At 63.4% G+C, this 115343-nt stretch carries 104 protein-coding genes (2 of these 104 only partly in view); 53 read left to right on the top strand and 51 right to left on the bottom strand.

Translation table 11 applies throughout. The annotated features are described in order from the left end of the window. From NBH21_RS18425 to NBH21_RS18415, 3 genes are all read right to left on the bottom strand, one after another. Positions 1–411: the 5' portion of a shikimate dehydrogenase family protein gene (locus tag NBH21_RS18425; protein ID WP_250911746.1), read on the bottom strand. It extends 402 nt beyond the left edge of the window; the window shows 411 of its 813 coding nt (coding positions 1–411); the start codon lies at positions 409–411; the stop codon falls past the left edge of the window. Positions 412–520: 109 nt separating this feature from the next. Then, positions 521–1405 (bottom strand): NAD-dependent epimerase/dehydratase family protein, encoded by an 885-nt coding sequence (locus NBH21_RS18420; protein ID WP_250911747.1) that lies wholly within the window; start codon positions 1403–1405, stop codon positions 521–523. Next, positions 1402–3147: an FAD-dependent oxidoreductase gene (locus tag NBH21_RS18415; protein WP_250911748.1), complete on the bottom strand. Its 1746-nt coding sequence runs from the start codon at positions 3145–3147 to the stop codon at positions 1402–1404. Before NBH21_RS18415 ends, NBH21_RS18420 begins: the two co-directional genes overlap by 4 nt. A 142-nt stretch (positions 3148–3289) precedes the next feature. Here NBH21_RS18415 and NBH21_RS18410 point away from each other — a divergent pair, with 142 nt between their 5' ends. The 5 genes from NBH21_RS18410 to NBH21_RS18390 are packed head-to-tail and all read left to right on the top strand — an operon-like array spanning position 3290 to position 8451. Then, a complete protein-coding gene (locus NBH21_RS18410) occupies positions 3290–4387 on the top strand; it encodes a Gfo/Idh/MocA family protein (RefSeq protein ID WP_250911749.1) in 1098 nt (365 codons plus the stop codon). Further along, positions 4384–5220: an IclR family transcriptional regulator gene (locus NBH21_RS18405; protein WP_250911750.1), complete on the top strand. Its 837-nt coding sequence runs from the start codon at positions 4384–4386 to the stop codon at positions 5218–5220. The genes NBH21_RS18410 and NBH21_RS18405 overlap by 4 nt, the downstream gene beginning before the upstream one ends. A 59-nt stretch (positions 5221–5279) precedes the next feature. Beyond that, positions 5280–7022 carry an FAD-dependent oxidoreductase gene (locus NBH21_RS18400; protein WP_250911751.1) on the top strand — a complete coding sequence of 581 codons (1743 nt, stop codon included), beginning with the start codon at positions 5280–5282 and terminating at the stop codon, positions 7020–7022. Further along, entirely contained in the window at positions 7019–7630 is a 612-nt protein-coding gene (locus NBH21_RS18395; RefSeq protein WP_250911752.1) for an NIPSNAP family protein, read from the top strand. Before NBH21_RS18400 ends, NBH21_RS18395 begins: the two co-directional genes overlap by 4 nt. Before the next feature lie 2 nt (positions 7631–7632). After that, positions 7633–8451, top strand: coding sequence for a sugar phosphate isomerase/epimerase family protein (locus tag NBH21_RS18390; RefSeq protein ID WP_250911753.1), 819 nt, complete (start codon positions 7633–7635; stop codon positions 8449–8451). Between the two features lie 56 nt (positions 8452–8507). Here NBH21_RS18390 and NBH21_RS18385 read toward each other — a convergent pair whose 3' ends face one another. The 4 genes from NBH21_RS18385 to NBH21_RS18370 all read right to left on the bottom strand — a co-directional run bounded on the left by NBH21_RS18385 (position 8508) and on the right by NBH21_RS18370 (position 13881). Beyond that, positions 8508–10223: a dipeptide ABC transporter ATP-binding protein gene (locus tag NBH21_RS18385; protein WP_250911754.1), complete on the bottom strand. Its 1716-nt coding sequence runs from the start codon at positions 10221–10223 to the stop codon at positions 8508–8510. 20 nt (positions 10224–10243) lie between these two features. Then, entirely contained in the window at positions 10244–11161 is a 918-nt protein-coding gene (locus NBH21_RS18380; RefSeq protein WP_250911755.1) for an ABC transporter permease, read from the bottom strand. Between the two features lie 2 nt (positions 11162–11163). Beyond that, positions 11164–12147 carry an ABC transporter permease gene (locus NBH21_RS18375; protein ID WP_250911756.1) on the bottom strand — a complete coding sequence of 328 codons (984 nt, stop codon included), beginning with the start codon at positions 12145–12147 and terminating at the stop codon, positions 11164–11166. A gap of 102 nt (positions 12148–12249) precedes the next feature. Next, a complete protein-coding gene (locus tag NBH21_RS18370) occupies positions 12250–13881 on the bottom strand; it encodes an ABC transporter substrate-binding protein (RefSeq protein ID WP_250911757.1) in 1632 nt (543 codons plus the stop codon). Between the two features lie 190 nt (positions 13882–14071). On the opposite strand from NBH21_RS18370, the gene NBH21_RS18365 reads away from it, so the two are divergent. From NBH21_RS18365 to NBH21_RS18325, 9 genes are all read left to right on the top strand, one after another. After that, a complete protein-coding gene (locus NBH21_RS18365; protein WP_250911758.1) occupies positions 14072–14950 on the top strand; it encodes a MurR/RpiR family transcriptional regulator in 879 nt (292 codons plus the stop codon). Then, the gene (locus NBH21_RS18360) at positions 14937–15755 is read left to right on the top strand and encodes an N-formylglutamate amidohydrolase (protein ID WP_250911759.1); all 819 of its coding nucleotides are present in this window, start codon (positions 14937–14939) and stop codon (positions 15753–15755) included. The genes NBH21_RS18365 and NBH21_RS18360 overlap by 14 nt, the downstream gene beginning before the upstream one ends. Positions 15756–15769: 14 nt before the next feature. Further along, positions 15770–17050, top strand: coding sequence for an NAD(P)/FAD-dependent oxidoreductase (locus NBH21_RS18355; RefSeq protein ID WP_250911760.1), 1281 nt, complete (start codon positions 15770–15772; stop codon positions 17048–17050). A 388-nt stretch (positions 17051–17438) separates the two neighbouring features. After that, on the top strand, positions 17439–18329 hold the full coding sequence (locus tag NBH21_RS18350; RefSeq protein ID WP_250911761.1) for a substrate-binding domain-containing protein: 891 nt from the start codon (positions 17439–17441) through the stop codon (positions 18327–18329). A 117-nt stretch (positions 18330–18446) separates the two neighbouring features. Next, positions 18447–19964 (top strand): sugar ABC transporter ATP-binding protein, encoded by a 1518-nt coding sequence (locus NBH21_RS18345; protein ID WP_250911762.1) that lies wholly within the window; start codon positions 18447–18449, stop codon positions 19962–19964. Further along, positions 19961–20923: an ABC transporter permease gene (locus NBH21_RS18340; RefSeq protein WP_250911763.1), complete on the top strand. Its 963-nt coding sequence runs from the start codon at positions 19961–19963 to the stop codon at positions 20921–20923. Before NBH21_RS18345 ends, NBH21_RS18340 begins: the two co-directional genes overlap by 4 nt. A 38-nt stretch (positions 20924–20961) precedes the next feature. Next, positions 20962–21906 carry a tagatose kinase gene (locus NBH21_RS18335; RefSeq protein ID WP_250911764.1) on the top strand — a complete coding sequence of 315 codons (945 nt, stop codon included), beginning with the start codon at positions 20962–20964 and terminating at the stop codon, positions 21904–21906. Position 21907: 1 nt separating this feature from the next. Then, the gene (locus tag NBH21_RS18330) at positions 21908–23188 is read left to right on the top strand and encodes a D-tagatose-bisphosphate aldolase, class II, non-catalytic subunit (protein ID WP_250911765.1); all 1281 of its coding nucleotides are present in this window, start codon (positions 21908–21910) and stop codon (positions 23186–23188) included. A gap of 214 nt (positions 23189–23402) precedes the next feature. Continuing rightward, complete coding sequence (locus NBH21_RS18325; RefSeq protein ID WP_250911918.1) at positions 23403–24416, top strand: LacI family DNA-binding transcriptional regulator; 1014 nt, start codon at positions 23403–23405, stop codon at positions 24414–24416. A gap of 104 nt (positions 24417–24520) precedes the next feature. On the opposite strand, the gene NBH21_RS18320 is transcribed toward NBH21_RS18325, so the two are convergent. The 8 genes from NBH21_RS18320 to lysA form a co-directional block, all read right to left on the bottom strand. Then, positions 24521–26086, bottom strand: a complete 1566-nt coding sequence (locus tag NBH21_RS18320) for a D-aminopeptidase (RefSeq protein WP_250911766.1) — start codon at positions 26084–26086, stop codon at positions 24521–24523. 56 nt (positions 26087–26142) lie between these two features. Further along, a complete protein-coding gene (locus tag NBH21_RS18315) occupies positions 26143–26658 on the bottom strand; it encodes a L,D-transpeptidase family protein (RefSeq protein ID WP_250911767.1) in 516 nt (171 codons plus the stop codon). A gap of 36 nt (positions 26659–26694) precedes the next feature. Next, positions 26695–27669: an ABC transporter ATP-binding protein gene (locus tag NBH21_RS18310; protein ID WP_250911768.1), complete on the bottom strand. Its 975-nt coding sequence runs from the start codon at positions 27667–27669 to the stop codon at positions 26695–26697. Continuing rightward, positions 27666–28664, bottom strand: coding sequence for an ABC transporter ATP-binding protein (locus tag NBH21_RS18305; RefSeq protein ID WP_250911769.1), 999 nt, complete (start codon positions 28662–28664; stop codon positions 27666–27668). The genes NBH21_RS18310 and NBH21_RS18305 overlap by 4 nt, the downstream gene beginning before the upstream one ends. Positions 28665–28674: 10 nt before the next feature. Next, positions 28675–29565, bottom strand: coding sequence for an ABC transporter permease (locus NBH21_RS18300; RefSeq protein ID WP_250911770.1), 891 nt, complete (start codon positions 29563–29565; stop codon positions 28675–28677). Then, positions 29562–30500: an ABC transporter permease gene (locus NBH21_RS18295; RefSeq protein ID WP_163897973.1), complete on the bottom strand. Its 939-nt coding sequence runs from the start codon at positions 30498–30500 to the stop codon at positions 29562–29564. The genes NBH21_RS18300 and NBH21_RS18295 overlap by 4 nt, the downstream gene beginning before the upstream one ends. Positions 30501–30630: 130 nt before the next feature. Continuing rightward, a complete protein-coding gene (locus NBH21_RS18290) occupies positions 30631–32217 on the bottom strand; it encodes an ABC transporter substrate-binding protein (protein WP_250911771.1) in 1587 nt (528 codons plus the stop codon). 130 nt (positions 32218–32347) lie between these two features. Next, positions 32348–33679, bottom strand: coding sequence for a diaminopimelate decarboxylase (gene lysA / locus NBH21_RS18285; protein WP_250911772.1), 1332 nt, complete (start codon positions 33677–33679; stop codon positions 32348–32350). Between the two features lie 216 nt (positions 33680–33895). On the opposite strand from lysA, the gene NBH21_RS18280 reads away from it, so the two are divergent. The 4 genes from NBH21_RS18280 to NBH21_RS18265 all read left to right on the top strand — a co-directional run bounded on the left by NBH21_RS18280 (position 33896) and on the right by NBH21_RS18265 (position 38295). Continuing rightward, positions 33896–34819 (top strand): LysR family transcriptional regulator, encoded by a 924-nt coding sequence (locus NBH21_RS18280; protein WP_250911773.1) that lies wholly within the window; start codon positions 33896–33898, stop codon positions 34817–34819. A 121-nt stretch (positions 34820–34940) separates the two neighbouring features. Continuing rightward, positions 34941–35966, top strand: a complete 1026-nt coding sequence (locus tag NBH21_RS18275) for an AraC family transcriptional regulator (protein WP_250911774.1) — start codon at positions 34941–34943, stop codon at positions 35964–35966. 294 nt (positions 35967–36260) lie between these two features. Continuing rightward, a complete protein-coding gene (locus NBH21_RS18270; RefSeq protein WP_250911775.1) occupies positions 36261–37298 on the top strand; it encodes a zinc-dependent alcohol dehydrogenase family protein in 1038 nt (345 codons plus the stop codon). A gap of 175 nt (positions 37299–37473) precedes the next feature. Next, positions 37474–38295, top strand: coding sequence for a bifunctional allantoicase/(S)-ureidoglycine aminohydrolase (locus NBH21_RS18265; RefSeq protein ID WP_250911776.1), 822 nt, complete (start codon positions 37474–37476; stop codon positions 38293–38295). A gap of 77 nt (positions 38296–38372) precedes the next feature. On the opposite strand, the gene NBH21_RS18260 is transcribed toward NBH21_RS18265, so the two are convergent. From NBH21_RS18260 to NBH21_RS18220, 9 genes are all read right to left on the bottom strand, one after another. Beyond that, entirely contained in the window at positions 38373–39485 is a 1113-nt protein-coding gene (locus tag NBH21_RS18260; RefSeq protein ID WP_250911777.1) for an FAD binding domain-containing protein, read from the bottom strand. A 9-nt stretch (positions 39486–39494) separates the two neighbouring features. Continuing rightward, positions 39495–40637 (bottom strand): MFS transporter, encoded by a 1143-nt coding sequence (locus tag NBH21_RS18255; protein ID WP_250911919.1) that lies wholly within the window; start codon positions 40635–40637, stop codon positions 39495–39497. Between the two features lie 205 nt (positions 40638–40842). After that, on the bottom strand, positions 40843–41079 hold the full coding sequence (locus NBH21_RS18250) for a hypothetical protein (RefSeq protein WP_250911778.1): 237 nt from the start codon (positions 41077–41079) through the stop codon (positions 40843–40845). A 33-nt stretch (positions 41080–41112) separates the two neighbouring features. Next, positions 41113–41580 carry a hypothetical protein gene (locus NBH21_RS18245; RefSeq protein ID WP_250911779.1) on the bottom strand — a complete coding sequence of 156 codons (468 nt, stop codon included), beginning with the start codon at positions 41578–41580 and terminating at the stop codon, positions 41113–41115. A gap of 473 nt (positions 41581–42053) precedes the next feature. After that, entirely contained in the window at positions 42054–42263 is a 210-nt protein-coding gene (locus NBH21_RS18240; RefSeq protein WP_250911780.1) for a hypothetical protein, read from the bottom strand. A gap of 119 nt (positions 42264–42382) precedes the next feature. Continuing rightward, positions 42383–42757: a response regulator transcription factor gene (locus tag NBH21_RS18235; protein WP_250911781.1), complete on the bottom strand. Its 375-nt coding sequence runs from the start codon at positions 42755–42757 to the stop codon at positions 42383–42385. 84 nt (positions 42758–42841) lie between these two features. Further along, positions 42842–43477: a response regulator transcription factor gene (locus NBH21_RS18230; protein ID WP_250911782.1), complete on the bottom strand. Its 636-nt coding sequence runs from the start codon at positions 43475–43477 to the stop codon at positions 42842–42844. Then, complete coding sequence (locus NBH21_RS18225) at positions 43470–45050, bottom strand: sensor histidine kinase (RefSeq protein WP_250911783.1); 1581 nt, start codon at positions 45048–45050, stop codon at positions 43470–43472. The genes NBH21_RS18230 and NBH21_RS18225 overlap by 8 nt, the downstream gene beginning before the upstream one ends. A gap of 253 nt (positions 45051–45303) precedes the next feature. Continuing rightward, the gene (locus NBH21_RS18220; protein WP_250911784.1) at positions 45304–47598 is read right to left on the bottom strand and encodes an FdhF/YdeP family oxidoreductase; all 2295 of its coding nucleotides are present in this window, start codon (positions 47596–47598) and stop codon (positions 45304–45306) included. 436 nt (positions 47599–48034) lie between these two features. Between NBH21_RS18220 and NBH21_RS18215 the strand changes: the two genes are divergently transcribed. The 5 genes from NBH21_RS18215 to NBH21_RS18195 all read left to right on the top strand — a co-directional run bounded on the left by NBH21_RS18215 (position 48035) and on the right by NBH21_RS18195 (position 51409). Then, on the top strand, positions 48035–48553 hold the full coding sequence (locus tag NBH21_RS18215; RefSeq protein ID WP_250911785.1) for a Dps family protein: 519 nt from the start codon (positions 48035–48037) through the stop codon (positions 48551–48553). Positions 48554–48579: 26 nt separating this feature from the next. After that, a complete protein-coding gene (locus NBH21_RS18210; RefSeq protein ID WP_250911786.1) occupies positions 48580–49047 on the top strand; it encodes a DUF992 domain-containing protein in 468 nt (155 codons plus the stop codon). 23 nt (positions 49048–49070) lie between these two features. Next, positions 49071–50051, top strand: coding sequence for an alpha/beta fold hydrolase (locus NBH21_RS18205; RefSeq protein ID WP_250911787.1), 981 nt, complete (start codon positions 49071–49073; stop codon positions 50049–50051). A gap of 75 nt (positions 50052–50126) precedes the next feature. Continuing rightward, positions 50127–50858, top strand: coding sequence for a redoxin domain-containing protein (locus NBH21_RS18200; RefSeq protein WP_250911788.1), 732 nt, complete (start codon positions 50127–50129; stop codon positions 50856–50858). After that, positions 50855–51409, top strand: a complete 555-nt coding sequence (locus NBH21_RS18195) for a DsbA family protein (RefSeq protein WP_250911789.1) — start codon at positions 50855–50857, stop codon at positions 51407–51409. The genes NBH21_RS18200 and NBH21_RS18195 overlap by 4 nt, the downstream gene beginning before the upstream one ends. A 26-nt stretch (positions 51410–51435) precedes the next feature. Here the strand turns inward: NBH21_RS18195 and NBH21_RS18190 are convergent, their stop codons facing one another. The 3 genes from NBH21_RS18190 to NBH21_RS18180 form a co-directional block, all read right to left on the bottom strand. Further along, complete coding sequence (locus NBH21_RS18190; protein ID WP_250911790.1) at positions 51436–53427, bottom strand: FUSC family protein; 1992 nt, start codon at positions 53425–53427, stop codon at positions 51436–51438. Between the two features lie 352 nt (positions 53428–53779). Next, positions 53780–54763, bottom strand: coding sequence for an adenosine deaminase (gene add / locus NBH21_RS18185; protein WP_250911791.1), 984 nt, complete (start codon positions 54761–54763; stop codon positions 53780–53782). Between the two features lie 100 nt (positions 54764–54863). Further along, positions 54864–55787, bottom strand: coding sequence for a LysR family transcriptional regulator (locus tag NBH21_RS18180; protein ID WP_250911792.1), 924 nt, complete (start codon positions 55785–55787; stop codon positions 54864–54866). Positions 55788–55891: 104 nt separating this feature from the next. Between NBH21_RS18180 and NBH21_RS18175 the strand changes: the two genes are divergently transcribed. Together NBH21_RS18175 and NBH21_RS26090 are read left to right on the top strand one after the other, a co-directional pair. Continuing rightward, a complete protein-coding gene (locus NBH21_RS18175; protein ID WP_250911793.1) occupies positions 55892–56383 on the top strand; it encodes a nucleoside deaminase in 492 nt (163 codons plus the stop codon). Positions 56384–56388: 5 nt separating this feature from the next. Continuing rightward, positions 56389–56517, top strand: a complete 129-nt coding sequence (locus NBH21_RS26090; RefSeq protein WP_280924816.1) for a hypothetical protein — start codon at positions 56389–56391, stop codon at positions 56515–56517. Between the two features lie 116 nt (positions 56518–56633). Here NBH21_RS26090 and NBH21_RS18170 read toward each other — a convergent pair whose 3' ends face one another. Both NBH21_RS18170 and NBH21_RS18165 read right to left on the bottom strand, forming a co-directional pair. Then, a complete protein-coding gene (locus NBH21_RS18170; protein WP_250911794.1) occupies positions 56634–57056 on the bottom strand; it encodes a DUF983 domain-containing protein in 423 nt (140 codons plus the stop codon). A 152-nt stretch (positions 57057–57208) separates the two neighbouring features. Next, positions 57209–58612 (bottom strand): aminotransferase-like domain-containing protein, encoded by a 1404-nt coding sequence (locus NBH21_RS18165; RefSeq protein ID WP_250911795.1) that lies wholly within the window; start codon positions 58610–58612, stop codon positions 57209–57211. Between the two features lie 373 nt (positions 58613–58985). Here NBH21_RS18165 and NBH21_RS18160 point away from each other — a divergent pair, with 373 nt between their 5' ends. The 9 genes from NBH21_RS18160 (at position 58986) to NBH21_RS18120 (ending at position 66725) form a co-directional block, all read left to right on the top strand. Further along, positions 58986–59468: an MSMEG_0572/Sll0783 family nitrogen starvation response protein gene (locus NBH21_RS18160; protein ID WP_163897995.1), complete on the top strand. Its 483-nt coding sequence runs from the start codon at positions 58986–58988 to the stop codon at positions 59466–59468. Positions 59469–59539: 71 nt separating this feature from the next. Next, positions 59540–60598 (top strand): Nit6803 family nitrilase, encoded by a 1059-nt coding sequence (locus tag NBH21_RS18155; RefSeq protein WP_250911920.1) that lies wholly within the window; start codon positions 59540–59542, stop codon positions 60596–60598. Further along, a complete protein-coding gene (locus tag NBH21_RS18150; RefSeq protein ID WP_250911796.1) occupies positions 60525–61643 on the top strand; it encodes an MSMEG_0568 family radical SAM protein in 1119 nt (372 codons plus the stop codon). Before NBH21_RS18155 ends, NBH21_RS18150 begins: the two co-directional genes overlap by 74 nt. Beyond that, positions 61640–62182 carry an MSMEG_0567/Sll0786 family nitrogen starvation N-acetyltransferase gene (locus tag NBH21_RS18145; protein ID WP_250911797.1) on the top strand — a complete coding sequence of 181 codons (543 nt, stop codon included), beginning with the start codon at positions 61640–61642 and terminating at the stop codon, positions 62180–62182. The genes NBH21_RS18150 and NBH21_RS18145 overlap by 4 nt, the downstream gene beginning before the upstream one ends. A gap of 2 nt (positions 62183–62184) precedes the next feature. Continuing rightward, a complete protein-coding gene (locus NBH21_RS18140; RefSeq protein WP_250911798.1) occupies positions 62185–63159 on the top strand; it encodes a sll0787 family AIR synthase-like protein in 975 nt (324 codons plus the stop codon). Then, on the top strand, positions 63156–64310 hold the full coding sequence (locus NBH21_RS18135) for an MSMEG_0565 family glycosyltransferase (protein WP_250911799.1): 1155 nt from the start codon (positions 63156–63158) through the stop codon (positions 64308–64310). Before NBH21_RS18140 ends, NBH21_RS18135 begins: the two co-directional genes overlap by 4 nt. Then, positions 64303–64590 (top strand): MSMEG_0570 family nitrogen starvation response protein, encoded by a 288-nt coding sequence (locus tag NBH21_RS18130; RefSeq protein WP_250911800.1) that lies wholly within the window; start codon positions 64303–64305, stop codon positions 64588–64590. The genes NBH21_RS18135 and NBH21_RS18130 overlap by 8 nt, the downstream gene beginning before the upstream one ends. A 14-nt stretch (positions 64591–64604) precedes the next feature. Beyond that, a complete protein-coding gene (locus tag NBH21_RS18125; RefSeq protein ID WP_250911801.1) occupies positions 64605–65876 on the top strand; it encodes an MSMEG_0569 family flavin-dependent oxidoreductase in 1272 nt (423 codons plus the stop codon). A 57-nt stretch (positions 65877–65933) separates the two neighbouring features. Next, entirely contained in the window at positions 65934–66725 is a 792-nt protein-coding gene (locus NBH21_RS18120; RefSeq protein WP_250911802.1) for a Pnap_2097 family protein, read from the top strand. A 214-nt stretch (positions 66726–66939) separates the two neighbouring features. Here NBH21_RS18120 and NBH21_RS18115 read toward each other — a convergent pair whose 3' ends face one another. Next, complete coding sequence (locus NBH21_RS18115; protein WP_342452017.1) at positions 66940–67773, bottom strand: DUF1194 domain-containing protein; 834 nt, start codon at positions 67771–67773, stop codon at positions 66940–66942. A gap of 423 nt (positions 67774–68196) precedes the next feature. Here NBH21_RS18115 and NBH21_RS18110 point away from each other — a divergent pair, with 423 nt between their 5' ends. After that, the gene (locus NBH21_RS18110) at positions 68197–69294 is read left to right on the top strand and encodes a helix-turn-helix transcriptional regulator (RefSeq protein ID WP_250911804.1); all 1098 of its coding nucleotides are present in this window, start codon (positions 68197–68199) and stop codon (positions 69292–69294) included. 127 nt (positions 69295–69421) lie between these two features. Here NBH21_RS18110 and NBH21_RS18105 read toward each other — a convergent pair whose 3' ends face one another. The 3 genes from NBH21_RS18105 to NBH21_RS18095 form a co-directional block, all read right to left on the bottom strand. Next, a complete protein-coding gene (locus NBH21_RS18105; RefSeq protein WP_250911805.1) occupies positions 69422–72211 on the bottom strand; it encodes a bifunctional aconitate hydratase 2/2-methylisocitrate dehydratase in 2790 nt (929 codons plus the stop codon). Between the two features lie 457 nt (positions 72212–72668). Next, positions 72669–73772: an NADH:flavin oxidoreductase/NADH oxidase gene (locus tag NBH21_RS18100; RefSeq protein ID WP_250911806.1), complete on the bottom strand. Its 1104-nt coding sequence runs from the start codon at positions 73770–73772 to the stop codon at positions 72669–72671. Between the two features lie 32 nt (positions 73773–73804). Further along, the gene (locus NBH21_RS18095) at positions 73805–74794 is read right to left on the bottom strand and encodes an ABC transporter substrate-binding protein (protein ID WP_250911807.1); all 990 of its coding nucleotides are present in this window, start codon (positions 74792–74794) and stop codon (positions 73805–73807) included. A gap of 695 nt (positions 74795–75489) precedes the next feature. Between NBH21_RS18095 and NBH21_RS18090 the strand changes: the two genes are divergently transcribed. Beyond that, on the top strand, positions 75490–77031 hold the full coding sequence (locus tag NBH21_RS18090) for an ABC transporter permease (protein WP_250911808.1): 1542 nt from the start codon (positions 75490–75492) through the stop codon (positions 77029–77031). Next, positions 77028–77483, top strand: coding sequence for a VOC family protein (locus tag NBH21_RS18085; RefSeq protein ID WP_250911809.1), 456 nt, complete (start codon positions 77028–77030; stop codon positions 77481–77483). The genes NBH21_RS18090 and NBH21_RS18085 overlap by 4 nt, the downstream gene beginning before the upstream one ends. A 22-nt stretch (positions 77484–77505) precedes the next feature. Here NBH21_RS18085 and NBH21_RS18080 read toward each other — a convergent pair whose 3' ends face one another. The 15 genes from NBH21_RS18080 to NBH21_RS18010 form a co-directional block, all read right to left on the bottom strand. Then, positions 77506–78354: an ABC transporter ATP-binding protein gene (locus NBH21_RS18080; RefSeq protein WP_250911810.1), complete on the bottom strand. Its 849-nt coding sequence runs from the start codon at positions 78352–78354 to the stop codon at positions 77506–77508. A gap of 39 nt (positions 78355–78393) precedes the next feature. Continuing rightward, a complete protein-coding gene (locus NBH21_RS18075; protein WP_250911811.1) occupies positions 78394–79845 on the bottom strand; it encodes an aldehyde dehydrogenase family protein in 1452 nt (483 codons plus the stop codon). Positions 79846–79852: 7 nt separating this feature from the next. Next, positions 79853–80974: a class II histone deacetylase gene (locus NBH21_RS18070; RefSeq protein WP_250911812.1), complete on the bottom strand. Its 1122-nt coding sequence runs from the start codon at positions 80972–80974 to the stop codon at positions 79853–79855. Beyond that, complete coding sequence (locus tag NBH21_RS18065; protein WP_250911813.1) at positions 80974–82350, bottom strand: aminotransferase; 1377 nt, start codon at positions 82348–82350, stop codon at positions 80974–80976. Before NBH21_RS18065 ends, NBH21_RS18070 begins: the two co-directional genes overlap by 1 nt. A gap of 281 nt (positions 82351–82631) precedes the next feature. Next, a complete protein-coding gene (locus NBH21_RS18060; RefSeq protein ID WP_250911814.1) occupies positions 82632–83981 on the bottom strand; it encodes an 8-oxoguanine deaminase in 1350 nt (449 codons plus the stop codon). Between the two features lies 1 nt (position 83982). Then, entirely contained in the window at positions 83983–84957 is a 975-nt protein-coding gene (locus tag NBH21_RS18055) for a substrate-binding domain-containing protein (protein ID WP_250911815.1), read from the bottom strand. A 45-nt stretch (positions 84958–85002) separates the two neighbouring features. Then, on the bottom strand, positions 85003–86019 hold the full coding sequence (locus tag NBH21_RS18050) for a hypothetical protein (protein ID WP_250911816.1): 1017 nt from the start codon (positions 86017–86019) through the stop codon (positions 85003–85005). A 2-nt stretch (positions 86020–86021) separates the two neighbouring features. Continuing rightward, the gene (locus NBH21_RS18045; protein ID WP_250911817.1) at positions 86022–87461 is read right to left on the bottom strand and encodes an NAD(P)-binding domain-containing protein; all 1440 of its coding nucleotides are present in this window, start codon (positions 87459–87461) and stop codon (positions 86022–86024) included. A gap of 63 nt (positions 87462–87524) precedes the next feature. Then, a complete protein-coding gene (locus NBH21_RS18040) occupies positions 87525–88493 on the bottom strand; it encodes an AraC-like ligand-binding domain-containing protein (protein WP_250911818.1) in 969 nt (322 codons plus the stop codon). 58 nt (positions 88494–88551) lie between these two features. Continuing rightward, positions 88552–89280 carry a maleate cis-trans isomerase family protein gene (locus tag NBH21_RS18035; RefSeq protein ID WP_250911819.1) on the bottom strand — a complete coding sequence of 243 codons (729 nt, stop codon included), beginning with the start codon at positions 89278–89280 and terminating at the stop codon, positions 88552–88554. Next, positions 89277–89816 carry a flavin reductase family protein gene (locus NBH21_RS18030; protein ID WP_250911820.1) on the bottom strand — a complete coding sequence of 180 codons (540 nt, stop codon included), beginning with the start codon at positions 89814–89816 and terminating at the stop codon, positions 89277–89279. The genes NBH21_RS18035 and NBH21_RS18030 overlap by 4 nt, the downstream gene beginning before the upstream one ends. After that, the gene (locus tag NBH21_RS18025) at positions 89809–91317 is read right to left on the bottom strand and encodes an amidohydrolase family protein (protein ID WP_250911821.1); all 1509 of its coding nucleotides are present in this window, start codon (positions 91315–91317) and stop codon (positions 89809–89811) included. Before NBH21_RS18025 ends, NBH21_RS18030 begins: the two co-directional genes overlap by 8 nt. Beyond that, on the bottom strand, positions 91314–92237 hold the full coding sequence (locus NBH21_RS18020) for a polysaccharide deacetylase family protein (protein WP_250911822.1): 924 nt from the start codon (positions 92235–92237) through the stop codon (positions 91314–91316). The genes NBH21_RS18025 and NBH21_RS18020 overlap by 4 nt, the downstream gene beginning before the upstream one ends. After that, positions 92234–93415, bottom strand: coding sequence for an amidase (locus tag NBH21_RS18015; protein ID WP_250911823.1), 1182 nt, complete (start codon positions 93413–93415; stop codon positions 92234–92236). The genes NBH21_RS18020 and NBH21_RS18015 overlap by 4 nt, the downstream gene beginning before the upstream one ends. An 8-nt stretch (positions 93416–93423) precedes the next feature. Beyond that, positions 93424–94905, bottom strand: coding sequence for a 4-hydroxyphenylacetate 3-hydroxylase family protein (locus tag NBH21_RS18010; protein WP_250911824.1), 1482 nt, complete (start codon positions 94903–94905; stop codon positions 93424–93426). Between the two features lie 334 nt (positions 94906–95239). Between NBH21_RS18010 and NBH21_RS18005 the strand changes: the two genes are divergently transcribed. After that, a complete protein-coding gene (locus NBH21_RS18005) occupies positions 95240–96220 on the top strand; it encodes an asparaginase (protein WP_250911825.1) in 981 nt (326 codons plus the stop codon). Positions 96221–96280: 60 nt separating this feature from the next. Then, complete coding sequence (locus tag NBH21_RS18000) at positions 96281–97159, top strand: polysaccharide deacetylase family protein (protein ID WP_250911826.1); 879 nt, start codon at positions 96281–96283, stop codon at positions 97157–97159. 73 nt (positions 97160–97232) lie between these two features. Here NBH21_RS18000 and NBH21_RS17995 read toward each other — a convergent pair whose 3' ends face one another. Together NBH21_RS17995 and NBH21_RS17990 are read right to left on the bottom strand one after the other, a co-directional pair. Next, positions 97233–98309, bottom strand: coding sequence for an aldo/keto reductase (locus tag NBH21_RS17995; RefSeq protein WP_250911827.1), 1077 nt, complete (start codon positions 98307–98309; stop codon positions 97233–97235). A gap of 184 nt (positions 98310–98493) precedes the next feature. After that, positions 98494–99279 carry an SDR family NAD(P)-dependent oxidoreductase gene (locus tag NBH21_RS17990; RefSeq protein ID WP_250911828.1) on the bottom strand — a complete coding sequence of 262 codons (786 nt, stop codon included), beginning with the start codon at positions 99277–99279 and terminating at the stop codon, positions 98494–98496. Between the two features lie 241 nt (positions 99280–99520). Between NBH21_RS17990 and NBH21_RS17985 the strand changes: the two genes are divergently transcribed. The 6 genes from NBH21_RS17985 to NBH21_RS17960 all read left to right on the top strand — a co-directional run bounded on the left by NBH21_RS17985 (position 99521) and on the right by NBH21_RS17960 (position 105444). Next, on the top strand, positions 99521–100321 hold the full coding sequence (locus NBH21_RS17985; protein WP_250911829.1) for a BtpA/SgcQ family protein: 801 nt from the start codon (positions 99521–99523) through the stop codon (positions 100319–100321). A 14-nt stretch (positions 100322–100335) separates the two neighbouring features. Continuing rightward, complete coding sequence (locus tag NBH21_RS17980; protein WP_250911830.1) at positions 100336–101844, top strand: FGGY-family carbohydrate kinase; 1509 nt, start codon at positions 100336–100338, stop codon at positions 101842–101844. Continuing rightward, positions 101841–102530 carry an HAD family hydrolase gene (locus tag NBH21_RS17975; RefSeq protein WP_250911831.1) on the top strand — a complete coding sequence of 230 codons (690 nt, stop codon included), beginning with the start codon at positions 101841–101843 and terminating at the stop codon, positions 102528–102530. The genes NBH21_RS17980 and NBH21_RS17975 overlap by 4 nt, the downstream gene beginning before the upstream one ends. Positions 102531–102984: 454 nt before the next feature. Then, positions 102985–103818, top strand: coding sequence for a DeoR/GlpR family DNA-binding transcription regulator (locus NBH21_RS17970; protein ID WP_280924817.1), 834 nt, complete (start codon positions 102985–102987; stop codon positions 103816–103818). Between the two features lie 83 nt (positions 103819–103901). Next, positions 103902–104201, top strand: a complete 300-nt coding sequence (locus tag NBH21_RS17965; protein WP_250911833.1) for a hypothetical protein — start codon at positions 103902–103904, stop codon at positions 104199–104201. 175 nt (positions 104202–104376) lie between these two features. Beyond that, entirely contained in the window at positions 104377–105444 is a 1068-nt protein-coding gene (locus NBH21_RS17960; RefSeq protein ID WP_250911834.1) for a questin oxidase family protein, read from the top strand. A 415-nt stretch (positions 105445–105859) separates the two neighbouring features. Here the strand turns inward: NBH21_RS17960 and NBH21_RS17955 are convergent, their stop codons facing one another. Next, positions 105860–107335: an FAD-dependent oxidoreductase gene (locus tag NBH21_RS17955; RefSeq protein ID WP_250911835.1), complete on the bottom strand. Its 1476-nt coding sequence runs from the start codon at positions 107333–107335 to the stop codon at positions 105860–105862. Between the two features lie 376 nt (positions 107336–107711). Here NBH21_RS17955 and NBH21_RS17950 point away from each other — a divergent pair, with 376 nt between their 5' ends. The 8 genes from NBH21_RS17950 to NBH21_RS17915 all read left to right on the top strand — a co-directional run. Beyond that, positions 107712–109007 carry an ABC transporter substrate-binding protein gene (locus NBH21_RS17950; RefSeq protein ID WP_250911836.1) on the top strand — a complete coding sequence of 432 codons (1296 nt, stop codon included), beginning with the start codon at positions 107712–107714 and terminating at the stop codon, positions 109005–109007. A 141-nt stretch (positions 109008–109148) separates the two neighbouring features. Next, positions 109149–110048: a carbohydrate ABC transporter permease gene (locus NBH21_RS17945; RefSeq protein ID WP_250911921.1), complete on the top strand. Its 900-nt coding sequence runs from the start codon at positions 109149–109151 to the stop codon at positions 110046–110048. A 4-nt stretch (positions 110049–110052) separates the two neighbouring features. After that, complete coding sequence (locus tag NBH21_RS17940) at positions 110053–110874, top strand: carbohydrate ABC transporter permease (RefSeq protein ID WP_250911837.1); 822 nt, start codon at positions 110053–110055, stop codon at positions 110872–110874. 10 nt (positions 110875–110884) lie between these two features. Then, on the top strand, positions 110885–112033 hold the full coding sequence (locus NBH21_RS17935) for an ABC transporter ATP-binding protein (protein WP_250911838.1): 1149 nt from the start codon (positions 110885–110887) through the stop codon (positions 112031–112033). Positions 112034–112044: 11 nt separating this feature from the next. Then, positions 112045–112743, top strand: coding sequence for a cysteine hydrolase family protein (locus tag NBH21_RS17930; RefSeq protein ID WP_280924827.1), 699 nt, complete (start codon positions 112045–112047; stop codon positions 112741–112743). After that, positions 112736–113389 (top strand): cysteine hydrolase family protein, encoded by a 654-nt coding sequence (locus tag NBH21_RS17925; RefSeq protein WP_250911840.1) that lies wholly within the window; start codon positions 112736–112738, stop codon positions 113387–113389. The genes NBH21_RS17930 and NBH21_RS17925 overlap by 8 nt, the downstream gene beginning before the upstream one ends. Positions 113390–113393: 4 nt before the next feature. After that, entirely contained in the window at positions 113394–115220 is a 1827-nt protein-coding gene (gene atzF / locus NBH21_RS17920; protein ID WP_250911841.1) for an allophanate hydrolase, read from the top strand. Between the two features lie 122 nt (positions 115221–115342). Further along, position 115343: a 1-nt sliver of an amidohydrolase family protein gene (locus NBH21_RS17915; RefSeq protein ID WP_250911842.1), read on the top strand. It continues 1193 nt past the right edge of the window; just 1 of its 1194 coding nucleotides falls inside the window; the start codon is cut by the window's right edge — 1 of its three bases falls inside, at position 115343; its stop codon lies beyond the right edge, outside the window.

Below are 115343 nucleotides of genomic sequence, written 5' to 3'. Positions count from 1 at the left end.
TGCGCCGACCAGCAGCGCCGGCTTGCCGGAAACATCGAAGCCTTCCGCCGCGATGCCATCGAGATAGCCATGGCCATCGGTCGCGTCGCCGATCCACTCATTGCCGTCGCGGATCATGATGTTGACCGCGCCGGATGCCTTGGCGCGGGCCGAAACGCGGGCGCAGAAGGCAAGGCAGGAAACCTTGTGGGGAACGGTGACGATGATGCCGTCGACATTGCGCATGGCGCCAGCCTGCGCCAGCCAGCCCGGCAGATCCTCCGGCAGGATGTCGATCGGCACGACCATGCCGTTGAACCCCCTGTCCGCCATGATGCCGCTCAGGGATGCCGGCGATTTCACCTGCCCGATGGGATGGCCGACGATCGGAAAGATCCGGGTCTCTCCATCGACCTTCAACTGCTGCGTCATGCTTTCCTCCCAAGGCGCGGGCCAACGCTCGCCCGGCCGCTTCGATTGTAGACAGAACCACGGTCCATACGACCGGGAAATGGATGATGGGGCCGAAACATTGGACGATTCATTGAACGGCCCTCGCCGAAAGTTCGGCCAGCGTCTGCGCAATGCCTGCGGCAATTCCCGTCGAAGGCTGCGCGCCGAGAAAAGCCGGCACCGGATCGGAAGCCAGATCGGCGGGAATGCGCAGCGGCTTGCCGCTGACGGTGATGCCGTTCCAGCCGGACTGGCGGGCAAGCTCGCTGACGAAATCGCCCATCTCGGCGGTATCGCCCGCCATGGTCAGAACGGTCGCGCCCTCCAGCGGCCGGGTCATGGCCGCCGTCAGCATGCGCGCCACGTCATCCACATGAACGAAGCCGACGCGGCCGGAAAAGCGGATTTCCGCCGGTTTTCCCGCGACTGAGGCGGCAATCGCAATCGATGGTCCCGCGGCAATGCCGGCGCTGATGCCGGGGCCGTAGACGATATAGGGGCGAAGTCCGAGGCTCGGCACGCCGTAATCCAGATGCCATGCCCGCGCCACGCCCTCGATGGCGAGCTTGGTTGCGCCATAGACCGTCATCGGCCGTGGATGCACGGCGTCCTGTGGGCCGAAGACACCCGCCGTGCTGAGATAGGCGACCGGCAGCCGGGCCGCTTTCGCCGCCTCGAAGACATTGATGCTGCCGATCAGATTGACCCGCGTGGCGAGCGCCGGATCGCGGGCGCAATCGACCGTCATCAGGCCGACGAGATGGACGATACCGCTGCATTGCTTCGCCGCGGAGCAGACAGCGGCCGCATCGGTGATATCGCCGAAGACGATCTCGACATTGGCCGCGAGCGGCAGAAGCTCGGGGCGCGGCGCAAGGTCGAAGATCCGCACCTGATGGCCGGCCTTCAGCAGCGCCGCGACCGTGCGAAGGCCGACGAACCCCGCGCCGCCGGTAACGAGGATCCGGCTCATGCCGCTTCTCCCCGGCCAGCTTCTCCCCGACGGGCCGCCGCCGCGCGCTGCGCCGCATGACGGGCCGCGATGGCGCCGAAAACGATGGCCGGGCCGACGGTGATGCCGGGACCGGGATAGACGCCCCCCATGATCGACTGCAGATCGTTGCCGCAGGCATAGAGCCCTTCGATGATGGAACCGTCGTCCCGAAGAAGCCGGGCGTTCTCGTCGCCCACCAGCCCCGTCGCCGAGCCGATATCGCCCGGCCAGAGCTTCACGGCATAATAGGGTGCGGTCTCAAGCGCGCCGAGCGTCTGGTTCGGCCCATGGGTCGGGTCGCCGTTCGCCTTTTCATAGACGGTCGTGCCGCGGGCGAAATCGGCGTCGACGCCGGTCTTCGCATAGGCGTTCATGCGGGAAACGCTGTCCTTCAGGCCGTTGGCATCGATGCCGAGCTTGCGGGCGAGTTCATCGAGCGTTGCGCCCTCTGTCAGGTAGCCATCGGCAAGGTATGGCTTGATGTTGGCACCGCCGGGCCGGATCATGCCCATGCCATAGGTCTTCAGCGCCTTTGCATCGGCGATCAGATAGGTCGGCACGTGGCTGCCATCCTTGTTGGTCGCATACATGGCCGAGACGAACTGGTGGTAGCTGGTGCTTTCGTTGACGAAGCGCCGGCCGTCGCGTCCGACCGAAATGATGCCCGGCTTCGACCGGTCGAAGACGAAGTGCGGGAAGACTGCCATCGAACCATCCGGCCGACGACGATGCGACACCGGCGCCCAGAAGCAGGGCTGCGCCGAGGTGGTTCCGTGGTGAGCACCGGCGGCAAAGGCGAGATCGTGCAGCGCGCCGGTATGGCCGGGAGCGGACGGACTGAATTCGGGTGCCGGATGCGGCAGCTTTTCCGTGCGCATCTTCGGATGGCGCGAAAAGCCGCCAGAGGCGAGCACGACACCGCCCGTCACCGTGATCCGCTTGTCGATGCCCTTCTGGCGCAGGGTCACGCCCGTCACGCCGTTCTTGTCCGTGACGAAGGCGGTCGTTTCGGTCTCGGTCAGGATGTCGACGCCGAGCTTTTTGGCGGTCAGCAGCATCCGGCCGATCAGGGCGTTGCCCATCAGAAGGCGAGGATCGCGGCCATGGCGCATCTTGCCGAGATAGTAGCGACCGATCAGTCGCGCCGAGTAGACGGCGGATTTCAGCGACTTGCCCATCTTCATCAGGTGGCCGATATCGTCGCGGTCGATCATCATGCCGCCGAGAATGGTGAATTCCGGGATCGGCGGGCGGATGAGGGCAAGATCGGCCCCGAGCTCGCCGGCTTCGAAGGGTGTGGGTTCCAGCGCCCGGCCGAAAGACGTAGCACCCTCCAGTTCATAGAGATAGTCCGGGTGGAAGGGGCGGGGGCGGAAGTGGACGTCCGTTTTGTTTTCCAGCGTCTCCACGACCTCGGGTCCCGCCGCAAGAAATGCTTCCCTGAGCACCTTCGGGCTGCGGTTTCCGACCGCGCGATCGAGGAAGCCCGAAACCTTCTCGCGGCTGTCATCGGCGCCGATGGCGCGGGAATGGCGGGTGAGCGGTATCCATGTGGTCGCGGCGGAAAAGGCAGTCGTGCCGCCGAGATATTCCGTCCGCTCGACCAGCAGGACGCGCATGCCCTCGAGCGCAGCAAAGACGGCGGCGGACATGCCGCCTGCTCCTGCGCCGAGCACGACAACATCATAGGTCTGCCCGACCTCAGCCAACGCTTTTCGCATGCGGTTCTCCTCCCCGAGATCCCAAACAACTGCTGTTCTGGAGCTGACAATTGCAAAAAGTGGAAAATGATTCAAGAATAAAAATTAGTTCCATTTTCTTTTTTCGTCTGCTATCCGTCGAAACAGGATCGGGGAGGATCACATGCCGCAGACAATCGACATTGCCGTCATCGGTGCAGGCGCTATCGGCCGTACACACATCGATACGCTGGCGCGTATGCCGGGATTTCGCCTGTCCGCGATCGTCGATCCGATGCCCTCGGGCGCAAGCCTTGCGACCTCGCTCGGCCTGCCGGTTTTCCCGAACGCTGCCACCCTGATCGATTCGGGCGTGGCCAGGGCCGCCATCGTCGCAACGCCCAACGAGACGCATCTTCCGGTCTCCGAAGCGCTGCTGCGGGCCGGAATGCCCGTGCTTCTGGAAAAGCCCGTTGCGGAAAGCCTGACCTCCGCACTTCGCCTGATCGCGGTTGCAGAGGAGACCGGCGTTCCGCTGCTCGTCGGCCATCACCGGCGGCACAATCCGATCATCCGCAAGGCGCATGAAGCGATCCGGGCGGGCAGGATCGGCGATCTCGTGATGGCCACGGTGACCTGCTCCCTTGCAAAACCCGCCACCTATTTCGAGGCGGCGTGGCGCCGCATGCCGGGCGCTGGTGGCCCGCTTCTCATCAATCTCGTGCACGAGATCGACCTTTTACGTCACTTTTTCGGCGAGATATCCACGGTTCAGGCAATCGCCAGCAATGGATGCCGGGGCTTCGCCGTGGAGGATACGGCAGCCGTCTGCCTGAGCTTTGCCGGCGGCGGGCTTGCGACGCTGTGCATCTCGGATGCGGCGACCGGCCCCTGGGCCTGGGACCTGTCGGCCGGTGAAAACATGGTGCGTTTTCCCGCCCATCCCGTGACCGCGCATCATTATACCGGCAGCTGCGCCGGCCTTTCCCTGCCGGACCTGACGCTGTGGGAACCGGAGGGAGAACCGGACTGGACGCGCAAGCTGCATCCGACGAAGCTCGCCATCGAAGCTGCCGATCCCTACGAGGCCCAGCTTGCCCATTTCGCAGCCCTGATCCGCGAAGGCGGAGCACCGCTCGTCTCGGCGCGGGATGCGACGGCAAACCTCATCGTACTCGATGCAATCGGCAAGGCGGCCGCAACCGGACGCGCGGTTTCGGTTGACCTTTCGCCTCTGGATGGCATTAGTGGAACCGTATTCAACAACGGAATCGGTCCATGAGCAGCGTCCTCGAAAAATCCCTCGCCATCATCGAACTCCTTGTCGATCACCCGACCGGGCTGCCTGTCTCGGCCATCGCATCGGCGACCGACCAGCCCGTCAGCGGCGTGCATCGCACGCTGCAGGAACTGGGGCGGCTCGGTTATGTGCGGCAGGTGCAGGCGCAGGGCGACTATGCCCTGACCATCAAGCTGCCGGCCATGGGGCTCGGCTTCCTTGGCCGCGCCGGCATCACCGATGTCGCGCAGCCGGTGCTCGATGCGCTGGCGACCCGCTCGGGCGAGCTGATCCGCCTTTCGGTGATCGATGGCGATCGGCTGATCTGGGTGGCGGTGGCGCAGGGTGCGACCCGCGGCCTTCGCTACGATCCGGGACAGGAGCAGGGCGTGGTGGTACACCTCGCCAGCTCTTCGGGCGGCAAGGCATGGCTTTCGACGATGAGCGACGACGAAGCGCTTTCCCGGGTGGCCGCGCAGGGCCTGCTGCGGCAGGCGGAAGGCACGGGGCCGAATGCGCCGCGCAGTCTGACGCTGCTTCTCGAACAACTGGCGGAAGCCCGCGCACGCGGCTACGCCACGGCGGTCGACAGCTACATCGCGGGCATGGCCGCGATGGCGGTGCCTGTCCGCTATCACGCGAATGGCCCTGTTCTCGGATGTCTTTCCATCGCCGGTCCGGCGGTGCGCATGACGGCCGAGCGCATGGCGGAACTGGCTCCGGCGCTTCAGGCGGCGGCGGCAGAACTGGGAGAGGCGGCCGCCGGGTCGCAATATTTTCAAGCAATCGTGAAGGCCGTGGAACCGGCTCCCGCGACGGATCGCAAGACCGCGTAAGCGGCCTGCCGTTCCATCGCAGGGATGTCCCTACGTCACGTGCCCTCGAGTGGGGATGAATGGAACGGCAATCGATACGCACCCTCGGGTGCGATGTACTGGTCATCGGTTCGGGCGCGGCGGGATTGGCCGCCGCAGTGACCGCCGCGCATTTCGGCCTGAAAGTCGTCGTGGCGGAAAAGGAGGCTCAGTTCGGCGGCACGTCTGCCTGGTCGGGCGGCTGGCTTTGGATCCCGCGCAATCCGCTGGCGCGGGCGGCCGGCATCGAAGAGGCCCCCGAAGGGCCGATGGAATATCTGCGCAGCGAGCTTGGAAACCGCGCTTCGGACCCCCGGCTCTCCGCCTTTCTCCGCAACGGGCCGGAGATGGTCTCCTTCTTCGCCGCAAACACCGCCGTCCGCTGGATCGACGGCAATCGCGTCCCGGATTTCCACGAGACGCCCGGTTCGGTGAAAGGCGGCCGTTCCGTCTCCGCCCTGCCTTACGACGGGCGCGAACTCGGCGAGTGGGTGAAGAAACTGCGGCCGCCGCTCGATGTCGCAAGCCCCTTCGGCATGGGGATCGCAAGCGGCGCGGACATGACGCATTTTTTCAATGCGTCGCGCAAGCCGGGTTCGGCCTTGCATGCGATGAAGCGTCTTGCCCGGCATTTTCGCGACCTCGCCGTCCATCGCCGCGGCATGCATCTGGTCAACGGCAACGCGCTCGTCGCCCGGCTGATGCGCTCCGCGCTCGATCTCTCCGTCACCCTGATCGACAGCGCCCCTGCGATCGAACTTCTCCGCGACGGCGACCGCATCACCGGCGCGCGGCTTGCCACATCCGGCGGCGATACCGTGGTGCAGGCGGCGCGCGGCGTGGTGCTGGCAACCGGCGGCTTTCCGCACGATCCCGCCCGGCTCGATGCGCTGGCCACCCAGGCAGGCGGCGGTGAGGGGCATTTTTCCGCCGCTCCCCGCAGCAATACCGGCGACGGCCTGCGGCTCGGGGAAAAGGCGGGCGGCGCGGTGGCGGACGATCTTGCCTCGTCAGTGGCGCTCGCCCCGGTATCTGTGGTGCCGCGCCCGGATGGAACAACGGCGCATTTCCCCCATCTCGTGGAGCGCGCCAAGCCCGGCATCATCGCGGTCACGCCGGAAGGCAGGCGCTTCGTCAGCGAGGCGGATAGCTATCACGACTTCATGAAGGCACTGATCCTGGCAACGCCTGCGGGTCGTCCGCCCATCGCATGGCTGATAGCCGACCACACAGCGCAGCGCCGCTGGGGGCTCGGCTGGTCGAAACCCTTTCCCTTTCCCGTCGGTCCGGCGATCCGCTCCGGCTATCTCAGGACCGGACGAACGCTTGGCGAACTCGCCCGCGCCTGCGGCATCGACGCACAGGCTCTCGAAGAGACCGTCCACGCCTTCAACGGCTATGCCGCGCGCGGCGAGGACCCGGATTTCCATCGCGGCCGCTCGGTCTACAACCGGGTGCAGGGCGATGCTGCGCACGGCCCCAATCCGTCGCTCGCCCCGCTCGACCATGGACCGTTCTACGCCGTGAAGATCGTGCCCGGTTCGCTCGGCACCTTCGCCGGTCTCGTGACCGATCCGGCCGCGCGGGTGCTGGATGGCGCGGGCCAGCCCGTGCCCGGCCTGTTTGCCGTCGGCAACGACATGTCTTCGGTCATGGGCGGAAACTATCCATCCGGCGGCATCACGCTCGGTCCGGGCATGACCTTCGGATACATCGCCGGCCGCATTCTGGCCGGCCAGCCCGTCGAGGGCATCGAAATCGCTTCAAAGGAGGAAACGGCATGAACCTTTATGAACTTGCAACGCTCGACACGGTGATCTTCGGCGCCGGCAAGGCAGCGCCCGCCATCGAGGCCTGGGTGAAGGAAGGCAAGGGGCGGCTCTGCGGCGCCTGGGGCACGGATATCGGCACGCTGAACCGCGTGTTCGTGCTGCGCGCCTTCGACAGCCTCGAAGATCTCTATGCCGAACGCGAGCGTGCACTCCGCAGCGACAATCCGTTCGGCTGCGTCGAGCATCTGGTTTCGCTCGACATGCAGAGCTACCGCGCGCTGGACTTCTTGGCCCCGGTGGAGCCTGCCGCCCACGGCCCGATCTACGAATTCCGCACCTACCGGACGAAGATCAACGGCATCGTGCCAACCATGGGCAAGTGGGCCGACGCCGTGCCGGAGCGCGAGGCCTATTCCAAATTGACGGTCGCCATGTACGGTCTCGACGGAGAGCCGCGCCTGACGCAGATCTGGCCCTATGAAAGCCTCGCCGCCCGCTCGGAGGCACGGGCGAAATCCGTCGCCGACGGCAAGTGGCCGCCGAAGGGCGGACCGGACTGGCTGACGCCCGACATGACCAGCCAGATCGCCCTACCGCTGTCCTTCTCGCCGCTGAAATGACCATGCACGCGCTGTCTCTCGCGTTCCTGACGACCTTCGAGGTCGGTCCCGTCGAAGCCGTGCGCATCGCGGCCAAAGCCGGCTACCAGATGGTCGGCCTGCGCATCCTGCCCGCCGCAGCCAGCGGCGAGCCGGCCTATCCTCTGCTGACGGATGAAAACGTGCTGAAGGAGGTGCGTTCGGCACTTGCCGATACCGGTGTTTCCGTCGGCGATGTCGAAATCATCCGCCTCAAGGCCGAAAACGACTGGGATCTCTTCGCCCGCTTCTGCGAACGTTGCGAGGCGCTCGACGCCCGGCATGTGCTGGTCGCCGGCGACGATACCGACCGGGCGCGGCTCACCGAGAGCTTCGTCCGCTTCTGCGAACTTGCCGGCCGTCATCGTCTGACCGCCGATCTGGAGTTCATGCCCTGGACCGCCGTTCCGGACCTGAAGGCTGCCCTCTCCATCGTCGAGGCGGCGGGCCATGAAAATGGCGGCGTGCTGGTCGATGCGCTGCATTACGACCGGTCCGCCACGACGCTGGAGGAAATCGCAGCACTGCCGCGGGGCAGGGTCAACTATGTCCAGTTCTGCGACGGAGCCGTGCCCTACGATCCGAGCGACGAGGGGCTGATCCGCATCGCCCGGGGCGAGCGTCTCTTTCCCGGAGAGGGCGGCATTGATCTTCTCGGCCTCGCCCGCGCCATCCCGAAGGACGTGACCGTCAGCGTCGAGATCCCGCACCGGGCGCTTGCCGAAAAGGTCGATGCACTCGGCCGGGCGGAAATGGCCATCGCCGCGACGCGGGCAATCCTGAGAGCCGCGGGGCATCTGTAAGGCCACGCTTATCATCGAAGGGGCGGCATCTCGCGTGCCGCCCCTTCTGTCGATTTTCAAAGACGCGGCATCAGCCGGAGAAGCTCTTTCGTGTAGCTGTGCTGCGGGTTCGAGAAGAGCGCTTCGGTTTCGGCAACCTCGCAGAGCTTGCCATGGCGCATGACGGCGATGCGGTCGCACATCTGGCGCACCACCGGCAGGTCGTGGCTGATGAAGAGCATGGTCAACCCCAGCCATTCCTGCAGGTCCTTCAACAGGTTCAGGATCTGCGCCTGGATGGAGACATCCAGCGCCGAGGTCGGCTCGTCGCAAATCAGGAAGCGCGGGCGCGTTGCAAGCGCGCGGGCAATCGAGATGCGCTGGCGCTGGCCGCCGGAGAATTCATGGGGGAATTTGCGGCCGGCATCCTGCCCCAGACCAACGAGGTCGAGGAGATTGGCGACGATGATGTCGCGCTCGCGCCTGTCCGGCGCCAGTCGGTAATGCTCGATAGGCTCGGCGATGATGGCATCGACGCGCATACGCGGATTGAGCGACGAATAGGGATCCTGAAAGATCATCTGGATCTGCCGGCCGAATTCGCGGCGGCCGTCCTGACCGCCCAACGCCTTGCCGTCGAAATTGATCGAGCCTGCGGATTCCCGGTAGAGCCCGGCCAGAACGCGCGCGACCGTGGATTTGCCGCTGCCGGATTCGCCGACGAGACCGAGCACTTCTCCATTCTTCACGTCGAGGGTGAAATCCTTGACGGCATCGAAATAGCGCCGCCGGCGGGGAAAGACCGAACGGTGGGTGATAAAGCGCATGCCGAGATCGTTCATTTCGACGAGGGGTGTCGAACGGACGGTCCGCTCCGGAGAGGTCGCGCTGCCGCCCTGTCCGAGCCAGTGGCTACGCACATCGAACTGCGGCGCGGGCTGGCCCGAACCTTCGATGAAATCGACGCGCGGGAAGCGCTCGAGCTTGATATCGGCCCGTGGCACCGCGCCGATCAGGCTTTTGGTGTAGGCATGGGTGGGCGCGTGGATGATTTGCTGCGTCTCGCCGGTTTCCACCACGCGACCGCGATACATGACGGCGACGCGGGTCGCGGTCTCGGCGATAACGCCCATATCGTGTGTGACGAGCAGCACGCCGGCATTGCGCTCGGCGGCCAGCCGCTTGATGAGATCGAGGATCTGCGCCTGCACTGAAACGTCGAGCGCCGTCGTCGGTTCGTCGGCGATGATGAGGTCGGGATCGGTGCAGAGCACCAGCGCGATGACCACACGCTGCCGCATGCCGCCCGAGAACTGGTGCGGATACTGATCCATGCGGTGTTCGGCATCGCTGATGCCGACCTTTTCCAGCAATGCGATCGCATCGCGCCGCGCCTGATCGGCGCTGACGGAACGATGGGTGCGGATGGTCTCGGTCAGCTGCCGGCCGATGGTGTAGAGCGGATTGAGGCTGGTCAGCGGATCCTGAAAGATCATCGAGATGCGCTTGCCGCGAAGGCGGCGCATCGCTTCCGAACCGAGATTGTCGATCCGCTCGCCGTCGAGTTCGATCACACCTTCGGCAATCCGGCCCGGCGCGTCGAGCAGGCCCATGATGGCGCTGCCGATGGTCGACTTGCCGGCGCCGGATTCGCCCACCAGACCGAGGATTTCGCCGTGACGGATCTGTAGCGCCACGTCCTCGACGGCGACAAAGGTCTTCAGGCGTCCGGGATATTCGACCTTCAGGCCCTTGATGGCGAGAAGAGGGGGCTTTGCGTCCGTTTCCTGCATGGATGAGGTCCCTTCCGCAGTCATCGCAATTTCGGGTCGAGCGCGTCGCGCAGCCAGTCCCCGAGAAGGTTAACGGACATGACGAGCAGGGCGAGCGTCAGGCCGGGGAAGATCACGATCCAGCGCTCCCCGGAGAAGAGGAAGTTGTTGCCGATCCGGATCAGCGTGCCGAGAGACGGCTCGGTCGCCGGCATGCCGACGCCAAGGAAGCTCAGCGTCGCCTCGCCGAGGATCGCCACGCCGAGATTGATCGTTGCAATGACCAGAACCGGGCCGAGCACGTTGGGCATGACATGCTTCAGCATGATGACGATGGCCGGCCGCCCGATGATGCGCACCGCCTGCACGTATTCGCGGTTCTTCTCCACCATGGTGGAGGCCCGCACGGTGCGCGCCACCTGCGGCCAGATCGACAGCGCCAGCGACAGGATGATGACGAAAAGCGCCAGCTGGTCGTGCTGTTCGCGTGGGAGGATAACGCGGCTGATGCCGTCGATCAGAAGCGCCACCATGATCGCCGGGAAGGTCATCTGGATATCGACCACCCGCATGATGAAGCCATCGACAAAGCCGCCGAGATAACCGGCGAGAAGGCCGAGGATCAGGCCGATGGCGACCGCCAGCCCGACGGCGATGAAGCCGACGGCGATCGAGGTGCGGGTGCCGTAGAGAATGGCCGACAGCAAGTCGCGGCCTTGGTCGTCGGTCCCGAGCAGGAAGGTCCAGTCGCCGTCTTCCTGCCAGACCGGCGGGATCAGCGAGTTCATCAGGTCGACGGTTGCCGTATCGAAGGGATCGTGCGGCGCGATCCATGGCGAAAGCAGCGCACAGAGGATCAGGATGGCCGCAACAATGGCGGCGCAGACCGTTAGCGGCGAGGTGAGGAACTTGTAGAGCATGTCGCTCTTGATGGAGCTGGCCAGTCGTCCGGCTGCCATGGTCAGTGCCCTCCCGAAGCGTTATCGGCGCGAAGGCGCGGATCGACGGCGTAATAGAGAAGGTCCACGATCAGGTTGATGATGACGAAGATCGCCGCCACCAGCAGCAGGTAGGTGGACATGATCGGAATGTCGGCCGTGGAGATCGCCTGCAGGAAGAGGAGGCCGATGCCCGGCCACTGAAACACGCTCTCGGTGATGATGCCGAAGGCGATGATAGAGCCGAGCTGAAGGCCGGCGATGGTCATGACCGGAACCAGCGTGTTCTTCAGCGCATGGCCGAAATGGATGGAGCTGTTGCGCAGCCCTCTGGCTCTGGCGAACCTGATGTAGTCGGCGCGCAGCACCTCCAGCATTTCCGAGCGGATGAGGCGCATGATGAAGGTGAGCTGGAACAGGCCGAGCGTAAAGGCCGGCATCAGGATCGACTTCCATCCCGAGACGCTGAGCAGGCCGGTGGACCACCAGCCGAGCTCTACGACATCGCCGCGGCCGAAGGTGGGAAGCCAGCCGAGTTCGACGCCGAAGACGAGGATCAGCATGATGCCGATGAAGAAGGTGGGCAACGAAACACCGGCGAGCGAGACGATCATGAGGGTGCGGCTCAGCCAGCTTTTCGGATGAAGGCCGGTATAGACACCCATCGGCACGCCGAGCACGGAAGCCATGATGAGGGCCATGAAGCTGAGTTCCAGCGTCGCCGGCAGCCGCGTGGCGAGCAGGGTGTCGACCGGCTGCCCCATCTGGTAGGAAAGACCGAAATCGCCCTGCAGGATGCGGCCGACGAAGGTGACGAACTGCACCGGCACCGGATCGTTCAGCCCGAGCTGCTGGCGAAGTTCGGCGCGCTCGGTAAGCGACGTCTCCTGTCCCACCATCTGGGCCACGGGGTCGCCGATATAGCGGAACATCAGAAAGGCGATCAGCGCCACGGCCAGCATCACGATGGCCGACTGCAAAAGCCGTCGAAGCAGGAAAGAAAACATCGGGCACCAGAATGTCCGTAGGGAGAAGGCGGATCGGCGTCTCCTCCGGCGGAAAACACGGACAGGACACGGGCTTCCCGCGTCCTGTCCGGATGACAGAAGTTACTTCTTTATCTCAACGTAGCGCCAGTCGAAAACATCGTCCGGACGCTGCTTCAGCTCGACACCGTCGCGCACGCCCCATGCGATCCACTGCTGGTGCAGCGGCAGATAGGCGATGTCGTCGGTGGTGATCTTCCAGGTTTGCTTGATCAGCGCGTTACGCTTGTCCTGATCCGTTTCCAGGAGGATCTGGCCGGCGAGCTTGTCGACTTCCGGGTTGCAATAGCCGCCGTAGTTGGACTTGCCGTTCGACACCTTCTCGCGTTCGCCTTCCTGCCATGCGGCGGCTTCCGGCGAAACGCGAGGGCACACATGCAGCGAGTTGATCGGAGCAAGGCTGTCGAAGCTCGGCGGCGTGGAACCGATCAGGCCGACGCTGAAGTCGAGCTTCGGCGCGAAGACCTTTTCGAAGAACTTCGACTTGGTCTGGGCGTTGAGCTTAACCTTGACGCCGATCTTGGCCCACATGTTGGTGACCGCGACGCAGATCGCCTCGTCATTGACGTAGCGGTCGTTCGGGCAATCGAGGCCGAGTTCGAAGCCATCGGGATAGCCGGCTTCGGCCAGCAGGGCCTTGGCCTTTGCCGGATCGTATTCGAGACGCTTGAAGTCCTCGCTGAAGCCGTTGATGCCCGGCGCCACCATCAGGGCCGAAGGCGTGGACATGCCGCGCATGACCTTCTTCTTGATGGTCTCGATGTCGATGCCGCGATAAAGCGCCTCGCGGACGCGATGGTCCTTGAGCGGGTTCTTGCCCTTGATGTTCGAATAGAGCAGTTCGTCGCGGAACTGGTCGAGGAACAGATAGACGGTGCGCAGTTCCGGCCCGACGATCATGTGGGTGCCTTCGGACTGCTCGACGCGGTCGATATCCTGAACCGGAACCGGGAAGATCACGTCCATCTGGCCGGAAAGAAGGGCTGCGACGCGGGTCGCGGCATTCGGGATGGGCGTGAACACCACATCGGTCACATTGTCCGTGCGGCCGGCATTGCCCCACCAGTCTGCATTGGCGGAAAGCGTCGTCTTGATGCCGGGTTCGCGGGCGTCGAGCTTGAATGGGCCGGTGCCGTTCTCGTGCAACGTGGTGTAGGCTTCCTCGCCGGTGCCGGCCTTCTGCGGCCCGCCGACCTTGTTCTTTTCGGCCCAGCTCTTCGACATCATGTACCAGTTGCCCCACTGGTAGTGAATGATCGGGTTCGGCGTGGTGGTGATGAAGTCGACCGTGTAGTCGTCGACCTTCACGACCTTGGTGTCGGGCGCAAGGCGGTTCTTGAAGTCGGAGGCGCCGGCGCGGACGCGATCGGCGGAATAGAGGACGTCGTCGGCCGTAAAGGCGCTGCCGTCGTGGAACTTCACGTCCTTGCGCAGATGGAAGCGCCAGCGGGTCGGCTCGACCATTTCCCAGCTTTCGGCAAGCGCCGGCTGGATCGAAAGGTCGGGAGCGCGGCGAACGAGACCTTCATAGATGTTGCCGAGGAAGCCGGAGGTGAAGGTTTCGTCAATCGTATAGGGATCGAGCGAGGTTATATCGCCCTGGGAAGAGAACCGCAGGGTTTCCGCGCCGGCATGAAGTGCGGTGGCGCAAAGCAGAGATGCCGTCACAAGGCTGAAGCGAAGTTTCTTTCCCACGTTTTCGTGTCCCCTGATTGTCGTTTGCCAGCTCCAGGGCCTGCATCTCAGATCGTGCAAGCTTTCTGGAAAGTCGGATTTCATAGTATGACAACTTGAACAAGCGTCAACGGATTTCTGTAGCAAATTATATCAAATGACGTTGTGAACTTAGAAAATCTATCATATTGTACAGAAACAGAGGTGAGGCATGACGATCAAGGACAGGTTGACGGGCGGTGAGCTGAAGCTGACTGGCGCCGAGACCAGGGTAGTGCGTACATTGCTGGCGAATTACCCATCCGCGGGCCTCACGACCGTTGCCGGTTTTGCGCAACGCGCCGGCGTCAGCGTTCCGACCGTCCTCAGGCTCGTCACCAAGCTGGGTTTCAGCGGTTACGCCGCCTTTCAGGACGTGCTGATCGACGAGGTCAGCGAAAAGCTCAATTCGCCGCTTTCCATGTTCGACGACCGGAGCGCCGGCGAGCCCGGGGCCGGCGTCTATGCGGACTTCATGCGCAATCTCGCAGGCGCCCTGCATCAGGCCGCCGACGATTTTCGCGAGGCCGAATTCGAGGCCATGCTGGACCTGCTCGGCGACGAGCGTTCGACGATCTATTGCGTCGGCGGACGGTCGAGTTCGACGCTGGCGTTGCGGCTGTCGCTGCTTCTGGCTCAGGTCAGGCCGAATGTCTTCCATATCGGCAATGAATCCGTCCGGCTCTTCGACCGGCTGGCCGACTTCAACAGCCAGGTGACGCTCGTCGTCTTCGATTATCGCCGCTATCAGGCCGATGTCGTGGAATTCGCCAAGCTCGCCCGGGAAACGCGCGCCCGCATCGTGCTGTTCACCGATCGCTGGCTTTCCCCGATCAGCAATTTTGCCGATCGGGTTCTCGTTTCGCCGGTCGAAAGCCTTTCGGCCTTCGATACCCGCGTCGTCGCCTTCGCCCAGTGCGAGGCGATCATCGCCGCCCTTTCCAAACGCAACCCTGACCGCGTGCGCGAACGTCTTTCGGTGATCGAGGACCTGCGCAAGAAGGGCAATGCGCATCTCCATCGGATCGAACACAAGAATGACGACGAATGACAGGATGAAAACTCCGGTTGCCGACGCAAGCTGGCTGCCGGAAATCATCAATCCGGAGGGGCGCTTTCCCTGCATGATCGTGTGCGATCATGCGAGCAGCCGCGTTCCCGCCGCCTATGACAATCTCGGGCTCGACCCCGCCGATCTCGAAAAGCATGTCGGCGTGGATATCGGTATCGCCGAAGTGGTGCGCGAACTCGCCCGCCTTCTGGATGCGCCGGCGGTGCTGTCTCCCACCTCGCGCCTGCTGGTGGATTGCAACCGCTGGATCGAGGACAGCCGCTGTTTCCTGACGGAAAGCGACGGCATCGTAATTCCGGGCAACCAGAATCTCAGCGCCGCCGACCGGGAGGAGCGGCTGGAAGCCTATTTCTGGCCCTATCACGGCGAGGTTCACCGGGTTCTCACCGGTCTCGTCGAGCGCGTCCGGCACCCGCTGTTCCTTTCTCTCCACAGCTGCACGCGCCAGCTTGGCGGCGGATCGCTGCGCGACATGGATGGCGGCACGATCTGGCATGAGAACAGGGTGTTTTCCGATGCGCTGATTGCGCAACTGAGCGAAGAGACCGGGCTGGTGATCGGTGACAACGCACCCTATTCCGGCATCGGCGGCACCTTCTCCATCGATTATCACACATGGGGAAGCGGTCTTCCCGCCTGCGGACTGGAAATCGTCAACGACCTTCTCCTGACGCAGCAGGGGCGCTCGCTCTGGGCCGAGCGCCTTGCCCGCGCTGTCAAAGCCATAGTCCACCAGTCCATGACGCCGGCGAAGCTGCCGGCTCGTGAAAGCGTTTCTCTCTGAGAAAGGTCAAAACCATGCCGATCCGGGGTATCCTCTACGAAGCGACGGCGGCTCCGGCTCCGGCCACCACGTCGCTCGCCGGCAATCACGATGCCGACTTCGTAGTGATCGGCGCGGGGTATACCGGCCTGACGGCCGCCATTCACGCGGCATCCAGGGGCGTGAAGACCATCGTTCTCGAGGCGCAAGGTCCGGGCTTCGGCGGCTCGGGCCGCAATCATGGCCACTGTGTGCCCATTCTCGGCTTCATCAATGCGAAATCGGCCGTGGAGCGGCTGGGGCAGGAGCGCGGCCAGCGCTTCACCGGCATGCTGGTCAATTCCGGCAAGACGGTCTTCTCGCTGATCGAGAAATACGGGATCGACTGCGAGGCTGCGCCGACAGGCGCGCTGCAGCTTGCCCACAGCCCGGCGACCGTCGACCAGCAGAAACGCCAGTATGAGGCCTATGCAAAACTGGGTATCGAAGGCGTCTGGCTCGACCGGGACAAGGCCGTCGCCATGACCGGCTCCGAAGCCTTCCACGGTGGCTGGGTGCACCCCGACGGCGGTCACCTCAACCCGCTCGCCTATGCGCGCGGGCTGGCGCGCGCCGCAATCGGCGAAGGTGCCGAGATCTACACGAGTTCCCCGGCCATCTCGCTTGCGCGGGAAGGCGATGCCTGGCGCGTGACCTGCCCATCGGGCACCGTGCGCGCCCGCCGTGTCGGCATCGCCACCAATGCCTATACCGACCGGCTCCTGCCGCCGCTCGGGCAATCCTATTTCATCATGACGTCCTATGCGCTGGCGAGCGAGCCGCTCGATCCGGCCATTCGCCGCAAGATCCTGCCGGGCAACCAGAGCCTCGGCGACACCCGGCCCGATGTGCGCTACCTGCGCTTCGACAAAGACAACCGGATGATCGTCGGCGGTCTGGTCGAGACGATCCGCGGCCGCAATGTCGGCTGGACGGAGGGCCATATGCGCAAGCGCTTTGCCGCCGCCTTCCCGGAACTTGCCGGTGTGAAATGGGGGTGGTACTGGTCCGGCAAGCTCGCGATCAACATGGACCGGCAGCCGCATCTCTACAATCCGGCGGAGGGCCTCTACGCGCTGGTCGGCTATTCCGGTCGCGGCGTGCCGACGGCAACCGCTCTCGGCGAGGTTCTGGGCGAAGCCGGAACCGGCGTTCCGGCCGCCGACCTGCCGATGGAGATCGCAGAGGTCAGGCGTCTCCTGCCGGCCCCGCTTCTCTCGGCCGTGGTGCCGCGCTTCCGCGGGCCCATCAACCGCATCCGCTCCATCCGGGGCTGAGGCGACAATCTCTCCGGGAAGCAGGCGGGCGACGACCGAAGGTTATCCACCGCTCTGCCGATGCCACCTTTTGCCGCAGCGGAGCGTCACACCTGCCGGGCAGGGCTCTCGCGTGGATATCCATGCGTTGTCGCAAGACGTCATAATCCCGATCAAGGCACTGATAAGACGTGATTTTAGAGATTGATTGCGCGACCGCCATCGCCAAGGCGGCGGCTGGATCAGCGTCACAAAACTTTCCATATTGCAACGCATGAATTTACGCGCAAGGATTTTAAAGTTGACGCACGGAAAGTTTAATGGTTGATAAGGCGCATCAGCTGGTAAGGGAGGCCGCCAGTCTTGATGACCACGCCAACTGGTCTCTTGCATCAACAGGGAGGAAATCATGTCCATTTCTCGCATCGCCAAGTCGCTCCTCGTCTCTGCCGCTTTCACCATGGCCGCAGTCGCAGCGCAGGCGGAAGGCATCGGCGCTTCGCTGCTGACGCAGCAGCATCCGTTCTATAACGAGCTGGCCAAGGCCATCACCGAAGAGGCGAAAGCCAAGAACGTCAAGCTCGAGATCTCGATCGCCAATCAGGACCTGAACAAGCAGCTGGCCGATATCGAAGACTTCATCGTCAAGGGCGTCGACGTCATCATCATGTCGCCGGTCGACAGCAAGGGCGCTCTCGCCGCCGTCAAGCGCGCTGAAGCAGCCGGCATCAAGGTCATCACCGTCGACGTTCCGGTCGAAGGCACCCAGGTTGCCTCCTACATCGGCACCGACAACTATGCCGGCGGCGTCAAGGCCGGCGAACTGATGGCCGAACAGCTCGGCGGCAAGGGCAATGTCGCCATCATCGACTACCCGCTGGTGCAGTCGGTGGTGAACCGCGTCAACGGCTTCAAGGAAGCCATTGCCAAGTTCCCGGATATCAAGATCGTTTCGATCCAGACCGGCATCACCCGCGCCGAAGCCCTGGCAGTTGCCCAGAACATGCTGCAGGCCAACCCGGATATCGCCGGCATCTTCGGCTTCGGCGACGACGCAGCGCTTGCTGCAGCCGTTGCAGTCAAGTCCGCGGGCCTGACCGGCAAGGTCAAGGTCATCGGCTTCGACGGCATGCCGGAAGCAATCGCCGCCGTCGATAACGATCCGGATATGGTCGGCGTCATCCAGCAGTTCCCGGACCAGATGGGCAAGCTCGCCGTCGATAGCGCCGTGAAGCTCGTTGCCGGCGAAACGGTACCGGCCGACCAGCCGATCGTTCCGGGCGTCTACGTCAAGAAGTAACCTTTACCGAAACGCCTCCCAAGGCACCTTGTCCCCTCGGGGGCAAGGACCGCTCGGTTGCCGGCGGCTCGAACTCCTTTTCGAGCCGCCGGGCACGACGATGCGAAGGGTGATGCCATGCCTGCCACCGGCAATGATGCCATCCTTGAAATCAAGGATGTGACCAAGGTTTTCGGCGCTGTAACCGCGCTCAAGAACATGCAGTTGAAAGTCCGGCCCGGACGGGTTCACACCATCCTGGGCGAAAACGGCGCGGGAAAATCGACGCTGATGAAGATCCTCGCGGGGGTCTATCAGGTCACCTCCGGCGAGATCACGCTCGGCGGCCAGCCCTATGCGCCGGCCAATCCGCAGGAAGCGGCAAAGGCGGGGCTGACGATCGTTTTCCAGGAACTCAGCCTCTGCAACAATCTCTCCGTTGCGGAAAACATTCTCGCGACCCGCGAGCCGTCGAGAGCCGGCTTCATCAGCGACAGCGCGCTCACCCGCAAGGCCGAGGCCATCATCGCGGACCTGAAGCTGCCGGTGTCGGTGAGCGACAAGGTCGGCGACCTGTCGATTGCGCAGCGCCAGCTTGTCGAGATCGCCAAGGGGCTCAGCGTCGATGCGAAGGTGGTTATCCTCGATGAACCCACGTCCTCGCTCAGCGACAGCGAAGCCGAGATCCTGTTCGACATCATCGCGCGGCTGAAGGCGCGCGGCGTGGCCATCATCTACATCTCGCACCGGATGGAAGAGATCATGCGGCTGAGCGACGACATCACCGTCGTGCGCGACGGCGCCTATATCACCACCCGCGAGAAGAACGACACCACCATCGACGAACTGATCGCGATGATGGTTGGCCGCGACATGCACGCGATCTATCCGCCCCGCGATGTGCCGGCTCCGGCGCTCACTGAAAAGCCTGTCCTGACCGTCAGCGGACTGTCGCGAACCGGCGAATTCGAGGACGTCTCCTTTGACGTGCGTTCCGGCGAAATCCTCGGCTTCTTCGGGCTGGTCGGTTCGGGCCGCTCGGAGGTGATGAACACCCTGTTCGGCATGGGCCATATCGCCGCCGGCACGATTTCGATCGACGGTTCGGCGGTCTCCATTTCCTCGCCGATCGATGCCATCAACCGCGGCATCGGCTTCGTCACGGAAAACCGCAAGGAAGAGGGTCTCGTCCTCAGCCACAGCGTCGAGGCCAATATCTCGGTGGTGGCGCTCGATAAATTCTCGGGCCTTCTCGGCTTCCTCAAGCGTCGCAGCGAACGCGATGCAGCGGATCGGGAGGTGAAGCGCCTCGCCATCAAGACGGCCTCGCTTGACACAATCGCCGGCACGCTTTCGGGCGGCAACCAGCAGAAGATCGTGCTGGCCAAATGGCTGCTGACCAGGCCGAAGATCCTGATCCTTGATGAACCGACACGCGGCGTCGATGTCGGGGCCAAGTATGAAATCTACAAGATCATCCGCCAGCTGGCGGCGGAGGGCACGGCGATCCTGCTCATTTCCTCCGAACTCCCCGAGATCATCGGTATGAGCGATCGCGTTGCAGTCATGAGCGAAGGCCGCATGACCGCGACCGTATCCGGCGACCGGATTTCTCCCGAAAAAATCATGAGCTTTGCGACGGGAACAGTATCATGACCGACAAGACTGCAGCCAATGCTGCCCTTATGCGACTGATGAAACAGTATGGCGGCATCTTTCTGTCGCTCATCGTGCTGTGCGTCATCTTCTCCGTCATGAACCCGCGTTTCATGTCGCTCGCCAACTTCCTCAACGTGCTGCAGCAGGTGGCCGTCATCGCAATCGCCGCCTTCGGCATGACCTGGGTCATCCTGCTCGGCGAGATCGACCTATCCATCGGCTCGATCATCGCGCTTGCCGGCATGGTCGCCGCCCAGTGTTTCGCCTTCGGCCTCGGCTTCCTGCCGACGTTTGCGCTGACGCTTCTCGCCGGCGCCCTGCTCGGCTCGGTGAACGGAGTGCTGACGGCGAAATTCCTGCTGCCATCCTTCATCGTCACGGTGGCGACGATGGGCATCTATCGCGGCCTCGTCAGCCTGCCGACCAATGGCGCGCCGGCCATGATCACCGAGCCGACATGGACGGCCATCGGCACCCAGAGCTTCATCGGCATCCCGATCGTCATCTGGTTCGTCGCCGTGCTCTTCCTGTTCAACCACATCCTGCTCAGCAAGACCAAGTTCGGCCGCCGCGCCTATCTGACCGGCGGCAACCGCGAGGCAGCACTTTACTCCGGCATCAATGTCGACCGCCTGAAGATCGTCATCTTCATGATCTCCGGCGTGATGGCGGCGATCTCCGGCGTGCTGCTCTCGTCGCGCCTGTTCTCGGCCCAGACCAATGCCGGCATGAGCTACGAACTGGATGCGATCGCCGCAGCCGTTCTCGGCGGCACCAGCCTTGCCGGCGGCGTCGGCACCATGGTCGGCACGCTGATCGGCGCGCTCATCATCGGCGTGCTGAACAACGGCATGAACATGATGTCCGTCCCCTATTTCTACCAGCTCATCGTCAAGGGCCTGGTGATCCTCATCGCCGTCGGTCTCGACGTCCGCTCGAAGCGGGCCAGACAGTGAACCGACGCCAGTAAAACTCGAAAGCGAGCAGTCGTCCCATGTCAAAAATCCTGACCATCGGCGAAATCCTCGTCGAGATCGTCGCCACCAACCGCGGTAACGGCTTTCGCGAAGCGGTTCCCCTGATCGGCCCGTTCCCCTCCGGCGCGCCGGCGATCTTCATCGATCAGGTCGGCAAGCTCGGCCAGGAATGCGCCATCGTCTCACGCGTCGGCGATGACGATTTCGGCTGGGTCAACATCAACCGGCTGACGGAAGACGGCGTCGACGTCTCCGGCATCGAGGTCGTTCCGCAGGGCACCACCGGCAGCGCCTTCGTGCGCTACCGCGAGGACGGCAGCCGCGCCTTCGTCTTCAACATCCGCCACAGCGCCTGCGGCACTATCGATCTCTCCGAAAAGACGCTCGCCATGATCGACGGCTGCACGCACATGCATGTCATGGGCACGGCCCTTTATGCGCCGAGCGTGGTGAAGAGCATCCTGACGGCGGTCGAGCGCATCAAGGCGGCCGGCGGCACGGTCTCCTTCGATCCGAACCTCAGGCCGGAAACTCTCGACAGCCCCGGCATGCGCGAGGCGCTGCAGACGGTGCTCGCAAAAACCGACCTGTTCATGCCGAGCGGCGAGGAACTCTTCCTGTTTGCCGAGGCAAAGACGGAAGACGCCGCCGTCGCCGAACTGCTCGCCAGGGGCATCAAGGCAATCGTCGTCAAGCGCGGCAACAAGGGCGCCAGCTATTTCGACAGGGACACGCGGCTCGATCTCGAAGGCTTCAACGTCGTGGAAGTCGACCCGACCGGGGCGGGGGACTGCTTCGGCGCGACCTTCGTGACCTTCTGGCTGCAGGGCGCAAGCCCGGCCGAAGCGCTGCTCTACGCCAATGCTTCCGGCGCACGCGCCGTCACCAGGGCCGGCCCGATGGAAGGCGCTTCCACCAGGGCTGAACTCGAAACCCTCATCAAGACGCAAGGCAGGGCCTGACATGCGGCAGAACTATCTTTCGGACATCGCAACCTGGCGTCAGCGCGCCGGCTCCAAGGGCATCCCCTCGATCTGCTCGGCGCATCCGATGGTGATCGAGGCCTCCATGCTGCATGCGCTCGCCAGGGGTGAGCACCTGCTGGTCGAGGCCACCTGCAACCAGGTGAACCAGGACGGCGGCTATACCGGCATGACGCCCGCCGACTTCCGGGTCTTCGTCGAGAAGATCGCCGAAAAGACCGGCTTCCCGCTCGACAGGCTAATCCTCGGCGGCGACCATCTCGGCCCCAATCCGTGGAAGAACCTTCCCGCCGATGAGGCCATGGCCAAGGCCTGCACGATGATCGACGCATTCGCCCGCGCCGGCTTCACCAAGCTCCACCTCGATACCAGCATGGGCTGCGCCGGCGAGCCGGTCGCGCTTCCCGATGCCGTCACCGCCGAGCGCGCAGCGCGTCTTGCAAGCGTCGCCGAGGCCGCACTTGTCGGCTCGCACGGCGTCCAGCCGGTCTATATCGTCGGCACCGAGGTTCCGATCCCCGGCGGCGCGATGGAAGAACTCGACGTATTGGAAGTCACAAAGCCCGAGGCAGCGTTGAAGACGGTCGAAGTCCATCGCGAGGCCTTCGAAGCCGCCGGCGTCGAATCCGCCTTTTCCCGCGCCGTCGGAGCCGTCGTCCAGCCGGGCGTAGAATTCGGCAACCACAATGTCATCGCCTACGAGCCGGAAAAGGCCGCGGCACTCAGCGCCACGCTCGCCGGCATGCCGGGCATGGTGTTCGAGGCCCATTCCACCGACTACCAGACCCGCGACGCGCTGCGCCGGCTGGTGCTGGACGGCTTCTCCATCCTGAAGGTCGGTCCGGGCCTGACCTTTGCGCTTCGTGAGGCCTTCTACGGTCTCGACCGGGCCGCCGATTTCCTCTTCCCCGGCAAGCGCCGCGAAACCCTGCTCGATACCGTCGAGAGCGTTCTGACCGCGGAGCCGAAGAACTGGGAAAAATACTATCACGGCACGGCGGACGAACAGCGCCTGCAGCGGCATTTCAGCTATAGCGACCGCATCCGCTACTACTGGCCGCATCCCGAGATCAACGCTGCCGTCAGCGAGCTTTTCGCCATCCTCGACGGCGTCGAGATCCCCGAAACGCTGATCAGCCAGTACCTTCAGGCAAGCTATACGGCGGTCCGCGAGGGACGTGTGAAGCCTCAGGCCGAGGCGCTGGCGCTTGCAGCCGTCGACCACGTTCTGGAAGACTATTTCGAAGCCTGCCGCGCCTGATAGAGCAATATCCGACCGGAGTGAAACGAGGATCGACAAGACTATGCTTCAAAAAGGAAGTCCTGGAGCGCCGATCTGATTTAAACAGATCGAAATGCGCTCTAAGCTGCGGCTTGCAGCGGCGTGGAAGTTCTGGTTGAAACCATGAAGCTATAATTTAAATCGATTGAGAAACGGGGTGAAAGCGAATTTGGAAGACAGGCTCATCAGGACCATGGAGGACTTTGCCGAGTTTGTCGGATTGTCACGACCGACCGTCTCGAAGTATTTCAACGATCCGGGTTCGGTCCGCCGCAAGACGCGCGACCTGATCGAGGCGGCGCTGAAGCAGAGCGGCTTCCGCCCCAATATGTTCGCTGTCAATCTCAACCGGCGGCGGAGCAATATCCTCGGCATCATCATCCCGAACTCGACCGACCCGTTCTACATGGCGCTGACGCGGCGGGTGGAACTCATCGCCAATGCCTCCGGCTTCCTTGCCTTCGTCCTGTCTTCCGACGGCAATGCCGAGATGGAGGCCCGCGCCATCGAGACGTTCAAGTCGATGAACGTCGCCGGCGCGATCATTGCGCCTCTCGGCGTGCAGTCGCATCACGAGACGCTGCGGTCGCTGGCCGAATCCATTCCGCTGATCTTCGTCGACTCGCCGCTGGACGACACTTCGCCCTTCGTCGGCACCAACAACCGGCAGAGCTTCCAGTTGATAGTCGACTATCTATGTCGCTCGGGCGAGCCGCCCTGCTATCTCGGGATGCCGCCGGTCAACACCAATGCCAGCACCCGCGAGATGGCCTATATCGAGGCCATGTCGCAGCTGCGCATGGAGCCGATCGTGCTGCCGATTGCAAAGACCGCGGGCTGGGATTTCGAAAAATTCGGCTATGAGGAAACGCTGCGTATTCTGGAAAACGGCGGCTTCCCCACAGGCACGGTTCTCTGCGCCAACGACCGCGTGGCCTTCGGCGCGATTTCAGCCGCCTATCATGCCGGCATCAAGGTCGGGCGCGGCCCGGACCGCGAACTTCGCATCGCCGGCCACGACGACCATCCGCTGTCACGCTACGCCTGTCCGCCCATCACCACGGTCGCCCAGAGCTACAACGACATCGGCCGCATCGCCATGGAGCTTCTGCTGCGCAAACTCGGCGAGGAAGACGCCGGCTCGACCCCGGAACACGACGAACAGGTTCTCCTCAACGCGGAAATCATCCTGCGCGAATCCGCCTGACCGGCAGGGAGCGGGAAGCCCTGAAGATGGAGCGGACGTTTCGACGCCCGGCTCGCAACCGTCCCAAAAACCCGAGAGGCTCGATAGCGTCAATAGCACGCTATTTATCCCACACGGACATAATCGATGTTACGGGCCAGCCAGCAGCCGATAGCGAGGCCGGCGACAGAGCCATCGGCGTTGCGGCGAACCCTGACCGTCCAGTCACCAGGTGGCGATGCGTCGATGGAGCGGCGGGAGGTGACGATCCAGATGTCTTCGGCGAGCGGATACATCCGCTCCATCGGTCCCGTCCCCAGCATGCCCTTGAAGAGGGCATGCACCGCGCCGTCGCGTGCCTCGATCTCGAGGTCGGCATCCAGCTCGTCGGAATGGTAGAGGCCAGCGATTTCGCTGCCGTCGGCATAATCGATGCGGGCAAGCGGTCGCGCCCTGACATGCAGGTTTTCCTGGCTGCGATGCATGACCAGCGCCTCGCCGTCCTTTTCCAGGCGCAATCCCTGTCCACGGGCGATGCCATCGGTGCCGACCGTCAGGCGCGACGGCGACGGGCTGTAATAGAGCTTGACGCCGGTGGCGTCCTGAACGGTGCGCAGGATCAGCCCACGCTCCTCATCCAGCCACAACCCGTCCCATCCTTCCGGTCTGACCGAGGCATTCTGCCGGGGCGGCATGCCGAGGGCCGCCTCCATCAGCGCGATCGCGGAGGTAGAGGTGCCGGTGTCGTGATTGAACATCACCACCACCGAAAGCCGTTCTTCTGCGGCATGCAGGCGATAGGAGCTGAAACCGCGAAGGCCGCCGCCATGGCCGGTGAACCTCACGCCCGCCCAGCTGTCGCGACGCAGGCCATAGCCATAATCCGCAGGCGAACCGTCGGCATAGGTTACGGGCGCCGTCAGGCGGTTATAGAGGCTTTCCGGGTCGTCCCGCGTCGCGTCGATGTGGACTTCCCAGGCCAGCATATCGTCCAGCGCGGCCGAAATGCCGGCATCGCCAAACCAGTAGACGCCATTATCGGCGGGTAGGAAGCCGACCTCGTCATTGCCCTCGTAGCCGATGACGCCATCGAGCGGATGGCGCGCATCCGGCGAGAGAACCGCCGTCTTCATGCCAGCCGGCGCAAACAGGCGCTCCGACAGAAGCTCGCCGAAATCGCGTCCGGTTCCGCGCTCGATCAGCTCGGCCAGAATGCGGAAATTGGCGTTGTTGTAGGAATAGAGCGTGCCCGCCCGGAAATGATCGGTCTTCGAGCGGGCGATCAGCGGCAGCGCATCTTCGCGGCGGAAACTCATCTCCGGCAGCGCGCCTTGCAGGACCGTCAGCGCCCAGTAATCGCGCAGGCCCGACTGGTTGTGGCAAAGCTCCGCCACCGTCGGCAGCGGGTCGCGATAATTGGGCAGGAAATCGGCGACCTGCGCGTCGAGCGAGGCGGGGTCGTCGAACAGGTCGAGCAGCAGCGCGCAGGTGAAATGCTTGGAAATCGAGCAGATCGGCAGGCGTGTCGCCGCCGTCATTGGAAGCCGGCGATAGGTGTCTGCAAAACCCCATGCGCGCCGTGCGACGATCCTGCCGTCCTTTACCACCCCTGCCACGCCTCCGGGACCCTTGCAGCGGGAGGGAAGGAGGTTCAGCGCCCGTTCGAGCGCGGCAGTGTCGATCGTCGACATGACGAGGTATCCGGATTTCTATCAATGAAGGGTAGCGAGTTGAATGCGACGCGGGATCAGGCCGCGTCGCTGAAGCAGAGGCTGACGGACGGTCCGGCCCGAGCCAGAAATTCCAGAAGGTCCTCGCGGGAAAGTGCTGCGCAGCCGGCCGTCGGCGAATAGTTCTCGCGTGCGAGATGCAGGAAGATCGCGCTGCCGGCGCCCGGCACCACCGGATCGTCGTTCTGGCCGAGCACCACGACGATGTCGTAGACTTCGTCTTCCCGCCACAGCTCCTCATGGCTTGCCGCGTAGGGAAGCCGAATCTTGCGGTTGTACTGCGGATCGGAAGGCTCGTCGCACCAGCCGTCGAGGCGGTCGATGGGCGTGCAGGGCAGGGCGGTCGCGGGTTTTTCCATGCGGTCGGCGCGGTAATAGACATGCCGGATCGGCCAGCAGCCGACCGGGCTCACGCCGTCGCCTTCGGTCTTTTCGAGATGAATGCCGCCGCGGCCAACGGCGCAACGCCAGCTCCGGTCGCCATGACGGGCTTCCCACAGCTCGTCGCCGATCTTCTTCACGATCAGGTCCACGTTCTTTCCTTCCCTAACCTTACAGAGCCGCCGGGCTTATTCGCCCAGCGGAAAATGACAGGCGACGCCCCGGCCGTCATTGGTCACCAGCGCCGGATCTTCCGTGCGGCAGATATCCTTGGCATAGGGGCAGCGCGTGTGGAAGCGACAGCCGCTCGGCAGGTTCACCGGGCTCGGAATGTCGCCCACCAGCACCGGACGCTCGCGGTTACGCTGATGCGGATCGGCGCGCGGCACGGCCGAAATCAGGAACATGGTATAAGGATGGCGCGGATTGGAGAAGATCTCTTCCGTGGTCCCCACTTCCACCAGCCGCCCGAGGAACATCACCCCGATGCGATCGGCAAACTGCCTGACCACGCTGAGATCGTGGGTGATGAACAGGTAGGTCAGCTTCAGCTGTTCCTGCAGGTCGCGCAGGAGGTTCAGCACCTGCGCCTGGATCGATACGTCAAGCGCCGACACGGCCTCGTCACAGACGACGAATTCCGGGTTGTTGGCGAGCGCTCGCGCAATGCCGATGCGCTGCCGCTGGCCGCCGCTGAACTGGTGCGGATAGTGCCGCATCAGGTGCGGTCGCAGGCCCACCACTTCGAGCAGTTCCTGGCAGCGTTCCTCGATCTGGGCTTCTGTCCCGTAGGAATGCGCCCTCAACGGTTCGGCGAGAATGTCCTTCACCCGCATGCGCGGATTGAGCGAGGCGAACGGATCCTGGAACACGATCTGCAGCTTCTTGCGCAGCGCCCGCATCGAGCCTTCGTCGAGCGAATGAAGGTCCTGTCCGCGATAGTTGACGCTGCCGGCGGTGCGCTCCACCAGCCGCAGCATGGCACGCCCGAGCGTGGTCTTGCCGCAGCCGGATTCGCCCACCAGCGCGAAGGTTTCCCGCTCGTAGATTTCGAGGCTGACGCCGTCGACTGCCCGGATCACCTTGTCGCGCGAGCCGAGGAAGCCGGCGCTCATGCGGTAATACTTGGTCAGCTGGTCGGTGGAAATGAGGACTTCGCTCATGCCGCGGCTCCCTGCTTGTCGTGGAGCCAGCAGCGGGCCTTGTGGCCTTTTCCGAGATCGACGAGTTCCGGCGACTTGACGCTGCAGATCGGCATGGCGTCGCCGCAGCGGGGGTGGAACCGACAGCCCTGCGGCAGCTTGGCCAGATTGGGCACGACGCCCTTGATGCTGCTCATGCGCTCGCCGGTGCGCTTTTCCGTGGCCTTCGGGATAGAGGCGAGCAGGCCGCGGGTATAGGGATGCGACGGCCGATCGAAGAGGTCGAAGACATCGGCCTGCTCGACGATCTGGCCTGCATACATCACGTTCACCTCGTCGCACATCTCGGCGATGATGCCGAGATCGTGGGTGATCATGATGATCGCCGTGCCGATCCGGTCGCGCAGCGCCACCATCAGCCGCAGGATCTGGGCCTGCGTGGTCACGTCGAGCGCCGTCGTCGGCTCGTCGGCGATCAGCAGCTTAGGCTCACAGATGAGGCCCATCGCAATCATCGCACGCTGGCGGAGGCCGCCCGAGAGCTCGTGCGGATAGGCGTCGAGACGCGCGGCGGGCTCGGGGATGCCCACCGTCTCAAACATGTGCAGCACCTTGTCGCGAATGGCGCGCCGGCCGAGATCCGTATGGATGGACAGGGGTTCGCCGACCTGCTGCACCATGGTGCGCACAGGGTTGAGCGAGGTCATCGGCTCCTGGAAGACCATGGACATGTCGCGGCCGCGCTTGTGGCGCAGCTGGTCGGGGGTGAGCTTGGTCAGATCGCTCCCGTCGAACATGATGCTGTCGGCGGTAACAAGGCCGGAGGGCGACGCCACGAGGCCCATCAGCGAGAGCGAGGTGACGCTCTTGCCGGAGCCGGATTCCCCGACGAGGCCGACGATCCGGCCGCGGCCAACGTCGAAGGACACATTGTCCACCACCCGCACGGCACCGCGATGGCCGCGGAAATCGGTGCGCAGGTTGCGCACGCTCAGCAACTGGTTTTGATCCGTCATCGTCACGGCTTCAGTCCTTCATGTAGGGGTCGAGCGCGTCGCGCAGACCGTCGCCGATGAAATTGAATGCAAGCACCGTGATCAAGATCGCGACGCCGGGCATGATGGCGACGAGCGGCGAGGCGAACAGGTATTCCTTGCCCTTTGCGACCAAGAGGCCCCAGCTCGCTTCCGGCGGCTGAACCCCGACGCCGAGGAAGGAGAGGCTCGATTCCCACATGATCGCCTCGGGAATGCTGAGCGAGAAGAGAACGATCAGCGTCGGCACGATGTTCGGGAAGATGTGGCGGACCATGATCTTCGCCCTCGTCGTTCCGACGGCGCGGGCGGCCTCGATGAACTCCTTCTCCTTCAGCGCCAGCGTCTGCGAGCGGACGACGCGCGCAACGCCTGCCCAGCCGACGAGGCTGAGCGCGATGAAGATGTTGAAGAGGTTGGCGCCGAGCGTATACATCACCACCATCGCCAGCAGCAGCGAGGGAAAGGCGATCATCGTGTCGGCCAGCCGCATGATGATGAAATCGATCTTGCCGCCGTAATAGCCGCTGACGATGCCCATGACAGCGCCGATCATCAGCGAGATGAAGCTCGGCACGATACCCACCAGCAGCGAGATGCGCGCGCCATAGAGAATGCGGGTCAGCAGGTCACGGCCGAAATTGTCGGTGCCGAGCCAGTAGCTGGAAGACGGCGGTAGGAACTGTTCGTCCAGCGCCACCCGGTAAGGATCGTGCGGGCTGATGATCGGGATGAAGAAGGCGACGAGGAAGAGCAGGCTGACGAGGATCAGGCCCACCATCGCCATCTTGTTCTTGCGGAAGACCCGAATGGTGTCGCGCAGGAAGCTGTCGCTTTCCACGCTTTCGATGATGTCTTCCGGAGCTGCGGTCACTTCGGTCATTTCGCGCCTCCCTTCATCTGGTGGCGGATGCGGGGATCGAGAACGGAATAGAGAATGTCGGCCACCAGATTGCCGAAAATGACCAGCGCCGTGGCAAAGAGAACCGATCCCTGAAGCAGCGGCATGTCGCGGGCCTGGATGGCGTTGACGGAGATACGGCCGACGCCGGGAATGCCGAAGATCGCCTCGGTGATGACCGCGCCGGACAGCAGGCTCGCCACCTGGATCGCCATGATCGTCACCACCGGAATGAGCGAATTCTTCAGCGCATGGCGCATGATGACCTTGATCTCGCGCAGGCCCTTGGCGCGGGCGGTGCGGATATAGTCGTGCCGCATGACTTCCAGAAGGCTCGAGCGGGTGAGGCGCGCAATGACGCCCGCCGAACTCCAGCCCAGCACGATGGCCGGCATGATCACGTATTCGAAGCCGTAGAAGCCGGAAACGGGCAGCCACTTCAGCTTGAGCGCGAAGATGTACTGCATCAAAAGCGCCGACCAGAAGATCGGCATGGAAACGCCGAGCAGCGAAAAGCCCATGAAGAAATGGTCGAGCGCGGAATCGCGCCGCACGGCCGAGAGAACCCCCACCGGAATGCCGATCACCCATGAGACGATTGCCGCACAGACCGCCAGATAGAGCGTGTTCGGGAAGGCGTTGAGGATCAGCGTCGTCACGCTGCGGTTCAGCTTGATCGACATGCCGAGATCGCCCTGCACCGCGCCCGCGAGGAAGCGGAAGTAGCGGGTGATGAGCGGATCGTCGAGATGCATCTGGGCGCGCACGCGCTCGATAACCTCGGGGCTCGCATGCTCCTTCATCAGGAGCGCGATCGGATCGCCCGGAATGACGTTCAGCATGACGAAGAGCAGCGCAGTGATGCCGATCAGAACAGGGATCGAAGCCGCGATGCGCTTTATAGCAAACATCAGCATCGGTGGGTTTCTTTCATGGTCGGTCGCCGGATCGAAGGCCGCACCGGTGCGGGCTTCAAGGAACCGGGAAGGATGGACGAGAGCAGGCGGAGGCGGCGGATCTCCAACGAGACCCGCCGCGCAATAGGTCTTACTCGACTTCCATCTGGTAGTAGCTCATGTCGCTCCAGCCGTTCCACGGAACGGTGAAGTTCTTCACGCGCGGCTGTACGACATAGGTGTGATCGAGGCTGAACAGCGGTACCCAGGCCGCATCTTCCTGCACGATCCGCTCGTTCATCTTCTGGTAGAGGGCGCAACGCTCGTCGGCATTGGTCATCGTGCGCGCCTTGTCGAGTGCTGCGAAGACTTCCGGATCGTTGTTGTTGTAGCCGCGCACGGCCGTGCCGCTCTTGCTGAAGAAGGTGTAGAAGAAGTTGTCCGGGTCGTTGAAGTCGGCCGACCAGGTCTGCGTGTAGTTATCGACGGTGCCGGCCTTGCGGGCGTCGAGGTAGGCAGACTCGTCCATCATCTTGATCTGGGCGTTGAAACCGGACGCCTTGATCTGGGACTGGATGATCTGGTTCATGTCAGACCACTTCGACGACCAGCTGCTGACCTGCGTTAGGTTGATGTCGACGCCGTTCGGATAGCCGGCTTCGGCCAGAAGCTGCTTGGCCTTTTCCGGATTGTACTCGATCGGGGTCGCCGGAGCATAGCAGGTCACACCGCGCGGCATGACGCCGTTTTCGATCATGCCCTTGCCGTAGAAGTTCTTCTCGAGGATTTCCTGGCGGTTGATCGCCATCTGGAAGGCCTTGCGGACGCGCACGTCGTCGAAGGGCTTCACCGCCTGGTTGATGTTGTAATAGTAGATGCCGACGCGCGGGCCGGAGCGGATCTGGTCCTTCCACTTGTCGCTGGAGAGGAAGTAGGGCAGCTGCGTCGTGGCGTAGTCGACGTCGAACACGTCGAGTTCGTCGGATTCGAACAGCATGCGCAGGGTTTCGGCATCGGCCACGACGCGCACCACGATCCGGTCCAGCTTCGGCCGGCCCTTGTAGTAGTTCTCGTTGGCTTCCATGACCTGGCTGTCGTTCAGGTTATATTCCTTGAGAACGAACGGGCCGGTACCGTTGGTAGTCTCCGGCGAAAGGCCGAACTGGTCGCCGAGCGGCTCGGTGAACTTGCGATTGAAGATCGAGGCCTGCGGACTCGCCATCAGCGCGATGAACGCGGCATAGGGCTCCTTCAGGACGATCTTGACCGTGTAATCGTCGACGGCCTGCAGGCCGCGAACGGAGGTGGCGGTTCCGTCCAGACGCTCGCTGGCGCCATCGACGAAATCGAGAATATCGGTGCCGAGCGCCTTGGTCTTCGGGTCCAGCATGCGGTCGAAGGTGAAGACGACGTCATCGGCCTTCAGTTCTTCGCCATTGTGGAACAGAACGCCCTTGCGCAGGTGGAAGGTGTAGGTCTTGCCGTCTTCCGAAACGTCCCAGCTCTCGGCGAGGCCGGCGGTGAGCTTCGACTGGCCGGGGCCGCTGGTCTCGGCTTCGACGAGACGGTCGAAGAGGTTGAGCGGCAGCGTGTAGGCATCCGAGGTCTTCTGGACGTCGGCCGTCTTCGGATCTTCGGTATAGGCGATCCGCAGCGTGTGGTCGGCGGCAAGAGCCGGCGACATCAACGTCAGGCCGAGAAGGCCGGTCGTCACCAGGAGTTTCAGTTTATCAAGCATTCAGTTCTCCTTCTTCTTTGTTAGTTCCCCAATCCGCGGATGCGGGGCATCGGCCCCGCATCCGCGGTTCGTTCCGGACCGGAACGGTTCACGGCCCGTCCCTCCCAGGGGATCGGGCCGTGCAAGATGTTCAGCCGGCAGCCTTCTTCGCCGGGGCAGGGCCGTTCTGCCAATTGCCGGTATCTTCGAGCTCCAGCACTTCGCGAATGTTCTGCCGGCGGCGGATGGTGCGGAAGTGATCGCCATCCACCAGCACCTCGGCCACGAGATCGCGCGAATTGTAGGTCGATGCCATCGAGGCGCCGTAAGCGCCGGCGCAGTCGAACGTCAGGAGATCGCCGGCATTCAGCTCGCCGAGCCCTTCATAGGCGCCGAAATCATCAGAGCTTTCGCAGATCGGCCCGACGATCCGGTAGCGGGGCGATACGGCCGCGCCCTTCGCCTGATGAAACGGCAGAACGGGGTGTTTGGCATCATAAAGCGCGGGGCGCATGAGATCGTTCATGCCCGCATCGACGATGGCGACGTAACCGTCCTGACCGTCCTTGAGATAAAGCAGTTCGGTGACCAGAAGCCCGGCGCGGCCAACCAGCCAGCGACCCGGCTCCACGGTCAGCTGACAGCCGAGATCGCCGACGGTTTCAGCGACGATCGAGGCATATTCGGCGATATCCGGACCCGGATTGTCGCCGAAGGCGATGCCGATGCCGCCGCCGAGATCGAGCCGCGGAACCTCGAGCCCCTTGGCACGCAGCGCCGTCACCATCCCTGCCATCGAGGCGAAGGCGCGGCGGAACGGAGAAAGATCCTGAACCTGCGATCCGATATGAACGGCCAGCCCCTGTACATCGAGCTCCGGCCGTGCGGCAGCCTTTGCGTAGAGTTCGGGAATATCGTCGATGGCGATGCCGAACTTGCTGTCCTTCGTCGCCGTGGTGATCTTGGCATGGGTCTTGGCGTCGACATCCGGGTTGACCCGCAGCGCAATGGTGGCGCGGCGTCCGAGAGAGCGGGCGACCTCGGCGATCACTTCGATTTCGGCAGCGGATTCGACGTTGATCTGGTGAATGCCGGTTTCGAGAGCATGGGCGATTTCGGCCCGCGTCTTGCCGACACCGGAAAAGATGATCCGCGAGGATGGCGCGCCGGCGGCCAGCGCCCGCTCCAGTTCACCGCCGGAGACGATGTCCATGCCGCAACCGAGTTCGGACAGGAGCCGCAGAACGGCGATGTTGCTGTTCGCCTTCACCGCGAAACAGATCGATACGCCGATGGGGCTCAGCGCATCGGAAAGAACGGAATAAGCCCAGCGCATCGCCTCTGCCGAATAGCAGTAGAACGGGGTCGGAACCTCCCTCGCGATGTCGGTAAGACAGAGGCCTTCCACATGCAGTTCGCCGGCGCGATAGTGAAACCACGCCTGCTGGTCTGGCTGAATTTTCCGGGGGGTCGTCATTGCCATGTATCGTGTCATCCCATCACGAATGTCGGCCTGTCCGGCCGTCGAATGCGTGAGTGATTTCAGATATTGTCATGCTTGGGAAATAATTGCTAAAGCCGTCTTATTCATTTTTGATATATGCAAAATGGCTGACATTGATGTTCGTCATTTCCGGGAGGGGTGGAAAACCGCCAGAACAAAAGCCCTTTTCCCGGCTTCAGGGAGAAGGAACCGGCGATGCGTCTCAACCAGCGCCAGATCGAGGTTTTCAACGCGGTGATGGTCAACAAGAGCGTGACGGCAGCCGCCGCCGCACTCGGGACTTCCCAGCCGACGATCAGCCGCGAATTGCGCGAAATGGAACAGCGGATCGGCTTCGATCTGTTCCTGCGTTTCGGCAAGCGTCTCACCCCCACCAACCAGGCATTGCTGCTGCATGAGGTGGTGCGCCGGTCCTTTGTCGGCATGGACGAGATCAGCCGCGCGGCATCTGCGATCCGCACCTACAATGCTGCGAACTTCCGCATCGCCACCATTCCGGCCTTCGCCGAATCCGTCATGCCCCGCGTCGCCCAGAGGCTTCAGAAACAGCGCCCGGCCGTGCATCTCTCCCTCCATTCGCTGGAAGAACTTTCGCTGCAGCACGAGGTGTCGACCACCGTCTTCGATCTCGGCGTCACCGAGGGACGGTTCGAACAGCAGGGCGTCATCAGCCAGAATATCGAGGTCGGCGAACTGGTCTGCGTGCTGCCGATCGGCCACCCTCTCGCGGGAAAAAAGGTCCTGCTGCCGGAGGATTTCAACAACGAACCCTTCGTCTATTTCTCCCAGGACGACCCCTACAGGCGAAAGCTGGACGACATCTTCTTCGAGGCCGGCATTACCCGCAGCTACGCCGTCGAAACCACGACGGCGGCCAGCGTCTGCTCCATGGTTTCGGCAGGGCTCGGCGTCTCGATCATCAATCCGCTGACGGCGGAAAACCACATCGGCAAGGGCGTCGTGCTGCGCCGCCTCGGCGTCAGCGTTCCCTATGCGCTCGTGGTCTGGCGCCCGGCCAAGAGCAGCCGTTCGCGACTGGCGGAGCGGGTTATCGCCACGCTTTCCGACGTCGCCGCCGAAATGCGCCAGACCCTGCAGGCGGCGTTGAACAGGGAATAGACAGAAAACCTCGCCGATCCCGCCCGAGGATCGGAAGCGGGCGTCGCATGCTTCAATCTGCCAATTGCAATCTCCACACTTCCGGGCACAATGCCGGCGGTATCTGGAGGAGGATGCTCGAATGCTGGAAAATGCGCTGGTCTACGATGCGCAGGGCCAGCCGCTCCTGAACGGAAAACTGAATGCTTCCCGGGAGTGGGCTGAGGTCAACGCGTTCTGCAACAGGGTCTACATGCCGCTGGCGGCGAGGCCACTCGTCAAGGGAGCGGACCCGAACGCAACCTTGCGCACGCTTTCGATCGGCCGGATCGTCCTCAGCCGCTTCTGCTTCGGCGTGCCGACGAAGGCCGATGAATTCGATCCGTCCTCGGGCAATATCATCGTCGTCAATACCATGCGGGGCAGCGTGCGCCATCCGCTCGCCGACGGCGCCAGCATCGATACGCAGCCCGGTGACAGCTATGTGGTCGATTGCAGCCGCACGGACTACTGGAATGTCGCCAATGGCGACGACCTGCAGTTCAACCTGACCATTCCCCACAGCCTGATGGAGGAAACGGCGCAGCGTTGGTATGGCTTCGTGCCCGAAGACGACCTCTGGAAGAAACGCCTTCTCTTCGGCCGGGGGCAATCCGCCTGGCTGTCTCTGGTGGAATATGCGACGCGTTCCGTCGATGCCCGCAACGACCGCATCGCCAGCCCGCTGATCGAAAAACGCATCGAGGAAACGCTGTGCCTCGAACTGCTGCGCGGCTGGGCCGAATGCTCCGGCCTCAACCTCGATACCGGTGCGCGCGGCGCAGCACCCAGATATGTGCGCGAGGCCGAACGGCTGATGGAGGAACGGGCGCATGAGGGCCTCTCGGTGATCGAAATCGCCGCAGAGGTCGGCATTTCCGCCCGCAGCCTTTCCGATGGCTTTAGGCGGTTTCGCGGTATCACGCCGCACGATTACCTGACGGCACGCCGTCTCGACGGCCTGCGCAAGGCTCTGGAGGAAGCGCCCCCCGGCGAAACCGTCTCCTCGATCGGGCTTGCGCGGGGCTATGTGAACCTCAACGCCATGGCCACGAGCTACCGCCAGCGCTTCGGTGAAAGCCCTTACCAGACGCTGCGCAACCGCCCGGCCAAGCTCCCGGCAAGCTGACCGACAGGGGGCCGAACGGGGCCTGACGCCCCGCATTTCCTGACCTCCCGAAATCGCCGTTTCTGTGAACGGCGAGCATCGCTCCGTTGCGGCGGTGGATTTGCCTCGTCAGCCAATTGCTTCCGTTTTCGATCATCCGCTTCCGTAATGGAGCAAAGCCCAGCCAGCGGCGATCCTCCCCGTTGGCTATGGTGGCTGCGGGTGTCGTTTCGCACTCCACCATCCGGACAGGAGACCGGTTTGTGCAATCTTTGCAATATCATGCTGAGGGGCATGCCCCCTAGGGAGGATCTGATGAAAGCGCTTGTCTATAACGGACCGGGCAAGAAAGACTGGGTCGAGAAGCCCAAGCCGATCGTGCAGGAACCGACCGATGTCATCGTGAAGATCACGAAGACGACCATCTGCGGCAGCGACCTGCATATCCTGAAGGGTGACGTACCGACCGTTACCGAGGGACGCACGCTCGGCCATGAAGGCGTCGGCATCGTCGATGAGGTCGGCAGCGCAGTCCGCAACTTCAAGAAGGGCGATCCCGTCCTGATTTCCTGTATCACCTCCTGCGGTTCCTGCCCGAACTGCAAGCGGCAGCTTTATTCCCATTGCGACGACGGCGGCTGGCAGCTCGGCCATACGGTCGATGGCACGCAGGCCGAATATGTCCGCATCCGCCATGGCGACAACTCGCTTTATCCGATCCCGGCCGGGGCGGACGAGGAAGCACTCGTCATGCTCTCCGACATCCTGCCGACGGGTCTGGAAATCGGCGTTCAGGCGGGCGGCGTGAAGCCGGGTGATACGGTCGCCATCGTCGGCGCCGGTCCGGTCGGCATGTCGGCGCTGCTCACCGCGCAGTTCTATTCGCCGGGCAAGATCGTGATGATCGACATGGACCCGGCGCGTCTGGCGCTCGCCCGCCAGTTCGGCGCCACCGATACGGTGCAGGTCGGCGCGGAAGACGCTGCCGCGCAGGTTCTGGCAATGACGGACGGACGCGGCGTCGATGTGGCGATCGAGGCCGTGGGCGTGCCCGCCACCTTCGATATCTGCCAGAAGATCGTCTCGGCCGGCGGCAAGATCGCCAATGTCGGTGTCCACGGCAAGCCGGTGGAGCTTCACATCGAGGATCTGTGGATCAAGAACATCAACATCTCGATGGGCCTAGTGAACACCAACACCACACCGATGCTGTTGAAGACGGTGGAGGCCGGCAAGTTCGACCCGAGCAAGCTGATCACCCATCGCTTCGCGCTCGACGAGATCCTCGACGCCTACGAAGTCTTCGGCAATGCCGCCCGCGAAAAGGCGATGAAGGTCATTCTCGCGGCCTGAGATCTGCCGGATACCTGAAGCATACCGAAACAGCCACCGGCGTCCGACACGACGCCGGTGGTTCCGTTTTGACCGGTCCTTGCGTTGTCACCCATCGAAATCGCAAAACATTGGCATGGACATCGCCGCCGAATTGGCGAATTAAACAGCGAGACAAATGCTATCGGACGACATGATGACCAACAGCCCCTATTTCTCTGATGTCGGCGGCCTGCCGCCGCAGACCCAGACGCTTTCCAGCAAGGCCGTGTTCACCACGGCTTACGCGGTGATCCCGAAGACCGTGATGAGCGACATCGTCACCAGCGTCCTTCCCCATTGGGAGGGCACCCGCGCCTGGATCATCTCGCGCCCCTTGAGCGGCTTTGCCGAGACCTTCGCGCAGTACATCATGGAAGTGACGCCGGGCGGCGGCAGCGTGAAGCCCGAACCGGATATCCGCGCCGAAGCCGGCATCTTCGTCGTCGACGGCAATGGCACGATCAGCTATGACGGCAAGGACCATGCGCTGCGCACCGGCTCCTTCGCCTATCTGCCCGCCGGTGCTGCGTGGACATTCCGCAATGACAGCGATGCGCCGATCCGCTTCCACTGGATCCGCAAGGCCTTCAAGGTGGTCGAAGGCCTCGAGCCGCCGCCGGCCATCTTCACCCATGAAGACGAGTGCGTCATGCATGCGATGCCCGATACCGACGGCAAGTGGGCGACGACCCGCTTCATCGATCCGGCCGACGTGCGCTACGACATGCATCTCAACATCGTCACCTTCGAGCCGGGCGCAATCATCCCGTTCATGGAAACCCACATCATGGAGCACGGACTCTATGTGCTCGAAGGCAAGGCCGTCTACCGGCTGAACCAGGACTGGGTCGAGGTGGAAGCCGGCGACTACATGTGGCTGCGCGCCTTCTGCCCGCAGGCCTGCTATGCCGGCGGCCCCGGCCGCTTCCGCTACCTGCTCTACAAGGATGTCAACCGCCACCCGGATCTCCTCTGATCGCAAGAGATCTCTGCCGATCCGGCAGGGTACGACACCATTTTCCCGGCAATGGAAATGCCGGGAGCACGAGCCGGCTACAAGGCAGAAGCCGCCAGCCTGCGGCCATAGGCGGCGATTTCCTTGCCGACCGCCCAGCGATCGCGCTGGTATCGCGACAGGGCGGCCGAAAGGTCGTCCGTTCCCTTAAGCGCGGCGCGCAGCGCAATGGCATCGCCGGCGGCCTTGGAAACACCCATGGCCGTATGCGGCCGCACGACAAAGGCGGCGTCGCCCACGAGAGCCAGGCGTCCCGATGCCATCCACTCCGCCTCATAGTCGAAAATGCCCTGTATCGAGGGATTGTCCTCGGTTTCGATGGCAAGGGCAAAGGGCGGCGGCAGCCGGTCGAAGGCATCGTGGCGCAGCAAGGCGCGGCGTTCGTCGGAAAGCTCGCCGCGCGGCAGCGAATGCTCGAAGCGCCTTCCGTCCTTGCCGGTGAAGGCGGCGGCAAGCTTTTCCGCAGGCGTCGGGCGATACCAGACCCAGTTGTAGCGGCGCTGCCCTACCTGCATTTCGCCATGCGGGCCGGGAACGAGATAGCCAAGCGCGTGGATGCCCGGCGCGACATAGAAGGCGAAGCGATCAAGCAGAACGGATGCCTCTTCCGGCAGGGCGGTCTCGGGCACCAGCCCGCGCCACGCCACATAGCCGGCAAAGGAATTGGCGGCGTCTCGATTGAGGCTACCACGGACCGCCGAACCTATGCCATCGGCACCGATCACGAGGTCGGCCCGTTCCCGCGTTCCATCGGGGAAGGAAAGCGTCACCCCGTCCTCGTCCTCATGGACCGCCTCGACATGCCGGCCGAGGATGTAGCTGTCCGCAGAGAGCCGGGAATGGACGCTCTCGAACAGATAGTCCCAGGAAACCTGCATCTGCGGCATGGCGACGACCTGGGCGATGCCGCCTGCCGCGTCGAAATAGATGCGTTCCTTTGCCACCACGCCGATGCGGGCGACATGTTCGCAGCCGATCTCGCGCAGGACATGGAACAGTTCGGCCTGGGGCACGAGACCCGCCCCCCTTCCGGCCAGTCCGGAAGACGAGCGTTCATAGATCTTCACATCGTGGCCGTCCTTCTGCAGGAGGATGGCGGTGAAGAGGCCGGCAAGCGAGCCGCCGGCAATGCGGATGGTCAGCGGTTTCATCGCATCCTCCTACTTGCCGGCAGCTACGGCAACGGCGACACGACGGTCGAGGAGCCGGATCACCAGCGCGAGAAGGGCAAGCAGCGCGCCCAGCAGGCTGACGCCCGCCCAGCCGGCATGCCCCCAGGCGAAGGTGGCGAGGGCAGCACCGGCCGCACCGCCGAGGAACATCGCCGTCATGAAGATCGTGTTCAGCCGGCTGCGGGCCTCCGGATCGAGCGCATAGACGATGTGCTGGTTGGAAACGAGCGTGCTCTGGACGCCGAAATCGAGGACGATGACGCCGATGACCAGCGCCGCAAGCGAACCCCAGACGCCGAAGATCACCCAGGAGAGGAGCGTGAGCACCACGCCGGCCGAGACCACGAAATGCGGACCGCGACGATCCGCCATCCGGCCGGCGAGTGGTGCCGCGAACACGCCGACGGCTCCGACGATACCGAAGAGACCGGCGACATCAGCCCCGAGGTTGAAGCGCGGCGTCTGCAGGTAGAAGGCGAGGATTGTCCAGAAGGCGGTAAACGAGCCGAACAGCGCGGCCTGCATCAGCGAAGCCGAGCGCAGTTGCCTCTGGCCGCGCCAGAGATGGGCGAGCGAGATGAGGGCGTTGCGATAGTACATCCTCGATGTCGGCCGGTGGTCGGGCAGCGAAAAGAACATCAGAACGGCCGCCATGAGCGCCAGCGGAACGCTGATCCAGAACATTTCCCGCCAGCCCGCATGCTCGCCGACGAAGCCTGATAATGTCCGACTGAAGAGAATGCCGGAGAGAACGCCGGCCATCACCGTGCCGATGGTGGAGCCGCGTCTTTCAGGCGTTGCAAGCGTTGCCGCGAAGGGCACAATCTGCTGCGCAACCGTCGCGCTCGCGCCGACCAGCAGGGAAGCCCCGACCAGGAACCATGCGGACGGCGCAATCGCGGCGATTGCAAGGGCGGCCGCGAGGATAACGAACTGGCCGATGATGAGCTTGCGTCGGTGAACGATATCGCCGAGCGGCAGCAGGAAGAAGAGACCGAGCGCATAGCCGAGCTGCGTTGCGGTCGGGATCAGGCCGGTCACCGAGGTCTGGCCGAGATCCTTCTCGATGATGCCGAGCATCGGCTGGTTGTAGTAGATATTGGCGACCGCGATGCCGCTGGCGACCGCCATGGCGTAGAGCGTCGCCGTACCGAGACCGGCCGGGGCGTGGTGGCCCTGTTCGTGCTGGCCCTGCGCGGGCTGGTGGTGTGTTGTGTTGATATCCATGATCTTTCTGCCCGGCTTCGTCCGAAGCCTTTTTGAGGGGAACTTGTCTTAAGGGAAAAGGCCGGCGTCCGATCCTGTCGCAACGCCGGTGATGAAGGCATGTGAAGGTTCAACCCGGCGTGATGGCGGGCCGGTCCGCCGGAAACCGCGCGAGATCCTCGAGGCTGATGTTGAGGCGCTGCGCCACAAGTGCCGGCGGCGTGTGGGTCGGCCATGAGGAAAGGCTGACCTCCTGATATTCCGCAGCCTTGAACACCGCGACGAATTGCAGTTCGGTCGTCCCGGTATCCGCTGTGCGTCCAATGGCTCCGTTTGCAGGGACCGGGCCTTGCGAGATGGTTTCCATCGTCAAACTCCTTTGCTTTGCAGAGACCGGAGATCAGGGCTGTGTGAATGCGGCCTTCGACAACGAAGCCGCAGCAAAGCGCGGGGAGGAGGCCCGCTCCAGCAGGACGACGCGGCCGATCGGTTGTTCATCGAACAGCCGGCGCTTGAGGCGGCAGAAGGTGCGGGCATCGAAATCCTCGTGCCGGCCGGTCTTCCTGTCGGCGCGCTCGGTGATGCACGAGTTGTTTTCCAGATCAGCAATGGATGCGGTATCGCTCGCGGGGAATTCGCCCTCGTCAGCGGTTTCGGAAAGCCCGGTCAGGCGCTGCATCGCCTGCGGCTGCAGAATGCGGAAGGGGATGACCGATGCGGCCGGCCCGGAAGACGCAAGCGCCGGCTCCGTCGCCTTGAAGAGAAAGACGCCGCCGCCGATCAGCAACACGGCGTAAAGCGTGCAGGCGGCTGCGATCCTGATGCCGGATGGAACCCGGTCGTCTGCCAGTTTGCGGATGGAAGTCATGCCCGTGCTCCATGTGAAGGGTGGTCTTTCACGGACGCATGCCCGGCGGGGCAAGGCTGCGTCGATCTGGAGAAAAGGCTACGTCCGGGCAGGCATTCCGGCATCTATACAGAGGTCTAGTTTCGATGCGCGAAAGGTTTAAGCGGGATGGAGAAGGGATTGGTATCTCCGCTGGCTGGGTCCCTTTTGCACCTGGATCCTGCGACGGGGAAGTGCATGGGCTGTCGTCATCCCGGCCCTGAGCCGGGATCCAGCGCGATCAGGTCTCCGATCGCAAGAGATCCGCGCGATGGACATCGCGCCGCTGGATGCCGGAAAAAGTCCGGCATGAGAGAAGAGGACACTTTGGCTCGCAGCGGAAAACTTGGCGACGTTCCGACGGAACTTGTCTCACCCGCAAACGGCTTCGCCCCGGACATCCGGCGTCCGGTCACCCGGTATATCGCAGGAATTTCGTGAGAAGCGGGACGGCCTCAGCGCTCGGAAACGGCTGCTATCGCGGCTCGGGATGGCTGTTCCAGCGGCCGTTCGAATGGCTGGCCTCCGACCGTCTTCATCGGCTCGTTGCATTCCAGCTGGCAGCGGAAGGTATAGGATCTGTTCGACAGCCGGTTGAAAAGGCTGACGCTCAGGGAAAGCACCCCGTTGTCTTCCGAGAGTTTTGCGCGCGTGAATGACAGCATGTCTTCTCTCCTTGGAGGATTTTCAGCAAAAGGGTGTCGCGGCTTTGCGTCCGGAAATACGGAAAAACGAAGGACGGAAAACCGGTTGATGGGTATTGTTCAGGCGTATTTCGAGACGCTCAGCCCCTCGGGCCGAGTGCCGTTTCCAGGCACCCGATCAACGCGCCGATATCGACGGGCTTGCGCAGAACCGCCAGCGCACCGCCGTTCAGCGCGGTGTTCCTCGTCCTTTCATCCTCGTAGGAGGTGACGAAGATCATCGGCGGGCGGCTCTGGCGACGGTTGAGTTCGGCCTGCAGCTCGATGCCGGTCAGGCCCGGCATCTTCACATCCACGACCATGCAGTCGATCGCGGATCGCGGATCGAAATCCAGAAATTCCTCCGCGGAGGAAAACACGCGGCATTCGTAACCGAAGGACCTGATCAGATCATCCATGGCTTCACGGATGGCCAGATCGTCGTCAACGACGGCAATGATGGGGACGGGGGGCACTGAAGCGACCTTTTCTACTGTTCTGTGCCTCTTCTATGCGCCCGCACACCTTCGAAAGATACCATACTAAGATACAGGTGGCCCTCAGCCTTCGAGCATCTCCGCCTTGCGCACGAGGTCGGCGACGGACCGCGCCTCCATCTTGCGCATGACATTGCCGCGATGCAGCTTCACCGTCACCTCGCTGATGCCGAGGTCGAAGGCGATCTGCTTGTTCATCAGTCCCTTGACGACGGCATTCATCACCTCGCGCTCGCGCGGCGTCAGGTTCTGCGCAAGGGCCGCCACCGCCGCGCTATGGGCATTTTCCTGGCGGCTCCGAGCATCCCGTTCCATCGCGGTCGCCACCGCGTCCAGAATGTCCTGCTCCTTGAACGGCTTGGTGAGAAAATCGACAGCACCCGCCTTCATCGCCCTGACGCTCATCGGAATGTCGCCAAAGCCGGTCATGAAGATGATCGGCATCCTGTTGCCAATCCGCTCGAGCTGGACCTGGAAATCGAGGCCGCTGACGCCGGGCAGCCGCACGTCGAGCAGCAGGCAACCCGGACGGTTCACATCGGCCCTTTCCAGAAAGGTCGCAGCACTCTCGAAAGCCTCGGTATCGAATTTCATCGAACGGAAGAGGTCGGTCAGCGCTTCGCGCATCGACACGTCGTCATCGACGATGAAGACGACGGGAGCCGGCGGCTCCTTCGATGCTTTTTTCGGGTCAGGCATGGTCGGTCTCCGGTCTGATCGGCATGGACATGGCAAAGACCGCGCCACCTTCCGGGTGGTTGCCGCCATCGAGCCTGCCGCCGCGCGCCTCAAGTGTCGAGCGGCAGATGGAGAGCCCCATGCCCATGCCCGAGGCCTTGGTGGTGAAGAAGGGCGAAAACAGCTTTTCCTTTGCCTCCGCCGAAATTCCCGGCCCGCTGTCGCGAATGGTCACGCGGATGGCATCGTCATCCTGCTTTTCCTTGCGCACGGTGATGACGCGCTCGCCGCTGCCGGCTTCGTCCATCGCCTGAATGGCGTTGGTGATGAGATTGATGAGCACCTGCTGCAGTTCGATCCTGACAGCTTTCAAAAGCGGCGTCTCTTCCTTTTCGACAACAACGGTGGTGCCGCTGCGCTGAAGCTCGTGTTCCAGCAGGGTCAGCGTCTCGTCGATGAGGTCGTCCAGGCGGAAGCTTTCGAGCTTGCCGTCGGCATGGGCAAGCAGGCTCCGGGTGTTGCGGATGATTTCGCTGGCGCGCTCGCTGTCGCGGATCATCCGCTCGGCCGAACGGCGCGCGGCGGCCAGATCCGGCGGGTCGCGGTCCAGCCAGCGCAGAAGCGTCTGCGCATTGACGATGATCGCGCCGAGCGGCTGGTTCAGTTCATGGGCAAGGGATGCCGACATGGCGCCGACGGTCGCGGCCTTCGAAGCGTTGGTCAGCTCGGCCTGCGCCTCGGCGAGCGCCTTCAGCGCCATTTCGCGCTGGGTCACGTCGACCATGCTCACCACGACACGGTTGAACGAGGCCGGGTCGGCCGGAAAACTGATGCTGAGAAGCACCAGCTTGTCCTCGCCGCTATCCGTGCGCACCACCGCCTTGTCCTCGAAGACGCGCCGGTTGTCGGCAATCGCCTGCAACACGTCGATGAACTTGTCCTGTGTCGGGAGAATGGTCCGTTTCAGCGCGCCCATGGCCGATCCGTTCGGCCCGAGCATTTCCCTTGCCGCCTCGTTCGAGGCAACGACATCGATCAGGTCGATGCAGCGGTCGACAAAGCCGGGATTGGCGCGGCTGTATTCCCTGATATCCGAGATGCCCTGCCGCTTGAGGTTCATCAGCAGGGCGTGCAGTTTCGAATAATCCCGTTCCCAGAGCGCGACGCGGGTGCGGTCGAAGATCGAGCGATAGCGCTCCTCGCTCTCCTTGAGAGCGGAATTGATGGAAAGCAGCGTCAGCCGCGCGCTCTCCGTTTTCATCAGCAGCATGGTGGTGACGGCCAGCGCGGCAAGCGCCACGATGAGGCGCACGGTCGATTGCAGATCGCCATCGTCACCATGGGTCATGGCATAGGAAAGAAGCGCCAGCACGGCGCAGCATCCGGAGATCGCCAAAAGGCCGACCCGGGTTGTCGCCTGCGCGGCCAGCAGCATGGTGATGACGTAGAGAACCGCGATCGCGCCTTCTATGTCGGTATAGGTATCGACATAGAACACGCCCGCCGCCAGCACGACGGCCACGAGGCAGAAGACCAGATGCTGCGCTCCGCCTTCCAGATCGCGAGCGCGAAATATCGTTGACGCAATCGCCATTGTTCCCCCGATGCGATTTTCACGACAATAGCGTTTTTCGTGCACAACCTGACCTATACGTAGGTGTTGGTTGCGCCTTCCTTGGCGCTCCTGCCGATGGCCGGTTTTGGTAGCCGGTATCCGTGCCCGTTTCCGGGGTGGGAGCGTATCGGCTTTCAGCTGCGCCGCCTTGTACAAAAAGCTCCAGTTTTTCCTATTCCCGGCGTGCAATGCAGAAACGGTGTTTCACGCAGAGCAACCTTCTTCCACCTTGTCAGGCACTCGCGGCCGATATCATGATCGGCACGCCCTTGAAGGACGGCGTTCCCGAAAGACGGTCGTAATGGTCGAGCGCCACCACCGCGTTCATTTCCGGATAATAGCCGGCGGCCGAACCACGCGGGATATCGTAGGCGACCGCGGTAAAGCCCTTGACGAAGCGTTGCGCGCCGTCTTCGCCCGCCAGTCCGAGAATGTCGATGCGGTCGCCATCCTTCAGGCCGCGACCGGCGAGATCGTCGCGGTTCATGAAGATCACGTCGCGGCGGCCAAACACCCCGCGATAGCGGTCGTCCATGCCATAGACCGTCGTATTGTACTGGTCGTGGGCGCGGATGGTGGTGAGCACCAGCGCATCGGGATTGCCGACCAACGGATCCTCGTCGAGGCCGGGGGAGAGAAGGAAGTTCGCCTTGCCGCTTTCCGTATTCCAACGGCGGAAGGAGGCCGCGACGTCGAGCCGGAAGCCGCCCGGTTTCCTGACACGCCGGTTGAAATCATGGAAATCGGGAAAGACCTCCTCGATCTTGTCGCGAATGCGGTCGTAATCGGCGATCAGTCCCTCCCAGTCGATGCCGTAGCGGTCGCCGAGCGTTGCCCGGGCCATGCCGGCAATGATGGCGGGTTCGGATTTCAGCATCTCCCCCGGCGGGTTGAGGAAGCCGCGCGAGGCGTGAACCATCGACATGGAGTCCTCCACCGTCACCGCCTGCGGGCCGGACGCCTGGGTGTCGAGGTCGGTGCGGCCGAGGCACGGCAGGATGATCGAGGTGCGGGCGGTCAAGAGATGCGAACGGTTGAGCTTGGTTGCGATGTGAACGGCAAGGTCCAGCCGGCGCATGCCCTCGAAAGTCGCGTCCGGGTCGGGCATGGCCACTGCGAGATTGCCGCCGAGACAGACGAGCGCCTTCGATTTGCCTGCAATGATCGCCTCCACGGCCTCGATGGCATTGTGACCCTTCTCGCCGGAGGGTCGAAAACCGAAGGCCCGTTCCATGCCGTCGAGCAACGCCTTGTTGGGGATTTCGGTAATTCCCACCGTGCGGTCGCCCTGCACGTTGGAATGCCCGCGGATCGGGGCGATACCCGCCCCCGGCCGTCCCATATTGCCGCGAAGCATCAGGAGATTGGCGATCTGCTGCACATTGCCTGTTCCCTTCGCATGCTGGGTGATGCCCATGCCGTAGCAGACGATGACGTTCTTCGCGTTGACGTAAATGCGGGCGACACTCTCCAGCGCATCCCTCGACAGGCCGCTGAGCGCAACGATGCTCTCCCACGACGTCCTGCCGATATCCTCGAAGAGGGCCTCGAAACCGGTCGTATGTTCCGCGATGAAGGCGCGGTCGAGCAGACCGGCTCCGCCCGCCTGCAGGTCGATGGCGTCCAGTTCGAGGACGGCCTTCATGATGCCCTTCAGCGCGGCGAGATCGCCGCCGGTGCGGACCTGATGATAGGCGGAGGCAATCCGGGTGGAGGAAAGCGTTGCCATCTCCACCGGGTCCTGCGGGGCGGCGAAGCGTTCCAGCGCCCGTTCCTTCAGCGGGTTGAACACCACGATCGGCACGCCGCGGCGGGCGGCGGTGTGCAGCGTCGTCATCATGCGCGGATGGTTGGTGCCGGGATTGTGGCCGAAGGAGAAGATCGCATCGGCATGATCGAAATCCTCCAGCGTCACCGTGCCCTTGCCCACCCCGATCGATTTCGGAAGCCCGACACTCGTCGCCTCGTGGCACATGTTGGAGCAATCCGGAAAATTGTTGGTGCCATAGGCGCGCACGAAAAGCTGGTAGAGAAAGGCGGCCTCGTTGGAGGCGCGGCCGGAGGTGTAGAACTCGGCCTCGTCGGGATTGCCGAGCCTGTTCAGTTCCCGCGCAATCAGGCGGAAGGCGTCGTCCCATTCGATCGGTTCATAGCGGTCGCGTTCGGCGTTGTAATGCAGGGGAACGGTGAGCCGGCCGGCATCTTCCAGATCGTGATCCCTCCAGCCCCACAGCTCTGATAGGGTGTGGCTTTCGAAGAACTCCGGACCGGAGCGCCTTGCGGTCGATTCCCAGGTGATGGCCTTGGCGCCGTTTTCGCAGAATTCGAACGAGGAGGTGTGCTTGGGATCGGGCCAGGCGCAGCCGGGGCAATCGAAACCTTCCGGCTGGTTCGCCTTCAGGAGCGTCATGGTTCCCTGCGCCACCACCTGCTGATGCGCGAGTGTTTTTGCAACGGCTTTCAGCGCATCCCAGCCGCCGGCGGGATGGCTGTATCGTTCGATACCTTCCGGGCGTTGATCTTTCATCTCGGCAACTCCTTGAGAACTCGGGGTTTCTGAACGCGGTGGCATCCGACAAACGCGAAAGGGGAACGCTGGTTTAAGGTTCCCGGCCGGTGCTTTCAAAAAAAGGCCGTCTCCGGGCGGCGGAGACGGCCTTGGCGGATCTCGGGGGCGGATCCGCGGCTTCGGCGGAGGGGAGGACACCGAAGCCAGTGTGCTTTTGCAAGCAAATCGTCTCGAGGCGGTTGAGGCGATGACCAGAAGCTAGCCCGCTCCCGCTTCCGGCATAACTACACTTAGGTATGGGGCCGCCTGTACCAGCTGGCGATTTCGCCGACGCGGTTCTCCTCGCATCCTCAAGGCCGATCAGACGCCGCAGCCGGACACCACGCTGTCAGGCAATCGAGCGGCGGATCGAGACCCATTCGAACAAGCCCTTTCAGACCCAAGGAGAACCATCATGGACATGACCTCAGCCACCAGAACCCGCAAGCTTCCGCTTGCCACGCCGACCGATCTCGGCGCCGACGCCACCCGCGAAATCTCCGCCGCGCTGACTGCGCTGCTCGCCGATGTCTTCGCCCTCTACATCAAGACGAAGAACTTCCACTGGCATGTCTCTGGCCCGCACTTCCGCGATTATCATCTGATGCTCGACGAGCAGGGCGAGCAGATCTTCGCCATGACCGACGACATCGCCGAGCGCGCCCGCAAGATCGGCGGAACCACGCTGCGCTCCATCGGCCATATCGCCCGGGTACAGCGTCTCCTGGATAATGATGCGGATTTCGTCACTCCCGACGACATGCTCGCCGAGCTTCGCGAAGACAACCTGCAGCTCGTGGAAATCATGCGCCAGCTGCACACGCTGACCTCCTCCTACAACGATCACGCCACCACCAGCATCCTTGAAAACTGGATCGACGAGACGGAACGCCGTGCGTGGTTCCTGTTCGAAACGACCCGCCGCGGCCGCTGAACCCGGCTTTCGAAGAGGATCGCCCGATGAAAACCACCGTCTTCACCCTGCTCGCAGCCGGCATGCTGCTGGCTCCCGGCGTGTCTCATGCGGAACGCGCCGAGGTCGGCCAGCTCGACTGCGACGTCTCCGCCGGGATCGGCGCCATCGTCGGTACCCGCCAGGACATGGCCTGCACCTTCACCCCGAGCGGCAACGAGCCTGCCCGGCATTACACCGGCAACATCACGGAATTCGGCCTCGATGTCGGAACCATCGAAAAGGGCCGCATGGTCTGGCTGGTCTATAACGCCACCCGCGAACCGGTGGGCGGCCTGCAGGGCACCTATGAAGGCGTCACCGCCGGCGCGAGCCTCGGGGTGGGGGCAGATGCCAACATCCTGGTCGGCGGAAGTTCGAAGAACCTGTCGCTGCAGCCGCTCTCCGTCGAAGGCGATACCGGCTTCAACATCGCCGTCGGCGTCACCTCGCTCAAGCTGCGCCTCGCCCCATAAATCCTCAACCCGGAGCAGACGCGATGACCGACAATCCGATCGAACTGGCTCTGACCCGCAGACATGCTCTGCTGACCGGAGCCGTCCTTACCGCTGCGATGGCGATGCCGTCACTCGCTTTTTCGAAAACAACCAAACCATTGAAAGAAGGAGAATTTCCAATGACCGGCAATTTCGTTGAAACCAAGGATGGCGTCCAGATCTTCTACAAGGACTGGGGCCCGAAGGATGCCCAGCCGATCGTCTTCCACCATGGCTGGCCGCTTTCCTCCGACGACTGGGACGCCCAGATGCTGTTCTTCGTCCAGAACGGCTACCGCGTCGTGGCGCATGACCGCCGCGGTCACGGCCGCTCCTCGCAGGTCAGCGACGGGCATGACATGGATCACTACGCCGCCGATGCCTTTGCCGTGATGGAACATCTCGACCTGAAGAATGCCGTTCACATCGGCCACTCCACCGGCGGCGGCGAAGTTGCCCGCTATGTCGCGAAATTCGGTCAGCCGGCCGGTCGCGTCGCCAAGGCTGTGCTCGTCAGCGCCGTTCCGCCGCTGATGCTGAAGACCGCTTCCAATCCGGGCGGCCTGCCGATGGAAGTGTTCGACGGCTTCCGCTCGGCGCTTGCGGCAAACCGCGCGCAGTTCTTCCTCGATGTGCCGACAGGCCCGTTCTACGGCTTCAACCGGCCGAACGCCACGGTCTATCAGGGCACCATCGAAAACTGGTGGCGCCAGGGCATGATGGGCAGCACCAAGGCCCATTACGACGGCATCAAGGCCTTTTCCGAAACCGACCAGACGGAAGACCTGAAGGCCATCACCGTCCCGACGCTCGTCATGCATGGCGACGACGACCAGATCGTGCCGATCGCCGATGCCGCGCTGCTGTCGGTCAAGCTTCTGAAGAACGGCACCCTGAAGGTCTATGAAGGTTATCCCCACGGCATGCTGACGACCCACGCGGACGTCATCAACCCGGATCTTCTCGCCTTCGTGAAGGCCTGATCGGCTGAAGCGATCCGCCGCCCGGAACGAGGCCGGGCGGCGGACAGATGCCATTCCCGTCAGGAGGTCACGCCGATGAGACTGCAAGCGTTTCAGGACGATCCCGTCATCCGCGACAGCATCGCAAGCCTTCCCGAGATGGAAGACCTGCAGCTGGAGCTTCCGCTGCCGCCGCACCCTTGCGACGACGCGGGCTTCCGCATTCAGGACGAACCCTTTTCCCCCGTCATCGCAAGCACGGTCCGGGTCTTCACGGACCGGATGCCGCCCGACACAAGCCCGAAGGAGCTTGAAATCATGTCCGATACCGAAACCCGAAAGGCGCTGGAAGCCGGCACGCTGGCCCCGGCCTTCAGCCTGCACTCGACCCCTGACCAGATCGTGGCACTGGAAGACCTTCGCGGCGCTCCCGTCATTCTGGCCTTCTACCCAGCCGACTGGAGCCCCGTCTGCGGCGACCAGATGGCCCTCTACAACGCCGCGCACGCCGAATTCCACGCCCATGGCGCACAGCTGATCGGCATATCGGTGGATGGCGTTTGGTGTCATGCGGCCTTTGCCTCGGCCCGCAACCTGCATTTCCCGCTGCTGGCCGATTTCGAACCCAAGGGCGAAGTCGCCCGCCGCTATGGCGTCTACCGGGATACCGACGGCATCACGGAACGCGCGCTCTTCGTGATCGACAGGGACGGCGTCATCCGCTGGAGCTATGTCTCGCCGCTCGGCATCAATCCCGGCGTCGACGGCATTCTGGAAGCGTTGGACGGCCTTGCCGCGGCTTCCTCAATCAAGGAGGCACGGGCATGAACCGGCTCGCCATCCCCGTCACAGAACAGGATCACGCTCAGGGTCCGGCCACCGCCGCCATCACCATGGTCGAATATGGCGATTACGAATGCCCCTATTGCGGCGAGGCCTATCCCGTCCTGAAAGCAGTGCAGAAGGCCATGGGCGACGATCTCCGCTTCGTGTTCCGCAACTTTCCCCTCGCCGAGATCCATCCGCATGCCATGCGCGCCGCCGAATTTGCCGAGACGGCCGGAAGCAAGGGGCTTTTCTGGCAGGCGCACGACCTGCTCTATGAAAACCAGACAGCGCTGACCGAGGATGACCTCAACCGTTACGCCAAGCTTCTCGACATTCCACCGCTCACTGTTGCCCGCGGTCTCGCCGGCCGCTTCGACGGGAAGATCGAGGACGATTTCCGCGGGGGCCTCAGAAGCGGCGTCAACGGCACGCCGACCCTGTTCATTAACGGCCTGCGCTATGACGGTCCGCGCGAAGCGGAAACGCTGGTCGAAGTGCTGCGGGAAATCCTGCAGGAGGTCCGGCATGCGGCCATGCGGGGACAGGCCTGAACCTGCCCCGGATGCCGGCAGCCAGATCAGGCCTTGCCCATTTCGGAAATCACCGGCTCCTGCGGATGGGAAGCGCCGAGCGGCGCGCCGCGCAGATGCTGGAGATCGTCGAGCTGGGCAAGCACGTCTTCGGTGAAATCCTTGAGACGCTCGATATCGGGGGCATCCTTCGAATGCCGGTCCAAACGCTGGTTGAGAAGCTTCAGGGAGCTGATGAGCCTGTGGTTCTCCCGCTTGCTGCGCCCGATGCGCTGTAGCACCGCCTCGATCGCCCGGCGCAGGTCGGGCGGCACGGAGGTCTGGCGCAGCGCCGCGCGACAGCCGAAGACGACATCGCCGAGCGAAAGGGTCAGCAGCCCCTTGCGCATGGTGATCTCGGGGCGCTCGCCGCTCTGCAACTCGTGGAAGGTCCAGTTGGTGATCTTGAGGAACCGCGCCACGAAGCGCAGCCGCCACGCGCTGGCGGAGCCGCGTCCGGCCTGCGCCATGGCGATGGCCTGAAGCTCGCTCTTGATCATCTCCCACAGCATCTTGCGCCGGCGTGTCGCGTTGATCGGGAACAGGAAACGGAAGGCGATATAGCCGATCAGGCCGCCGCTTGCGGCGAGGATCGCCTTGGCGAGCGCCGGGAAGGTTTCGACATAGACGGCATGGGTCGGGGTCAGCAGCAGAAGCAGCGTCAGCGCATAGTCGGTGGCGGAAAGCGAGATGCGGCGATGCGAACGGATGAAGGCGAACAGCAGGAAACACGGCGTCATCGCCGCCACCTGCTGCCAGCCGTTTGCCCCTTGCGCCCACAGGAAAGTCTCGCAGGACCATGCGGTGACGGCCGCGATCAGCTGACCGATGGCCACGTCGCGCATGGCGCGGGACGGCGACACGCCGCTCGACGCCAGAGAAATGACGATAGCGGAGGAAATCAGCGCAACCTGCACGATCGCCTGTCCGGTCAGCGCCCAGACGAGACCGATCGAGCCGGTGACGAAGAAGATCCGCGCTGCCGCCTGGGTCGCGCCGCGCCAGTCGGATTGCCATGCAACACCTTCCGGCGGTGCAAGCGCCATGCCCCGGTCGCTGCCGTCCTCATCCGGGATCGATGAAGCGAGCGCGATGATCGCCTCTTCCAGCCGCGGGTCGTCGGTCTTCGACAGAAGCCGTGTCAGGCGTCCGTGAACGCCGGAAAAGTCGGTCTGCCCATGGAGTCTGGAGGCGATTTCGCCGAAGGCTTCCGCCAGCTCGGGATTGCTCTTCGCCCGCGCGCTGGTCAAAAGCAGATTGGTCGCACAGACCAGAACGTCGGTCAGCGGATCGGTGAGATGATGGGCACCCGAACGGCCGCTCGACATCGTGGAAAGCTCCGCCGAAAGCTCGGCGGCGGCGGCCGTCACCTTGTAGAGCTGGCCGACCCTCGCCAGCCCGTCGCGCCCGAGATTGGCGGCGGCCATGCCGAAGATGTCGGCGAGGATGCGCCGGGTCTTCTGTTCCATCTCCGTGCGGCTCGATGCCGGTGCCAGCAGGTAGCCGAGCGCGATGCCCGCGACGATGCCGACCATGATGGCCGCCACCCGGTCCATCGCCACCCATTTGACCATGTCGGGCGGGCCGACATTGTTCATGGCGACGATGATGGCGGAATAGCCGGCAAGCACCGTGCCATAGGAACGATAGGAACGCTGCAGCGTGCCGACAAAAAGACAGGCGGCACTCCAGATCGCCAGACCGGCTGAAATGATGGCGCTGTTGCCGTTGGCGATGGTCAGCAGCAGAAGGCCGACCACCGAACCGGAAAGCGTACCGACAAAGCGGTAGACGTTCTTTTCGATGATCTGGCCGCGGCTTGGCTGGATGGTGACGAAAACGGTGATCGCCGCCCACTGCGGATGGTTGAGGCCCAGGCTCCACGCGACGACCATCGCGAGGAAAGCAGTTAGCGCCACCCAGGCGCTATAGGTCAGTTTCGGAAGGTCGAAACCGCATTTCGTCATCAGATCGCGCAGCGTGGCGACAGGCTTGGTCATCGGGGTGCAATCGTCAGGAAGACAACCACGGGGAGGCCGCGGTTCGCGTGGATTCACAGGAGGTTGAGGGGGCAGTCTTGATTCTCGGCAATTTCTTTTGCCATCGCTATTGCGGCAGGAAAAAGATCATTTTGGAATCTTTTGTGCGATGCAGCATCATTCTTTGGTCGCACCGCGCAGACGCGCGAAAAATGTGCTGAGGTGGGAATTTCGAGCACCTTCTGACACCCCGCCAGCACCCTGCGGACGAGCACCAACGGGCCGGCGACCGGTTCTCTTGTCACAATGCGGCAGGCCGGCGCGACGGATCGTCGGCGCCGGTCTGAAGGCGAAAATCGCGAGAAGGAAGGTCTTACCAGTCCGCGAGGTCGCGTAGCATGGAGGCCTTGAGTTCGGGTTCGGCAAAGGATGCGGTGATCGAGGTGCGGGCAACAGCGCGAACCGTTTCCTTGTCCCAGCCGTTGGCGTTCGCCATGTTGGCATATTCCTGCGGCAGGCTGATGGACAGGGGCGAGGGGTCGTCGGTATTCACGGAAACCGGCACGCCCGCCTTGCGCAGCGCCTCGAAGGGATGGCTGTCATAGCCGCCATAGAGGCCGAGAGTGATGTTCGAGGTCGGCGTGATGCCGAGCGCGATCTGTTCGTCGACCAGCCGCTTGACCAGTTCCGCATCCTCGATGACCCGGACGCCATGGTCGATGCGTTCGACACGCAGGAAATCGAGTGCGTCGCGGACACCTTCCGGTCCGCTGGATTCTCCGGCATGGGCAGTGCGCCGCAGGCCGGCTTGGGCCGCCCGCCGATAGGCTTCGGCAAAGCGCGGACCGGTACGCCCGGCGGCAGCCTCGTTGCCATCCACGGAAAGTGCGACGACGCGCGGATGCTTCAGCGCCGTCAGCAGCTCGACCAGCTCGATCGCCTGTTCCGAAGTCTGCTTGCGCAACAGGCTGATGCAGAGTTTGGCAGGCACAAAACCGTCCTCTTCGGCCGCGGCAAAGCCGCCGTCGAGCGCATCGATCATATCCGGGATCCTGTGGTGCCAATGGGTCCAGTGGGTCGGATTGACGATGACGTCGGCATAGCGAACGCCCGACAGATGCATGCGGCGGGAAAAGGCATAGGCCGCGCCGGCAAGCTGCTCGCGAAAACGCACCAGACCGCAGGTCCAGTCGAGAAAGGCGAGGAAATTGGAAAGGCCGGAGGTATCGTAGAGGTTTTCCCGGCTGCGCGGCAGCGGCACGCCCGCATCCTTCGCCAGCGCCTCGATATCCTCGGGATCGAAACAGCCTTCGAGATGAATGTGAATTTCGGCCTTCGGCAGGCTCAGGAAGTCCATGGCGTTTCTCCCCTCCGGTCTTTCGTTGCCTGACGATGAAGAGATTGACCTGTGCGCACAAGATCAGAGTTTCGCTCGTAGCGTGCGAAAAATCACAACGCTATTCCGCTTCGACAGAGGGCAACGGCAGCGCCAGAAGCTGGCTGCGCAGGAGATTTTGCAGCGCCGCCACGGCAGGTGTCGTCGGCTGGGAGTTGCGGATGACCAGTGCCAGCGCCTCTTGCGGCAGTCGCCCGTCCGACAGGGGCACGAAAGTGAGGCTGCCCTCGTTGATCTCGTCCAGAAGATCGACGACGCCGAGAAAGGCAATGTGACGGCCGTCCCGCACAAGCTGTTTCATCAGCCGGGTGGAATTGGTGACAGCGCTCGGCACCGGGCTTGCCGAAACCGAGGCCATGGCCCGGTCGATCAGGCTGCGGGTCGCCAGCGAGAAATCCGGCAGGATGAGGGGATATTCCAGGCATTCGCTGAGCCGCACCGCGCTTTTGCCCGCCAGCGGATGGCCGGGTGCGATCACGATGCCCGCCGGCACGTCGAAGGAGAGGAGCTTGGTCAGATCGGGCTGCGGCGGGGCATTGAAGCAGACGACCATGTTCAATTCGCCGGCCATCAGCCGCTGCAGCAGTTGCCGCGTGCCGCCGACGAACAGTTCCAGCGTCAGCCCGCGAAACCGGTTCTGCACCTCGTCGAAAAGCGTCTGCGCGAAGGAGCCGGCCAGGCATTCCATGATGCCGATCGTGACATGGCCGCGCCGCAGGCCCTGCATTTCCTGCAACTGCACCTGCAGGCGCTCGTGATCTGCCCGCCAGCGGCGGATGTCGTTGATCAGCAGTTCGCCCGCCGCCGTCAGCCGCACGCCGCGGGGCAGGCGCTCGAAGAGCTTCACGCCATAGTCGGCCTCGAGGTTGAGAACGCGCCGGTTAAGGGCCGAGGGCGAGATGTTCAGACGCTCGGCCGCCTTGCGGATCGATCCGGTGCGGGCAACCTCGTCGAGCAGCAATGCGGAGGTGGAAATGAGCGTCATGGCGAAACCGTACGAATTTTCAGCACACTATGTGCAAATTGCGATGCTTGTAAACAACGCTCGATGTGGGGAAACTAGCGGTATGACCGATATGGAGTCCCTCGATGACCGACAGCGCCCACGCCCCGCTCGACCATGAAAAGCTGCTTCGCCGCGCCATTGAAGAGGCGGCAAAAGCGAAGGAGAGCGGCAACCACCCCTTCGCCGCCATCCTCGTCGGACCGGATGGCGAAGTGCTGATGACGCAGCACAACGCCTATCAGCCCAATCACGATATGACCGGCCATGCCGAGCGGGTGCTGATGACGCGCGCCTCCACCGGCTACGAGCCGAAGTTCCTGGCGGAATGCTCGATGTATACTTCCGCCGAACCCTGCGCCATGTGTGCCGGCGCGGTCTACTGGACCGGCCTGAAGCGGGTGGTCTACGGCCTTTCGGAAGCGCAGTTGAAAACCATCACCGGCAACCACCCGGAAAACCCGACGCTCGACCTGCCCTGCCGCACGGTCTTCGCCGCCGGCCAGCGGGAGATCGAGGTCATCGGCCCCATGCTGGTGGAGGAAGCCGCCGCCGTGCACGAAGGCGTGTGGGACTGATCCCGGTGCAATTGCCGACAAAGCCCTATCCGTTTCCGGCCCGCAACGATTTCGCGATCGCCAATACGGCGCTGATCGTCGGCAACCGGGGGCCGCGCGGGCGCTATCTCATACGCGGCGAACCGAGCTCGTAAATCGTGCTGGAAGTGGCGCCCATTGCGGGCGAGGCCATCTTCGACAAGCCATCCTACGGCTCCTTCGGCACCACGACGCTCGACAGTCATCTCAGCGAAGGGGGCACCCGCAGCTCTCAGGGGGAACGGACTGTCTCCGCGTTCGCAGGACCTGCGGCCGGCGCGGCGGCTCTTACGAGTTTCCCCTCCTCCGCCTTATAGAAATACTGGCTCGCCACCAGCCAACCTTTCAGCGGGCGCAGCGGGGGGATGCAGGTTAGGAACATGAAGGGAATGGTGACGAGGAGATGGACCCACCAGGCCGGCTGGAACTGCACTTCCAGCCAGACACCGAGGGCCACGCTCGGCACGCAGGCAAAGCAGATGACGAAGAATGCGGGACCGTCAGCGGGATCGGCAAAGGAATAGTCCAGCCCGCACGCCTCGCATCTCTGGTTGAGCGTCAGAAATCCCTTGAAGAGATGCCCCTGGCCGCACCGGGGGCAACGACCGCGAATGCCTGTCTGCATCGGGGGGAGGGAGGGCCATTCGGTTCGCATGACATCGTTCCTTGTCAGAGCGCGCAATCAGGAGCAATCAATGTCGATATTGAATGCATTCATTTCAAGCTACATGAATGCATTCAATGAGTCGACCTGCCAGAACGCCGCAGGCATTCCGGCAGGTCGACGCGACAGCGAAACAAAACGTCTCAGAAGAAGGAGCCGGCCATCTCTGGCGAATTGGCCAGCGCATGGCCCATGAACTCAAGGGCTGCCTTGAGTTGCGGGCGCTGGATCGGGCCTCCGAGGCACACCCGGACCGCTTCCGGGGCGGGGCCGTCCACGGCGAAGGCATCGCTTGCCACCACGCCGATCCCGGAGGAGCGCATGTGACTGCCGAAGGTGGAGCGCGTCCACCCCCCGGTCAATGGCAGCCATATGTTGAAGCTGATGGGATCGCCGCGATAGCTGCCCTTCGGCAGAATATCGGCCACGAGTTTCTGCCGCGCCGCCGTCTCGCTGCGGATGAAACGCAGGATACTGTCCGCCGTACCGTCTTCGATCCAGCGTGTGGCAAGCGCCACCGAGAGCGGCGAGGCCATGACGTTGTTGGCCCGCATGGCGCTGACGAACGGCCATGCCGCCTTGGTGTCAGGGGCCACCACATAGGCCAGCCGCAAGCCGGCCCCGATGCATTTGGCAAGGCCGCCGATATGCCAGGTCAGGTCCGGGGCCATGGCCGCGAGCGGCGGCGGACTATGGAGCGGAATGAAGCCATAGGCGTCGTCCTCGACGATCGGCACGTGATACTTGCGCGCGACCGCGCAGATCTCCTCCCGGCGCTTTTCCGGAATTGTGAACGTCATCGGGTTCTGCAGCGTCGGATTGAGATAAAGCGCCTTCGGCTTCTTCATCTCGCAGGCCTCGGCAAAGGCAACCGGGATGATGCCTTCGTCGTCCATCGGCAGACCGGCAAGGTTCAGCCGCAGCAGGGCGGCGATCGAGCGCATGCCGGGATAGGTTATGTTTTCCGAAAGCACCGTCTCGCCGGGCTTCGCCAGCATTCCGAAGAGGGCGAGCAGCGTCGGATGGGCGCCGGGCGTCACGAAGATACGCTCCTGGGAGGGCACGAGGCCGCGGCGGCTCAGCCATGCGGCGGCTGCCTCCTTGTCCATGCCCGCACCCCCGAAACCCTGGTAACGCAGGAGCGGCACAAGGTTCGTGGCCACGGATGAGAACCCCTCGCGCATGCGCGCGATCAGGTCCGGATCATCCGGCTCCGGCGGCATGTTCATGGAGAAGTCTACGACAGACGCCCGGCGCGGATCCGGCATGGCATCCGAGATGAAGCCGCGACGCTCCCTGTCGGCGCCGCCGGTGACAAAGGTTCCGCGACCGACATGGGTGCTGACGAGGCCCCGCTTCTGGGCCTCCAGATAGCCCCGCGCCACGGTTGTGAAATCGATTTCGAGCCTTCTGGCGAGTTCCCGCTGCGGCGGCAACCGGTCGCCGACAACCAGATGGCCGCTCCTCAGGTCCATTTCGATGACATCGGCTATCGCCATGTAGCGAGGGCCGTTGCTGCGGCTGAGGTCGGGGGTCCAGGTCTTCATCTCGTGCGGCATCCATTGGTCAAGGCGATGATTGACTGTATATTGTTGCCCGACATCCATGTCACCTGCGAAAGCATGGACAATGCGACGCATGTTCCCTTGCCCCGGCGCGCCGGCCGGCTCGGACGACGCCGGGAAATCGCAATGAATGCATATTGATTGCATTCATTTTTGATATTGATGATTTCGTTTTCAGCAGAGCTTTGCCGCTATTTTTGACTCTTCTCAAGTCTATGTCGATTATTGACTGTATTTTTGAATGCAAAAAATCACGATTTGATTGCAAATTAGGCAAATACAATACTGGCACAATGCTTGCAATTGAATGGCTGTACCCCACTCCGGGGCCTGACTTCAAACACAGGAGCCATTCATGCCCGCAGTTACCGCACCGGCCCACGCCGATGGAGATTTCTTCGTCGACTACGAGGAAAAGGTCTTCGAGGACGTCCAGGCCAAGGAAGGCGAAAAAGCCCTCATCACCTTTCACACCGTCGCCTTCGAGGGATCGATCGGCCTCGTCAACCTGTTGCAGGCGAAGCGCCTGAAGCGAAAGGGCTTCGAAACCTCCATTCTCCTTTACGGCCCCGGCGTCACGCTCGGCGTGCAGCGCGGCTTTCCCAAGCTCGGAGCCGAAGCCTTTCCCGGACATCTGAACTTCAACAACCAGCTCAAGGGTTTCATGGAAGAAGGCGGCAAGGTCTATGCCTGCCGGTTCGCGCTTCAGGCGCTTTACGGGCATGGCGAACCCTCGCTCATTCCCGGCATCCGGCCGATCAATCCGCTCGACGTGCTGGACCTGATCCTGATCCACCGCCGCGACGGCGCCTTCATCCTCGACACCTGGACGCTCTGACGAGCACTCGCGCAGCCGGAAGGCGGAGTTCATCGGCTCCGCCTCCGCAATTCCAACCGGAGGATCTGATGATGGAGAAGAACACGACCATGCGGAAATCGACGGTCAGGGCGGCCGCCGCCCAGATCGCGCCGGACCTGGTTTCCCGCGAGAAAACACTGGAGCGCGTACTGGAAACCATCAGGGAAGCGGCATCCAAGGGGTCCGAGCTCATCGTCTTTCCGGAGACTTTCGTTCCCTGGTATCCCTATTTCTCCTTCGTTCTGCCACCGGTGCTTTCCGGCCGCGAACATGTTCGCCTCTATGAAGAGGCCGTGACGGTGCCGAGTGCCGCGACCGATGCGGTGGCAAGCGCCGCCCGCGAACACGGCATCGTGGTGGCGCTTGGCGTCAACGAGCGCGATCACGGCTCCCTCTACAACACCCAGCTTCTCTTCGATGCCGACGGCAAGCTCATCCTGAAGCGGCGCAAGATCACGCCGACCTTCCATGAGCGGATGATCTGGGGGCAGGGCGACGGCTCGGGATTGACCGTCGTCGAAAGCGGCGTCGGCCGCATCGGCGCTCTCGCCTGCTGGGAACATTACAATCCTCTCGCCCGCTACGCGCTGATGGCGCAGCACGAGGAAATCCATGTCGCCCAGTTTCCCGGTTCGATGGTCGGGCCGATCTTCGCCGAGCAGATGGAGGTGACCATCCGCCATCACGCGCTGGAGAGCGGCTGCTTCGTCGTCAATGCCACCGGCTGGCTCACCGATGAGCAGATTGTCTCGATCACCCCCGACCAGAGCCTGCAGAAGGCGCTGCGCGGCGGGTGCATGACGGCCATCGTCTCCCCCGAGGGCAAGCATCTCGCTCCCCCGATTACCGAGGGCGAGGGCATCCTGATTGCCGATCTCGACATGAGCCTCATCGTCAAGCGCAAGCGGATGATGGACTCGGTCGGCCACTATGCCCGCCCCGAACTGCTGCATCTGGTCATCGACGGCCGCGCCACGGCGCCGATGGTCGCTTCCCAGAACTCTTTCGAAACCCCGACTGCAAGGAGCAGCAACGATGGAAACCGCGACACGTCTTTCGACCGAGATCCTGATCAACGAGTTGCAGTCCTTCGGAGCCAGGCTGGTTGATCCGAAAGCGGGTCAGGAAAGCCGCCGCGGCGGTGCAGGCCCGTCCGACCACAAGCCCATGACCATCGACGGTATGACCGTCATGGTGCCGGTTCATACCGCACCGGCATTCGAAAGCCCCTATCTGGTGGAAAAACCCGACGAGACCGGGAAAAGCCGGATCAGTCGCGACGGTCAGGTGCTGGGCGAGGTTTCCTTTCCGTTGCGGCCGCGCTTTTACGAACGCTCGACGGCGGACGGCATCCCCTATTCGCAGATCGCGGTGCTGCATGGCCGCGACGTGCTGGCGACAACCGTGCTGCAAACCTGCATCCGCTATCAGAGCCGGACAAAGACCTGTCAGTTCTGTGCCATCGGCCAGTCGCTGGCGGCTGGACGCACGATCGCCCACAAGACGCCTGAGCAGCTTGCGGAGGTGGCGAAGGCCGCAGTCGAACTCGATGGCGTCAGGCATATGGTCATGACCACCGGCACGCCGAAGGGATCGGACCGGGGTGCCGCGATCCTCGCCGACAGCGCGCGGGCCATCAAGGCGGCCGTCGACCTGCCGATCCAGGCGCAATGCGAACCGCCCGAAGACGACGGTTGGTTTCAGGTGATGAAGGATGCGGGCGTGGACGCGCTCGGCATGCATCTCGAAGTCGTCACGCCCGAAGTCCGCGACCGCATCATGCCCGGCAAGGCGCAGGTCTCCATCGAGAAATACATGTCCTCGTTCAAGGCGGCCGTCGAAGTCTTCGGCCGCGGGCAGGTCTCCACCTACATTCTCGCCGGCCTTGGCGATACGCGTGAGGCGATCCTCGACATCTGCGAAAGACTGGTGGCGATCGGCGTCTATCCCTTCGTCGTGCCCTTCGTGCCGATTTCCGGAACGCCGCTTGAAAGCCATGCCGGTCCGAAGCCCGACTTCATGCATTCGATCCTCGGACCGCTGTCGAGAATGCTGGTCGACAGCGGTCTCAAGGCGGTCGACATCAAGGCCGGCTGCGGCAAATGCGGCGCCTGCTCGGCCCTTTCCACCTATGAAAGGATGCTGACGAAATGATCTTCGAGCCCTTCGCGCCATATCAGGCCGGTGAATTCCAGGTGAAGTTCGCGACATCCGCATGGGAGCGGCAGGAAGCGCATGCGCTTCGCCGCGCCGTCTTCTGCGAGGAACAGAAGATCTTCCAGGGCGATGACCGCGATGCCATCGACGATCATGCGATCCCCATCGTCGCGCTGTCGATGATGGGGGTGACCGCCGACCGGCTGGTCGGCACCGTCCGCATCCATCAGGAAACCCCGGGCCTGTGGTGGGGCTCCAGGCTCGCGGTGCATGAGGATTTCCGCAAGATCGGTGCGCTCGGCGCAACGCTGATCAGGCTTGCCGTCTCCTCCGCCAATGCGATGGGCTGCCATACCTTTCTCGCCAATGTGCAACCGCAGAACGGACTGCTCTTTCGCCGGCTGCACTGGGATGTGGTCGAGGAATTCGAGATCTACGGCAAGCCGCATCTGCGCATGAAGGCGGACCTCGCCTGGTATCCGCCCTGCGCGACCCCCGAAGCGGGCTTCGTCGCCCTCCCGAAAAAGGCGGCGTGACCATGACCGCCATCGACATCCCGGCTCTTGCCACCAATCTCTCGGCGTCCGGCGGCATCGCCGCCAAGGCGGATATCGGCACGGTCGCGGAAAGCCTCGGCCTTGCCGGCCAGCCTGTCGCCGTCGGCGACGATTGCGCCGCACTTCCCGATGGCGACGGTTATCTTCTGTTCGCCATCGAGGGCTTCATCAACGAATTCGTCGCCGCCGATCCGTGGTTTGCCGGCTGGTGCGGCGTGATGGTCAACATCTCCGACGTCGCCGCCATGGGCGGGCGGGCGATTGCCGTGGTCGATGCCGTCTGGGCGAATGGCGAAGCGGGTGCTGCCCCGGTTCTGGAAGGCATGCGCGCTGCCGCGAGGACCTTCGGCATACCGATTGTCGGCGGTCATACCAATATCCGCACCGATCGCAGCCAGTTGTCCGTCGCCATCCTCGGACGAGCGTCAAGCCTGCTGACAAGCTTCGACGCGAAACCGGGCGACGTGCTGATCGCGGCGATAGACCACCGCGGACGCTACCGGGAACCCTTCAACAACTGGGAAGCGGCGACCGACGCGCCGCCCGCCCGCCTGCGCGGCGACCTCGAAATCCTGCCTGAAATCGCAGAGGCCGGACTGGCATTCGCCGCCAAGGACATCAGCCAGGGCGGCATTCCCGGCACGGCCATCATGCTGGCGGAATGTTCCGGGGTCGGCATCGAGATCGACGTCTCCGCCATTCCCCTGCCGGCGGGCGTCGCCCTCGACCGCTGGCTCGCCACCTTTCCGAGCTTCGGCTACCTCGTGTCCGTTCCGCCGGACAATGTCGCAGCTGTCCTTCATAAGTTTTCCGCGCGCGGCATCGTGGCCGCCGCTATCGGCGCCGTCACCGCCGGCAGCGAGGTCGCCATCAACGCCGATGGCGTCCGCGCGGTCATCCGTGACCATGCCCGAACGCCGCTGTTGCAACTCGCTCGACGGGAGGAGGCCGCATGAACCGGCTGCTGCGCATCGCCATGCTCACACATTCCACCAATCCCCGCGGCGGGGTGGTGCATGCCATGCAGCTTTCCGAAGCCTTGACCGCTCTTGGCCATGAGGTGGTGTTGCATGCCCCGGATGCGAAGGGCGCGGGCTTCTTCCGCAACCCCGCCTGCGGCACAGTGTGCATCCCCGCCGATCCAGCACCGGCCGGCATGACGGCGATGGTGGAGCAGCGGATTGCCGATTACGTCAGGCATTTCGAGAACCCGGCGGCGCGGGATTTCGATATCTTCCACGCCCATGACGGCATCTCCGGCAATGCGCTCGCGACCTTGAAGCAACGCGGCCTGATCCCGGCTTTCGTCCGGACCGTGCATCACATCGACCAGTTCACCGATCCGCGTCTCATGGAATTGCAGGATCGGTCGATCGACATGGCGGACGTCTTCTTCACCGTCAGTGTAACATGGCGACAGGCGCTGCTGGAGCGCGGGCAGACGGCCACCGTCGTCGGCAATGGCGTCGATGTCGATCGTTTCGCGCCCGTCTGGAACGGCGAACAGACGGCGCTGCGCGACCGCCTCGAACTGCCACCCGGTCCGACGTTTCTGAGCGTCGGCGGCGTGGAGGCACGCAAGAACACGATCGCAATCCTCGATGCCTTCCGGCAGCTGCGCGTCGTTCAGCCTGATGCCCAGCTTTTGATTGCCGGTGGTGCATCGCTGCTCGATCATCACGACTACCAGGAGGAATTCCGCTCCGAACTCGCCATGCTGCGCGAACACGCCGCCGCAGTGCATCTGATCGGTCCGGTTGCCGACAGGGACATGCCCAATCTCTACCGGCTTGCCGATGCCCTGGTCTTTCCCTCGCTGAAGGAGGGGTTCGGGCTGGTGGTGCTGGAGGCCATGGCCAGCGGCGTTCCCGCCATCGTCTCCTCCATCGCGCCCTTCACGGAATATCTCTCCACCGACGACGCAATCTGGTGCGATCCCCACCATCCCGCATCCATTGCCGAGGCGATGGCCCTTTCCCTCGTGCCGCAGATCCGTGACCGGATCATTCCGCGCGGCCTCGACGTTGCCGCCCGCTTCTCGTGGCGGCGCGTCGGCGAGGCTCATCTCTCCGCCTATGCATCGCTGAAGGAGGCCATCCATGCCTGAAATGCGCTTCGTCATCGCCTGGCCGGATGGCCGGGAGGAGACCTGTTACTCACCCTCGCTCGTCATCAGGGATTTCCTCGAGGAGGGCCGGACCTATCCGGTCCGCGATTTTCTCGAGCGCAGCCGCAAGGCCCTGACGATTGCCAGCGACCGGGTCGAGGCGAAATACGGTCATCCCTGTTCGCTTGCCCGCGGCCAACTCGCCCGCATCGAGGCCGCCGGCACGCCCTTCCTCCACGACGCTGACGCCCTCGTCCGCTGCCAAAGTTTCATCCTCTGAAAGGAACCACGTCCATGACCTCGTCCCTCAAGCCGCACTACAGCGCCGTCATCATCGGCGGCGGGCAGGCCGGCCTTTCCGCCAGCCACTATCTCAAGAAACACGGTATCGATCACATCGTCTTCGAGAAGAAAACCGTGGCGCACAAATGGAAAGACGAGCGCTGGGATGCTTTCTGCCTCGTGACGCCGAACTGGCAATGCCAGCTTCCCGACCATCCCTACGACGGCGACGATCCGCACGGTTTCATGGTCAAGGACCAGATCCTCGCCTATGTCGACCGCTTCGTGAAGAAGGTGGACGCGCCGGTTCTGGAAGGAACGACGGTCACCTCGGTCGAGAAGACCGGCGACGTCTTCAGGGTCGAGACTTCGGCCGGCACGGTGACAGCCGACAGCGTGGTCCTCGCCACCAGTCTCTACAGCCGCCCGGCAATTCCGCGCGCCGCCGAGCGCCTGCCGGAAAACATCCTGCAGCTTCACACCGCCGACTACCGCAATCCCGGCCAGTTGCCGGAGGGCGCCGTTATCGTCGTCGGCTCCGGCCAGTCCGGCTGCCAGATCGCCGAAGACCTGCATCTTGCCGGGCGCAAGGTGCATATGGTGACCGGAAATGCGCCGCGCTGCGCCCGCTTCTACCGTGGCCGGGACGTTGTCGACTGGCTTGCCGATGTCGGCCAGTACGACATCACTGTCGCCCATGACGGCATGTCAAAGAAGAAGCACGACACCAATCACTATCTCACCGGGCGGGATGGCGGACGCGACATCGACCTCAGGAAATTCGCGCTCGAAGGCATGTCGCTTTACGGCCGCATGCAGGGTGTTGCCGGCGGCAGGATGCTGTTCGAACCGAACCTCAAGGCCAATCTCGACGGCGCCGATCAGGTCTATAACGGCATCAACGCCCTGATCGACCGCCATATCGCGGCAAACGGCATCGACGCGCCGCCGGCAAGCGTTTACGTGCCTCTGTGGGAACCGGAAAGCGAACCCGCTGAACTGGATCTCGAGGCCGAAGGCGTCACCTCCGTCATCTGGGCGACCGGCTTCCACCCCGACTGGTCCTATGTCGGCCTGCCGATCTTCGACGGCACCGGCTATCCCATCCAGCGGCGCGGCGTGACCGGCATCGACGGCGTCTACGTGCTCGGCCTGCCCTGGCTCTGGACCTGGGGTTCCGGCCGGTTCCTCGCCGTCGGCAGGGATGCCGAGCACATCGTAAGTCATCTGGTTGACTACCTTGACGCCCGGGAACCGGTCGGCAAGCAGGCTGCAAGTGCTTGAGCCATGACGATCGCCATTCTCGATCCACGGGCAGCAACGCCCTCGGTGCGGACGTTCATGGAACGGGCGCTGGAGCCGTTTGTTCTTCTCGGAATGCCCCACCTCACTCCGCGCGGACTGTCGGAAACCTGGCTGATGAAGGAACTCGGCCACCGTCACTGGTTGATGCTTGCCCTCCGGCTTGGCATGGATAATGCGGATTTCCGGACACCGGATGGGCGCGAAGCATACGCCTCGATCTGCGCCAGTCTGCTGGAGGAGCGCGGAGAGGGCCTGCAGATGGCGGGAGCCAACGATGTCCTGGAGATCCGCTCCTCCTTCTGCTTCCTCTCAAAAAGCAGGCATTGCAGCCGTCACCGAATGACAATCGATGGTTACCCGGTTTGCGAGGTCGAGCTTGTTTCCACCTTCGTTGCGCGCCGAACGGAGAATGACAACCACTCACTGGCACGCGTTGATCAGAGAGGTTGCGATATTCGCACCTTTGCGACGAGCCGGCTTGCCGATACAGCCTCGATTATCCGGCGCCAGGCATCGGAAGCATCGCTCAACAGCGGCGCACAAACCTCTCACTTTCGCGAATTCTCGTTCACACCGGATCCGCAACATGATTTCAACGGCGCAGGCCTCCTGTATTTCGCCAACTTCCAGGCGATTTTTTCACGTGCATTGAGCACGTTGACCGCCATCTCGAAGCTGCCCTTACGTCGTGAGGTCTTCTTTCTGGGCAACCTACGCCCCGGTGAGGATGTGAAAGTGACGCTGGTGAAGGCCGAAGAGGAGGGAGGGCTTTCCTGCCGAATGGCTCGCTCCGACGGCAAGATGATCGCGCTTTTCAAGGCGGCGTGATCGATCATACCGCCCCGAAAAGCACGGCTGCCTCGCGGCCGCCAATGGCTTGTGTCCAAACGTGCGGTCAATTCTTTCCCCGGTGATCGATGCAGGGAGGGAATCGCTTCGGCTCCCGTCCACTCATCGAATGCGCTGGCAATCACGCCGGGATTTCTCGCCTGCCCTGGAGCGGTGAGAAAGACCGGGTTGCCTTCGTAATGCGCGGCGCCCGTCAAGGCGACGCCATCCATTCGAACGCACGATATTGAGCGTCCGCGATGGTTGTATAAGGTGGCCACCCAAAGCGCGCCCCGGCTTTCGGGGAACACGGATCACCGCTTTGGGCGATCTCCCTTATCAGCTTCCGACGCAGAGCCGTGGTGTAGTCGCCGACCGCCTTCGGCACCATCACGAAAGCGCTGAAACCGCCTATGACGTTGTCCGAAAAATAGGAGGCCAATAGAAGGCCGGGGTTCTCGCCGCTTCCATCCGGGATGGCGATGGCATTTATGGTGTATCCCTTTGCTACCGCCCTTCTCCTGGATTCCTGAACGGGCAGGCCGTCGTTGTTTTCTCCGTTGCCGGAGATGTCTATGACCTTTCTTTCGGCGGTTCCCGGAAACCGGTCGAGAAGCAGGCTTCCAACATCGATGGCGGAGGAAATGGATGTGCCGCCTCTGCCGCGGCGGCTGAAGCCGGTGTCGCCCTTGTTGGCGATCACCCGGGCGGCGGATTCGGCGTCCGCCGGACCGCAAATCCTCGTCCACGGAAGAACGACCCTGATCTGTGCCGGGCTCGCCCATTCAAAGTAAGTTACACCGATGCAGCCCCGGCGATTGCTGGAAATGGCATCAAGGAACTCCGGCGAAGTGAGTGCGGTAACATGCCCGTTCCTTTGCAGGTCGGCGGTGTCCGGATCGATCGATGATGAGAAATCAACTGCAAATACGATTGCAACATCGACGTCAAAGGTTTGCGCCTCACCGACACCAGTGGCGTGAGCCTGCAATCCGAAACTCAACGCCGCTGCAATCGCACCCGCCAGTTTCACGGAGAAATTTGTCATTCGCATAGGTCCCTCCCGCCGGTTTTCCTGCGGGGCATGATCCCCGTGAGGAAAACGGAACCATTGGGCGGGAATACATTCGACCCCCTTTTGGGGGTTGAAGGGAGACGGATGGCGCAGATTGCTCCGGCCCGAGAGCATTTGGAGGCGAGGGCGCGAAAGAGCCAGAACGATCGGTTACCTGAAGTCTGCGACCGGCATCGCTCGTGGCGGCACTGGCGCGGCCGCTATTGAAGGATAAAAACTATCTGATATACTTGCATCGGCAAAGTCGCAGAGAATATCACTTCCGAATATTGCGACGTATACTTTCAGATTTTCAAAATATCCACGGCAGCGCCGCCGATTCATATTGTATCCAGTCGATATATCGCTTGGCTTCTGCCCGCTGTTCGTGCCTGGCAATCACTTAAGGGGGGCGATATGTCGATAGACATCAGCCGCTTTCAACATGCGTCCGCGCACTTGTCGGACGTTATTGCCGATCCGTCGCGCTGGACAGAACTCCTGGAGGAGGTCGCGACGGCCACCGGCGCCATGGGAGCTGCCTTGATCCCGCAGACCGGGTCCGAAGGAGCGGTGGCGACCGCGCATCTTGGGGAGTGCCTGGAAACCTATGTCCGCGAGGGATGGCCTGAGCGAGACGCCGATAGTCACCGGCGTGCAAGGGTTCTAAATTTGCGAGGCGAGGTTGCCCTGGATCGTGATCTGATCGACGCCGCCGATGAGGACGCGCCATTTTTCGACGAATTCCTGCCTCGCTTTGACGGGAAATGGTGGGCGGGCATCGGAATCCATACCGGCCCGGACTTCTGGTCCCTGACGCTGCATCGATCTCTTCGCCAAGGGACATTCGAACAGACGGAAAGGGCGATCCTCCGACAGTTTTCCCTGCGGCTGAACGAGGTGGGCAGTCTTGCCCATCTTGCCGGGCGCGTCACATTGTCGACCGTTGCGAATTCGTTCGATCAAATCGGAAAGGCGGTGGTGGCGATCGATGCAACCGGCAGGTTCATCCATGCCAACTTGGCAGCACAGCAACTCCTGGGCGCCTCCGTCCACATCGCCGGCGGGCGGCTGATATTTCGCGATCGTCATGCCGAGGCGGAATACGGCAAGGTCATCGACCGACTGAGAGGGCTTCGCGAGGGCAAGACCTTGCGCGCACCTCCAATTGTCGCGCGGCGGGAGAACGCCGCTCCGATCGTGATCAGGATCCTGCCCGTCGATGGCGGGGCGAAGTCTCCCTTTCTTTGTGCGAGAGCATTGCTGCTTCTCGATGAGATCGTTGCTCCCGCCAAGTCCGACTGGCAGGTTCTCGGTCGCGCTTTCGGTCTCACCCCGGCGGAAGCGCGTCTCGCGGCGCTGCTCGCAAGCGGCGAGACCCTCGAAACCGCCGCGGAAGCGCTCGGCGTTACCAGGGAAACCGCCCGAAGCAGGGTCAAATCCATTTTCCAGAAGACCGACACTCATCGACAAGCCGCCCTGGTGGCCTTGCTGGCCTCTTTTGGGAGGTGCTGATTGTCGAGCGACCCGGCCTCCGGGCACGTCGAACATCCACGCGCCGCCTATTCAATCGACAATATAAAAAATGCCCCGCGAAGGCATGGCGTTCGCGGGGCACTGCATTGTGAACCCGGGCGGGATCTCAGTAGTGGACAGACAGGGAGTCGATCGGCTTCGTCTTCGGCGGAGCGAACTTTGTCAGGTCGATTCCTTCAACGGCAGACCGGTACTCTTCCATGCTCGGCGTGCGGCCAAGGATCGCCGACAGCACCACGACCGGGGTCGATGCGAGGAGAGATTCGCCCTTCTTGTCGGCCGTATCTTCCACGACGCGCCCCTGGAACAGACGGGTCGAGGTCGCGAGAACGGTGTCGCCCTTCTCGGCCTTTTCCTGGTTGCCCATGCACAGGTTGCAGCCGGGACGCTCGAGATAGAGGATGTTCTCGTACTCGGTGCGGTTGGTGGTCTTCGGCTTCACATCATCGAACTCGAAGCCCGAATACTTCTGCAGGATTTCCCAGTCGCCTTCGGCCTTCAGCTCGTCGATGATGTTGTAGGTCGGGGCAGCAACCACGAGCGGTGCCTTGAACTCGACCTTGCCTTCGGCCTTCTCGATGTTCTTCAGCATCTGGGCGACGATCTTCATGTCGCCCTTGTGCACCATGCACGAGCCCACGAAGCCGAGGTCCACCTTCTTGGCGCCGCCATAGTAGGAAACCGGGCGGATCGTGTCGTGGGTGTAGCGCCGGGAAACATCGGCATTGTTCACGTCGGGGTCGGCGATCATCGGCTCGTCGATCTGGTCGAGATCAACCACGACTTCAGCGAAGTACTTGGCATTATCGTCAGGCTTGAGAGCCGGCTTTTCGCCAGAACGGATCTCGGCGATACGACGATCGGCCTTGGCGATCAGGCCCTTGAGGGTCCCGGCCGCATTGTCCATGCCCTTTTCGATCATGATCTGAATGCGCGACTTGGCGATTTCCAGCGACTCGATCAGCGTCTCGTCTTCCGAAATGCAGATCGATGCCTTGGCCTTCATCTCGGCCGTCCAGTCGGTGAAGGTGAAAGCCTGGTCGGCAAGCAGCGTGCCGATGTGCACTTCGATGATGCGGCCCTGGAAGACGTTGTCGCCATGCTGCTTGAGCATCTGCGCCTGCGTGGCGTGGACCACGTCGCGGAAGTCCATGTAGGGCTGCATCGTGCCCTTGAAGGTCACCTTGACCGACTGCGGGATCGGCATGGTGGCCTCGCCCGTTGCCAGCGCCAGCGCCACGGTGCCGGAGTCAGCGCCGAATGCCACGCCCTTGGACATGCGGGTATGGCTGTCGCCGCCGATGATGATGTCCCAGTCATCCACGGTGATGTCGTTCAGCACCTTGTGGATGACGTCCGTCATCGAATGATAGACGCCCTTCGGATCGCGGGCGGTGATCACGCCGAAGTTGTTCATGAAGGACATGAGCTTCGGAATGTTGGCCTGAGCCTTTTTGTCCCAGACGGATGCCGTGTGGCAACCGGACTGGTAGGCACCGTCGACCAGCGGCGAAATGACGGTTGCCGCCATCGCCTCGAGCTCCTGCGCGGTCATCAGGCCGGTGGTGTCCTGCGAGCCGACGATGTTCACCTTCACGCGAACGTCGGAGCCGGCATGCAGGATCTTGCCCGGGGTTACGCCGACGGCGTTGCGGTTGAAGATCTTCTCGACAGCCGTCAGGCCCTGGCCCTCGATGCTGATTTCCTTGTTCGGGGCAAAGACCGGGGTCGGCTCGACGCCGAGCGTCTGGGCAGCAAACGTCTGGAGCTTCTTGCCGAAGACGATGGCATAGGAGCTGCCGGCCTTCATGAACTCCATCTTCTGCGGCGTGAAGGCGGCAGCGACATCGACCAGCTCATTGCCGTTCTCGTCGCGAAGCTTCTTGTTCTTGGCGTCGATCTTCAGCACGGTGCCGGTCTCGACCGAGAATTTCTGTTCGAGGACCGGGTTGCCGTCGTTGTTGAGGATCGGCTTGCCGTCTTCACCGGTCTTCCTGACCCAGTTCTTCAGGTTGATGCCGATGCCGCCGGTCACATCGACGGTGGTCGCGAAGATCGGCGAGATGCCGTTGGTGCCGGCGACGATCGGGGCGACGTTGACGAAAGGCACATAGGGGCTGGCCTGTTTGCCGGTCCACAGCGCCACGTTGTTCACGCCCGACATGCGCGAAGAGCCGACGCCCATCGTGCCCTTCTCGGCGATCATCATCACGCGCGCGTCGGGGTGTTTCTTCTGCAGCGCCACGATTTCCTGCTGCGCTTCCGGCGAGATCATACACTGGCCATGCAGCTGGCGGTCGGAGCGCGAATGCGCCTGGTTGCCCGGCGACAGAAGGTCGGTCGAGATATCGCCTTCGGCGGCGATGAAGGTCACGACCTTGATTTCGTCCTCGACATCCGGGAGCTTGGTGAAGAACTCGGCCTTGGCATAGCTTTCAAGCACGTCCCTGGCGACCGCATTGCCAGCCTTGAAGGCATCGCGCAGCCGGAACATGTCGGCGTCGTAGAGGAAGACCTGGGTCTTCAAAACTTCACCGGCCTTTGCGGCAATCGCTGCGTCATCGCCAAGCGCGATGTCGAGCAGCACTCCGACCGAGGGACCGCCCTTCATGTGCGACAGAAGTTCGAGGCCAAAATCGGGGGTGATTTCCGGAACGACCGCTTCGCCGAGAATGATCTTCTTCAGGAACGCGGCCTTGACACCCGCCGCGCTGGTCGTGCCCGGCAGCGTATTGTAGATGAAGAACTTCAGGGCATCTGGCCGGTGCTCGCTGCCGGCATCCTCAATCAGCGTGATGATCTCGCCGAGGAGCGCGCCGTCATCAATCGGCTTGGGAGCGAGCCCTTGAGTTTCTCTGCTTTTGATCTCAGCCAGGTAATCCAAGTAAAGGTTCATCGCAATCCCAACGTCTTGAGGTTGTGGCGCCGAAACGCAGCGACGCCGAATGGTATCGTTAATCGGCCCATCGTCCGACGGCTTTCGAGTACGCCAGCCGGGGCCGGCTGGCAAGATGCCCTATTCCGGTAAAAAAGTAGTACCATCGGTTCGGCATTGACGGGTTTGACGGTCCCTGTGCGCGCTTGCGGGACCGGGAGGATGCAAACCATCGTTTCCCCCCGCCTGGTTTTGCCGACCGGGGCCTCCATCACGATCCCGGATGCGCGGCCTCTCGAAACGAGCACGCGATCTCGCAAGCCTCGAATAGTCAGCGTCCGCCCGTGCTGCCATTTCGAGGAGGCGCAGAGGGGACTGACCGGACAGGATGAAGAGACCGTTGTGCCTTTCGTGGAAGCGATCCGGAAACTGCCCGGGGTTGTCGAGTGTCATCGATGATCCGAATACCGGATCAGCTCTATGCCTCCGGCGGCGGCCGCCGGAACTGCAGATAGAAGGCGTAGCGTTCCGGCAGGACGAAATCGGGTTTCGGCAGGCCGAGTTCGCCGGCGGCGCGATGCGCGAAATTCGAATCGGCCAGCAACTCCCGGCCGATGGCGACGAGATCGGCCCTTTCGCCGGCGATGACGTCATTGGCCTGACCCGACGCCGTGATTGCGCCGACGGCCATGGTTGCCATGCCCGTCTCGGCCCGGATGCGCTCGGCAAAACCGATCTGGAAGCCGGGACCTTCCTTGATGTGGCCGGGATTGGTGCGCACCAGAATGCCACCCGCCGAGCAATCCAGAACATCGACGCCGGCGTCCTTCAACCGTCGTGCCAGAAGCACCGCATCGTCGAGCGTCAGGCCGTCGTCCGGGATGCGGTCGATGCAGGAGGCGCGATAAAAGAGCGGCATATCGGGCGGCAGGGCGGCGCGCACCGCAGTGGCGATTTCCACCGGCAGCCGCATGCGGCCTTCGGCATCGCCGCCGTAGAGATCGTCACGATGGTTCGAAACCGGCGAGACGAAGCTGTGGATCAGGTAGCCATGGGCACCATGGATCTCGACAAAATCGAAACCGGCTTCCACCGCGCGGCGGGCGGCCGCCACGAAGGCTTCGACGACCCGTGCAATGCCATCTGCATCCAGCGCTTCCGGCACCGGCCAGTCCTCGTGATAGGCTATCGGTGAGGGGGCGACGGTCCGCCATGCACGCGAATCGTCTGGAGAGAGCGCCCATCCGCCATCCCAAGGCGGCGTGGAGCTTGCCTTGCGGCCGGCATGGGAAAGCTGGATGCCCACTCTTGCCCCCTGTCGCCTGTAGATCGATACGATCCGGGCAAGGCCGGGGATCTGGCTGTCGTCCCAGAGGCCGAGGCAATCGGGTGTGATGCGACCCTCGGGCAGGACGCCGGTCGATTCCACCACGGCACCACCGACGCCGCCCAGCGCCATGCGGGCGTGATGGTCGAAATGCCAGTCGCCGGCCTGTCCATCGACGGCGGCATACTGGCACATGGGCGAAAGCACGATGCGGTTTTTAAACGTCACGCCCCTCACATGGAGGGGCGTGAACAATGCGGGGATTTCCTGCTGCATCTCGGCTGCGATCAGATTTCGGCGAGCAGGGACGGATCGAAGATGTCGCGCGAGACCTTGATGCCGACCTTTGCGAGCGAGGCGATGTTGCCGTCGATCCAGGCGTCATCCATGGAAAACACGCCCTTCGGATGCTCCATCAGCGGCATCTGGATCTTGGCGTGGAACTGGGCCGCCTCTGGGGTGTAGCCGTTGCCCTTGTACCAGGTTTCCTCATATTCCTTGGCATACTTGCCCGGCTCCTTGAAGTCCTCGACCCAGCCCTTGCGGCTGGCGCGCAGGAAGCCGACGATATCCTTGCGGCGGGACTTCAGCGTCTCCTCGCTGACGGTGACGAGATCCTGACCGAAGGACATGCCGGCCTCGGAAAACAGGATGTAGCTCGCCTTCTTGCCGGAGGTCTGCTCGATGATGAAGGGCAGCGAGGTCATGAAATCGACGACGGCATCGACCTGACCTGTTGCCAGCGGCGTAGGGTCGAAGGTGTAGGGCACGATCTTCACCTGTTCCTCAGTGAGGCCGTTGACCTCCAGCAGCACCTTGAACGGGCCGAGGTTGAGCGGCGGGCAGGCGACCGTCTTGCCGGCCAGATCCTTGATCGTCTTGATGCCGGTCGCCTCGAGGCTGATGATGCTGTCCGGGCTCTTCTGGAACTGCACGCCGACGATCTTGAAGTTTGCACCCTTCTCGGTGATCGCGGTGGCCGTCTCGATCATCGAGGTCAGCGCGATATCGGCCTTGCCGGTGAGCAGCGAAGCCTGCGGAATGACGTCCGGGCCGCCCGGAAGATAGTCCAGCGCAAGACCTTCCTCGGCATAGTAGCCCTTGTCCATGGCGATGAAATAGCCGCTGAATTCCGGATCGTTGATCCAGATCGACTGGAAGGTCAGCTTGGTCTCGGCTGCGCGCGCAATACCGCCCAGAGGGCCGGCAACCGTAGTTGCGGCAAGCCCGGCAAGTGCTGCCTTGTTGAAGCTACGGCGGGAAAGGGAAAACGTCATCTCTTCACTCCTTGATAGGGGAACGGGTCAGGTCGGAGAGCTGCCTTGCTTTCAGCAACGATAAGCTTTGAGGAATTTGTAGGGAGCGGAGATTTGTGCCGTCAAGGGACACGAAATCCGCTGCTCGCGCGCAGAAATGCAACCTCGAGTAACGAAATTGGCTTCCGCTCGTCAGGCCGCCCGACCACTGCGAAGAACTCGCTCACCCATGCCGGGAGAGACCATCCCGCAGTCTCGAAAAATCCTCCTGCCGGTGGCGGCTATCCTTTGGGCAGGGTTTTCACATCATTGTCACGATCTGCATTCCGATTGGGCATCGCCACCGGACCGCGCCCGAATTAACGGCACGCAAGGCTGCATGGCGACCGGCCGGGAAAGCGCCACACAGCCGTCGCCCGGCATCCGGCGCGTGGTCTCCCTCTGCTACCTCCGGTATTGGCCGTCATTTTCCGGGCGGGCACGTGGCCCCGGAACGCTTCTTGCTTTGCACGGATAGCCAAGATTTTTCGCCATGACGGACCATGGTCCGCGCTGGCCGAAACCGGGGGAAACGAGTTCAATTCCTTCAACGGCTTAGACGCGTCCCGAAAGTGGTGCTTCTGCCGCTTTCGGCGTCTGCGGAACGCGACATCGTCGCGGTCTGCGGGCGCAAACATGACAGGGAAAGACATGACAGCGAAAAGGGACAACCGGCCATGACGATATCGAGGGACGCGCAGACCCGCGCGCGCATTCTCTTCTCAGTGGTGGTCGCCCTTCTCGTGTGGGAACTTCTCGGCCGGGCCACGACATGGGGAGCGGCCATGCTGCCGCCGCCGTCGCGCATCCTGTTGCAGGCCTTTGCCGACCGGGAGCTTTACCTGCTCCATGGCAGCAGCACCATTCGCAGCGCTCTCTCGGGCTTTGCCATCGGTGCGGGCGTCGCGATCATCGCGGCGCTGGTCTTCTGCCTGTTCCCTGTGGTCGAGGTGATCTTTCGCGGCGTCAACATCGCGATCTTCGCCATGCCGGCCATCGTCGTCGGGCCGCTGCTCGTCATCTTCTTCAAGGGGGACTGGCCGCAGATCCTCCTGTCGGCGCTGATGGTCTATTTCCCTGCCATGTCGACCTGCCTGCTGGGCCTGAGGGAAGTCGATCCCCGGCTTCGCGACCTCGTGTCGGTCTATGGCGGCGGCCCGTTCACCCTGCTTCGCCGCGTCCGCCTCCGGGGCGCCTTGCCCTCGCTGTTTGCTGGCCTTCGGGTCGCCGCCCCGCTTGCCGTGCTCGGCGCGGTTCTCGGCGAGTTCGGCTCCGGCGCGCGCTGGGGCTTCGGCACCTTCCTGCTCGCCGCCCTGCCGCAGGGCAATCCGGCGCGGCTCTGGGGCATCGGCTTCGCCACCAGCCTGATCGCGCTCGTCGGCTTCCTCATTTTCCTGGCTCCCGCCCGTCGCCTTGCGGCGACCACCAACAGCGTGACCATGGCCGCGACACGGCCCGCCGAAGTCGGGGGAGGAGGCTGGGAGACGCTGAAGAACCTCGCGCTTGCCGCCGCGGCAATCGTGCTGCCCTTCTTCCTCTGGTGGCTGATGCTGGCGCTGACCAGGCTCAACCCCATCGTCGGTCCGGGTCCGCTGCGCACGCTCAACTTCATTCTGGACGGCGGCTACAAGCCGCTCTTCGCCGCACTGGCCGAGACGGTTCCGCTGGCGGGGCTCGGGCTTCTCGCTGGATTGGCCATCGCCTTCGTGCTCGCCTCGATTTCGGTTCTGGCGCCCGCCATCGGCCGGGCGCTGGTGCCGGTCGCCATGGTGGCGCAGAACATGCCGCTGGTGGCGCTGGTGCCCTTCATCGTGCTGGTCTTCGGTCGCGGCGTCACCGCATCGGTGTTCATGGCGGTCCTCGTCGTCTTCTTTCCCGCCTATGTGCTGCTCACCCAGGGCTTTTCGGCGGTGCCGAAGGCGGCAAGCGATCTCGTCAGCGTCTATGGCGGCGGGCGTTTCAAGCGGCTCGTCTATATCGTCGTTCCCTATTCGATCAGCTATCTCTTCGCCGCCGCAAAACTGGTCGCACCGCAGGCACTGCTCGGCGTGATGATCGCGGAATGGCTGCTGTCCGGCGTCGGCCTCGGCAACCTGCTCAACGTCTCGCGCGCCGGGCTGGATTACGAAATGGTCTGGGCCGGGGCGGTGGTCAGCATCATCATCTCGGTCATCGTCTACGAGTTCGTCGGCGTGCTCGAGCGAAGGGTGCGTCAGTGAGTAAAGCGACAGAACAGCCCATCCGCTGGCACCATGCCTCGCTGACGGTGCGGGACATCGATCCGGCCATCGTGTTCTTCCGGGAAGTCTTCGGCTTCGAGCCGATCTTCATCGAGCGGGGCATGGCGGATGACATCGCCGCCCTGACCGGCAGGCCGGGGCTGATCTGCGATTTCACCCAGCTTCGCGCCGAGAGCTATCCACTGATCCTCGAGCTGATCGCCTTCCGCTCCGAGGTCGAGGACATCCCGCCGGCCGATCCGCTGCCATGGCGTCCGGGCGCCGGCCATGTGGCCTTTCACGTCGATGATTTCGAGATGACGGTGGCAAGAGCGCGCGCCTTCGGCGCTGCCGTGCTCGGCCGCGCCATCGATTTTCCCGGCGGCAGGTCGATCTATTGCCAGGCGCCGGGTGGTGCATTCTTTGAAATAGAGTGGTTGGCCGAGGTCTGACGGCCCCGGCGAAAGACGAACTTCAGAGGCCGACGGCCTCAGCACCTTCGGGGTGAAGGCTCTTCATCAGCCGGTCGCAGAGCGCGTGGAAATCCGGGTGGGAAAAGAGTTCCGGCGTGCGCGGCCGGGCGAAGGGAACCTTGACGATCTCGGCGATCCGGCCGGGCCGGGCATGCATCACCACGATCTCGTCGGCGAGGAACACGGCTTCGTCGATGCCATGGGTGACGAGGATCGTCGTGGTCTTCTGCGACGACCAGATGCGCTGCAGCTCGATGTTCATCGTGCGCCGGAGAATCTGGTCCAGCGCGCCGAAGGGTTCGTCCAGCAGCATGACCGAGGGGTCGCTGATCAGCGCGCGGGCAATCGCCACGCGCTGGCGCATGCCGCCGGAAAGCTGGCCGGGCAGGGCATCCTCGTAGCCGGAAAGGCCGACCAGCGCGATCAGTTCGCGGATCTTCGCGTCATGCTTCGAGACCGAGCGCCCGAGCACCTGCAAGGGAAAGGCGACATTGGCATAGACGCTGCGCCACGGCAGGAGCGCCGGGTCCTGAAAGGCGATGCCCAGATCGCCATTGGCGCGAAACTGCTCCGGATGCTTGCCGCGCACCAGAACCGCGCCGTTATCCGGCTCTTCCAGCCCGGCGATCATCCTGAGCAACGTGGACTTGCCGCAACCGGACGGACCGATCAACGCGACGAAGGAACCGCGCTCGATCTTGAGCGAGATAGGTTCCAGCGCCACGAACGGCCCCTTGGCGGTGCGATAGGTCTTGCCCGCCTGATCGATGATGAGATCGACCGGCTGGCCGGCATCGTCCGAAGCATCGGCGGAAGTGTTTTCGGGGGCGGGAGCGATGGAAGGCTGCATGGGTCTCACCCGGAAATCTTTCGTCTTGTCCGGCAGCGCTCAGGCTGCCGGAGAGGGGCGATAGCCGAGCACGGCCTTGATTTCGAGGAATTCGACCATGCCGAATTCCCCGAGTTCGCGTCCGTTGCCCGACTGCTTGTAGCCGCCGAAGGGGGCGTTGAAATCGAAAGGCGGATTGTTGATGAAAACGCGGCCGGCCCGAAGCCTGGCCGCGACCGCGTTGGCGTGGTCGTAGTCCTTCGAATAGACATAGGCCGCGAGGCCATAGACGGAATCGTTGGCAATGCGAACGGCCTCATCCTCGTCCTCGTAGGTCAGCACCGAAAGCACCGGGCCGAATATCTCCTGTCTGGCAATTTCCATGCCAGGAGTGACGTCGATGAACACCGTCGGGCGGACGAAATAGCCGCGATTGAGGTTCTGCGGACGGCCGGGACCGCCGAGAAGCAGGGTCGCGCCGCCATCTATGCCCTTGCCGATCATTTCCTGCACCTTGCGGAACTGCGCGGCGCCGCTGACGGGACCCATGGTGGTCTCCGCCGAGAAGGGATCGCCGACCACCACCTTGGCGGCCTCGACCTTTATGCGCTCGACGACCTCGGGAAGCTGCGGGCGATGCACCAGCATGCGGGTCGGCGCGATGCAGGATTGCCCGGAATTGATGAAACAACGGGCAACGCCGTCACGAACCGCGAGATCGAGATCGGCATCCGGCAGGATGACATTGGCCGACTTTCCGCCGAGCTCCTGATGCACGCGCTTGACGGTCGGGGCGGCCGCGATGGCGACCTGAATGCCCGCGCGGGTGGAGCCGGTAAACGACACCATGTCGACGTCGGGATGGGCGGCGATGGCCGCACCCACCTCCGGCCCGGTGCCGTTCACCAGATTGAAGACGCCGGCGGGCACGCCCGCTTCGTGCAGCACTTCCGCCAGGATGAAGGCGCTGAGCGGCGAAAGCTCGCTCGGCTTCAGGACCACGGTGCAGCCGGCGGCAAGTGCGGGCGCAAGCTTGGTCACGATCTGGTTCAGCGGCCAGTTCCATGGCGTGATGAGACCGCAGACGCCGATCGCCTCATAGCGGATCCGGGTGGTGTCGAGCGTCGACGGGGTGATGGTGTCGAAATCGAAGCCTTCCAGAACGCCTGCCGCTTCCTCGAAATAGATGAGGCTGGAACCGGTCTGCATGTTCCAGGCGAGATCGAGCGGCGAGCCCATTTCGAGCGTTACGGCATCGGCCAGTTCCTTGCGCCGGTTGTTGAAGCAATCGACGATGCGGCGAAGCAGCGCCGCCCGTTCTTCCGGCGCAGTCGCCGCAAATGCAGGAAACGCGCGGCGCGCGGCGGCAACGGCGCGGTCGACATCCTCGGCGCTGCCCGCGCCGATCTGTGCCACGACTTCCTCCGTCGCCGGATTGACCACGTCGATGACCTCGGGACGGGCGGGCTTCACCCATTCGCCGTCGATGTAGAAGAGCGTCCTGTCGATCATGAGCTGATCAGATCCTTTCCAAATTCCGTTCCGCGCGCGCGATCGCGATATCCTGATGCGGCTGCAGGTCCTGATAGGCCATGCCGGATACCATGGGCGTGAAAGGGTCTTCTATCGAACCCTTGAGCCCCGACAAGGCCTCGATGATGCCGAGCGCATGGAACGGCACGGAAGTGCGGTGATAGCCCCCCTCATGGGTCATCAGAAGCCGGCCGTCGCAGAGTTCGTCGGCCACGGCCATCAGCGTTTTCGTCATCGCCGCGAAGGCGCCGCCATGCAGCATCATCCGCCCCTGCGGATCGTAGGCGCCCGCGTCGAGCCCGGAGGCGACGAGGATCATCTCCGGCCGGAAGCGCCTCAGCGCCGGGACGACTACCCGCTCGATAACAGCAGAATAGGCACCCACGCCGCAGCCGGGCGGCAGCGGAATATTGAGGTTGAAGCCTTCGCCCGCGCCGCCACCGATGGCCTCGACAGCGCCGGAATTGCCGGGATAGCAATTGTCCTGATGGATCGACATGGTGAGCACATCGGGGACTTCCCAGAAGATGTGCTCCGCACCGTTGCCATGGTGTACGTCCCAGTCGAGGATGGCGATGCGCTTCAGGCCGTGGACGGCCTGGGCATGGCGCGCGGCAAGGGCCACATTGTTGAAGATGCAGAAGCCGAAACCATAGTCGCGCTCCGCATGGTGGCCGGGGGGACGCACCAGCGCATAGGCATTGGCGAGCCTGCGGGTCGCGACCGCGTCGACCGCCTCCAGCACGCCGCCGACGGCAAGTGCCGCGATATCGTAGCCGCCGGGGCCGAAGGGCGTTACGCCGGCAATGCGTCCGAGCGAGGCGTCGCCGCCGTTCAGCGCGCTGAGACGCCTGATCTCGGCGATGTAACCGGGCGCATGAACCCGCGCCAGTTCGTCTTCCGTCGCGGCTCTCGGCTTGATGATGTCGAGCTGTTCGGTCAGGCCCGCCGCATCGAGAAGGTTCTTGATGCGGCGCTTGCTGGCGGGGCTTTCGGCGGGCAGGTCCGGCTCGACCACGCCGTGGCCGGCGGACATGAAATCCGCCAGCGCCGAGGTATCGTGCCACATCAGCAGTTCGTGCCAGACGAGACCCGTCTTCAAACCCATCATGCCACTCCGAAGGCCACGGCCGTCGCGTCGAGCGCCTCGCGGGCGATCTCGAACACGGTGTCGAGTTCGTCCCTGGTGATGACCAGCGGCGGCATCAGGCTCATGGTGTCGCCGTTGGCGCGGAACGCCAGTCCGCGCTTCAGCGCCTCGCCGGAGCAGTGGTAGCCGATCTTGGCCTCGTAGGGATAGGCCTCGCGGGTGACCCGGTTCTTGACGATCTCGAGACCGCCCATCAGGCCGACGGAGCGCACGTCGCCGATCAGCGGATGGCCGACGAAGGTTTCGAGCTTGGCGCGGAAATAGGGAATGAGTTCCTTTTCGGCGTTCTCGACGATGTTTTCCTCCTCCATGATCCGGATGTTCTCCAGCGCCACGGCGCAGCAGGAGGGATGACCGGAATAGGTGAAGCCATGCGCCCACTCGCCGCCTTCCTCGATCAGCAGGTCCGCGACGCGGTCGGACAGGATGCAGGCCGAAAGCGGCAGGTAGCCCGAAGTGATGCCCTTGCCGAGCTGCATGATGTCGGGCTGGATGCCATAGTAGAACGAGCCGAACCACTTGCCGGTGCGGCCGAAGCCGCAGACGACCTCGTCGACCACCAGCAGGATGTCGTACTTCTTGCAGATGCGCTGGATCTCGGGCCAGTAGCTCATCGGCGGGCAAAGCGCCCCCCCGGCGCTCTGGGCAGGCTCGGCAAAGAAGGCGGCGACCTTGTCGGGGCCGATTTCGAGAATGCGCTCTTCGAGCCAGCTTGCGGCCAGAATGCCGAACTCTTCCGGGTCCATGCCCGGACCGTTGCGATACTGGTAGGCGGTCTTGATATGGGTAACGGAGGGCAGCGGAATATCGCCGCCTGCGCCATACATCGGCGGAATGCCGGAAAGGCTCGCCGCCATGTGGGTGCTGCCGTGATAGGCGGCCTCGCGGGCGATGATCACCCGGCGTTCCGGCTTGCCGGCGAGATCCCAGTAGCGGCGCACGGCGCGCACGGCCGTCTCGTTGGCCTCGGAGCCCGAGGACTGGAAGAAGACGTGGTTGAGCCCTTCCGGCAGGATCTGCGACAGCTTTTCCGCCAAAAGCACCGCGCTCGGATGGGTGGTGTTGAAGAAGGACTGGCAGAAGGAAAGCGCCTGCATCTGATCCGCCGCCGCCTTCACCAGTTCCGGCCGGCCATAGCCGATGTTGACGCAGCCTAGACCGGAAAGCCCGTCGATGATGCGGTCGCCCTCGGTATCCCAGACATAGACGCCTTCGCCGCGCACGGCGACGCGCGAGCCCGCCTGCCTGAGCGAGGCGTGGTCGGTGAAGGGATGCAGATAATGGGCGCGGTCGAGAACCTGCCACGCCTGGGTTTCCATGTGCCGATAGTTCATGAATCTCACTTCTGGTGCCTGTCAGCAATCCGTGGCTGACCCTGACCCGGATTTAAGCCTTCATGCTCCCCCGGCGCCAGTTCGACGCCTAGGCAGGGCCAGCGGCAAAACATGACGTTCAATGCATGTAGGATGGTTGCGGCGGGGGCGGTCGGTGGGTTTGTGGGCGAAGGCGTGGGAAAACAACGGGATAGAGCGTTGCATCTTCTCTCGGACCGCATGCTCATCAGTGGCAAGCATCAATCGCCCGGAGAATTCCCGCCCGCAAGCAGCCCCCAACCTCACCCCGCCGTCGCCTCGCAAAGAAAGCGCTGGGCGGCCTGTCCGTGCTCGAAGCGGAGCTTCTTCACGTCCATGCCGACAGGCATTCCGTCGGTCACGCGCCACTCGCCGCCGACCATCACCCGGTCGGCCTGATGCGCGCCGCACAGGACGAGGGCTGCAAGCGGATCGCCCGCGCCGGAGAAGCGCAGTTCGTCCAGCGTGAACATGGCGAGATCCGCCTGATAGCCGACCGCGATGCGGCCGATATCGGTGCGGCCGAGGCAGCGGGCGGAGCCTTCCGTCGCCCAACGCAACACATCGTGATGGGTGACGGCGGATGCGCCATAGGTCAGGCGGCCGAGCAGCAGCGCCTGTCGCACGCCCTCCATCATGTTGGAATTGTCATTCGATGCAGAACCGTCGACGCCGAGGCCTACGATCGCGCCGGCCTCTTCCAGATCCTTCGTCCTGCACTGACCGGAAGCGAGCAGCATGTTCGAGGTGGGGCAGTGGCAGACGCCGATGCGGTGCTTGCCGATGCGCTTGATCTCGTCCATGTCGAAATGAATGCCGTGGGCGAGCCAGACCCGGTCGTTCATCCAGCCCACCTGTTCGAGATAATCGAGCGGGCGGCAGCCGAAATGATGCAGGCAATAATCGTCCTCGTCATGCGTCTCGCCGAGATGGGTATGCAGGCGGCAGTCGTATTTTTCCGCCAGCACAGCCGTATCGATCATCAGCTGGCGGGTGACGTTGAAGGGCGCGCAGGGCGCGAGCGCGACCGTGGTATAGGCGCCGTCGCGGCGGTCGTGATACTTGCCGAGCACGCGCTCGCAATCGGCAAGCACGGTATCGTAGTCCTGCATCAGCCGTTCGTCGGCGATGCCGCCGCTCTTCGAACCGAGATTGATCGCACCGCGCGTCAGCGCCACGCGCATGCCGAGCTTCGCCGCCTCTTCCGCCTCGATATCGACGGCGTCAGGCATGTCGGGCGGAAAGACGAAGAGATGGTCGGATGCGGTGGTGCAGCCCGACATCAGAAGCTCGGTCAGCGCCAGCCGCACGGCGAGGCGAAAGCTTTCGCGCCCGAGATGGGTGCCCCACAGCGGATAGAGCGCTTTCAGCCAGGGAAAGAGTTCCTTGTTGATCGCGGCCGGATGCGCCCGCGTCAGCGTCTGGAAGAAATGGTGATGGGTGTTGACGAGGCCGGGGATGACGACATGGCGGCTCGCGTCGAATTCCTCGTCCACCGGGGCGGCGGGACCGTCGCCCCCGACCAGTTCGACGATGCGGCCATTTTCCACGACGATGCCGTAAGGGGCATCGTCAGCCATGATGGCAAGCGGGTTCCTGATCCAGATGCGCATGTCAGGTATCCATCATCTCGGCGCTGAAGAGATCCTCGACCTTGAACGGCGTCGAGATCAGCCCGTCCTCCAGCATGTAGCGGGTGACGGTTTCCACGAGGTTCCGGTTCTTCGCCACACCCGTCGGCCAGTAGTCGGTGCCGAGATGCTTTTCGGTGAAGAGCAGGTGGTCCATCTGCCAGGGCAGCATGGTGGAGAGGGCAGCCGCCTCGAACAGGCGTTCGCGGGCGATCTGCTGTCCCCTGACAAAGGCGTCGTAGAGGGCGCGGACGATGCCCGGATTGGCCTCGGCGACCGGCCGCTTGATCGCCAGCACATGCATGGCCGGGAAAAGGCCGCTCTTCTGGTAGTAGGAAATCTCCTCGCTCACCGGATCGTCGAACAGGCGGCGCACAGTGTCGGATGGCCATGTGCTCGGCGCGCGGGCGGTGTAGAGCGCATCGATCTCGCCGGAAGCGAGAAGCTGGGCAAGGCCGGTATCGCGGCGCTCCTCGAAGGTGAAACGGTCGGGATAGAATTGCGGATGCTCGTCGCCGGTTCGCGGCCCTTCGAAGCCGGCCGTCACATAGATCGGCGCGGTGCGCGGCAGGTCGTAGTAATCCTCGAAGATGCCGCGCAACCAGACCGCCGCCGCCATGTCGAACACGGCGACGCCGATCTTCTTGCCGGCGAGATCGGCCGGCTTTTCGATGCCGCTTGCGGCGTTCACATAGACGCTCGAAAAGCGGAAGTGACGCGAGGGGAAGATCGGAATGGCGAGATAGGGCCTGTCAGGCTTTTCCAGCGTGCGCAGATAGGTGCCGAGCGGAAATTCGCAGGCGTCATAGGTGTGTTTCGAAAGCTGCTCGTTGAACAGCGCCTGCACGCCGACCATGGTCACATCGACGTCGAAGCCGACGATCGGGGCCTCGCCGCTGGCGATGTGTCTGGTGCGGTCGCTATCGCTCAGGCCGAGCTTCAGCGGGGTCTTGGTCATGATCCGTCCCTATTCCTTCTGGGGGTGTCTTCTGTCTGGGTGCCTTCAGGCGCGGTTGATGCGCTGGAGCAGAACGTCCAGCAATTCCGGCAGGGCGAGAGGCGTGGCGTTGGCGCCGCCGCGGCTGTAGATCGCCGTGGCGTGCGCGGTGTCGATGTCGAGCCGTTTGGCCAGCCGCACCACGGCGTCCTTGCATTGCTCGATGGTCGGCAGGCAGTCGATCCGCAGATCCTGCGGCAGGCCGTCATTGGCGCCTACCAGTTCCATAAAGCCGCTGCCGACCTTGCGCCGGGAGGCGACGTTGTTGGCGGCGCGCTCGTCGCGGGCAATGACGAAGCTGCGATGGGTCAGCCCCGGCGCCACCCAGGAAACGATGTCCGTATAGTTATGGCCGATGCGGTGGATGACCCTAGCGACCGTGGACGACATCTCGTTATGCATCGTCACGTAGCTGCGCTTTTCCTCGTCACCCCATTTCCAGCGCGTCGCCGAAGCCTTGACGGCGGTGGAATCCTCCCGCCAGGGCGAAACCGCATTGCCACGGTTCTCAAACAGGCCGGGATCGTCATAGGCGCAGGCCGGCGAAGGCTTGCCCTTGTATTGCGCGATATGCTCGTAAGGCACGACGCCCATCGGCTCGGAAATCACCATGCGGTGGATGATCGTTCCCTTGCCGTCGGTGAGAAGCGAGAGGTTCAGCACCTCGGTAGTGAACGGCGCCTCGATGCGGGCCTGCAGTTCCTGCGGCAGGTAGAGGCGGTCCATCGGCTTGAAGCCGCTGTCGAGCAGCCGCTGGTTGATCGACTGGTGCTCGGAGGAAAAGGGATAGGGCTTGGTCTTGGTGCAGGGCAGGAACAGCAACACCTTGCGCTCGGCATCCGGCAGGGGTGGCTGGTATTCCTCCTCGACGAACTTCAGCCATTCGGCGATGCGTGGATGCTTCAGCGATTCCACATTGTCCTGCGGGCTGTAGAGGCAGAGCGTCGGATCGACGGCAAACGGGCTCTGAATCTTCCTGGCGGATTCGGTGATGCGCTGTGCGCGGTCTTCAACGGAAATCATGGTCAGCCTGCCTGTCTCTCAGCATCGGTTTGCGGAAGCATCAGTTCGATCTCGCCATAGGCGGCGAGGCTTTCGTAATAGGTATCGGCATCGGCGAGGAAGAGTTCGCGGGTAATGCCGCGCGACAGCCGGTCCAGCCCGAATTTCAACGCCGAAATGCCCGCCGATCCGGCAAGGCTCGGCATGGCGGCATAGGTGTAGCTGAAGATGTGCCTGAGATAGGGTGCCGCCCCCGGCGTCTTCTCGGTGAACTGGAAGCAGTCGGAGAGATAGGGATAGCCGCCAAGCTGCGCATGTTCCTCGCCGGCCGGCGGCTGGTAGCGGTCCGACCATGTGGCGATCTCGCCGGCAAAGCGGGAAAGCTCGGGCCGGGCGGCAAAGTCGACGCCGAAACCGGTGCCGATGACGACGAAATCATAGCTCCCGGCACCGGCCGGCGTCGTCAGAACCGCCTTGCCGTCCTCGTATGCGACCGAAAGCACCGGGCTTCCGGTATGCATGGCAAAGGAGGGAAAGCGGGCGCAGCGCTCATAGGTATCCTGCGGCGGCGGCTGGTTGCGGTCGAAGATCGTCTTGACGAAGCGCCATTTGCGGGCGTCGTCCAGATCGCCGAAATGGCGCATGAAGCCGGCAAACTCCATCCAGCGGTTCGGATTGACGGTCGGGATTTCCTTGCGACGCACGAAGAGATCGACAGAGGCCGCCCCGTGCTCCAGCGCCTCGGCCGCATTGTCGAAGGCCGATGCGCCCGCGCCGATCACGGCGATGCGCTTGCCGGCTAGGGCGGTGAAGTCGATCCGCTCCGATGTGTGCGCATAAGCCTCGCGCGGCAGCACTTCGGAAAACATTTCCGGGATGATCCAGCGGCCGCATCCCTCGATGCCGGTCGCCAGCACGACGTTGCGGGCAAGGATGCGCTCCGGGGCTCCCTTCTTCGTCACGGTCACTGCGAAGAGATCGTCGGAAAGCGGCTCGATGCCGGTCACCTCGACGCCGTTTTCGATCGGGATGCCCGAGACCCCGCGCAGCCATTTCAGGTAGTCGTTCCACAGTTCCTTCGGAATGCGGCCGAGATCGCCCCAGGAATTCTCGCCGAACTTCGCCTCCCACCAGGCGCGGACGGAAAGGCTGGGGATGCCGAATTCCGGGCCGCTGACACCTTTCGGGGTTCTCAGCGTCCGCATGCGGGCGAATGTGACCCATGGGCCTTCCTGACCGGCCGGGTTGCGCTCGAGCACGCGGATATTGGTGATGCGCTCGCGCATCAGGCGAAAGGCGAGCGAGGTGCCGCTCTGGCCGCCGCCGACGATGACGACGTCGACCACCGGCTGGCCCTCATGGGTGCGGCGGCTCACCCATTCGCGGGCCGGATAGTCCACGCAGTCGAGATCATGGCGCGCGCGCCGTTCCAGGGCTTCAAGCCGTGTGCCTGCTTCAGTCATTCTGTCGTCCATCCTTCTCTTCCCGCGAAGCGTCTAGATGCGGGGCGGAGGCCTGAAGGCCTCTCAGTGAACCTGTGTCTTGCGGAAATCCCGCGGCGAAACGCCGAAATGGCCGCGGAACACCCGGCTGAAATGGGAGAAGTCCTTGAACCCCCGGCGCAGCGCGATGGTGGTGATCGGCCAGCCGCGCAACAGCGGATCGGAAAGATCGCTGCGGATGCGCTCCAGCCGTTGCAGCTTGATCCATTGCGCCACCTGGCTCTCCTCGGAGGCGAAGAGTTCGTAGAGCGAGCGCAGCGAGATCTGCTGGGCGCGGGCGATATCGGCCGGCGCCAGATCGGGATTGTCGAGATTGGCAAGGATGAAGGACTTGATCCGGCCGAGCTGGACCTGACGGCCCGCCGAAAGCGGCGTGCGCTCGGCGCTGCCGAGAAGTGCGGTCGCCAGAAGCTCGATCACATGGCCCTCGATGCGGGCGCGGAAGGGAGCGGCCGCATCGTCCTCCTTGATGTCGCAAAGGGCGACCGCGAAATCGAAGAGGAAGCGACCGGGAAGGGTTTCCGCCGAAATCTCGCGGGCGGTGAGCAGATCGATGCCCGGCACGCGGTCCCTCAGCGCCGCGCGCGGCACCTTCAGGGAAAGCTGGCGATAGGGGCCGTCGAATTCCATGCGATAGGGCTGGCGGCTGTCGTAGAGCACGATGGAGCGCGGATTGGCGATCACGTCGCGGCCGCTCTGGTTGAAGAAGCTCGTGCCGTCGATCTGCAGGTTCACCTCGTACCAGCGGTCGGAAGCGTTGATGTGCTCCTCCGTCCGGCTGACCTCCAGCGTCGTCGAGACGATATCGGCAAGCGTCACCTCGCCGAAGGAGCGCCACGCGATATGGCCGTAGAAACCAGAATCGGTGGACCGGCGCACGCGGGTCGGCGGAAAAAGGGTGTTCGTCGCGTGATGCCAGAAGTCGAGGCGATCATGCGGGGCGATTTCGTCGGTGCAGATTCTGCTCCAGCCTTCGGTCGGTGCCATGGACATGGGCTTCTCCGTTCAGTGGTTGGTCACGCGTACGGTCCGGTCTTCCTCCCCGTCTCCGTCAGGCCTTTCCGGCCAGAAGCCTCCCCCATCCCTCGATTGCGACATCGAGGCCGGCAATGCGGCAGGCCTCCCAGAAGGTGACCGCAATCGAGTCCACGATCGTCACGCCGAGTTCGTCCTCCATCTCGACGATCAGATCGGTTGCGTTGAAATTGGTGCAGACGACCGCGATGGCGTCTGGCTTCGAGACTGCGGCACGGCGCAGGACCTCGCGGATCGCATCCGGTTCGGCCGCGCCGATATCGCGGTTGGCGACGAGGCCGAGCGAGGCGACGTCGGTGATGGCGAAGCCGTGGCGCGCATATTCCACCGCGATCTGCGAGGAGATGTCGGCCGTATAAGGCAGCGCCAGCCCGATCCTCTTCAGGCCGAATTCGCGGAAGGACTTGTAGAAGGCAAGCGTCGAGGTCGAGGCGGGAAGCCCCGTCTCTTTGGTGATCGCCTCGCAAAGCGCCAGGTCGTTATGAATGCCGCGCCAGCTGGCCGAGGTGCCGTTCCAGACGATGGCGTCGAGCGGCGCATCCGCCAGCAGCCGTGCCGCCGCGAGCATCGGTTCCAGCTGGAACTGCGCCTCGGAGGAATTGTTGAGCGCCAGATGCGTGACCAGCGTGCGGGCGAAATGGTGCGCGACCGAGCGGCCGAAACCCTCGTTCATCGCATAGGTCAGCGGTTCCAGCGCGGTGTTCGAGGACGGCGTGATATGGCCGATACGGGTTACCTGGGTCATGGGGTGGCCTTGTTCTGGGAAGGAGTGTCCTGGGAGGGAAACTGGGACGGAAAGATGCCGCTCGACATGCGGCTGGCGAAATAGAGGAGCGGCAGGCCGTCACCCAGCTCGACGCCGGTTACGGCGCCGATGAAGATGCGGTGATCGCCGCCGTCATGGATGCGGTGCGTCTCGCATTCGAAGGCGGCAAGCGCGCCGGAGATCAACGGCAGACCACGGCTCGAAAGCGTGGTCTCGCATTGCCGGAAGGGGTCCGGCTGACCACTGGCGAAGAGGCGGGCGATATCCGATTGCTCTTCGGAGAGAACGCTGATGGCGAACGATCCGGCCTCCTCGAAAACCGGCCGGGAACGGGCGTTGTCGCGCAGGCTCCAGAGCACCAGCGGCGGATCGAGCGACACGGAGGAGAAGGAACTGATCGTCATCCCGACGGTCAGTTCCCCGGCACGGGCGGTAACGACCGCGACGCCGGTTGCGAACTGGCCGAAGGCGCGCCGGAGATCGGCGGACGGGATTGCGGGGGAAAATTCAGGCATGGGGGTCTCCTCTGCCCGCGAGATAGCGATTGACCGGCAGGGGCTCGCCGGCAAGGGACTGGGCATAGGCGACCACATGCGGCTCGAGCGCCGTCGAGAGCGCCTTCAGGTCTCCGCTGGCCGCCGCAAGCCTGAGGCGGGCGTCCTTCACCCTTGCCCCGAGATCCCGGCAGGCCTGGGAGGTGAGCACGCGGTCGCGAAGGGCAAAACGGCCGTCCACGAGGACATCGGTGACATTTGCGCCATCCGCCGAGGTCACCAGCTGGTTCACCGGGTCGTTGAGCGGGATGAAGTCGATGGCCGTGAGATCGAGCATGGCGAGATCGGCGGGCGCGCCCACTGCAATGCGGCCGGCGTTCGGACGGCCGGTCAGCTTCTGCCCGCCGGCGGTCGCAAGCTTCAGCACTTCGGCCGCCCCCAGCCAGTCCTCGCGGGGGCCGGTCTGGATATGGGAGACATAGGAGGCGAGCCGCATGACCCTCAGCATGTCGAGCGCATCGGAGGAGTTTGCCCCGTCGGTTGCCAGCGCCACATCGATGCCGCGCTCCAGCATCGGCCGGATAAAGGCGAAGCCCGCCCCCAGCCGCAGGTTGCTGGCCGGGATATGGGCAATGGACGCGCCGTGACGGGCGATCAGGTCGAGATCGCTGTCATCCAGCCAGACGGCATGGGCGGCGATAAAGTTTTCTCCAAGAACACCCCGTTCCGCCAGATAGGCGATGGGCGACTTGCCCCAGAGTTTCTGCGCCGCCACCGCCTGCAGGCGGGATTCGGCAACATGCATGTGGATGGTCAGCCCGTTATCGGCGGCAAGGCCGGCGCATTCCATCAGGAAGCCTTCGGAGCAGTGATGCGGGATGGTGGGCGACAGCGCCAGCGTGATCCCGTCCGGCAGCTCATGCCGCCGCGCGATGATGTCCCGCACAGCGTCGAGGGTGGGGCGGCCGTCGATTTCGCCGTCCACCTGCCTGCGCAGTTCTTCCGGCAGGGCGTCGAGCAGGCCGGGAATGGCCCTGAAGAGGCTGATATCCGAGATCATCGGCGACAGCACCGCGCGGATGCCCGCATCCGCATAGCCGCGCGCCACGGCGAAGAAGCCCTCGACCGTCGGCCGGGGAAATTCATAGACGAGATCGAAGCAGGCGGTGCAGCCCTTCATCAGCATTTCGGCGCCGGTCAGCAGCGCCGAGGCATACATGATGTCGGGATCGCGCCGGCCGGCGAGCCAGGGCGCGTTGGTCAGCGACGCCTCCAGCGTCCACTTGTCCGCCACGCCCTTGTGCAGGCTCATGTGGCCGTGGGTATGGCCGTTGACGAGGCCGGGATTGACCAGCCTGTCGGTTGCGTCGTAGAGAACGGCACCGGGCGCATCGATCGCGCCAGGTGCTCCGACGGCCTTGATTGTGCCGCCCTCGATCAGGATGTCGCGGGTCTCGGCCGTGCCGCTGTCGATATCGACCGTCAGGCCGCCGCGGATGAGGATCGGAGCGGTCGATGTCATCGCTGGCCCTCCGCCGGATGGGTGGCGATCCAGTGCCGCGCCACCTCGGAGCGGCCGGCGACCCAGACGTCACCGAAGGAACCGACGAGATCGAGGAAACGGCTGACCGCCTCGAAGCGCGAGGGCTGGCCGGAAATACGAGAATGCAGGCTCACCGTCATCATGCGCGGACGCCTTGCGCTCTCGGCATAAAGCACCCGGAAGGCGGCGGCGAGATGCTCGTACATGTCGACGGCGGTGCCGAGCTTCGCCGTCGCCAGCCGGTTGTCGTTATGGGTGAAGCTGTGGGGCACGACGAGATGCGGCCGGCCGGAAACGGCTGTCCAGTAGGGCAGGTCGTCGGCATAGGAATCCGCGTCGTAGAGAAAGCCGCCATGCTCGGCCAGAAGGCGGCGGGTGGCGGCGCTCGGGGAATAACGGCTCTGCCAGCCGAGCGGTGCGCGGCCAACCGTTCGCGTCAGGCTTTCGACGGCGCGGGCGATTGCCGCCCGCTCCTCGTCCTCGGTCATCAGGAAGTGCCGCACGAAGCGGTCGCCATGGCAGCAGAGATCGAAGCCGCTGTCGCGGATATCGGCGGCGATCTCGCCGTTGCGCTCCAGAGCCCGGGCGCAGGCATTCACCGTCAGTTTCAGGCCACGTTCGGCGAAAAGCTCGCTCAGCCGCCAGTAACCGACGCGGGAACCGTATTCGAACAGGGTTTCGGCGACGAAATCCCGCGTGCCTGCCGGCACCTCGCCGAAAATGCCATCGGTCAGCGCAATCTCGGTCGCCGGATCGCCGTCAGGGATGGAAGGCTCGGCACCTTCCTCCACGTTCAGCACGATCACCACGGCCAGACGCGCGCCGTTCGGCCAGCGTGGGTCGGGCGGGTTGCGGCCATAGCCGACGAAATCCCGCATCTGGTCGGCCGCAACCGTCATGCCGCACCCATCAGCGAGCCGAGCTTTTCGGCGAAGGAGAGCAGGCGCGCATCGCCGCGGGGACCGGCGATCAGCGACAGGCCGACCGGACATCCCTCGACAAGGCCTGCCGGAATGTTGATCTGCGGCAGGCGGCAAAGGCTCGCCACGCAGGTCAGCGCCAGCGTCTTCTCCCGGAACTCGATCTGGGCGCTGACGCCGGCTTCGAGCAGCGGCGGCAGGTCATGGGCGGTCGGCAGGATCATCAGGCCGTCACCGCCGAGCAGGTCGACCAGACGGTCGGTCAGCTTTTCGCGGCGAACGACCGCTAGCGCATGGGCGGCGGGATCGACGGTCGCGGAAAGCCTGATGCGCTGTTCCACGGCTTCGCTCAGCGTGCGGCCGGGCTCCATCGCCCAGTTGCCGAGCGTCGACCAGAGGTCGTGCAGTTGCAGCGGGCGGAAGGCATCGAGCCAGTAATCCACGCCCTCGGCATAAAGCGTAACCTCCGAAGCGCTGCCGAGGCCGGCCGCCGCCTTCAGAAGCACCTCGCCGATGCCTCTGACAGGAATGTCGAAGGCATCGCGGGCGATCAGCAGGCGCGGCGCGGTTTTCGCCTCGACGGGACCGAAATAGGCCTCCGCCACCCGGCGCAGCGTTACCGGATCGCGGGCAAGCCAGCCGACGGTATCGAAGCTCGGCGCCATGGCCATGACGCCGGCGACCGAGACCCGCCCGAAGGTGGTGCGCAGGCCATAGAGGCCGCAGAAGCTTGCGGGAACGCGGATCGAGCCGCCGGTATCCGAGCCGATGCCGAAATCGCAGATGCCGGCCGCGACCGCCGAGGCAGAGCCGCTGGAGGAGCCGCCCGGCGCCCGGTCGGGGGCGGCGGGATTGATCGGCGTGCCGTAATGCGGGTTCATGCCGAACATGCCGCAGGCGACCTCGTCGGTCTGGGTCTTGCCCAGCATGCGGGCGCCGCTCATCAGCGGCACCAGCACGGAGGGCGCGGTGGCAACGGCCTTGCGGCCTTCTCGCGCGCGGTCCGGATTGCCGCAGGTGGTCACATGGCCGGCCACGTCGAAGAGATCCTTCACCACGAAGGTCAGATCGGAAAGCGGCCCCTCCTCGCGCATCACGAGGGGGTGGCGCTCACGCGAAACGAATGCGCTTTGCGAAATGCGTTCCCTGTCCAGCATGACGCGCCTCACTCGGCGGCCGGACGGACGGCGGCGGCTTTCGGCAGGTCGTAGGTATCCATGAAACCTTCGACGAAGCCCTTGACGTTATCCCAGTCGTAGAAGCGGAAGGAATTGCCGCGGGTGACGAAGGACGGGCCGGAATAGAACATCTCGTATTGCAGGTGGCGCGAGCCGAATTCCGAGCCGATCGCATCCCAGGTGAGCTTCATCAGTTTGACGCGCTCCTCGGAATCGCAGACCGTCGAGCGCTGGGTCTTGCCGATGATCCCGGCCGTTGCGGGATTTTCGAAGTCCTCGTAGGAGGACGGCACCATGATCAGGCCGCCGCCGGAAAGGTTGCGGATCGTTTCGACCACTTCCGGATAGGTGGTCTGGGCGATCACCTGCGCCGTGCAGAGCAGCGAGCGGTCGGGCACGAAATAGCCCTCATAAGTCTCGCCCTTCAGCTCCATCGCGGTGACCAGCGCCTCGATATTGCTGACCTTGGCGGCCATGAGGCCGAGCGTTTCGCGCACCTGCGGATAGTTGATGATGTTGTTGGTCTCGGCCACCTTGCGGGCGAGGCCCAGCAGGAAGCGCAGCTTCACCATCAGGCGCACGATGCACTGATAGTTCTGGAAGACGTGGGTGCGGGTGGAATGCCACTGCGCCTGCGACATCCTGAGGTCCTGATTGACGAAGACGCGGTCCCAGGGGATCTTCACGTCATCGAAATAGACCACGGCGTCGTTTTCGTCGAAGCGATGCGAAAGCGGGTAGTCGAAGGCGGATATCGCGTTCGCCTCGTAGCTGCGGCGCGACATCAGGGTCAGGCCCCTGGAATTGATCGGGGCCGCCGCGGTGAAGGCATAGGCCTCGTCGCCGGCCTGCATGGCCTGGAAACCGGAAATCAGCAGTTCGTCGGCCAGCACGCCGCTGGTCGCCAGCATCTTGGCGCCGCGAATGGTGATGCCTTCCGAATCCTCGTCGACCACGGAGGCGACGAGGTGCTTGTCGGGCTGATTGCCCGCCGATTTCGCCTTGTCGGCCTGCGGATTGATGATGACGTAGGAGAGGAACAGGTCGTTGTCGCGAGCATAGCGGTAGTAGGATTCGACCGCTGCCGCCCGGGCCGGATCGTATTCCTGGAAAACCGGGAGCCCCATGCGGAAGCCGGCGATGGTGGAGGCCACATGATCGGGCGAACGACCGATCATGCCGCAGCTCTGCTCGGCCCAGCGCTCCATCGCCTGCCGGCGGCGCACCAGCGCATGATAGGTCTGCGGCAGTTCCCAGGCGCGGTTCACCGCGTCGCCCGTCGTCGGCGACACGAAGGTCATGTCCTCGATATTGGCGGGATCGCACTGGTAGTCGTAGAGGGCGGCAACGGAAGCCGCGGCGTTCCTGAACGCCGGGTCGCTCGCGACATCCTCTACCTTGCGGCCGTCGATGTAGATCGAACGACCGTCATTGAGACTTGAAAGATAGGATTTTCCATTCCTGGCCATATTTGGGGACTCCGCAATCGCTTTCCGGAATCCGACGCCAAGCTTTTTACCCATTGCAGTCGGAGAAAAAATGTAAAATGATGCTAGAAAATTGTTCATCATCTTGTCAAGCCTAAAAAATAGGCAATTTTTGATGCAATTTTCAGCAGGAAAGCCTGAAAACAGGTCCTGCCTTCACCGTGGATCGCTTTGGTCGCTTTTCAGCGAGCGGTTTTTTGCGCCCTGAATTTCGGCTCCGCGTGTCATGCCCTGCCATCCGCAGCGACGCGAAGCCCTGTCATCGCCGGTTCCGGCTCTCCATTCCGCCCGTCATTACCCCGTTGGAGAATACCTCATGAAAAAGGTCGTGCTGGTCGCGACGGGAGGCACGATCGCCTCCAGATACGATGCCGGACGAGGCGACGTGGGTGTCGGTTCCACCGGCTCCGCCTTCGTCGATCTCGCCCGCCAAAGATTGCCCGATGTCGAGGTGGAGGCCGCCGATTTCGCCGCCGTCGGCAGCTACATGCTGACCCTGCCCATGGCCTTCGATCTGGTGAAGACCATCCGCGCAGCAGTTGCCCGCGATGATGTCGATGGCGTCGTCGTCACCCATGGCACGGATACGCTGGAAGAAAGCGCCTATCTCGCCGACCTGCTCATCAATTCGGCAAAGCCTGTCGTCTTCAGCGGAGCGCAACTGGCGGCGGACGACCCCGAATCGGATGGCCCGCGCAATTTCCTCTCCGCCGTCATGGTCGCGGCAAGCGAGGAAGCGCGCGGCATGGGCGTACTGGTGGTGTTCGAGCAGGAAATCCATGCGGCCCGCGACGTCACGAAGATCCACGCCTCGCGTGTCGGCACCTTCGGCTCCATGGAGCATGGCAAGCTCGGCGAAATCGATCTGGGCAGGGTGATCTTCCACCGCAGGCCGCTCATCGCCAGCCGCTTCGACAACAGCGAAATCGAGGCCAATGTCGATCTCGTCAAGCTCGCCATGGGGCTCGACGCCCGCTTCATCGATTGCTCCGTCGCCTCCGGCGCGAAAGGCATCGTGGTCGAGGCGTTCGGGCGCGGCAATGTCACTCCCGAAGTGCTGAAGGGCATAGAGCGGGCGCTTGCGGCGGGTGTCACCGTCGCCGTCACCACCCGCTGCCCGAGCGGCCGCGTCGCGCCGATCTATACCGGCAGCGGCGGCGCCGGCCTCGCGCGCGCCGGCGTGCATTTCCTCGGCGATCTCAGCGGCATCAAGGCACGGCTGCTGCTCGCCGTGGTGCTCGCTTCCGGTCTGGATGAAAAGGCCCGCGCCGAAGCGCTGGCCGCAGCCTCCGCCTGACCGCTTTCAGCAGTTTCCCCAATACAGCGAAACCACATACGGCAAAGAAGGAGACAGGACATGACAAAGGAAATACTGGTCGGCATCGGCGTGGACGTCGATGCGGTCGCCGGCTGGCTCGGCTCCTATGGCGGCGAGGATTCGCCCGACGATATCTCGCGCGGCCTGTTTGCCGGCGAAGTCGGCTCGCCCCGCCTCTTGAAGCTGTTCGACAGGAAGGACATCCGCACGACATGGTTCGTGCCCGGCCATTCCGCCGAAACCTTTCCCGAGCAGATGAAGGCAGTCGCCGCCGCCGGCCACGAGATCGGCATTCACGGCTACAGCCATGAAAACCCGATCGCCATGACCCGTAAGCAGGAAGAGGACGTGCTCGACAAGTGCATCGAGCTGATCGGCAACCTCGCCGGCAAGGCGCCGACCGGTTACGTCGCGCCGTGGTGGGAGTTTTCCAACGTCACCAACGAGCTGCTGCTGGAGCGCGGCATCAAGTACGACCATTCCCTGATGCACAACGACTTCACGCCCTATTACGTGCGCGTCGGCGACGAATGGACCAAGATCGATTACAGCCGCGAGGCGAAAGACTGGATGAAGCCGCTGACGCGCGGCGTCGAGACCGACCTGATCGAGATACCGGCCAACTGGTATCTCGACGACCTGCCGCCGATGATGTTCATCAAGAAGTCGCCGAACAGCCACGGCTTCGTCAATCCGCGCGATATCGAGCAGATGTGGATGGACCAGTTCGAGTGGGTCTATCGCGAAATGGATTACGCCGTCTTCCCGATCACCATCCACCCCGACGTTTCAGGTCGCCCGCAGGTGCTGATGATGCTGGAACGGCTGATAGACTATCTGAAGTCCCATGAGGGCGTGCGCTTCTGCACGCTGGACGAGATGGCCGACGATTTCGCCAGACGCTTCCCGCGCCGCTGACGCCGAAGCCTTTCAGCGCCGGATGGGAGCGGAAAGGCTTCAAGATGGGCGGCTCCCATAGGGGGCCGTTCCTTCACGACGGTGTGGGCGCGGCCATGTCGAGCAGGCCCTCGCTCCTCAGGTCCGACCACAGGGCAGGGGGCACCGGCGCCGCGACGGCCGAGAGATTGCGGGCGATCTCGTCGGGATGGACTGCGCCGAGCACGATGGTCGCGACCGCGGGATGGGCAAGCGCGAACTGAACGGCGGCATGGGCGAGCTTTACGCCATGGGCCGAACAGACCCGCTCGATGCTTGCGACGCGGGCAAGGATATTGGGCGGGGCGGGCTCGTAATTGTAGCGCGCGCCCTCGACGGCACCGGTCGCCAGAATGCCGGAGTTGAACACGCCGCCCAGCATCACGCCGATGTTCTTCTCCAGCGCCAGCGGCAGAAGGCTCGAAAGCGCCGGCTGTTCCAGCAGCGAATAGCGGCCCGCGAGCAGGAACACGTCGAAATCGCCCTCGCGGATGAAGCGCTCGCACCATTCGTGGTCGTCGAGCCCGAGGCCGATGGCCTTCACCAGACCCTGGCTGCGAAGCGCATCGAGCGCCCTGAAGCCGCTGTCCATCACCTGCCGGTAGCGGATCTCCACCATGTCCTCGCCCTGGCTCCACGGATCGACGTCATGGACGAGCAGGATATCGATGCGGTCGGTGCCGAGCCGCAGCAGCGATTGCTCGAAGGCGCGCATGACGCCGTCGTAACTGTAGTCGAAGGCCGGCCGGTGCGGCAGTCCGCCGACGAAGCCGCGCGGCGGCGGCGGTGGCGGCTCGCCGTGCCGGGAAGCAGGTGACATCACCCGGCCGATCTTGGTGGAAAGGATCACATCTTCGCGGGCAAGGCTTCTGAGAGCCGTTCCGACGCGGTGCTCCGCCAGACCGTTTCCATAGTGAGGCGAGGTGTCGATCAGGTTGATGCCGGAAGTGACGGCGCTTGCGACCGTCTCGATGGCGGTCGCCTCATCCAGCCGTTCGAAGAAATCGCCGAGCGGCGCCGTGCCGAAGCCCACGGACGAGACCTCGATCCCGGTCCGTCCCAGTGCGGCCTTCCCCGGCCCGGTTCGGCCCAGCCCGGTGCCCGCAAGTGCGTTACGCGTCTTTATGCCCATTCTTCCGCACCGGTCTCCAACGCCTGCAGGCCACCCCGATCCGGGTCAGCCGTCATCATCTCGACCGAAACTGGCTGACGGATAGCCCGCTGTCAAAAGCACAGGAACCCGCCGCAGGGGCGGCAAAGTTATTGCGCTGAAACAGTCGACTGCGCGGGACCTGCCGGAGAGGCGGAAGCCTCCGTCAGGTCATGTAGACGCCGCCGGTGACGTTGATGCCCTGCCCGGTCATGAAGCGGGCGCTTTCCGAGCACAGGAAGACCACGACATCGGCGACATCTTCCGGCGTCTCGATACGGCCGAGCGGCGTCAGGCCGACATATTCGTTGAACACCTGTTCTGGCGAAATGCCGCGCAGGCTTGCTTCCCACTCGATTTCGCGGCTCTGCATGCCGGTCTTGACGAAGCCGGGGCAGACGGCGTTCACGCGGATGCCCTGTGGTGCCAGTTCGCGCGCAAAGGCCTGCGTCCAGCCGAGCACGGCGAACTTGCTGGCGGAATAATGCGCCAGAAGCGGCGCGCCGACCTTGGCGGCCAGCGATGCGGTGTTGACGATGCAGCCGCTGCCTTTTTCAGAAAAATGACGCCCGGCGATCTGGTTGGTCAGGAAGATGCCGCGGGTGTTCACATCGAAATTGAAGTCCCATTCCTCATCGGTCAGCTCCAGCGCCTTCTGCATGGTGGAGACACCGGCATTGGCGATCAGGATGTCGATGCCGCCGAGCTTTTCGACGGCCGTTGCAAACGCCGTCTCGACCGAGGAACGCTTGCGCACGTCGATCTCGACCGCAATCGCGCCGTTGCCGATCTCCGCCGCCGCATCTTCCGCCGACTTCAGATTGATGTCCGCAATCGCGACCGTCACCCCCTGGGCCGCGAGCGCGCGGGCAATCGCAAGGCCGATCCCGGTGCCACCTCCCGTGAGAAACGCGCGGCGGTTGCTGAGCTCTGGGAAAACCGGATGGGTCATGGATACTCCTTATTATGCTGCGCCACGATAAGAAACAAAATCGAACTTATCAAATGTTTTTTTTGTTTGCTTGCGTTCGTTTCTCTGTCTATGCTTCCTGCAACTCACATCCGTGTCGCGGCTTCCGGAGCCGTGCCGCGCCTCCCAACAGGCCCTTCGCCGCGCCCAACGGCACGGGGCCGGAAACATCGCCGGACGGGCAGTTTCGCCCGCAAGTCTGACGCCGCTGAAGGATCTGCAAATGGTTTTTGATTGCTTTGGAGCCCGCAAGAAAGTCGTGATTTCCATGGCCCATATCGGGGCATTGCCGGGCTCTCCGCTTTATGACGCCGATGGCGGCGTGCAGAAGCTCATCGATGACGTGATGTCGGACGTGGAAAAGCTCCAGGCCGGCGGCGTCGACGCCATCATGTTCGGCAATGAAAACGACCGTCCCTACGTCTTCAAGGGCTCGCCGGAAAGCATCGCGGCGATGACCGCCATCGTGCAGGCGATCAAGCCGTCGCTGAAGGTGCCGTTCGGGGTCAATTACCTCTGGGACCCGCTTTCGAGCGTCGCCATCGGCGCGGTCACCGGCGCAAGCTTCGTGCGCGAAATCTTCACCGGCCTGTTCGCTTCGGACATGGGCCTGTGGGAGCCGGATTGCGCCGGTGCTGCCCGCCTGCGCGCCAATCTCGGCCGCAAGGACATGAAGATGCTGTTCAACATCAATGCGGAATTCGCCCATTCGCTCGACCAGCGCCCGATTGCCCTTCGCGCCAAGAGCGCGGTCTTCTCCTCGCTCGCCGATGCGATCCTCGTTTCCGGCCCGATCACCGGCCAGCCGGCCAACCAGTCGGACCTGCGCGAAGTCTGCGAAGTCATCAAGGACGTTCCCGTCTTCGCCAATACCGGCGTGAACATCGACAACGTGCGCGACATCCTCTCCATGGCGCAGGGCGTCGTCATCGGCACCCACTTCAAGGTCGATGGCAATACCTGGAACGCGGTTGACGGCAGCCGTGTCAAGCGCTTCATGGACGTCGTCGAAACCCTGCGCTGATACGGAACCCCTCCATGACCGTCGTTCTTGGCCTGGATATCGGGACAACCTCGACCATCGGCATTCTGGTCGGGCTGCCCGACCGCATTCTTGCGACCGCCACCCGCCCGGTGACGCTTTCCTCTCCCCGCGCCGGCTGGGCAGAGGAGAACCCGGCGGAATGGTGGGAAAATGTCCGCGCCATCGTTGCGGAACTGCTCCAGCAGAGCGGCCTCGACGCAACCGCGATCAAGGCTGTCGGCGTCACCGGCATGCTGCCGGCCGTGGTGCTGCTCGATGCCGAAGGCAAGGTGCTGCGCCCCAGCATCCAGCAGAGCGACGGCCGCTGCGGGGCGGAAGTCACCGAACTCCGGCAGGAGTGGGACGAGGCCGATTTCCTGAAACGTGCCGGCAACGGCATCAACCAGCAGCTGGTCACCGCCAAGCTGCGCTGGATCGAACGCCACGAGCCGGATGTCTTCTCGCGCATCGCCACCGTGTTCGGTTCCTACGACTACATCAACTATCGCCTGACCGGCATCCGTGCAGTCGAGCAGAACTGGGCGCTCGAAGCCGGCTTCGTCGATGTCTCGACGGGGCTGATCGACGACCAACTGGTGCGGCTCGCCCATGTCGCCCCGGATGCCATTCCGCCGAAGCGGGCCTCCCATGAGATCATGGGCGTGATCGATGCGCGCGGCGCCGCCGAAACCGGCCTTGCCGCCGGAACGCCGGTTGTCGGCGGTGCCGCCGACATGATCGCCTCGGCGCTCGGGGCGGGCGTCATCGATGCCGGCGACGTGCTCCTGAAATTCGGCGGCGCGGTCGATATCCTCACCGCGACCGATGTGGTGAAACCCGATCCGCGCCTGTTCCTCGATTATCATCTGGTGCCCGGCCTGTTCATGCCGAACGGCTGCATGTCCACCGGCGGCTCGGCGCTCAACTGGTTCGTCGAAACCTTCGCCGGCGGCGAGCGCGAAGCCGCGCGTGCGACCGGAAAAAGCCTCCACCAGCATCTCGATACGCTGGCTTCCGCCCGGCCCGCAGGCGCTGACGGGCTGACCATCCTTCCCTATCTGCTGGGGGAAAAGACGCCGATCCACGATCCCGCGGCCCGCGGCGTCGTGGAAGGCCTCACCCTTTCCCACGATCTCGGCCATCTCTGGCGTGCACTGCTGGAATCCTATGCCTACGCCATCCGCCATCATGTCGAGGTCCTCGTCGATATGGGCCACGACCCCCGGCGCTACCTCGTCTCCGATGGCGGCTCGCAGAGCACCATATGGATGCAGATCGTCGCCGACGTGCTCGATGCGCCGGTGCAGCGGCTATCAGGCCATCCCGGCTCCTGCATCGGGGCGGCATGGACGGCGGCAATCGGCGTCGGTCTCGAGGACGACTGGCGCGGCGTCACCCGCTTCGTCACCTTTTCTGAAGTGCTTCAGCCGCAGCCCGGAAATGTCGAGGCCTACCGCGACGGCTACCGCCGCTACCGCGACCTCTACGACCGGCTGGCGCCGCGCTGGAAGGCGGGATCATGAGCATGCCGAATTTCCGGGCGGTCGCCTGGGATATCGACGGAACGCTTGTCGATAGCGAACCGCTGCATCACCGCGCGCTGGTGGCGGCATCGAAGGGATTCGGCGTCGATCTCACCGATCTGCCGGACATGGCGTTTCGCGGCGTTCACATGGGCGACGTATGGAAGCGCCTGCAATCGCGCTTTCCGCCGGGGCCTGCCGAACAGGAGTGGCTGGACGCGATCAACCGCCACTATATTGAACACCGCCACAGCCTGACGACCATGCCCGGAGCCGTCGAGACCATCCGCATGCTCGCCGATCTCGGCATTCCCCAGGTCTGCGTTTCCAATTCCTGCCGGGCGGTGGTCGATGCCAATCTCGACGCGATGGGAATCTTTTCCTGTATTCGCTTTTCGATCAGCCTCGACGACGTGGCGGAAGGAAAGCCTTCACCCTTCCCCTACCGCATGGCCGCCGAACGCCTTGGCCTTCCCGCGGGTTCGATCGTCGCCATCGAGGACAGCTTCACCGGGCTTGCTTCGGCAAAGGCCGCGGGCCTTTATGCGGTGTTCTATACGGCGCAGGACGAGGATACGGCGGCAGAGAGTGCGGGCGTGACGCCGGCCATGACGGTTGGTGCGCTTTCCGAGATCGTCTCGCTGTTTTCGTCCGGGCGGGCGGAGGGGCTCGCGCGTCGGGCGTAGGGCAGGGTTCAGCCGTTTTGGGCTTTGGCGTGCGATCTCGTTCGGAGTGAACGGCGCTGTTGCTGGTGGCCTGAACCCCCTCTGGCCTGCCGGCCATCTCCCCCACAAGGGGGGAGAACCGCAGAACGGCCACCCTTGTTCGCTTCTATTTCCAGCGATGCGATGACATTTTCGGTCGAGAGGGAGCGAGCGGTATCCCCATCTGATCTCCCCCCTTGTGGGGGAGATGGCCGGCAGGCCAGAGGGGGTTAGGTAGAGGGGGGGTAGGCCACACACACGTCTCCCACCCACCCCCATCCTGCACAACCTGTACTTTCGCACAGAGGTGACCATAATCGTCTGTGCATTGCGTGTTTGATTCGAACAGGCTTTGTTTGAAACATTTTCCCTTTCGGCTAAGCTGGTATCCATCCTTGCCGCAAGGGCATTGGCGACAAACGAAAGACAAGAGCAAATGGCGAGGGAACAGTCGGCGGTGAAAACGAACGAGCGGCCCAAATTCCTGGCGCAGGTCCGGCAGGCTGCGATCGTGGAAGCGATCGGCCGCGTCGGTTCCGTGACGGTCAGCGATCTGGCGCAGCAGCTTTCCGTGTCGGAAATGACCGTTCGCCGCGATCTCGTCGAGCTGGAGAAGGAAGGCAAGCTGATCCGCACCCATGGTGGCGCGGTCAAGCCCGACCGTGCTCCGGCCATGCCGGCAAGCGATACCGCCGATAGCGAGGAACCCGCTTTCGAGACCCGTCTGGTTCGCAACGAGAACCTGAAACGCCGCATCGCCTATGCCGCCGCCGATCTGGCCGCCGGTGCCCGCAGTATCGCGCTCGATGTCGGCACGACCACCTATTTCGTCTCGGAAACCCTTTCCGTCCGCCAGCACACCAAGATCTTCACCAACAGCATCCGCAGCGCCGCGCATCTTGCCGGCAAGGGCGCCGAGATCTATCTCGCCGGCGGCCGCATCCGCGGCGAGGAAATGTCGACCAGCGGCGCTTCCGCCATGAGCCAGTTCGAATCCCTGTGGTTCGACATCGCCTTTGTCGGCGTTTCCGGGCTGACCCCGGACGGCATCTTCGACTACTCCTTCGAAGAAACCGACATGAAACGCATCTATCTCTCCCGCGCCTCGCGGCGTGTGGTGTTGTGCGATTCCACCAAATTCAACAACATGTCGCTGGTCTATGTCGCCGCACTCACCGAGTTCAACACGCTGATCTGCGACGAGATGCCGACCGGCGACCTCTACAAGGCACTGACCGACGCCGGCGTCGAGATCATCGTCGCCAGCTAAAAGGCCTCTTTTCCGACCCGATATCCTGACCGCCATCGCCTGCGAATGGTAGACTGTCCGTGACTCGTGAAAGGCAGCAGGGCATGGCAGACGGCAACCGGGAAGAAGACAAGCTCAACGGCAGGTGGGAGATTTTCCAGGACCAGCCGAACCATGGCTGGATCGAGTGGCATGGCGGGCCGCCGCCATTCACCGACGGAGAAGTGGATGTCCGCTTGCGCTCCGGCAGGCTGATCTTCTTCCGCCATCCGCTGTGGATCGGGCAACGTCCGGGCGGGCAGGAAAAATGGGCCCATCTGGGCGATGGACTGGACTTCATCGCCTATCGCCGGCATCCGCGGGAAGCGTTTGGCCACGCCCCGAATGAAGCGCTTCCATTCTGAATGCCGGGCGAGAAAAGCACCAGATGAGCCAATAAATCTGACCGGAACGAAAGCGCATCAGGTTGCCTTTTGTTTCTTTGTGTTAGATATTGTTCTTTATTGATGATTTAGCGTCCCAAGGCTGCCGCCCACGTTCACGGGGGTATTTCCGGGACGAAAGAACGGTTTCGCAATCATGGTCACTGTCCTGAAAAGCATTTATCCCGATCCCTCGGCCGGCGAGCGGCTGCCTTCGCTGATTGCCGATGTCGGCCGTCACAGCGGCGAATTTCCTGTATTGCTCGCCAATCACCTGCCCATGGTTCTGGAAGCCATGGGGCGGCTCGGCGCTTCGCCGGCGCGGCTGGAGGAATATGCGGAGCATTATACCCGCATCCACGCCGTTCCCTTCCCGCCGTCGCCGGTGACGCTGATCGACGAGACCAACTGGGAAAGTGCGCTCGGAAAGCGCGAGCATGAAGGCGATCTGCGGCGCTTCTTTGCGGGCGTCGTCGCCGAAATCGGCGGTCACGAGACCATAAGACGCTATCTGCCGCGGCTCTTTCCCGGCATCGCCGCTTCCGCCACCCATGGCCTGATGCGGCTTGCCTATGCGGTGCTGCGCAATGACGACGCCGAAATCGCCGTCGCCCTCGGTTACTGGGCCGCCACCTACCTGCCTTACGACGCCATTCCGGCGGAAAACCATCGCGACGTCTCCGATCCGCTTGCGCCGATCCTTCAAATGCATGCCGATGCCCGGCTTCGCGATGTCGATGCGCCGACCTATCTCCTGTGGAAATGGATCGAGGCCATGGGCAAGCTCCCGGCGTTTCAGGGATATCTCGGGCGGCTCGCGCCGACGCCGGATCTGCTGGACCGCATGCGCCCCGCATCGCTCACGCTTTTTGCCGCCACCATGAGCTTCGAGGCGCTGCATGCCGTCACCGGCTGCCACTGGCTCCGGCTGGTCAGCCCCCATCTGGACGAACCGCAGCGGCTCGCCATGCATTTCTGGGAAGTCGTCATGGCGCTCTACCCGAAGATCGGCATGCCCGACCTGCCTTCGCCCGAGGTTCTCGACCGCTGGCGCGCGGTGCCCGTGCCACCCGACGACGTCATCGCCGCCGCCGCCGTCTCCTCCAATGACGAGCACGACCACTCGCTCGTCTTCTCCGCCTTCGAGGAATTCCGCTACACCGGCGACCCCCTCTACAAGGTCGTCGCCGCCCGGCGCGTGGGGCTGGTGGAATTCGGCGACTGAGTGCGTCAGGGGCTTTGCCGGTTGGCGCGAAGGAACCGAATCCCGAAGCCGGACTGCAGCGTTCCGCTTTCCGAATAAGAATGGGGCGGCATCTTCCGGGAAACCTTATTAGGTCCATCGATGCGAACGCGTCACCCCCTCTGGCCTGCCGGCCATCTCCCCCACAAGGGGGGAGAACGGCAGAACGGCCAACCTCTCGGCCTCCTGACCTCTCTGCGACAGTCGAACCAGGAACAGGTTCTTGAAAAAGGAACGAGCGGTGTACGCTATCCTGTCTCCCCCCTTGTGGGGGAGATGCCCGGCAGGGTAGAGGGGGTGGACGAAAGCACTCGTGTGGCGTGTTCTCCGGGAAAAATCACTACTAGTGTCTGCCTTCTGTTGCGCTCCAGTTCCGGACACGGACTGCAGCCGCCCCTCAAGCCGCCCCGTCGCAGCAATATTCCGGCTGGAAATGGATCTTGTCGTAGCCGTCGAGCGAGCGGTAGAAATGCTCGGCGTCGGCCTGGAAGAGGCCGCGGCAGATGCCGGAGACCAGTTTCGGCACGCCGGATTTCAGGCCGGTGATGCCGTTGCAGACCGGCCCGAGGCTCGGAACCGCGGCGTTGTTGAAGACGTGGATGTCGGCGAGCATCGGCAGCGTACCCGGCGCCTTTTCCTGAAATTCGAAGGCCGGGCCGAGATAGGGATAGGCGAGCAGATCGCTGTCGTCCTCGCCCTCGTTGGGCACGAAACGGTCGGCCCAGGTGGCGACCGAGCCGATCAGGTTGGAAAGCTCCGGCCGGCACGCGAGATCGACGCGGTAGCCGGTGCCGAGCAGCAGGTGGTCGAAGCGGAAATCGCCAGCGCTGGTGCCGATCAGGATGTCATCGCCATCCATGGCGATCGAGCGGAGGTCGGCCCCCGTCACCAGCCGGCAGGCGTCGAAGGCCATGGCGCGGTTGAACATCTCGTTGGTCGGCGGCGTCTTGAAGGCGAACATCCGCCGGGTAAAGCGGTAACGGCTGCGATCGTCCAGATCGGCGAAATGGTTGAGGAAGCCCGGAAAGTTCGACCAGTCCAGCAGTTCCGTGCGCGGCATCACGGAGGAACGCGCCAGAACCGTGACGCTTTCGGCGCCGGCTTCCAGCGCCGTCACCGCCCAGTCGAAGCTCGATGCCGCAGCGCCCAGAACGCCGATCCGCTTGCCCGCGAGAAAAGCAGTGTCGATCTCTTCGCCGCTATGGGTCCAGTGGTCGCGCGCAAGGTTTTCGCGGATGACATCAGGCACGTTCAGCCGGCCGGCACCTTCCAGACCGGTGGCGATCACCACCTTGCGGCCGGCAATTTCCTTCGCCACGCCATGCTCTTCCACCTGCAGGCGCAGATAGCCCTGGCCGGGCTCGATGCGGATGAGCCTGGTGTCGTTGCGCACCTTCAGGCCGAGCACCGCGCGGAACCAGCCGAGATAGGCCATCCAGTCGACCCGGTCGATCTTGTCCAGCGCGTCCCAGTTCTCTCTGCCGAAGCTGGCTTCATGCCAGGCGCGATAGGTCAATGAGGGTATTGCGAGATCCGGCCCGGTCAGCGTCTTCGGCGAGCGCAGGGTGCGCATGCGCGCCGTCGTGACCCACGGTCCCTCGCGGCCTTCCGGCGCGGCATCGATGAGAACCACGCGCTGAACGCCCTGCCGCTTCAGCCCGAAGGCGACCGACAGGCCCGAGAGGCCGGCGCCGACGATGACCACATCGGCCATCACCTCGCCCGCAGCGTCGCGCCGCTCCGGCACCCATTCGCGCTGGCCGGCCTCGATCATCGCCAGCTCGCGCGCCACCTGCGCTTCAAGTGCTGCAAGCGCCTCCGCTCCATATGCGGGGCAGGGGGAAGCTGAAACATCCGCTGTCGATGGCTGCATGGCGATTTTTCTCCGGAAAACGCCGTCAGAGTATCGAGAGTGGAAAAGTTGTAAAGTGTTTGATTGTGTTGTTTTCAATTTTTTCGCACATGCACACCCTTTGATGCACGCGCTCAGACCATTTTCCGGCGGAAAATGGATACTGAACAGACGCAACAAAAATATCAGAGCAAAAACAATAGGATGAAAAATCAGGCAATCCTGCCTGAAATTGGATCAAATCGCGATTACGCTTTCATCACCTTGCAAAAGGATTAATCAGAGAGGATGGAAGTGGTATGTTTTTTGTGATGGATGTGAATTTTTGTTTGACTTGAAATCGGTCATGACTAACCTGCCATCATCCCGTTCCGAAAAAAGAAGAGGTTGGCAGTCCATGATGAAACTATCCTCACCACGCATGACCGTCCGGGCCGGCAGGCTGGCGGTATCGGTTCTCGCGCTCATGGCGTCCGCCGCCTATGCCGAGGCCAAGTCGCTCGACGGCGTGACGCTGACGATTGCCTCGATGAACGACGGTTTCGCCAATGTGCTGCAGACGCTCGCCCCGGCCTTCAAGGAAGAGACCGGCGCCGACGTCAAGGTCGAGATCATGGACTACGGCACGCTGCTGACCAAGACGACCGCCGACTTCATCGGCGACACCAAGGGCTACGACCTCGTCACCATGGACATCGTCTGGGCCGGTTCCTATGCGGAAAACAAGTATACGGTCGACCTGACGGACTGGGTCAAGCGCGACGCCGCCGAACTCGATCTCGATGATATCTACCCGGTCATCTTGACGTCGCTCGGCCAGTATGACGGCAAGTATGTCGCCTATCCGCTGGCCGCCTATGCCAACGTTCTCGCCTATCGCAAGGACCTCTTGGAAGCCGCCGGCCTTTCCGTTCCCAAGACCATGGACGAACTGGTCGAAGACGCGCTGAAGCTCAACGATCCCGCCAAGAAGCAGTACGGCTTCGTTGCCAACGGCCAGAAGGGCCCGGCCGTGGCGCAGGACTGGATGCAGTACAACAGCCAGCTCGGCGGCTCGATCCTCGACAAGGAGGGCAACCCGGCGCTGAACTCCGAAGCCAATATCAAGAGCCTCGAAGTCTACAAGAAGCTCTTCACGGAAGCGGCCCCTCCCGGCGCCATCGAATATGACTGGGGCGGCCGCGAGGAAAGCTTCCGCCAGGGTCTCGCAGCCTTCATGCAGACCTGGTCCGTCGGCGCCACTTCCTATTCCGATCCCAAGGTCTCCAACATCGTCGGCAAGGTCGGCATTTCGGTTGCTCCGGTTTCCGCAGGCATGACGCCGCAATACGGCGTCGGCGGCTGGGGCCTGTCGATCAACGCCGATATCGATGCTGCCAAGCAGGAAGCGGCCTGGACCTTCATCAAGTGGGTCACCAGCAAGAAGATCCACAAGGAATTCAACATGCTCGGCGCCGGCGGCTTCATCCGCAAGAGCGAGCTCGATGACGCCGACCTGAACGCCAAGTTCGACTTCCTGCCGGTTCTCAAGGAAACCTACGAACACGGCAATGGCGAGTTCCGCCCGCGCATTCCGCAGTATCCGGAAATCCAGGATCTGCTCGGCACCGCCGTCAACTCGGCGCTCTCCGGTTCGGTCACGCCGAAGGATGCTCTCGACAAGGCTCAGGCAGCCGCTGAAAAACTGTTCTGACGAACAGCTCCGCCCGCCGTCGCGACAACGGCGGGCGGCCCCCGATTGCAACGCAGGCGAAATTGCGAGCAGTATGACAAACTTCGGTCTCCGCCGCTTTCCTGACGGCGAACCGGATTTAGAGTGGAGCGCGTTGGACCTGTGCGTTACAGCTTCTCAGACCGTCGCAGGTTTTTCCTGTTCTTCATGGCAGCCCCTGCCGTCCTCTATGTCGCGGCCATCGGGCTGTGGCCGCTCGGGCAGGGCATCTGGTACAGTTTCTACCGCTACAATCTGCTGCGGCCAGCCCGCACCAAGTTCGTCGGCTTCCAGAACTACATCGACATATTCTCGGATCCCTCGACCCAGAAGGCCATCCTCAACACCTTCCAGTTCACCATCTTCAGCGTCGGGCTGCAGCTGGTCTTCGGCTTCGGCCTCGCCCTTCTCCTGTGGCGCGACAGCCGCTTCAACCGCATCGTCCTTGCCTTCCTGCTGATCCCCGCAACCATCACCCCGCTGGTGGTCGGCCTGATCTTCAAGGCGTTGCTCGGCGCGGATTACGGCCTGATCGGCTATTTCCTCTCCGAAGCCGGCATCGGCCCGCGCAGCGGCCTGATGACCAGCGGCGACACGGCACTCTGGATGCTGATCCTCATCGACTGCTGGGAATGGACGCCGCTGATGGCCCTCATCCTGCTCGCCGGCCTGAAAGCCCTGCCGAATGACGTGCTGGAGGCGGGCAGGGTGGATGGCGCCACCGCATGGCAGCGCTTCCGCATGCTGATCCTGCCGCTGATGCTGCCTTCGGTGTTTCTGGCGCTGACGCTCAGAAGCATGGATGCCTTCCGCGTTTTCGACACCATCTTCGTCACCACCGGCGGCGGCCCCGACGATGCGACGAACACGCTGATGATGCTGGGCGTCAAGGAGGGTCTGCAATTCTTCAATGTCGGCTATGCATCGGCCGTCGGCAATGTCACCCTGCTGTTCATCGCGCTGATGGCGACGGTGCTGATGCTGGTGGTGCGCCGCGCCGATGTCCGGATCAACGGGAAGTAACGCGATGGCCATGGTCACCAAACGCCGCATCATCGTCGAGCGCGCCGCCGTTCTCGCTATTACCGTGCTGTTCCTGCTGCCGGTGTGCTGGCTGATCGCAACCGCCTACAAGCCGTCGAACCAGATCTTCTCCGTGCCGCCGACGCTGTTCTTCGAGCCGACGCTCGACCAGTTCCGCAAGGCGTTCGCCGCCTTCGACGTGGTATCGCTGGTGCGCTCCTCGCTCATCATCAGCATCGGAACGACCGTCCTGTCGCTGCTGCTCGGCGTTCCGGCCGGTTATGCGCTGGCGCGGGCCAAGTCGCGTTATGCGGCGGGCTTTGCCTATTTCTTCCTGGCGATCCGCATGATCCCGGCGATTGCGGCGCTCATCCCCTTCTATCTGCTGATGCGCGATATCGGCCTGCTCGGCAGCTGGTGGGCGGTCATCGTCTTCAACACCATGCTCAACTGCGCCTTCGTGACGTGGATGATGTTTTCCTATTTCAAGTCGCTGCCTCCCGACATGGAGGAGGCGGCGCTGACCGATGGCTGCACGCAGATGGGGGCCTTTCTCAAGGTCGCGGTTCCCGCCACCCGTTCCGGCATGATCGCCTGCGCGCTGTTCTGCATGATGTTCTCGTGGAACGACTTCCTTCACCCGATGTTCCTGACCACGCTCGATTCCAAGCCGATCTCGGTGGCGCTGCTCACCGCCTACGGCACCAAGGACATCACCTGGGGCACGCTCGGCGCGCTCGCCCATTTCTCAACGATCCCGATTGTCCTGATGGCGCTGTTCATGAACCGCTACTTCGTCCAGGGCGCGACAAACGGCGTACAGTAGGATTTCCGACATGGCCCAGATTTCGTTTCAGAACGTGTCCAAGACCTATGCGGGCGGCAAGTCCGCCGCGCTGACGGACCTGAACCTCACGATCAAGGACGGCGAGTTCATGGTGCTTGTCGGTCCCTCCGGCTGCGGCAAGACCACGGCGCTGCGCATGATCGCGGGGCTCGAGGAGATCACCGGCGGCACGCTGAAGATCAACGACACCGTCGCCAACGATCTCGCCCCTCGCGACCGCGATATCGCCATGGTGTTCCAGTCCTATGCGCTTTATCCGCATCTGACGGTCGGCGAGAACATCGCCTTCGGGCTGAAGGTCCGCGGTGCGAAATCCGAGGATGTCGCGACCAAGGTGCGCGAGACGGCCGCCCTTCTGGAACTCACCGAATTCCTCGATCGCAAGCCCGCGCGCCTTTCCGGCGGCCAGCGCCAGCGCGTCGCCATGGGCCGCGCGCTGGTGCGCTCGCCCAACGCCTTCCTGATGGACGAGCCGCTTTCCAACCTCGATGCCCGTCTGCGCGGCCAGATGCGCGCGGAAATCTCGCGGCTCCAGCGCATGCGCGCCGTCACCACCGTCTACGTGACCCACGACCAGGTGGAGGCGATGACCATGGGCCATCGCGTCGCGGTGATGAACAAGGGAACGCTGCAGCAGCTCGACAGCCCCCGCAGGCTCTATGACAGCCCGGTCAACATGTTCGTCGCAAGCTTCATCGGTTCGCCGCCGATCAATTTCATGGAAGCGATCCTCGTCGCCCATGAAGGCGCGCCGGCGCTTCGCATCGACCCCTTCCTGCTGCCGCTGCCGGCCTCCGCCGACAGGCTTTCGCCCCGCATCGGCGGCAAGGTCATTGCCGGCATCCGCCCCGAGGCCTTCAAGGTGACGGCCGGCCCGACAGGACCGGGCACGCTTTCGGCCAAGGTGCTGTTCGTGGAAGATCTCGGCGCCGACCTGCTGCTGCATCTCGATTCAGGCGAGATTTCCATGGGCCATGCCGACATGACCGAGGACGACCGCGACGTGATGAAATCCTCGCCGAAGCTGAAGGCGAGCATCGACGGCAGCCACCGTGTCTCCCGCGACGAGACCGTCACCTTCACGATCGATCCCAACGCCATCCTCGTCTTCGACGCGGAAACGGGTTTAACCCTGTGAGCGCGCCTGCAATGGGGCTTGAAACCAGCAGTTTCTGGCCGCTCGGCGGTCCCGTGTCGAAGGCTGGGATCGCGCTCATCATCATCGACATGCAGGTGGATTTCTGCGCGCCCGGCGGCTGGGTCGACCAGCTCGGCGAAGACGTCTCCAACACCCGCTCCGTCATCGAACCGATCCGCGACGCGCTGGAAGCGGCCCGGAAAGCCGGCATCACCATCATCCACACCCGCGAGGGCCACAAGCCGGATCTCTCGGATCTTCATGCCAACAAGCAGTGGCGCACCCGCGTCCATGGCCTCGGCATCGGCGACATGGGCAAGAACGGCCGCATCCTCGTGCAGGGCGAACCGGGCTGGCAGATCATTCCGGAACTCGAGCCGGCCGCAGGCGAAATCATCATCGACAAGCCGGGCAAATCCTCCTTCCACCGCACGGAACTGGCGGACGCGCTGGAAAAGCGCGGCATCACCCGCCTCGTCGTCACCGGCGTCACCTCGGATTGCTGCGTGCAGTCCACCCTGCGCGACGGTTTCGAATACGGCATCGAATGCGTGCTGCTCGAAGACTGCACCGCCGCCGTCGAGACTCCCAATCATGAGGCGACCATCGAGATCCTTAAATCCTTCGGCGGCCGCTGGGGCGGCGTCTCCGATCGCGCCGCGTTCAGAGCGATGCTCGATGGGACACATGGAGAGAAGGCCGATGACTGAGCGCGATGTAAAGTCCTTCGGCTCCATCGCCGCCAATCCCTATGCATGGCCCTTCGACGGCCAATGGTCGGCCTCCGACACCGCCCTCCTGCTGCTCGGTCTCCAGAACGGCATGATCGCGGAGCTTTCCGCCGGGGCGGAACTAGAGGCCGCCGCATCACTGCTCGATGCGGCGAACTCCGCAGGCATTGCCGTGGTCGCCGCCCGCCGGGGTGCTGGCCGGGGTATCGATGGCGCGCAGGACCCGCTTGCGGCGCGCCGCCGCCTGCTTGGCGATCGCGTACCCGACAAGCATTCCCCCGAATGGCAGATCAGCGACCGGCTGGCGCTTCCCGGGGATGCCATCCTCGTCGATTTCGGCGGCGACAACGCCTTCATTCGCACCGGACTTGAGGACGAGCTTCTCCGGCGCGGCGTACGCAACCTCATCGTCACAGGCCTTCCGACTGAAGGCATCGTACATGCCACCCAGCGGGCCGCCAACGACATGGGTTTCGAATGCATTGCGGTCGCGGATGCCTGCAAGGGCACGTCCGACCCGCGCCACACCGCGCAATTGCGCATCACGACCTTCGGCAACGGCCTTTTCGGCGCCGTTGCCGCCACCGCCGACGTTCTGGCGGCTCTCAAGACATCGCAGGAGTAGCATCATGTCAGAATTCATCTGGTCCGACGCCACAGGCAGTCTCGATCTCACCACGCTCGGCAATGCCTATGCCAGCGGCTCGCTCACGCCGACCCGCGTCGTCAGCGCCATCTACGACCGCATCGAAGCGCGCGGCGACGACCATGTCTGGATCTATCTCGTGCCGCGCGAAACCGCGCTGAAGGCAGCGGCCGAACTGGAGGCCGAAGGCCATGACGGCCGGCCGCTCTGGGGCATTCCCTTCTCGGTCAAGGACTGCAACGATATCGTGGGACTGCCGACCACCAATGCGCTGAAGGAAGGCGCCTATGTCGCCACCTCCAGCGGACAGGCGCTCGACCGGCTGTTTTCCGCCGGCGCGCTTCTGATCGGCAAGACCAACATGGACCAGTTCGGCATCGGCCTCGTCGGCATGCGCTCGCCTTACGGCGCCTGCTCCTCGGTGTTCGACGAGCGTTACATCTCCGGCGGCTCCTCCTCCGGTTCGGGCGTTTCGGTCGCCGCCGGCCTGTCGAGCTTTTCCATCGCCAACGATGCCGCCGGTTCCGGCCGCGTTCCGGCCGGCTTCAACAACATCGTCGGCATCAAGCCGACGCCCGGCCTCGTCAGCAATGCCTGCGTCTCCGGCGGCGGCTGCGTGAAGACCATCGAGACGCTGTCGGTATTTTCGCTCACCGTCGAGGATGGCATGAAGGTGCTCGACCTGATGGCCGGCTACGATCCGTCCTACCCGTTCTCGAAGCCGGAAGCCGACGACGTGCCGCTGGTTCCCATCGCGCCGGCACAGACATTCCGTTTCGGCGTGCCGGCAGGCGATGCCCTGCGCTTCTTCGGCGATGCCGAGGCCGAGCGTCTGTTCAACGAGGCCGTCGAGCGGCTCATCGCGATGGGCGGCGAGAAGGTCGAGGTGGATTTCACTCCCTTCGAGGAAACCCAGCGCATTCTCTATGACGGCCCGTGGATTTCCGAGCGCGCGCTCAGCCTCGACAGCGTGCTGGAAAAATACCGGGATGCGATCCATCCGGTCACCCGGCAGATCCTCTCGAAATCCGGCAATTTCAGCGCCATCGATACTTTCGCGGCAATCCACCGCATCGCGGAACTGAAGCGCGATACTCGCGCCGTATGGGACGACATCGCCGTTCTGATGGTGCCCACAACGCCGACCATCTACACCAAGGAAGAGATCGCCGAAAACCCGATCGAGCTGAACAGCAGGCTCGGCATCTACACCAACTTCGTCAACCTGATGGGTCTTTGCGGCATCGCCGTGCCCAACGGCTTCCGCAAGGACGGCCTGCCGCTCGGCGTCACCTTCCTCGCCCCCGGTTTCGAGGAAGCCCGAGCAGCCGGTATCGCCGCCGCCTTCCACCGGGCAACAGGCCTCAAGCTCGCCAAGTTCGACAATCCCTATCCGGACGCGACCGAACAGCCGCTGCCGGAAGGCTACCGGGAGATCGCCGTGGTCGGCGCCCATCTCACCGGCATGCCGCTCAACCACGAACTCACCGAGCGCGGCGGTTTCTTCCGCCGCTCCACCACCACCAGCGGTGACTACAGGCTCTATGCGCTGAACGGCACCGTGCCGGCAAAGCCGGGCCTGATCCGCGCCGAAGGCGGCGCGCCTGTGGCCGTCGAGATCTGGGCACTGCCGGTTGCCGGCTTCGGCGATTTCATCGGCCGCATTCCCGCCCCGCTCGGCGTCGGCAAGCTGACGCTGGCGGACGGTTCTGAGGTCACCGGTTTCCTCTGCGAAAGCAGCGCTATCGCCGGCCAGCCGGATATCACCGCTTATGGCGGATGGCGGGCCTATCGCCAGAGTGCGGCCTGAAACCGGGAAGCGCGAAAAACGATCTGGCGGCACGTTCGCCGGGTCCGCTATATCTTGCAGGGATGATGCAATGCACACCCGCACCGGATTTCGACGGAGCGCATGAGAAAGGGCGAGCGACTG

Source organism: Ciceribacter sichuanensis, assembly GCF_024055605.1.
GTDB lineage: Bacteria > Pseudomonadota > Alphaproteobacteria > Rhizobiales > Rhizobiaceae > Allorhizobium > Allorhizobium sichuanense.
The sequence above is the reverse complement of the archived record's forward strand: the minus strand, read 5'-3'. Positions and strand labels throughout refer to the sequence as shown.

Bases quoted from the DNA above. Each gene is read 5' to 3' on its own strand.
- NBH21_RS18405 (WP_250911750.1), top strand. From the start codon at position 4,384: ATGAGCAGCGTCCTCGAAAAATCCCTCGCCATCATCGAACTCCTTGTC.
- NBH21_RS18410 (WP_250911749.1), top strand. From the start codon at position 3,290: ATGCCGCAGACAATCGACATTGCCGTCATCGGTGCAGGCGCTATCGGC.
- NBH21_RS18240 (WP_250911780.1), bottom strand. From the start codon at position 42,263: ATGCTGTCATTCACGCGCGCAAAACTCTCGGAAGACAACGGGGTGCTT.
- NBH21_RS18000 (WP_250911826.1), top strand. From the start codon at position 96,281: ATGACAAAGGAAATACTGGTCGGCATCGGCGTGGACGTCGATGCGGTC.
- NBH21_RS18165 (WP_250911795.1), bottom strand. From the start codon at position 58,612: ATGAAGACCTGGACCCCCGACCTCAGCCGCAGCAACGGCCCTCGCTAC.
- NBH21_RS17975 (WP_250911831.1), top strand. From the start codon at position 101,841: ATGAGCATGCCGAATTTCCGGGCGGTCGCCTGGGATATCGACGGAACG.
- NBH21_RS18030 (WP_250911820.1), bottom strand. From the start codon at position 89,816: ATGCCTGAATTTTCCCCCGCAATCCCGTCCGCCGATCTCCGGCGCGCC.
- add (WP_250911791.1), bottom strand. From the start codon at position 54,763: ATGGACTTCCTGAGCCTGCCGAAGGCCGAAATTCACATTCATCTCGAA.
- NBH21_RS18380 (WP_250911755.1), bottom strand. From the start codon at position 11,161: ATGGCAGCCGGACGACTGGCCAGCTCCATCAAGAGCGACATGCTCTAC.
- NBH21_RS17950 (WP_250911836.1), top strand. From the start codon at position 107,712: ATGATGAAACTATCCTCACCACGCATGACCGTCCGGGCCGGCAGGCTG.
- NBH21_RS18230 (WP_250911782.1), bottom strand. From the start codon at position 43,477: ATGCCTGACCCGAAAAAAGCATCGAAGGAGCCGCCGGCTCCCGTCGTC.
- NBH21_RS18210 (WP_250911786.1), top strand. From the start codon at position 48,580: ATGAAAACCACCGTCTTCACCCTGCTCGCAGCCGGCATGCTGCTGGCT.
- NBH21_RS17960 (WP_250911834.1), top strand. From the start codon at position 104,377: ATGGTCACTGTCCTGAAAAGCATTTATCCCGATCCCTCGGCCGGCGAG.
- NBH21_RS18065 (WP_250911813.1), bottom strand. From the start codon at position 82,350: ATGAACTATCGGCACATGGAAACCCAGGCGTGGCAGGTTCTCGACCGC.
- NBH21_RS18345 (WP_250911762.1), top strand. From the start codon at position 18,447: ATGCCTGCCACCGGCAATGATGCCATCCTTGAAATCAAGGATGTGACC.
- lysA (WP_250911772.1), bottom strand. From the start codon at position 33,679: ATGGCAATGACGACCCCCCGGAAAATTCAGCCAGACCAGCAGGCGTGG.
- NBH21_RS18125 (WP_250911801.1), top strand. From the start codon at position 64,605: ATGACCTCGTCCCTCAAGCCGCACTACAGCGCCGTCATCATCGGCGGC.
- NBH21_RS18280 (WP_250911773.1), top strand. From the start codon at position 33,896: ATGCGTCTCAACCAGCGCCAGATCGAGGTTTTCAACGCGGTGATGGTC.
- NBH21_RS18355 (WP_250911760.1), top strand. From the start codon at position 15,770: ATGCCGATCCGGGGTATCCTCTACGAAGCGACGGCGGCTCCGGCTCCG.
- NBH21_RS18175 (WP_250911793.1), top strand. From the start codon at position 55,892: ATGACCGACAGCGCCCACGCCCCGCTCGACCATGAAAAGCTGCTTCGC.
- NBH21_RS17925 (WP_250911840.1), top strand. From the start codon at position 112,736: ATGACTGAGCGCGATGTAAAGTCCTTCGGCTCCATCGCCGCCAATCCC.
- NBH21_RS18290 (WP_250911771.1), bottom strand. From the start codon at position 32,217: ATGCTTGATAAACTGAAACTCCTGGTGACGACCGGCCTTCTCGGCCTG.
- NBH21_RS18090 (WP_250911808.1), top strand. From the start codon at position 75,490: ATGACGATATCGAGGGACGCGCAGACCCGCGCGCGCATTCTCTTCTCA.
- NBH21_RS18265 (WP_250911776.1), top strand. From the start codon at position 37,474: ATGACCAACAGCCCCTATTTCTCTGATGTCGGCGGCCTGCCGCCGCAG.
- NBH21_RS17935 (WP_250911838.1), top strand. From the start codon at position 110,885: ATGGCCCAGATTTCGTTTCAGAACGTGTCCAAGACCTATGCGGGCGGC.
- NBH21_RS18255 (WP_250911919.1), bottom strand. From the start codon at position 40,637: ATGGCGGTCGCCAGCGGCATCGCGGTCGCCAATATCTACTACAACCAG.
- NBH21_RS18245 (WP_250911779.1), bottom strand. From the start codon at position 41,580: ATGACTTCCATCCGCAAACTGGCAGACGACCGGGTTCCATCCGGCATC.
- NBH21_RS18335 (WP_250911764.1), top strand. From the start codon at position 20,962: ATGTCAAAAATCCTGACCATCGGCGAAATCCTCGTCGAGATCGTCGCC.
- NBH21_RS18075 (WP_250911811.1), bottom strand. From the start codon at position 79,845: ATGATCGACAGGACGCTCTTCTACATCGACGGCGAATGGGTGAAGCCC.
- NBH21_RS18220 (WP_250911784.1), bottom strand. From the start codon at position 47,598: ATGAAAGATCAACGCCCGGAAGGTATCGAACGATACAGCCATCCCGCC.
- NBH21_RS18035 (WP_250911819.1), bottom strand. From the start codon at position 89,280: ATGACCCAGGTAACCCGTATCGGCCATATCACGCCGTCCTCGAACACC.
- NBH21_RS18400 (WP_250911751.1), top strand. From the start codon at position 5,280: ATGGAACGGCAATCGATACGCACCCTCGGGTGCGATGTACTGGTCATC.
- NBH21_RS18115 (WP_342452017.1), bottom strand. From the start codon at position 67,773: ATGACAAATTTCTCCGTGAAACTGGCGGGTGCGATTGCAGCGGCGTTG.
- NBH21_RS17940 (WP_250911837.1), top strand. From the start codon at position 110,053: ATGGCCATGGTCACCAAACGCCGCATCATCGTCGAGCGCGCCGCCGTT.
- NBH21_RS18350 (WP_250911761.1), top strand. From the start codon at position 17,439: ATGTCCATTTCTCGCATCGCCAAGTCGCTCCTCGTCTCTGCCGCTTTC.
- NBH21_RS18170 (WP_250911794.1), bottom strand. From the start codon at position 57,056: ATGCGAACCGAATGGCCCTCCCTCCCCCCGATGCAGACAGGCATTCGC.
- NBH21_RS18150 (WP_250911796.1), top strand. From the start codon at position 60,525: ATGGAAACCGCGACACGTCTTTCGACCGAGATCCTGATCAACGAGTTG.
- NBH21_RS18145 (WP_250911797.1), top strand. From the start codon at position 61,640: ATGATCTTCGAGCCCTTCGCGCCATATCAGGCCGGTGAATTCCAGGTG.
- NBH21_RS18270 (WP_250911775.1), top strand. From the start codon at position 36,261: ATGAAAGCGCTTGTCTATAACGGACCGGGCAAGAAAGACTGGGTCGAG.
- NBH21_RS18305 (WP_250911769.1), bottom strand. From the start codon at position 28,664: ATGACGGATCAAAACCAGTTGCTGAGCGTGCGCAACCTGCGCACCGAT.
- NBH21_RS18160 (WP_163897995.1), top strand. From the start codon at position 58,986: ATGCCCGCAGTTACCGCACCGGCCCACGCCGATGGAGATTTCTTCGTC.
- NBH21_RS18205 (WP_250911787.1), top strand. From the start codon at position 49,071: ATGACCGACAATCCGATCGAACTGGCTCTGACCCGCAGACATGCTCTG.
- NBH21_RS18180 (WP_250911792.1), bottom strand. From the start codon at position 55,787: ATGACGCTCATTTCCACCTCCGCATTGCTGCTCGACGAGGTTGCCCGC.
- NBH21_RS18310 (WP_250911768.1), bottom strand. From the start codon at position 27,669: ATGAGCGAAGTCCTCATTTCCACCGACCAGCTGACCAAGTATTACCGC.
- NBH21_RS17955 (WP_250911835.1), bottom strand. From the start codon at position 107,335: ATGCAGCCATCGACAGCGGATGTTTCAGCTTCCCCCTGCCCCGCATAT.
- NBH21_RS18225 (WP_250911783.1), bottom strand. From the start codon at position 45,050: ATGGCGATTGCGTCAACGATATTTCGCGCTCGCGATCTGGAAGGCGGA.
- NBH21_RS18275 (WP_250911774.1), top strand. From the start codon at position 34,941: ATGCTGGAAAATGCGCTGGTCTACGATGCGCAGGGCCAGCCGCTCCTG.
- NBH21_RS18340 (WP_250911763.1), top strand. From the start codon at position 19,961: ATGACCGACAAGACTGCAGCCAATGCTGCCCTTATGCGACTGATGAAA.
- NBH21_RS17970 (WP_280924817.1), top strand. From the start codon at position 102,985: ATGGCGAGGGAACAGTCGGCGGTGAAAACGAACGAGCGGCCCAAATTC.
- NBH21_RS18260 (WP_250911777.1), bottom strand. From the start codon at position 39,485: ATGAAACCGCTGACCATCCGCATTGCCGGCGGCTCGCTTGCCGGCCTC.
- NBH21_RS18250 (WP_250911778.1), bottom strand. From the start codon at position 41,079: ATGGAAACCATCTCGCAAGGCCCGGTCCCTGCAAACGGAGCCATTGGA.
- NBH21_RS17930 (WP_280924827.1), top strand. From the start codon at position 112,045: ATGGGGCTTGAAACCAGCAGTTTCTGGCCGCTCGGCGGTCCCGTGTCG.
- NBH21_RS17985 (WP_250911829.1), top strand. From the start codon at position 99,521: ATGGTTTTTGATTGCTTTGGAGCCCGCAAGAAAGTCGTGATTTCCATG.
- NBH21_RS17995 (WP_250911827.1), bottom strand. From the start codon at position 98,309: ATGGGCATAAAGACGCGTAACGCACTTGCGGGCACCGGGCTGGGCCGA.
- NBH21_RS18130 (WP_250911800.1), top strand. From the start codon at position 64,303: ATGCCTGAAATGCGCTTCGTCATCGCCTGGCCGGATGGCCGGGAGGAG.
- NBH21_RS18325 (WP_250911918.1), top strand. From the start codon at position 23,403: ATGGAGGACTTTGCCGAGTTTGTCGGATTGTCACGACCGACCGTCTCG.
- NBH21_RS18155 (WP_250911920.1), top strand. From the start codon at position 59,540: ATGGAGAAGAACACGACCATGCGGAAATCGACGGTCAGGGCGGCCGCC.
- NBH21_RS18120 (WP_250911802.1), top strand. From the start codon at position 65,934: ATGGAACGGGCGCTGGAGCCGTTTGTTCTTCTCGGAATGCCCCACCTC.
- NBH21_RS18395 (WP_250911752.1), top strand. From the start codon at position 7,019: ATGAACCTTTATGAACTTGCAACGCTCGACACGGTGATCTTCGGCGCC.
- NBH21_RS18415 (WP_250911748.1), bottom strand. From the start codon at position 3,147: ATGCGAAAAGCGTTGGCTGAGGTCGGGCAGACCTATGATGTTGTCGTG.
- NBH21_RS18080 (WP_250911810.1), bottom strand. From the start codon at position 78,354: ATGCAGCCTTCCATCGCTCCCGCCCCCGAAAACACTTCCGCCGATGCT.
- NBH21_RS18005 (WP_250911825.1), top strand. From the start codon at position 95,240: ATGAAAAAGGTCGTGCTGGTCGCGACGGGAGGCACGATCGCCTCCAGA.
- NBH21_RS18390 (WP_250911753.1), top strand. From the start codon at position 7,633: ATGCACGCGCTGTCTCTCGCGTTCCTGACGACCTTCGAGGTCGGTCCC.
- NBH21_RS18295 (WP_163897973.1), bottom strand. From the start codon at position 30,500: ATGCTGATGTTTGCTATAAAGCGCATCGCGGCTTCGATCCCTGTTCTG.
- NBH21_RS18070 (WP_250911812.1), bottom strand. From the start codon at position 80,974: ATGGGTTTGAAGACGGGTCTCGTCTGGCACGAACTGCTGATGTGGCAC.
- NBH21_RS17965 (WP_250911833.1), top strand. From the start codon at position 103,902: ATGGCAGACGGCAACCGGGAAGAAGACAAGCTCAACGGCAGGTGGGAG.
- NBH21_RS18010 (WP_250911824.1), bottom strand. From the start codon at position 94,905: ATGGCCAGGAATGGAAAATCCTATCTTTCAAGTCTCAATGACGGTCGT.
- NBH21_RS18015 (WP_250911823.1), bottom strand. From the start codon at position 93,415: ATGCTGGACAGGGAACGCATTTCGCAAAGCGCATTCGTTTCGCGTGAG.
- NBH21_RS18140 (WP_250911798.1), top strand. From the start codon at position 62,185: ATGACCGCCATCGACATCCCGGCTCTTGCCACCAATCTCTCGGCGTCC.
- atzF (WP_250911841.1), top strand. From the start codon at position 113,394: ATGTCAGAATTCATCTGGTCCGACGCCACAGGCAGTCTCGATCTCACC.
- NBH21_RS18060 (WP_250911814.1), bottom strand. From the start codon at position 83,981: ATGCGCATCTGGATCAGGAACCCGCTTGCCATCATGGCTGACGATGCC.
- NBH21_RS17980 (WP_250911830.1), top strand. From the start codon at position 100,336: ATGACCGTCGTTCTTGGCCTGGATATCGGGACAACCTCGACCATCGGC.
- NBH21_RS18420 (WP_250911747.1), bottom strand. From the start codon at position 1,405: ATGAGCCGGATCCTCGTTACCGGCGGCGCGGGGTTCGTCGGCCTTCGC.
- NBH21_RS18050 (WP_250911816.1), bottom strand. From the start codon at position 86,019: ATGATTTCCGTTGAAGACCGCGCACAGCGCATCACCGAATCCGCCAGG.
- NBH21_RS18200 (WP_250911788.1), top strand. From the start codon at position 50,127: ATGAGACTGCAAGCGTTTCAGGACGATCCCGTCATCCGCGACAGCATC.
- NBH21_RS18330 (WP_250911765.1), top strand. From the start codon at position 21,908: ATGCGGCAGAACTATCTTTCGGACATCGCAACCTGGCGTCAGCGCGCC.
- NBH21_RS18105 (WP_250911805.1), bottom strand. From the start codon at position 72,211: ATGAACCTTTACTTGGATTACCTGGCTGAGATCAAAAGCAGAGAAACT.
- NBH21_RS18020 (WP_250911822.1), bottom strand. From the start codon at position 92,237: ATGACGGTTGCGGCCGACCAGATGCGGGATTTCGTCGGCTATGGCCGC.
- NBH21_RS18320 (WP_250911766.1), bottom strand. From the start codon at position 26,086: ATGTCGACGATCGACACTGCCGCGCTCGAACGGGCGCTGAACCTCCTT.
- NBH21_RS18025 (WP_250911821.1), bottom strand. From the start codon at position 91,317: ATGACATCGACCGCTCCGATCCTCATCCGCGGCGGCCTGACGGTCGAT.
- NBH21_RS18365 (WP_250911758.1), top strand. From the start codon at position 14,072: ATGACGATCAAGGACAGGTTGACGGGCGGTGAGCTGAAGCTGACTGGC.
- NBH21_RS18375 (WP_250911756.1), bottom strand. From the start codon at position 12,147: ATGTTTTCTTTCCTGCTTCGACGGCTTTTGCAGTCGGCCATCGTGATG.
- NBH21_RS18135 (WP_250911799.1), top strand. From the start codon at position 63,156: ATGAACCGGCTGCTGCGCATCGCCATGCTCACACATTCCACCAATCCC.
- NBH21_RS18215 (WP_250911785.1), top strand. From the start codon at position 48,035: ATGGACATGACCTCAGCCACCAGAACCCGCAAGCTTCCGCTTGCCACG.
- NBH21_RS18045 (WP_250911817.1), bottom strand. From the start codon at position 87,461: ATGACTGAAGCAGGCACACGGCTTGAAGCCCTGGAACGGCGCGCGCGC.
- NBH21_RS17990 (WP_250911828.1), bottom strand. From the start codon at position 99,279: ATGACCCATCCGGTTTTCCCAGAGCTCAGCAACCGCCGCGCGTTTCTC.
- NBH21_RS18110 (WP_250911804.1), top strand. From the start codon at position 68,197: ATGTCGATAGACATCAGCCGCTTTCAACATGCGTCCGCGCACTTGTCG.
- NBH21_RS18385 (WP_250911754.1), bottom strand. From the start codon at position 10,223: ATGCAGGAAACGGACGCAAAGCCCCCTCTTCTCGCCATCAAGGGCCTG.
- NBH21_RS18360 (WP_250911759.1), top strand. From the start codon at position 14,937: ATGACGACGAATGACAGGATGAAAACTCCGGTTGCCGACGCAAGCTGG.
- NBH21_RS18040 (WP_250911818.1), bottom strand. From the start codon at position 88,493: ATGTCCATGGCACCGACCGAAGGCTGGAGCAGAATCTGCACCGACGAA.
- NBH21_RS18055 (WP_250911815.1), bottom strand. From the start codon at position 84,957: ATGACCAAGACCCCGCTGAAGCTCGGCCTGAGCGATAGCGACCGCACC.
- NBH21_RS18300 (WP_250911770.1), bottom strand. From the start codon at position 29,565: ATGACCGAAGTGACCGCAGCTCCGGAAGACATCATCGAAAGCGTGGAA.
- NBH21_RS18095 (WP_250911807.1), bottom strand. From the start codon at position 74,794: ATGACGTTTTCCCTTTCCCGCCGTAGCTTCAACAAGGCAGCACTTGCC.
- NBH21_RS18190 (WP_250911790.1), bottom strand. From the start codon at position 53,427: ATGACCAAGCCTGTCGCCACGCTGCGCGATCTGATGACGAAATGCGGT.
- NBH21_RS18195 (WP_250911789.1), top strand. From the start codon at position 50,855: ATGAACCGGCTCGCCATCCCCGTCACAGAACAGGATCACGCTCAGGGT.